This window comes from Peribacillus sp. FW305-BF15 (assembly GCF_058783805.1).
This window is the reverse complement of the sequence record NZ_JBYSYV010000022.1, coordinates 1-89,383: the sequence shown is the minus strand read 5'-3', so window position 1 is coordinate 89,383 and position 89,383 is coordinate 1. Positions and strand designations below refer to the sequence as shown.

Here is an 89,383-nt window from a genome sequence, read left to right as displayed (position 1 = left end):
GGCAGAAAAATTAGCCATAAAAAACACCCCGTAAATGTTAGTTTGGTGTCTAACATTTACGGGGCAGTTCAAGTTTGTCTACAGTCTGAGCCTCCAACTGGAAGATTGGAGGCCTTCCTTTTATGTTAGTCCATGACGGTCAGGAGTTGATCGATCGCGTTCCTTGGACGAGGGGCAGGAATCATATCGGGATAGCCAACGTGAAGGCTGCCGACGATCTTCTCGCCTGGTTTCACGCCCAAAGCTTCACGAAACTCCATGCTGTGTATCATGCCGTATGTTTCCCATATCATCCCGATTCCCTGTTCCCAGGCAAGCAGGCTAAAATTCTGGATCAAGGCACTTGTAGCCGCATAATCTTCTTCACGTGTCATGGGATTCGGATTCTCTTCCATGATCACTGCGACAAACATCGGTACACCTATGAGTTTATTATATCCTCGCTGTCCGGCTGCTTTTTTCTTTTCAGGGTCCTTCTCTTTGCCTTCCATGAATGCACGTGTTGCTTCTGCGAGTTTTAAACGGCTATCACCATGCACCACGACGAAGCGCCATGGCTGGGTCATTTTATGGTTCGGTGCCCATGTCGAAGTTTCCAATAATGATTGGATGGTATCAATAGGAACAGGGATGTCCTTAAATCGTTTGATGCTGCGCCGTTCTTTAATGATATCTTCTAGTTTCATGATCATCCTGCTCCTTTAATCATATATGTAAGTTTAATAGTTGAAAAAAAATAATCCCCGGCTGCCTAATATGCTTCCAATGTGAATAAATTACTTGAATAAAGAGGGGGCAATATTCTAGTGACTTGCATTCGCTAATGAGCATATAATTTTACTAGGCACAGAGAAGCCGGGGCGACATTGTATCTATGTACAATATCAAAAGGGTACGATAAGAGAATATCGTAATTGCTTATCAAATTTCAGAGATCGATAATGAAATTGAAAATCATTATCAATTAGAATTTTCGCTTATTTCCTGTTATTTGTCAAGGGTATTTATAAAAAAAATTCAAGATATTTACCAGTGCTTTAAAACAGTTAAAATCTTTTAAAAAATCTGTATAAAAATGTATAATGAGAGGATGAAAAGATGCTATTTACATACGGAGAATCGAAGGTGTCATAGATGAAAAAATTGTCCTCATTTCTTAAGCCATACTGGCTTTTGATCATTCTTGCTTTATCCTTAATGATTGTCGAGCTCGGGGTAGAGCTATTACAACCTCTATTTATAGCAAAAATCATTGATGATGGCATTTTGCAGAAAGATTTATCGGTGGTGATTAAATGGGGAAGTGTCATGGTTGGACTTTCCGTTTTTTCATTTCTTGGCGGGATCGTTAATTCATTTACGGCATCACATGTAAGTCAAAGCTTTGGACATGATGTCAGGACAAGCCTTTTTGGTAAAATACAGGCGTTTTCTTTTGCGAACTTGAATAATATCCCGACTTCCTCGTTGATCACAAGGATGACGAATGATGTGACCCAACTTCAAAATACGGTTTTTATGGGCTTGCGTATCATGGCAAGGGCGCCGTTGATCGTAATCGGCGGAGCCATCATGGCTATTGCGGTCGATTTGAAATTATCCCTTGTATTGGTCATTTCAATTCCGGTTCTTGTTTTCTTCTTGGGATGGGTTATGAAACGGGCGGCTAAGCTGTTTAAGCTCGTCCAGAAAAAACTCGATAATGTCAATGGAGTCATGAGGGAAAACCTGATAGGCATGCGCTTGATCAAAGCTTTTCTTCGTAAGGAGCATGAAATCGGCCGATTTGACGATGCGAATGAAGAGTTGAAAAGAAAGACTGTGTCTTCCCTTCGTTTAATTGAAACGACGATGCCTGTGCTGATGCTTGTCATGAATGTGGCGATTCTGATCATTCTCTGGCTTGGAAGTGAATTTATAACGACGGGAGATATACAGGTAGGGGAAGTTGTGGCGATTGTCAACTATGCCACGAGGATTGCGGCATCCCTTTCCGTTTTTTCATGGCTGATCATGGTCATTTCCCGTGCAAAGGCTTCAGCGGAACGTGTGACGGAAATATTTGAAACTTCGATAGATATTGATGAAGGTAAAGCGGAAAGCAAGAGTGGGGCCGTCAATGGGGGAGGCATTAAGTTTCTGGATGTATCTTTCCGCTATCCTGGAACCGAAACCCCGATATTGAAAAACCTGACCTTCTCCATCGATCCGGGAGAATCGCTTGCCATCATAGGAGCGACAGGATCAGGGAAGACATCACTGTTTCAGCTGATTCCGAGATTATATGAAGTTGAAAGCGGCTCCATTCAAATTGATGGCCAAGATCTGAAAGATATTCCCTTGAATTCGCTGCGGAACAGGATCGGCTATGTACCGCAAGAGGCCCTGCTTTTTTCGGGGACCATAAAAAATAATGTCGCTTGGGGAAAAGAGGGTGCCTCGATGGAGGAAATCATGGTTGCGGCCATGCATGCTCAGGTCCATGAGACCGTAATGAAACTTCCGAAGCAATATGAAACCCAGTTAGGGCAAAAAGGAGTGAATCTGTCTGGAGGGCAAAAACAGCGCTTATCGATTGCAAGAGCATTGGTGCGCAAACCGAAGATTCTCCTTCTGGATGATAGTACAAGTGCGCTGGATTTGAAGACGGAAAGTAAATTGCTTGCCGCTTTAAAGGACTATACATGCACAACGCTCATCATTACACAAAAAATCAGTACAGCCATGGAGGCTGACAAAATCTTGTTGCTGGAAAGCGGTCAAGTCCTTGCGCTGGGGAAACATCAGGATTTGATGCAAACAAGCGATCTTTATCGAAAAATCGTTCGCTCACAGTTTGGGGAGGAGGGGATTTCGCTTGAGTCGAAGAATATCTCCCGATAAGGCAAAGTCTAAACCGGTCAACTCCTGGAATACGGTAAAAAGGATCATTCCCTACTTGGCAACGAATAAAAGCCTGCTATTATGTGTCCTTTTCATGGTACTGATAAGCTCGGTTTTGGGATTGCTTGGCCCCTTTCTTGTTGGGATGGCCATTGATGATTATATTGTCACAAGAGATAGCGGGGGGCTTATCAGCCTTCTTTTAGGGCTTCTCGGAGTCTACATATTTTATTCCCTATCCATGTGGCTTCAGAATTATTGGATGATCGGAATTGCACAGGATACGGTATATGCGATGCGCAATCAACTATTCAAAAAGCTTCACCAGTTGTCCATTCCCTTTTTTGATCGGCGTCAGCACGGGGAGTTGATGAGCAGGGTCACGAATGATATTGAAAATGTCAGTTCCACTTTGAATAGTTCCGTCATCCAGATCTTTTCAAGTGTGCTGACACTTGTCGGGACGATCGGAGTCATGCTGTATTTGAGCCCTTTATTAACTATTCTAACCTTATTCATCGTTCCTCTCATGTTCTTCGGTCTGAGGTGGATAACGAACAGGACGGGAAAGTTGTTTAAAGCACAGCAGAAGAACCTTGGAGAACTGAATGGGTTTATAGAAGAAACGATTTCCGGACAACGGATCGTAAAGGCTTTTTCACAGGAAGATAAAGTGATCCGTGATTTTATCATCCGGAGTGAAAATTTAAAGAAAGCCGGATTCCTATCACAATCATACTCAGGGCTGATTCCAAAACTGATGAATTTACTGAACAACTTAAGTTTCACGGTAATAGCCGCTGTCGGAGGGTTTTTGGCGCTGAATGGCATAGGTACGGTTTCCATCGGGGTCATTGTCATTTTCACCGAGTACTCAAGGCAATTCACCCGTCCGCTCAATGACCTGGCTAACCAATTCAATACACTCCTCTCAGCTGTTGCCGGTGCTGAACGGGTTTTCGCCATACTTGATGAAAAAGAAGAAGAAGTGGATGAGAAACAGGCTTCTGAACTTCGTGAAGTCCGCGGTGAGGTGGACTTTGAGGGTGTTTCCTTTTCGTATAATGATGAAGAGCAAACGATATATGATGTTAGTTTCCATGCAAAAAAAGGGGAGACCATCGCGCTTGTAGGTCCCACGGGGGCAGGTAAGACCACGATCATTAATCTTCTTGCCCGTTTTTACGAGCCGAACAGCGGCCGGATATTGATTGACGACCAGGATATCCAACAGGTGACGAGGTCCAGCCTCCGTAAGCATATGGGCTTCGTTTTACAGGATTCCTTCTTGTTTCAAGGTACGATTCGTGAAAATATCCGCTACGGCCGGCTGGAGGCAGAAGATGAAGAAGTGGTGAATGCAGCCAAGCTTGCCAATGCCCATTCCTTTATCATGAAACTGCCAGATCGATACGATACCATCTTGAATCAAGATGGCAGTGGAATAAGTCAGGGGCAGCGCCAGCTATTATCGATTGCCAGGGCTATTTTAGCGGATCCCGTATTATTGATTTTGGATGAAGCGACAAGTAGCATAGATACGATAACTGAGCTTAAAATCCAGGAAGCATTACACCGCTTGATGGAGGGGAGGACAAGTTTTGTCATTGCCCACAGATTGAATACAATTCAGCAAAGTGATCAAATCCTCGTACTTGATGAAGGAAGGATCATTGAAAAAGGATCCCATGATGAATTGTTGCGGCAGAGGGGTTTTTATTACGATTTAAACCGCAGCTCATTAAGGGAAAATCAGATAGGATAAAGAAAAATGTGTGCCATCCGGCGCACATTTTTTGTGTTGGTCCCATAATGAGCATCATAAACTTGGGGATCGCATCCCGTTCATTTAATGATGAACCTTCTAAAAATGCGTTCACACAATACGATTTTTATAAAGCGTTGAAATCATTGATTCCACCAAAGTGGGAAAGGAGGGAATTATCGACAAAATAATGGAAAATACTTTACAAATTGACTAAATTGCTATTGCTAAAAAACCTTACGGTAACATATAATTCAGAATATATATAAAATTCTTTAAATTTAATGGGTACGGGGAGAAATACAGCCCTGGCCCCTAATAAATGAAGGTTTTTTATAGTTGTACACTAGATCGATAGAGAGGAGATGGAAAAAAATGAAAGCGCTTAAGTCTGTTATTCTTTGGGGGATCATATCTGCATTGGGTGCGGTGAGTTTTGGTTTCGTCGCGCTAAACCGGGGGGAAAGCATCAATGCCATGTGGATTGTTACTGCGGCACTCTGTGTTTATTCAATTGCATACCGCTTTTATAGTAAATTCATTGCACGGAAAGTGTTTGAGCTAGATGACAATCGCCAGACTCCATCGGAAGCGAATAATGATGGGAAAGATTATGTACCTACAAACAAATGGGTGTTGTTTGGCCACCACTTTGCAGCAATTGCCGGAGCTGGACCTCTCGTAGGCCCCATCCTTGCAGCTCAGATGGGATATTTGCCAGGGACGCTATGGCTTGTAGTCGGAGTTGTTTTGGCTGGTGCCGTACAGGATTTCATCATTCTTTTCGGTTCGATGCGCCGTAACGGCAAATCTTTGGGAGAAATGATCAAAGAGGAGATTGGACCGATTACAGGCTTGATAGCGATGGTCGGTATCCTCGGTATCATGATCATTTTACTGGCGGTACTTGCCCTGGTTGTCGTAAAAGCGCTGGTGGGCAGTCCGTGGGGAATGTTCACGATTGCCTCGACCATACCTATTGCAGTCCTTATGGGCATTTACATGCGTTATATAAGGCCGGGACGGGTTGGTGAAGGGTCGATTATCGGAATCATACTTTTGATGCTCGCGTTATATTTCGGCCGCTTTGTAGCCGAGAGTGCAACATTGGCGCCAATGTTCACTTTCAGCGGGGAAACGATTGCCATCATGTTGATTGTCTATGGTTTCGTTGCCTCCGTTTTACCTGTATGGATGTTATTGGCACCGCGTGATTATTTAAGTACATTCTTGAAAATCGGTACGATCATCGGACTTGCACTAGGCATCTTTATTGTCATGCCGAGCCTTGAAATGCCTGCCGTCACTCAATTCATCGATGGAACGGGACCTGTATTTTCCGGAAATTTATTCCCGTTCCTATTCATTACGATCGCTTGTGGAGCGGTATCGGGATTCCATGCACTCGTTTCCTCAGGTACGACTCCTAAAATGATTGAACGCGAATCGCATGCACGTCCAATCGGATACGGGGCGATGTTGACTGAATCCTTTGTAGCCATCATGGCGATGATTGCCGCCTGTGTATTGACGCCAGGTATCTATTTTGCCATTAACAGCCCGGGGGCCGTTGTGGGAACGGAACCAGCGCAAGTGGCTGCTACGATATCCGATTGGGGTTTCCTTGTGACACCTGAGATGATTACCGGCCTTGCGGACGATGTTGGGGAAGAGACCATTATATCCCGTACTGGAGGAGCTCCAACTTTTGCAATCGGCATGGCCCATATCTTCTCGCAAGTGATTGGGGGGGCGTCCCTGATGGCGTTCTGGTATCATTTCGCGATACTGTTCGAGGCATTGTTCATATTGACCACCATTGATGCAGGAACCAGGGTGGGACGTTTTATGATACAGGATATCATCGGCACCTTTTACAAACCATTTGCCGAAACGAATAAATGGCTGCCCAATATAATTGCGACTGCCATTTGTGTAATCGGTTGGGGGTACTTCCTTTATCAAGGGGTCATTGATCCTCTTGGCGGAATCAATACCCTTTGGCCATTGTTTGGAATCGCGAATCAGATGCTTTCCGCCATTGCGTTGCTGCTTGGGACGACGGTCCTTTTCAAAATGGGCAAAAAAGCGTACACATGGGTCACTCTTGTGCCCACTACATTCTTGTTGATAGTGACCATGACGGCAGGGTGGCAAAAGCTGTTCCACGAAAACCCGGCAATTGGCTTTTTGGCACATAAGGATAAATTTAAAGCGGCTTATGATAGTGGGGAAGTTCTTGCTCCGGCAGCCAATCTGGCCGAGATGAAGCGGGTCATCGTCAATGATTATGTGGATGCTGCCCTATGTGCCATCTTCATGATCGTAGTGATCACGGTCCTGATTTCTGCCATTAGGTTATGGATAAAAGTCTTGAAGAACCAGAAAATAGATTTACATGAAACGCCTTATGTATCAAGGTCGTCATAAGGGAGGGAAAGCGATGTTGAAAAGAATAATTACAATTCTCAGCTACAGAAAGCAATTCGTCAGTTTGCTCGTCGGCGTGCCAAGTTATGATACGTATGTGGCACATATGAAAAAGCATCATCCTGAAGATCCCGTGAAAACCAGGAAAGAATTTTTCTGCGAAGCCCAGGATGAACGGTATAACGCAAAGGGTGGGAAAGTGTCTCGTTGCTGTTAATGAATATTTATTGAAGGGCCCTCAATAGGAGGGCCCTTTTTTAATGGTTTTCGAGGGGGGAATAAGTGGAGGTGAAATGTAACAGCCATGGAGTTGTGAAGATAGAAAAGTAACTATTAAACCAAAAAAATCACATTTGCTGGTCCTTTATTCTTATTGATGTTATTTAATCTAACATTTTTTCTTGAAAATACAAAAATTAAGTTGAATTATTAGAAAATTAAGTATATGATAAAAAATATAACATAGTCTTGTTAATAAACATAACATATATAAAAAGGGGGAAAAAACAGTATGCAAATGGCAGATTCGGTTTTCATGTTTTTGGCGACGATGATGGTTTGGCTAATGACACCAGGGATTGCCCTATTTTATGGAGGGATGGTAAAAAGTAAAAATGTCTTGAATACGGCAATGCATAGTTATATGCCTCTGGCTGTCATTTCTATTCTTTGGGTGCTGATTGGGTATTCATTATCATTTTCACCTGGTAATTCACTTCTGGGCGGTCTGGACTGGGTTGGTTTAAAGGATGTGGGTTTTGCACCAGGACCTTACAGCGAAACAATTCCCCATAGTTTGTTCATGTTATTCCAAATGACTTTTGCCGTTTTAACGGTCTCGATCATTGCTGGTGGCATTGCCGAGCGGATGAGGTTTTCAGCATTCCTGATTTTTACGATCCTATGGTCTTTATTCGTATATGCTCCCGTTGCACACTGGGTATGGGGTGGAGGCTGGTTAGCGGAACTGGGTACACTTGACTTTGCAGGTGGCAACGTTGTTCATATATCTTCAGGGGTTGCAGGTTTGGTATTGGCAATCATGTTAGGTAAAAGGAAAGAGTCGGGGGACAGTGCGCCGCATAATCTTCCTTTAACATTTCTTGGAGGATCATTAATTTGGTTCGGTTGGTACGGCTTCAACGTCGGAAGCGCACTGACAATCAATGGAGTGGCGATGAATGTATTCGTTAATACAGCTGTTGCAGCAGCTGCTGGTATCATTGGATGGCTGATCGTCGAGTATATGGCTAATAAAAAGGCAACATTGCTGGGTGCAGTATCCGGAGCCATTTCTGGTTTGGTGGCCATTACACCCGCTTGCGGATTCGTAACGCCCGCATCATCAATCATCATCGGTGTCATCGGCGGTGCCGTTTGTTTCTGGGGCGTATTCTTCCTGAAGAATAAACTGGGTTACGACGATGCGCTTGATGCTTTCGGATTACATGGGATCGGCGGGACTTGGGGGGGCATAGCTACAGGTTTGTTCGCGACAACTTCCGTAAACGAAAGCGGTGCAAATGGTTTATTCTATGGAGATTTCAACTTGTTGTGGAAGCAGCTTGTAGCGATCATCGCGACCTATATCTTCGTTGCCGTGGTCACTTATATCGTTGCTAAAGCCATTAACCTTTTCGTACCGTTGCGTGTCAGTGAAGAAGATGAGTCAATGGGGCTTGATCTTACACTTCATGGAGAAAAAGCTTATCACGAATCAATCTAAAAGGGGGTGCCCATATGTCCGAGATTTTAACGAAAATAGAAATCATTACACGTCCTATCCAATTTGAACAATTCAAAGCGGAACTTGCGAAAATAGGGGTAAGCGGAATGACAGTATCGGAAGTAAAAGGAACGGGTCTTCAGAAAAGTTATGTGGAAACATATAGAGGCAGAAATCGTGAAATGTCATTGCATGATCGAATGAAAATCGAAATCGTCGTGTGTGAAGTCCCAGTTCAGGATGTTGTGGATGTAGCAAGGAAATTCTTGAGTACCGGTAAACCGGGTGACGGTAAAATCTTTATATATGAATTGGCGAATGTTGTGAATATCCGTACCGGTAAAGAAGGTCATGATGCGCTAAAGAATGACATCTGATGCTGTGATCAATTCCGCCGGATACAGAAGATTAAAGAAAGGGAGCTGAAAATGGGGAGACTGGTCCGAATTGTTAATGCAAAAAAACAGAAGATCGTTAATACGCTCATTTCAGAGGATGTATATCAATCTGATGACCGACCCTTTTTATTGGAATTGCCACTGAAAAATTTAGAAGAGATGTTATCACTCCGATTAAAATCCCCGTTTCAAAATCCCCCTTCAAAAAAATGACCTTTCAGCCGTTATCCTAGGAGAGCGGCTTTTTTGTTTGATGTCCGCTGGATTTTGATATTTAAATGTTTGTATAATAAGGAAACTTTTTTCTTGAATCCCCCATGGAAATCGGGGAGCATTCCAACTATAATGAATAAGGACATAAATTTAAATACGATTTTTTTGCTTTTTTCGACGTTTTTCGCTTAGTTACTTCAATTTTTCTTTAATTTTCCGAAAAGTGAATTCAAAAAAATGTAAGTTTACCAAAAAACTATGAATTACTTCATGAATGCCCTGCTTAAAAATAGGGGAATTATTAATATGTTCTTTTAAGAGGTGAAAGGAAATGGATCAATTTACGGTCGAATCCGTTTTAAATATCATCAGGGAGTTTGTACCGAAGGATGCTTCAATTTCTGTGGCTGATTCCGAAAAATACATTTATTATCAACCGAGCAAACAAGTGGACTTAAGAATAAAACCAGGTGATTTAATCAGTGAAAATACGGCGACATATAAAGCGCTGAGCATCCGTAAAAAAATAGGGGTGCAAGTTGAAAGTAATGTATTTGGCGTACCTTACTATGGGCTGAGTGTCCCTATCATGGACGAGGGCAACCCTTTAGGGGCGGTAACGGCCATCTTGCCGTCAAAGCCATTGATTTTACCGACATCATTCCTGACCATTAAAACAGATGATCGCTGGATACCGCTTCCATATGATGAAATTATGTATTTGGAAGCTCAAAATAGGAAAACTAAAATTCAGTCCGAACGTGTGAGTGGATTTCATAAAATGAATTTAAGTGAATTGGAATTCATTTTACCTAGTGATTTATTCATTCGTGTGCACCGTTCGTACATCGTCAATATCAACTATATACAAGAGATCCTCCCTGATTTCCATTCTACATTTTTATTGATAATGAAAGACAACTCAAAAATCCAGGTCAGTCAAACATATGCTAGTCAATTCAGGAGGGCTTTGGGGTTTTAGTGATTCTCCTTTGTGTGAAAGAAATGCTGGTTTATGCCCAATTTAAGGCTTTTCATTCGAAAATGAATGTGACGATTACACAGGATTGGTAAAATTAAGTGTAAGAAAAGCGAAAAATGGGGGTCTTTTGTATGAACGAAAGCGTTTTCAAAAAAATTCGCAATGAACAATTTAAGGGGAAAGTAGTTACAGCGGAAGAAGCAGCATCATGGATTAAAAATGGGATGAAACTCGGTATGAGTGGATTTACCCGTGCTGGTGATGCTAAAGTTATTCCGATGGCTCTAGTTGAAAGAGCTAAAACTGAAAAATTCAAAGTTGACGTTTATACTGGTGCCTCATTAGGACCGGAAGTCGACCAACATATGGCGGAAGCGGGTATCATAAATAAACGTTTGCCATTCCAAGCGGATAAAGGCATTCGCAATAAAATCAATGCTGATGAAGTAACTTATGTGGATCAGCATTTGTCTCATACGGCTGAACAAGTTCGTCAAGGCATTGTCGGACCAATCGATTTTGCAATCATCGAAGCGTTGGCGATTACGGAAGATGGATTGATCATCCCGACAACTTCTGTAGGCAACTCAGCCATATTCGTTCAAGAAGCTAAACATGTGATCATTGAATTGAACGTATCCCATCCAGAAGGATTGGAAGGGATGCATGATATATATACACCGGCTAAACAAGGGGAACGCGAACCGATTCCTATGACTAAAGCAAGTGATCGCCTAGGATCGATCGGCATTGCGGTTGATCCCGAAAAAGTAATGGGAATCGTCGTTTCTACAGATCTTGATGCACCTTCCACAATCGTGCCGCCGGATGAAGAAACTGCAACAATCGCCAACCACCTCATTAACTTCCTTCGTGGAGAAATAAAGGCTGGCCGTTTAACTGAAAGCCTTGCTCCGCTTCAGTCGGGTGTAGGTTCAGTGGCGAATGCAGTATTCGCTGGCTTCCTTGATTCTGAATTCAAAGATTTGGAAGTTTATTCAGAAGTGCTGCAAGATGCGGTATTTGATCTGATCGATGCTGGAAAGGTTAAATTTGCTTCAGGGTGTTCGATTACATTAGCTGAAGAAAAAGGGAAACAAGTTTACGGTGAGCTTGAAAAATACCGTGATAAGCTAGTTCTTCGTCCACAAGAAATATCTAATCATCCTGAAATCATCCGTCGTTTGGGCTTGATTTCAATCAATACAGCGTTAGAGTGTGATATCTATGGTAACGTAAACTCGACACATGTTTCTGGGACAAGAATGATGAATGGAATTGGCGGATCAGGAGATTTTGCCCGTAATTCACGCCTAGGAATTTTCGTTACGAAATCATATGCAAAAGGCGGCAAAATTTCCAGTATCGTTCCTTTCGTTTCTCATGTGGATCATACTGAACATGATGTGGACGTATTAGTGACAGAGCAAGGGATCGCTGATTTACGTGGCTTGGCACCAAAAGAGCGCGTAGAGTTAATCATAGAAAACTGTGCTCATCCTGATTACCGACCACAGCTACGTGCATACTTCACTGAAGCTGTTGCGCAAACGGGCGGGCATCAAACTCCGCACATTCTTGAAAAAGCATTTTCATGGCATACGAACCTAGCTAAAAACGGTACGATGCTTGAAGCGGTTCTTCAAGATCAAAAATAAGACTCAAAACCCCGCCAATAAAAAGCGGGGTTTTTTTATTGGGTCCGTGTCCGGAATAGGTGAAAACCAATGAATCTTTCGTCACATCAATGGAATATTGAAAAGTAAATAGATTATTTCTCCTAAGTAATTTGTATGGTGTTTCCTATTGATTCTTTTTCCTGCGACAAATAACAGATTTAAAGTGTAAAATGATGCTTAACCATCAAAAAGTTAGGGAACTGTATCTTTAGGCTTTTTTCTATTATTTTTATATATAATTATTCATCCAAGTTATAGAAATATGGTAAACTGCTAACAATGAATGATTATCATACATAGGATTTTTCGCATTTATGATGTTGTTTCCTTAGAAATAGGGAGTTAAATAGAATTGCTTATAGTGGAGGAGATAATTTGTTCAAGCAAAAACTGCATTTTTGGACGTTAGAGTTATTACTATTGTCTTTACTTTTTTATGTTGGTACAAAGATTTCTTTTCTTTTTGAACCAATAGTCATTTTTACATCTACATTGTTCTTTCCAATCTTGATTTCGGGTTTTCTCTACTTCCTGTTCAATCCCACTGTTGATTTCCTCGTTAAAAGGAGAGTGCCAAGGGGATTGGCGATTTTATTGCTTTACGTATTTTTCCTTGGGTTGATTAGTTTACTGGTCGGTTTGGTTGGCCCGTCACTTTCAAAACAGGTTACGGATTTACTCAATAACCTTCCGGATTATTTCAATCAAACAAGGAAGTTCATTGAAGACTCAGCGGAGTCAAAATGGTTTTTATGGACGGTGGAACAAGATTATGTACCTCTGCAAGAAGTAGGGGATTCGCTGCAAAAATATTTGACGAACTTACCTAGTAATATAACGAACAGTTTAACTTCCGTTTTCAGCGTGGTGACGAATATCACTTTAGTTGTCGTAACGGTTCCTTTCATCCTGTTTTATATGTTGAAGGATGGGGATAAGCTTCCGGCCGCCATTATGAAATTCGTACCGGTTCGCTATAGAAAACCAGCTTTAACGGTACTTCAGGAAACTGGCGGGACGCTTACTACATACATACAAGGGCAGATGCTTGTTTGCATGTTTGTCGGGATCGGAACGTTCATCGGATATCTAATCATTGGGTTGCCTTATGCGTTCTTATTCGCGCTGATTGGCGCCGTGACCAATATCATTCCATATGTAGGTCCGTTTATCGGAGCCGCTCCTGCCGTCATTGTGGCGTTGATCCATTCACCGACAGAGGCATTATTGGTCATTCTGGTTGTAACGGTCATTCAGCAATTGGATGGTAATTTCATTTCACCGTTAGTCATCGGGAAGAAATTGAACACACATCCGCTTACCATCATCATCCTATTGCTTGTCGCCGGAAACATTGCCGGTATCATCGGTATGATTTTGGCGGTTCCGACTTACTCTGTTGTTAAAACGATTGTATTGAATATCGTAAAATTCATCAGGATCCGAAAAGAGGAAAAGCTTGAAGAAGATATATTGGAATGAAAAAACGGGCCAGACTCAATTGAGTCGGGCCCGTTTTCTTATTGTGGTAAATAGGTCACAAACCTAAGGAAATATATTTTACTTCCAGGAATTCTTCGATGCCCTGGTGTCCGCCTTCACGGCCGAGTCCGCTTTGCTTGAATCCGCCAAATGGAGCTTGCGGAACGGAAGGAAGTCCATCGTTCAAGCCAACAATACCGAATTCAAGTGCCTCGGTGAATTTGATGCCCTTAGTGATGTTTTCAGTGAAGACGTAAGCTGCCAAACCGAAGATGGAGTCATTTGCCCTCTTGATTGCCTCTTCATCCGTCTTAAAGGAGGCAATGGGAGCTAGTGGACCAAATGTTTCTTCCTTCATGCAGAGCATGCTGTCATCAATGTTGGACAATACGGTCGGTTCAAGAAAAAGGCCGCTTATTGATTTACCGCCAGCTTCGAGCTTAGCGCCGCTGCTGATTGCTTCATCAATTTGTTTTTGAACCTTATCCACTGCATTTTGATCGATAAGCGGACCGATATCGACGCCATCTTCCAGTCCATTTCCTACCTTTAGTTCCTTGACCTTGGCAACGAGCTTTTCGATGAAGGCCTCTTGAATGGCTTCGTGGACATAAATGCGATTTGAACAGACGCATGTTTGTCCTGCGTTACGGAATTTTGAACTGATGATGCCATCAACCGCTTTATTAAGGTCGGCATCCTCAAGAACGATTGCTGGTGCGTGACCTCCGAGTTCTAGCGAGATTTTCTTTACCGTGTCTGCGGAGCCCCTCATCAGGGTTTTGCCGACTTCTGTAGAACCGGTAAACGTCAATTTACGAACCCTCGTATCTTGAAGCCAAGTTTCGCCGATTTCTGAGGATTTTCCTGTCACGACATTGATGACTCCTTTTGGAATGCCAGCTTCTTCGGCTAATTCAGCCATTTTTAAAGCTGTTATGGGAGTCAGGTTTGCCGGTTTAATGACGACTGTGCAGCCGACGGCAAGCGCTGGTGCCACTTTTCTTGTAATCATGGCAGCAGGAAAGTTCCAAGGCGTAATGACAGCTACAACTCCGACAGGCTGTTTAGTCACGAAAAGCCGCTTATTGGACACGGAAGCAGGAATCGTTTCGCCGTACACCCTTTTTCCTTCTTCGGCAAACCAAGATAAAAAGCCATTGGCATATGTCATTTCACCAAGAGCTTCTTTAAGGGGCTTTCCTTGCTCTTCAGTCATGATTTTTGCCAGTTCTTCTTTATGATCATCAATCAATCGATGCCATTTCCAAATTAGTTCAGCACGTTCGTAGACTGAGAGTGCAGCCCAGCCTGTAAAGGCTTCATATGCGGCATCTGCAGCCTTCGCCGCTTCAGTTGCACCGCCTTTAGGAACGGTGGCAACTACTTCATCCGTTGCCGGGTTTTTCACTTCAATTTTATCCAATCCAAAATCCGACCACTCACCGTTAATAAATAATCCGTAATCCTTCATGATAAAACCTCCTAATTTGGTTAAATCCATCAAACTACTAAACTTCTAACTTTATACTTTTACCTGTTACATAAAAGTATAAACACTTTTCAGTGATTCTGAAATTTATTTGATTGGCTATTTATAGAAAAATGGCTTTTCATTGCTAGAAAGGGAGGAATACACAAAAAAAGAGGTGCAAGCTGCACACCTCTTCATTCAAGGTTCGATTATTTTTCCGATGAAACAGCCACTTCATTCATATCATCTGAGATGGCTTGGTTTGGATTGAATTCACCTTCTGATTTAGAAATGACCACCGTAGCGACACTGTTACCGATTAGATTGGTGATGGCGCGTGCTTCTGACATGAAGCGGTCGACTCCAAGCAGTAATGCCATTCCTTCAACTGGAATCATTGGGAAGGCAGCTAATGTTGCAGCAAGTGTGATGAAACCGGATCCCGTTACACCGGCAGCACCTTTGGATGTTAACATCAAGATTCCTAGAAGGGTCAATTCCTGCCAGATGCTTAAATCGACACCATAGGCTTGGGCGATGAAAATCGCAGCCATGGATAAGTAGATGGAGGTGCCATCAAGGTTGAAAGAATAACCGGTTGGGACAACCAAACCGACTACCGATTTTGAGCAACCGTATTTTTCGAGTTTTTTCATCACGCTTGGCAGGGCGGATTCCGATGAAGAGGTTCCTAAAACTAAGAGGATCTCTTCTTTTATATAGGCAATGAACTTGAAAATATTAAAGCCATACATTTTTGCAATCGAGCCAAGGATAAGAACGATGAAAAGTGCCATTGTGATATAAACACTGCCCATTAATTGTCCTAACGAGGATAAAGAACCAAGGCCAAACTTACCGATTGTATAAGCCATTGCTCCGAATGCGGCCAATGGAGAAACTTTCATGATCATACCGACGATGCCGAAGAAAATGTCGGCAATATGCTGAAAGAAAGAAACGACTGGCTGCACTCTCGGTCCCATTGCTGCCATCGATAATCCGAATAATACGGCAAAGAATAGAATAGGGAGTAAGTCTCCGCCAGCCAGTGCGGCAACGGCATTATCAGGAATGATATTAGAAATGAAAGCAACGGCGCCATGTTCCGTTTCGGAAGCGGCTGTCGTATATTGTGATACATCTCCGCCCTCGACTGAATCGATGTTAAAGCCTTTACCAGGTCCCAGCAGATTGACCACGATGATTCCGATGGCAAGTGCGAAAGTGGTAACGATTTCAAAATAAAGCAGGGCCTTTCCGCCGATGCGGCCAACCTTTTTCATATCACCCATACCGCCGATTCCGATTACGACGGTTAAGAAGATGATTGGTGCGATGACCATTTTAATCATTTTAATAAATAAATCAGCCAATATCTTTAGTTGTTCACCGAAAGCAGGGAAGAAGAAACCGACTGTTATACCCAGAATGATACCGATGATGACCTGAACTGTTAAATTTTTTAATATTTTCAAGGGGCATTCTCCTTTGTTATATGATAGCGCTTTCTTAACTTGATAATAGTGTAACAGAAGAAAGAATCAGAATATTCTTTTGGTGATATTGTTTTCTTTTTGTTCTTTTTGGTCTTGGGGATTTTGAATAACTGAAGAGGAATTAAAAGTGAAGATTAGGATATAAAGAGATTACTAAGCCGTAAAAAAAAATACCGGTGGAGCACCGGTATTGGCGAAAATCAATTTTCAAATGGTTTTATTAGTGCATATAGGGTTCCGATCACAGGAAGTTTCAAACCGACCTTGTCGGCTAGGCGCAGTGCACCGCCCTGTAAATGTTCCACTTCGAGGGTTAGGCCCTTCCGGCGGTCCTGGTGCATCGAAGAGGTGGATTCATCAGGTAAGCCTGCCATGTTTTCCAACGCTTGAGCAATATTCTCCACAGTAATTCCGACGTCATAAGCATTTGCAAGCTCCTTCATTTCAACAAGGACCTTTTCTAGCAATCCATTGGTTTCCGGGTATCTCCGTATCGTGCCGATAGGGAGGTTCGATGCTGTTGTCACACCGGAAAACGCGGTGATGAACATGTATTTGATCCACATCCTGATCAATATGTTTTCCGTTCTGCTTACCTTCATGATAGCTGATCCCGCCGCCTGTTCGAATTCATCACATATCTTTTTTTGTGACGGATGAAGCGGGCCATAGATTAAATCGTGATTTTCATTGGAGTGAATGACATGCCCTTTTTCATCAAGGGTGGCGATGATGAAGGCACTTCCCCCCAAGACGGCTTCATCGCCCAGCGCCTCCTGTAAAATGGATATATGCTCCAATCCATTCAAAAGCGGGAGAACCTTTGCGCCCTTTTCAACAAGCACCTTTAAATCTGTAAGGGTGCCTTGCAGATGCTGGCCTTTTACGGCGAGAATCACGAGGTCGACCTTTTCGATGTCATTTACATTCTCTGTGATATGAAGGTCGTTGAATTGGTAGTTTCCATGTGGGCTGGTTATGCTGATCCCGTTTTCCTTCAATTGTTTGGCGCGGTTTTTTCGGACAAGGTATTGAACATCCTGTCCGGCCTGCTGCAACCTGCCCCCAAAGTAGGAGCCCAGTGCCCCGGCCCCTATAATGACAATATTCAAAGCGCACACCTCTCTTTTGATTAAGATGTACTAATCATAACATTGACTGAAATTTCAGTAAATATTTCCGTTTGAAGGTCAACTGGTTGTTTAGATGTTTGTAAGAATGGGAAAAACAAAAGACCAGCCTGAAAGGTTTCAGGCTGGTGCTTATCATTATTTATAGATTTTTACTTTAACGGTTTTTCTGCCCCAATTGATAGCTTTTGAGTGAGAAGAGTAGAAGACGTCAATTTTATTCCCTTTGATTGCGCCGCCTTTATCTGCCGCAATGGCATCCCCGTATCCTTCTACATGAACTTTTGTTCCTAGTGGAATGACCTTAGGGTCGACCGAGATGGCTTTTACGTTAGGGTTTTTCTTTAAGTTAAGACCAGATGCTGTAATCCCGCTGCAGCCTTTGCAGTTCGCAGTGTAAGCTGTTGCCTTCACCGTGATCGTTTTATATTTCTTGGATGATGATGATGTTTTTGCTTTAGCTTTAGGTTTAGCAGAGGTCGATGTTTTCTTGACCTTTAAAACTTGTTTTGGATGGATGTTATCTTTTTTCAGGTTGTTCCAACTTTTGAGTTGATTGACTGTTATATTATGTTTATTGGCGATACCCCATAGTGTGTCGCCGCTTTTAACTTTGTATGTAGTAGTAGCAGCCGATGAAACTCCGGAAAAACTAAATACCAAAAAGAAAGCAGTGAATAGTGGAAGTAGTATTTTTTTCAAAATGAATAGTCTCCTTTGTTTTAAATCGTAGACTTAGAATAACAGGTCTTTATGACAATAATGTTTCGGTGGAATAGTAATTGTGTTACAAAAAGGTTTCCCTTGATAAATAAATGTAATATAAACTAGGTCAAAAGTACTTATCTATTAAATGTAAATATATTATTTATTATGTCAGTATAAGCGTTTTTTTGTTAAATAGTGTTGATGTAATGGCGTATCCTGTTTAATTAGGTAATATATGGATGTGAAATCCCTGGTTTTAAAGTCCTGTATATTTTGTAAAAAAACAACGTAATATTAGACGATTGAATGCTGTTTATTTTAGTAGGAGAGGATATGCGGAACATGGAAAAAGCCGACATCTATGTGATGCCGGCTCAAACTGTAGACAAAATCGATGAAAATCGAGTTTGTCTAATTTTTTTGAGAGCTTGTTAAAATTCGAACATTGATTTCCACTCCAGGCACTCGCTTTCCGCGGGCGGTCCGGGAGCCTCCTCGGCGCCTTTGCGGCTGTGCGGTCTCCCTTGGACGCGCTTTCCCCGCAGGAGTCTCGCACCTTTCGTTTCAATCAACTTTGTTTTTAAAATGTAGATAGACCTCCTTTTGTCTATATGTGATGCCGGCTTTTTTCATGATTTGGCTTAATGTAAAGCAAATTCAGAAGCGAAATCGACCAGCATTTTTTGATAGACTGCTACTGATTCAAGATTGACGCATTCCCTATCTCCATGCCAGTTCTCGCCTTTTGGTCCGAATTCAATCGCTGGGATATCATATGCCGCAAAAAAGACGGTATCTGCGGAGCCATGTTGTCCGAAAATGACAGCGTCTTGCTTGGTGTTTCTTTCGATAATCGGTCGGAGCAAAGTGATGAATGGGTCTGACTCTTCGGTTTTTACAGGTTTACTGTACATATTAAGGTGAACATTTTTTCCTGTCACACTTTCGATCTGAGCAATGATATCTTCCATTGTTTGCGTAGGAAGATAACGAATATCAAGACTTAGCAAACAAGCATCCGGTACCTTATTATAGACATCCCCGCCTTTTATTTTTGCTAGGTTAAGTGAAGGGGAAGAGTAAAGGGGAGTATGATCCCGGGTGAATGGAAGTTCCTTTATTTTTTGATAGAGATCATAGGACTTTTCAATTGCATTCACGCCTTCCCATGGACGGCTTCCGTGTGCAGATTTGCCGGATACTTCAATATCGAGACGAAGGGCACCCTTTGCCTGGAGTCCGATTCCCAATTGCGTCGGTTCAGCACAAATTACAAAGTCCCCCCGATAACCATGTTTCGCTAAATATCCGGAACAGTTCAACCCGCCAATCTCTTCATCCGATACGATCTGTAGCTGGATTTTTAAACCTAAGTCCTTATCTTTCAGTTCGGTAAATGCACACATCATCCCTGCAACCCCAGCTTTCATATCGGCTGTTCCGCGTCCATATAAATTTCCTTCATGAACCTCAGGAAAAAATTGATCCGGCGTACCGCTGACAACATCGACATGGCCATTCCAAATTAGGGTTTTATCTCCGCTGCCAATCTCGCTAACAAGCATTTTATAACCGTTATTTACGATCACATTCACGTTAAGTCCTTGATCTTTAAGCCAGTCCGCACAGTAATCTACCGCTTGGTTGGCTCCTTCTTTCGATGAACTGTCGATGGATACTAAATCTTTAAGTAACTCGATGAGCAAAAAGAAAACCTCCTAAAAATATGCATACTACTATTATATATACCCTTTCTGAGTAAGGGTTAACTCGAAAATATTTTCCTGTTAAATAACGTTTAGCATTTTCATCCCCTGGGGTATGTAAAGGGGGAGCGACAATTTACATTCTTTAAGGAGGATGATAGATATGGATAAACGTATAATTGGTGTATATGAAACTGGAGAAGAAGCCATAAAGGCTGTTGAGTCATTACAGGCCCAAGGGTATAATCGTGAAGATATTTCAGTTGTAGCTAAAGATAAAGAAGAATTAAATGCAGTGAATGAAGAAACGGGTACAAAAGTTGAAGAGGGGCTCGCAGCTGGTGCGGCGACTGGAGGCATTTTGGGCGGTGCTGCCGGGTTATTGGCAGGTGTGGGTGCGTTGGCGATTCCGGGAATCGGGCCGGTACTGGCTGCTGGACCGCTTGCTGCAACATTAGCCGGAGCGGCTGTAGGCGCTGGAACAGGAGGATTGGCCGGTACATTAATCGGAATGGGCATACCTGAAGACGAAGCGAATCGTTATGAAGCGGATGTAAAGAGCGGCAAATTGCTTGTGTTAGTCGATTCGGATGCTAGAAAATCCAGTTCTTCTTACTCGGGAATAACCGAAACCGATGAAACGCTGACGAATGGCAGAAGAACTCTATAAGTCGTACTTTTAAAAAGGACGGATCCCTTAGGGGGCCGTCCTTTTTTTGATTAGAATGTGAATTTCTTTATTTCTTTGTGCATTTCCTGGGATAGGGCATCCAATTCATTAGCCAGGGCATTTAATTGTTCCATGGAAGCATTCGTTTGTTCTGCGGAAGCTGATACTTCTTCAGTTCCTGCCGCAGTTTCCTGACTGATTGAATTTAATTTTTCTGCATTGCCCGCCATCCGTGTGACCTCGTTTACCATATCGTTCATCATCTCTTTTATTTCGTCAAAATTGCTGAATGTGGTCGTGATGATGGATGCAATGTGACTGAAAGCATTTTCCGTATCCGTTACAGAAGTATCCTGAAGATGGATTTTTTGATTGACTTGACCAATCAAATGAACGGTATTGGTTGTATCTGTTTGCATGGCTTGAATGATTTCAGAGATTTCTTTCAGTGATTTTTCCGTTTGTTCGGCCAATTTCTTCACTTCATCGGCAACAACAGCAAACCCTTTTCCGTGTTCACCAGCCCTCGCTGCTTCGATGGCAGCATTCAGGGCGAGTAAATTCGTTTGTCCTGCAATCCCGCTTATGGTTTTTACGATCGCACTGATATCATTGGATCGTGCATCCAATGATTTGACTGCCGTGCTCATCTTATTGGATATCTGGGACGTTTCATTGAATTGTTGTTTCAGGCCTTGTACTTGAGTGATTCCGTTTTCGGAAGCCTTGAACATATTTTCGGATTCCGTGGCCATTTTTCCCGTTTGCGCCTCAAGCTCATTGATTTTGTCAGCCAATAGCTTTACGGCCATTTCGTTATTCTGCCCGACTTCGATTTGGTCTATGGCACCGGCTGCTATTTGTTCCATCGTCATGGCCACTTCGTTAGCTGCCGCTGAATTTTCATCGGCACTGGCCACTAGCGTCATGGAGGAATCCGATACTTTATCGGAAAGGTTGTTGACAACCCCTAACATATGACTCATATTCCTGGTCATTAAGCTGATATCTTCTGCAAGTTGGCCAATCTCATCTTTTCTGGAAATGGAATTCCAGGAGGTGAAATCGCCGTCAGCCATTTTCCGTATGGATTCCTGCAGCTTTTTAATGGGATTCGTTAAAGAACGGGTGATGAAGATGGCAGATAGTGCAGTGACGGTAAAGACAATCAACAGTGTGATGACATTTTCGACTATCATCGGGCTTGCCCGGACTTTCACTTCATTTTCCTCCATTACCCCTGCTATTCTCCATCCGGTGGTAGGATTTGTGGCGTATCCGACGATCCGGCTCTTCCCTTCAAATTCCTCGATCATTGATCCGGATTCACCTTTCATTTTTTTGAAAATATTTTCCTTTGATAGATCCTGTTGAATTTTTTCCTTGTCTGGATGTGTAACGAATGACCCTTTCTGATCAAGCAAAACCGTATAGCCCGTTTCGCCGAATTTCGTTTGATTGACCATCGTGATCAATGTATCGATTGAGATGTCGACACCTAGCACGCCTATTAATTCATCACGATCATCATATATGACCTTTGCTGCCGTAATGACAAGTTCATTCGTAGCCTGATCAGTATAAGGTTCCGTCCAAATGGTCTTGTTTTTTTGTTTTAATGCGGATTGATACCAATCCCTTTGTCTCGGATCGAAGTCAGCCGGCAAATCCGCTTTAGGGAATATTAATGTTTTTCCATCTTTCTCGGTGCCAAGGTATAAACCATTTATTTCAGAACTGCTTGACTGTGTATGGGAAAACTCATCCATTATGGATTCGGGGTTCTTATCATAAGTACTCATGATAGGATACTTACTGATCCTATCCAATTGATTTTCCGTTTTTTGAAAGAAGGTCTCGAAAGAATCGTTCATTGACTTGACTTGCTCTTCCGTCGATCCGGTAATTTCCTGGGTCGTCAACTCGATACTATTTTTATAGCTCATGTAGGAAATGGCCATTCCGCTTATCATGATCAAAGCTAAAAAGGGAATCAATATTTGTTTTTTTAGCGAATTAAAATACCAGTCTGTCAGTCTTTTCATCTGTAAAATTCTCCTTATATACTTCTAATTAATTTTGACTTCTATTTGATATTTCGGTCTTCTTTCGCTTTTTTTGAAGGGACAAGTTAGAAAATTCCAATATTAATTTTGTCGTGAAGTGCAAAGGTGGGAAGGGGGTGGAATATAGTGGATAAAAAAAGAGCTGACTGCCATGGTCAACTCTTTCATTCATTGAATACTATTCGAATTGGATATTTTTTGTCCTGTCCATATACCATGTGTAAAACTCGTCTGCATATTCAACGGATACATCTTGGAGCTTTGTATGGTGTACAGGCTTGGAGCGGTTGATCGTTTCAATTGTGGCAAGCCCGAAAAACTTTTGCAGCTTCGAACGTTCCACCTCAATTTGAATGACCTTGCTTCTTTTGGTAATGAATAGTGATGTTTCCAAACTTCCGGATTTGAACTGAATGAACTCATCATTTAACAAGTAACGGCTATTTTTGTAATCCATTATTCTCAATGTATAAATGAGGACGAGTAGAATCAGCGAGATATACCATAGGGAGGGTTTGAAATAATAAATCGCCAATGTTGTGAGAATCCAGAAAAAGCTAGGTCGCAGCATTCGGATTTTGAAGGCCTGTTTCGATAGTGACCTCATTGATCGTTCCACTTTGTAAGCGGGTAAAATCTCTTCTACCATCCCATATGCCCGTTCAATTGATAAAAAGGGATAGAGGGTGTTCGTTTCCAGCTCTTCATCACCGGTGCTTCCTGCACTGATCAGTTTCACTTCTGCCAACCCCAGCACTCTTTTAATGATTGATTGGGTGATTTCGACTGCTTGTACTTTTTCTTTCCGAATGGAAAAAGCGGATTCGTCCAGTACACCTTTCTTGATATATATGCGCTCGTGATCGGATGAAATTTCATATTTTCCATATTTAACGAATGTGGAAACGATTCCGAAGGCAACGGCGACACATATGAGGCCTGCAATAACGATGGTAATGATCCACCATGTATCCAATAACTTGGCAAGAAACCCTTCGGTGTTCTCCAAATCAATAAAATCATCGAGTGTATTATATAACGTAGCCAATATCGGGATAAGAGCCAGGAAACTGAGTGATGTAAAGGAAGCTTTCAGCACATCATGTTTGCTAGGAGTGAAATGGATCGTTTTTTCAATGGCTGGTTCCATATCCTCAGCAATTCGTTCTTCGGAAATATCAATAACCGGAAGTTCCTGTTTTGAGGCATATTCCCCCTCAAGCCGTTCGGCTTCTTTTCGGGAAATCATCTCGAAAGGTACGCTACCCTGATCACCAGTCATCACCGTTTCGAATGTTAAAGAGGTCAATCTGAAAATCTTATGAAATAACGTCGTGCGTTGCTGGACATTCTGAACCTTATGAAGCGGGACAGTTCGATACGATTTCGAGACAAGCCCTGAAGTGATGTATAAGGTACCTTCTTTGATTTGGTATTTGTATGTATACCATCTAAGGATGACAGAAATGACTTTCCAAACCAAATAAACTAGAAAGCCGATTTGGAGTACCTTCATATACATCTTTTCAGAACCGAAATTCAGGACATAAAGCATGATTATGAAAAATACATTCCCCTTCAGCAATTTCCAAAATTCGAAAGGGATTTTGAAAGGGTGTAATCGTTTTGCGTGTTCTTCCATCATTAATCCACTTCCTTAATTTTTGCGAAATGGGCAATTTTATCTCGTAATTCATACGCCTCTTTCTCGGGGATGGCCGGTATGTCATGAGAGTCGCCCATTGTTCCGATGCTTAGGGAATAAAGGTTGTATTTTCGCAAAAACGGTCCTTGGTTCAATTTGACGGATTGAACCTTCGTCATCGGAATGAGTTCATGCGTTTCATTCCAGGCTCCACGTTTTGTTTGAATGAATTCTTCGTTCACGTCGTATCGCCAATACTTTTGCAAAAGTATCGGTTCAATGAAGATGGACCAGATAGCATGGAAAAAAGATAATACGATAAGTCCGTTTAAAATCCATCCAATCCATTCTTTCCAAGTGAAATAATCATCAACAAATAATAGGAGGCCAAGGACGGCGAGGATAATGAGATTGGTAATGGCTTCAGTTATCCGCCACACCTTCACTGATTCTTTGGATATTTTCTTCGTTGGTGGCTGTATCTTGGAATACATATATTCACTCCTTACTATGTCTTTATACTTATACGGATTATCTTGCAAAAAAGTTCCCTATTAAAGGTATATGTATAGAAACTATGCAGCCGCATACCGTGGAGTGGCGGGCGAATAATCCTGCAGTTTCCCGAGTATGTATAAATAAGGAGCTTTCTAGTGGATCTTTTCTTTTTATATGACCGAAAAATGGACAAGATAGAAGTGGTGAGTTTCTAGAGTGGGAGTGATAGGTTTGACGTATAAAAGGAAGTTGAGTTTTATATTCTTCCTGTTTTTGATTTGTTTTTTTAATGGAGAGTCGATGCAGGCTGCAAATGATGATGGAAACCTAGGGCAGGAAATTCAACGAATATTGGAGCAATCGCCAGGATTGGCTGGGGCGTTGACGGGAATTTCCATCCGTTCAGCTGAAACGGGGGAAATGATTTATGAACGGGGATCGCAAACGAGATTGCGGCCTGCTTCCAATCTTAAGCTTTTGACAGCAGCAGCCGCGCTGGAAACTTTAGGGGAAGATCATACTTTTCAAACGGAACTATACATAAAAGGAGTGCAGGTTGGCCATGTTCTGCAGGGCAATGTATACCTGAAGGGAAAAGGGGATCCCACATTATTGGAAAAGGATTTTGATGAGCTGGCAGCTTCACTGAAGCAAAGGCAAGTCAAGTTCGTTCACGGGGATCTTATAGGGGACGATTCTTGGTATGATGATGTTCGTTATTCTCAAGACTTAGTTTGGGGCGATGAACAGGAATATTACGGTGCAGCCGTTTCGGCTTTAACTGCTTCCCCGAATGAAGATTACGATACCGGTACCATCATCGTGGAGTTAGCTCCTGGGGAAAAGGCTGGAAAGAGTGCAACGGTAAAGCTGGAGCCTGAAACCGATCACGTGAAGGTCATCAACAAAACGAAAACTGTATCGGCAGATGCTAATAATAAGATTGAAATCGAACGGTCTCATGGCACACAAGTCATTACGGTGACCGGGACCATTCCGGAAGATGCCGAGGTGACCAAAGAGTGGGTCTCAGTGGAAGATCCCACAGAATATGCCTTGAGCCTATTTGAAAAATCAATGAAGGAACATGGAATTAAAGTGTTAGGAAAAAGGAAAAAAGGGAAAACGCCAGTAGGAGCGCATATGATTGCCACTCATCAGTCCATGCAGCTTTCACAGCTGCTTATTCCTTTCATGAAATTGAGCAATAACAGCCATGCCGAGGTTTTGGTGAAGGAAATGGGCAAAGAGGCAGATGGGGAGGGAAGCTGGAAGGATGGTTTGAAGGTTGCTCGAAATCAGCTGAAGAGTATGGGTCTCGATATGCAAACGATCATGATGCGTGACGGGTCTGGAATTTCCCAAGTCAATATGATTCCAGCGAATGAAATAACGAAGCTGCTGTATGCCATTCAAGAAAAAACGTGGTTTCCTGCTTACTTGAATGCTTTACCGATTGCAGGCAACGAAAATCGGATGGTGGGCGGTACTCTTAGAAAGAGGATGAAAGGGACACTTGCAGCCGGGAATGTCCGCGCGAAAACAGGGACAATTTCAGGTACGAGCTCCTTATCCGGTTATGTGACGACCAAAAGAGGGGAAAAAATCATATTTTCAATCATTTTGAATAATTTTGTAGAAGAAAAAGGCATTACGGCAATCCAGGATAAGATAGCCGTAATGCTCGCAGAACAGGAAAACCTATTGGGAAGCGGCCATTAGTATCCATGGGGCTAAGTTGAAGTTCAGGATCTGCGAGAAAGAGGTCGGTATCAGCCAAATCATTTTCTTCGGCAGATCTGATCAGGTTTCAATCGCAGATCCGAATGGCCTATTCAAATCGATGGTCATTATATGACATTGCATCAAGTCGGCATTCGAACATTCGAAGGCCTTTCTCCGATATATATGTCTATAACAAGAAGTTTTCAAGTCCATTACATGGAAAGTCTAGCCGTTTGATCGTAGACAGTTTCTCCATGAAGTGGAGGGAAAGGGGCCCTTTTCCTCCTCTGTTTCTTTAATCAGACATGAAGCTGGGGGCAAATTGGTTTTTATTCAATATCAGCACCTTCTTCTTATTTTTTTAAATTATCCCCCTCAAGGAAGGAGTTTAAGGGAGGATTAATAGAAATAAGTATATAGGGGGGAATGCTTATGAACTTTCCAACACTTAATGGACAGTATACGATCAGCAGTCTTATAGCTGAAATTCACGAAATTTCCAAAAAACGCTCACTCTATATATTGGCTATAGATGGCCGGGGTGGATCTGGAAAAAGTACACTCGCTGCCCGTATCCAAGCAGAATGTCCAGGTAGCGTGGCCGTTCATATGGATGATTTTTATTTGCCGTCATCGGAAAGGGTTCAACTGCCTCCATCCCAAAAGCCTATCGGGGCGGATTATGATTGGAAACGGGTTTGTAACCAAATCCTAAAACCGCTTACAAAGGGGAAGGAAGCAAGATATCAAAGGTATGATTGGGAAACGGACACTATGGCCGAATGGCATGAAGTTCCTGCTGGGGGCCTTGTGATTATAGAAGGAACGTATTCAATCCGTAAAGAATTGGCAGGGTACCATGATTTCACGATTTGGGTGGAATGTCCCCGTGATCAGCGTTTGAAACGTGGCCTTGAGCGGGATGGTGAAGATGCGCGTCAAATGTGGGAGGATAATTGGATGGTTCATGAAGATCTCTATGTGGGAGTGCAAAGGCCTCAAGAAAGAGCGGATCTTGTTGTGGACGGAATGAGCTGAGCCAGCGGATATTTTAATTGTAAGGGTTTACCTATAAAATGTATTGTATGTTTAGATAAATTTCCGGGGAGCCGGAAATAGGGGGGAAACTATGTTTACTAATGAAGAACAAGCTGCCGTATATAAAGCCATTTATAACCGTAGGGATATCAGGAGTTTTTTGCCAAAGCCCATTTCAAAGGATATACTCCGCAGAATTTTGGATGCTGCACATCATGCGCCGTCTGTAGGATTCATGCAGCCTTGGAGTTTCATCGTGATTTCGTCTCAGGAAACCAAGAACAGTTTGGCATGGGCAGCGGATAAAGAAAGAAGGGCCCTAGCCATTCATTATGAAGGAGGTAAAGAAAATAAGTTTCTTAGTTTGAAAGTGGAAGGGTTAAAAGAAGCACCGTATACAATTTGTGTTACATGCGACCCGACACGGGGGGGCTCCCATGTTTTAGGGAGGAACTCCATTCCGGAAACCGATATCCTATCCACTGCCTGCGCCATTCAAAATATGTGGCTGGCTGCCTATGCGGAAGGATTGGCAATGGGATGGGTAAGCTTTTATAAGAAAAATGATATTCGTGATATTTTGGAGATTCCGCCGCATATAGAACCTGTTGCACTCCTGTCGATTGGCTATACGGATCAATATCCGGATAAACCCATACTTGAACTTGCTAATTGGGAAAAAAGAAGGCTGATGGATGAACTTATTTTCGAGGATAAATGGGGGAATAAATAAACCGATATATTATGATTCCAAAACTGTTTATTAAGCCCCTGGTTCAGGGGTGGAAAATATAGAAGACTCTTACAATAGATTCTCATTTGTAAGAGTCTTCTTAAAAATTCGGTTTGATTTTAAAATCTGCGCCGTTTTGAAGATCCCGGTATACCGAGGTCTTCACGGTATTTTGCAATAGTGCGGCGGGAAATCTTCGTCCCTTCATTTTCGAATATTTGACAAAGTTTCTGATCTGAAAAAGGCTTTATTTTATCTTCATCGGCAATCAGGACCTTTATTTTTTCTTTGATGGTGGCCGTTGATTCGGTTGCTGGGCTGTTCACGCGGTGTAACCCTCTAGTAAAGAAGTTCCTTAGTTTAAAGAGGCCATGCGGCGTCTGGATATATTTATTGCTCGTGGCCCTGCTGATCGTTGATTCATGAAGCTGAAGTTTTTCCGAAATATCCTTCAGTGTCATAGGTTTTAATCCTGTAATTCCCTTCATGAAAAACTCATGCTGCTCCTCCACGATTGACGCGGTCACTTTGTAAAGCGTCATTTGCCTTTGTTCGAGCCCTTTTAACAGTAATTGGGCATCATTTATGTGCCCTTTTATATAATCTTTAGCTGGATTAACGGAATTGATGGCGACGTGGTTCTTGTAGTAAGGATTGATGGAAAGTTTAGGTGTACAGCTATCGTTGACCGTTATCAGAAAACCTTCTTTATCTTTTTCCACGTAAACGTCCGGAACGATGTAATGAGTCATATCATCGGAAAAGTGACTGACAGGACGCGGGTTTAACGTACGGATGAAATCCGAGGCCTCTTGTACTTCCTGAACGGTCACTTGGTGAAGGGCGGCAATTTTCCTGTAGCGTTTTTCTGCTAAATCTTCTAAGTTCTTTTTAACGATCTTATACGCCAATTCATTGTGATTCTCATGCTCACACAGCTGAATGAGTAAACAATCGGCCAGATCTTTAGCACCGACTCCAATTGGGTCAAGGGATTGCAATATTTGAATCATATTTTCGATTTCTTCCACGGGTACGGAAAAATGCGAAGCAGTCCAATGGACATCCAATTCTAGAAATCCATAATCATTTAAGTTTCCAATCAAAAATTGGAGAATCTTCTTTTCAAATGCATTCAATGAACTTAGTAAACTCAATTGTTCCAGTAAATGCCTTTCAAGTGTTTCTGTGCTGACTGAATGATTGTTGATAGGGTTGTAATCATTGTCTCCGTTGAAACCTTTACTTTTAGAGGAAGAACCACGTATCTGAGAATTTATTTTATTTGTACGAATACTGTGCGATGAGGGGGGCTCTTTAAAGCTAATTTCGAGAACGGGATTTTCGTAAGCCTGTCGGTTCAGGAAATCTATCAGTTCATGGGTGGAATATTGAAGGATATTGATCGATTGCTGTAATTCAGGGGTTAATGACAACTTCAAGGTTTGTTTTTGGTACAGTTCAAATCCTACCTGCATATATATCAACTTCTTTCATTTAGATTAACATAGCGGCTCAAAAGGAATGAAAAAATATTAACATGATAATAATACAAATCTTCCGAAAATTCAACATTGTGTGTCAGGTTTTGTAACATCAATTAGAAATAAAGAGGGGGATTCGAAAAAATGTTTGTCATTCAGTAGTTAATCAAATGAATGGGAGTTGATTGATTCGAATGTGAATCAAATGATTTATATGTGAATCAACACATGCTCCTATTGATTTATATATGAATCATTTTAACTTGAATACCTTTAATATCAGGCCCATATAATTTGGCATGCATCTTGCTACATCTATAAATATAAAAATAAACTAGCTTGAAAAAATCCATTACATGAGAAGGGTGTTTTTTACATGATTAAAGAGACTACGAGTATTCAGGAATTAATCGATTTGGATAAAAAGCATTTTATTCATCCGACCACGGCAATCGAACAGCAGCAGGCAGATGGTCCAAGTTTCATCTTTAAGGAAGGGAAGGGAATATATCTTACGGATGTCACGGGCAGGACTGTCATTGATGGCATGGCTTCACTTTGGAATGTGAATATTGGACATGGACAAGAAGAGATGGCTGAAGTCGCGAAGGAACAAATGGCCAAATTAGCTTTCACCTCAAGTTTCGCCACTTTCAGCAATGAGCCGGCAATCCGTTTGGCGGCCAAAATCGCATCCATCGCGCCTGGGGATTTGAATGCAGTTTTCTTCACTTCAGGTGGATCGGAGTCGAATGATACGGCGATCAAACTTGCTCGTCATTACTGGCTTTTGAAAGGGCAGCCTAATCGTCAAAAAATCATTTCCCGCTCGAAATCCTATCATGGAGTGGCAATGGGAGCTACAAGTGCGACTGGCCTGAAGCCGTTCCGGGATTTCACGAATTCAATCGCACCTGATTTTTATCATGTGGACGGTTCCTCCATTGAGGAGTTGCGTAAGGTCATAGAACAGGAAGGACCGGAAACGATTGCGGCATTTATCGCTGAACCGATTCAAGGGGCCGGTGGCGTGAACCTTCCTCCTGAAGGCTATTTTAAGGAAGTAAGGGAAATTTGTGATGAATACGGCATTTTGATGGTGACGGATGAAGTCATTACAGGTTTCGGAAGAACAGGGACTTATTTTGGGATTGAACACTTTGGTGTTGTGCCTGATATGATGTGCTTTGCAAAAGGTGTGACGAGCGGATATGCACAGTTAGGCGGGGTCGTCCTGAATGATAAGATGCATCAGGATTTCATTGCCCTTTCAAAAGGTACGCTTTTACACGGCTACACATACAGTGGCCATCCGATGGCATGTGCGGTTGCTTTGAAAAATATTGAAATAATTGAACGTGAAAACCTTATAGAAAACTCGAAACAGCGTGGTGAAGAGTTGCTTGCCGGCTTTAAGAAGCTCCAAAGCAAACATCCGATTGTTGGTGATGTGAGGGCACTTGGACTAATTGGGGGCATCTCCATCGTAAAGGACAAACAAACAGGTGAAGGCTTTGAGACACAGCTTGCTCCAAGACTTGTTGCTGAAGCTGCGAAGAATGGTTTGATTTGCCGTTCAGTTACGTTTGATCAAGATACACTCGTATTCGCACCGCCTTTAATCATTACTAAAGCAGAAGTCGAAAGAATGATTGAAATCCTTGATGAGACATTTACTGCAGTCGAAAAAGAAATTTTATAAGAGGTGAAAGTGATGGTCATGACGGAAACGCTGAAAAAGAAATTATACATTAATGGTAAATGGCAAGAAGCTGAAAAGTTCACGACACTAAAGTCCCCTTATAGCGGGGAGGTCCTAGCGGAGATTCCCTCGGCAAGCCTTGAAGATGTCGAGTTGGCCATAGAATCAGCCTATCAAGCTAGAAAAACGATGGCAGCTTTACCTAGTCATAAACGCGCTTCCATACTTGAAAAGCTTGCGAGCCTTTTGGAAAGCCGCAAAGATGAGGCAGCTGAAATTATTGCAAAAGAGGCAGCGAAACCGATTAAAACGGCAATGGTTGAAGTATCCCGGACGATTGCCACATATAAATTTGCAGCAGAGGAAGCAAAAAGGATTCATGGAGAAACATTGACGATGGATGCCACAGCTGACGGAGAAGGAAGGATAGGATACACGGTCCGTGAGCCTCTAGGCGTTGTGGGTGCGATTACGCCATTTAATTTTCCGATGAACCTGGTTGCCCATAAAGTGGGCCCGGCCATTGCTGCCGGAAATACACTCGTCCTGAAACCTGCGAGCCAAACACCGCTATCTTCACTATTTCTTGCTGAATTATTGGCCGAAACGGATTTGCCGGCAGGTGCGTTTAATTTAGTTACTGGAAGCGGTTCGGTAATCGGTGATAAATTAGTCACCGATTCACGGGTGAAGAGCATCTCATTTACAGGAAGTCCGGCTGTAGGAATCGGGATCCGTAATAAGGCCGGGTTAAAGAAAGTGAGTCTTGAACTAGGTTCGAATGCGGCTGTCATCGTGGATAAAGGGATCGATATTGATAAAATCATCCAACGATGTGTATCGGCAGCATTCGCTTTTCAAGGGCAGGTCTGCATTTCCTTACAGCGCGCTTATGTTCATGAAGAGGTGTATGATGAGTTCGTCAAAAAATTCACGGAAGCAACGAATGGCTTGAAACTGGGAGATTCTTTGGACCCGTCTGTGGATATTTCAGCATTGATCAGCGCCGGGGATGTACAGAGAAGCCTGGATTGGATCAGTGAAGCTAAACAACACGGGGCGATAGTTGCAGCAGGAGGTAAATCTGAAGGTAATATCCTGCATCCCACTGTGTTGCTGGAAGTGGATGCCATGCTTAAGGTATCTTGCCAGGAGGTCTTCTCTCCAATAGTTTTGATCAATAAGGTTTCTTCCGTGGAGGAAGCGATTGACTTTGTCAATGATTCCGAATTCGGATTGCAGGCCGGGATTTACACAGAAAATATCAATCTAGCTCTTTCTGCCGCAGAAAAATTGGAAGTCGGCGGTGTCATTATTAATGATATCCCAACTTACCGTGTTGACAACATGCCATATGGCGGAGTCAAAAAAAGCGGGACTGGGCGCGAAGGATTGAAATATGCCATTGAAGAAATGACGGAAATGAAATTGGTCATTATTAATCGGAATTAATCAGAAGAGAGGTGAGCAGCTGCTCATCTCTTTTTTTCTGTGAACTTGGAAGAAGTTTTGCCTATGAGTTATGCAAAAATGAATAGGTAATTCACGACTGAATTTAAATATGACAGGAAAGGGCAAAAAAACGTGAGTTACCTAAAATTTCAAACTGGCATGAATCTTGCTCATATTTATATATAGGTAGATAACTTAAAACAGAGGAGGAAATTACATGCAGGAAACTTTGCAAAATAATACGAAAAAAGAAGGAACGGGAGCATTGGACTTAAAGATGTTCATCAATGGGGAATGGGTGAATTCGACTTCGGGTGAGAAGAGGGATGTATTGAATCCGGCCACGGGGGAAGTTATTGCCAAAGCAGCGGAAGGAACACAGGAAGATGTGGATGCAGCGGTCGAGGCAGCAAAATATGCTTTCTATGAAGGTGGTTGGTGGGGAACTCCTGCCGTCGAAAGAGCTCGCATTTTATTCAAAATAGCCGACAAAATAGAAGAAAAAGCTGAAGAACTAGCTGTGTTGGAAACATTGGATAATGGGAAACCATTGCGTGAGGCTCGTTTTGATATAGCTGATTCGGCAGCATGTTTTAGATATTATGCAGGATTGGCCACAAAACCGACAGGTCAGACTTTTGAAGTTCCTGACGGCCAGCAAGCGATGGTCGTAAGGGAACCGATCGGTGTATGCGGGCAGATCGTTCCTTGGAATTTCCCACTAATGATGTCAGCCTGGAAACTTGCTCCGGCGCTTGCTGCAGGAAATTCCGTTGTGTTCAAACCATCTGAGGTCACTCCGGTGACGGCGGTCAAACTATTTGAAATCATGGATGAGGTAGGATTGCCAAAAGGTGTTGCGAATCTTGTGTTAGGAGCGGGGCCAGTTGTCGGACAAGCCATTGCAGAGCATGAGGAAATCGATAAAGTAGCCTTTACAGGAGGCACGGCAACAGGACGTAAGATTATGGAGGCTTCGCTGGGTAACCTAAAGAAAGTCACATTGGAGCTCGGCGGTAAATCGCCTAATATCGTATTTGCGGATTCTGACTTTGAGACTGCAGTTGATTATGCTCTATACGGGATTTTCTGTAATCAAGGACAAGTGTGCTCAGCAGGCTCCCGTTTACTATTGGAAGAGTCCATTTACGATCAGTTCATTGCAAGTCTTACTGCGAAGGCGAAAAAAATCAAAGTAGGTTCAGGTTCTGATGAAAACAGCCAGATGGGACCTATCGTTTCAGAAGCCCATATGAATAAAATATTATCGTATATCCAAATCGGAAAAGAAGAAGGTGCCAAATTAATCGTCGGTGGAAATCGAATTAAAGAAGAAGGCATGGATAAAGGTTACTTTGTCGAACCTACTATTTTTGTTGATACGACACCGGATATGCGGATTGTACAGGAAGAAATTTTTGGACCGGTGCTTGTCGTTCAAAAGTTCAAGGATGAAGCGGAAGCTCTTCGACTTGCCAATGATACGAAATATGGTTTAGCGGGAGCGGTGTTCACGAACGATATCTCAAAAGCGTACCGTGTCATTAAAAAAGTGCGTGCCGGTATCACGTGGATAAACTCATATCATCCGACTTATAACGAAGCTCCTTGGGGAGGGTTCAAGCAAAGTGGAAATGGACGCGAACTGGGAACTTTCGGTTACGAAGCTTACACTGAAGTGAAGCAAATCAATAATAACTTGGATATCCAGCCAACAGGCTGGTTTGATGAAGAGTAAATAGCTTGACGAAAAAAGGCTGTTCCTTGGGGAACAGCCTTTTTTCTATGGAATCGGAGATATAATCCGAGAATCGCAGATAAAAAGCCGAAATCGGAGATATAATTCTAGAACCGCAGTTATATAATCCGGAATCGGAGATAAAATCCTGGAATCGCAGATAAAAAGCCGAAATCGGAGATATAATCCGAGAATCGGAGATATATCATCCGAAAATCACAGATATAATTCTAGAACCGCAGTTATATAATCCGGAATCGGAGATAAAAATCCGAAAATCGCAGATATAATTCGAGAATCGCAGATATAGTTATAGATTGCTAAACATTTCTTTACTATTGTTGGACTTTTTCAAGATCAACCCGTCCTGAAAAGAAAACCGCGCCATTACCCATATCCGCGAGGCGATCTGGGGTAAGGGAATTGATGTGTTGCTTTGTTTCGGGCGTATTCTGCCACAAGCCTTGGCTGACAAGAACGCCTGGTAACACATTTTCACCGGGAGCAGCGGTAAGCAAGCATTCACCGCGACCGTTCCAGATTCTAACCATATCTCCGGCGGCTATCCCCATTGTTTTGGCATCAGCGGCATTCATGTGCAGTTTCGGTTCCTTTTCCATGGAGATATGTTTGGCATTATTAGAAAAGGTTGAATTCAAGAAATTGTGATTAGGTGCTGGAATGAATAAAAATGGCAGGTCGCTGTCTTTTATGATAGGCGTATATGTGGGCAATGGCTCGAATCCATCCCGCTTCATCCGTTCGGAATAAAGTTCGATTTTACCGCTTGGTGTCGGGAGTTTGCCTGGGAACATCGGCTGCATTTTGGCTTTGACAAATTGATTCCTTGAAAGGGAGTCATAGGTGATGCCTTCCAAATGCGGGTTGTCGGGAAAATCCAGAGCCTGCCGTATCATATCTTCCTCTGAATCTCCAAATGCTTGTTCCCCAAATCCCATTCCAGCAGCCAACAGTTTGAACAATTCAACATTCGATTTCGATTCGCCATATTTTTCGACTACAGGTTTTTGTATTTGGACGTAATTATGCCAATATGAATTATAAAAATCCTCCGTTTCATAAGATGACGTGGCAGGAAGGACGAGGTCGGCAAACATGGCCGTTTCGGTTAAGAATAGATCATGTACCACTGTGAATAGATCTTCCCGCATTAGACCTTCCTGCACCTTATTTGCATTCGGAGCGACAAGTGCTGGGTTGGAGCCGTATACAAACATAGAGCGAATCGGGTTTTCTTTTTCCATAAGAGCTTGGCCGATTTGGTTCATATTAATGGTCCGGGTAGCTTTATTTCGCAATAAATCAGGACGTCTTAAGGCATTTATATTAAAGGCCAGATATCCTGAATTCCCTTTGATGGCTCCGCCGCCTTCCTCCATCCATTGGCCGGTAAGGGCAGGCAGGCAGGCAATGGTACGTACCGCCATGCCTCCATTGTCATGGTGCTGCAGGCCATTGCCTATCCGAACGAATGATGGGCTTGTGGTGCCATACATCCTGGCAAGTTCATATAAGTCATCAATGGGAACGCCAGTTATCGCGGAGACGGTCGCAGGGTCATATTGGCGGACATGTTCGCGCAATTCAGCAGCACCCACTGTGTATTCATCGAGAAAGGGCTGGTCGACTAGATTCTCGGCATAAAGAATATGCATTAATCCGAGGGCAAGTGCACTATCGGTGCCAGGCAGAATCGGAATGAACCAATCTGCCCACTTGCCAGTTTGGTTTTTATGAACGTCAATGACAACTACTTTGGCCCCGTTTTTTCGGGCTTGCTGGGCAAGCGTCACTTGGTGCATATTTGTGCTCACAGCGTTGATGCCCCACATGATGAATAGCTTCGTATGGATCGTTTCTTCTGGATCGATGCCGAATGAACCACCCATTGTATAGCTGTATCCGACTGAGCCTGCCGCATTACAGATGGAACGCTCGAGCATGCTTGCGCCGAGTTTGTGGAAAAAGCGGCGATCCATCCCCTCGGCGCTGAGGTTGCCCATGTTTCCGTAAAAGCTGTAAGGAAGTATGCTTTCCGGTCCATGCATTTCGATCAAGTCTTTCCATTTGGAAGTGATTGTGTCAATGGCCTCTTCCCAGCTGATTGGAACGAAATTCCCTTTTCCTTTCGGACCGATGCGCTTTAATGGCTGTTTTAAGCGATTGGGGTCATATAGGCGGGCAGTCATGTTGCGGACTTTGTTGCAAATATTCCCTTTTGTGACTGGATGATCAGGGTCTCCTTGAACTTTAATGATTTTCCCATCTTTTTTGTGCAGCAGTAAACCGCATTGATCAGGACAGTCAAGAGAACAAACAGAGGGAAAGACTCCATCTGGCTGATTGATATAGGATTGCATGGCGTATTCCTCCTAAATGATTTATTCTAATAAAATGAATTTTCTTACTTATATTGAAAGTGAAATCGTTGAAAGGTGCAAGAACTTCTTAACATATGTTTTTTTTTCTGATAAGCTTACAAGATGAAAATTAACCTATAAATAGGAGGATTCATTTTTGGAATATGGAATTATAATATCAATTGCAATATACATGGCAGGTATGCTTTTAATTGGTTATTTGGCCTATCGGAAAACGGCTAACTTAACCGATTACATGCTTGGCGGCCGGAACTTGGGGCCGGCTGTAACGGCATTGAGTGCAGGGGCTTCCGATATGAGTGGCTGGCTGTTGATGGGTCTTCCTGGTGCGATGTACATAAGCGGGTTGAGTGCTGGCTGGATTGTCATCGGCCTGTGTGCAGGCTCTTATTTAAACTGGTTATTCGTGGCACCAAGGCTTCGGACATATACGGAAATTGCCGGCAATTCGATTACGATTCCCGACTTTTTGGGAAATCGGTTTAAAGATGGCTCCCGCGTCTTAAAAGTGGTATCAGCATCGGTCATTTTAATTTTCTTCACCTTTTATACCTCTTCAGGCATGGTGGCAGGCGGTGAGCTTTTCCGTACGGCTTTCAATTTAGATTACCGGTGGGGTATCTGGCTGACGGCAAGCGTTGTTATTCTTTATACATTATTTGGCGGATTCCTGGCTGTCAGCTGGACGGACTTTGTACAAGGTACAATCATGTTCATTGCCTTAATTCTAGTACCAGTTGTCACGATTGTAAATATTGGGGGCTGGGATCCCACCTTCAATGAAATAAAATCGATTAACCCGAATTTATTGCATGTTTTTGAAGGAACATCAACCATTGGCATCATATCTCTTCTGGCATGGGGGCTTGGTTATTTCGGGCAGCCTCATATAATCGTCCGCTTCATGGCGGTCTCATCTGTTAAAGAATTGAAAAGTGCACGGCGAATCGGCATGGGATGGATGATTTTTGCTATTGTTGGAGCGATGTTCACCGGATTGGTGGGGATAGCATATTTTAACCTGACAAATAGTCCTTTAGGGGATAGGAATGCTGAGTCCGTCTTCATCATATTAGCTAAAGAACTGTTTCCATCTTTAATTACAGGCTTCTTGTTGGCTGCGATTTTAGCAGCGGTCATGAGTACGATTGCATCACAGCTGTTAGTATCGGCAAGTGCTCTGACAGATGATTTCTATAAGCAGTTCATTCGGCCGAACGCATCTGATAAGGAATTAGTGCTGGTAGGTCGGTTTGGCGTATTGGCGATATCTGCCATTGCCCTATTATTGGCTTTTAATCCAAGCGGTACGATCCTTAAATTGGTTGGTTATGCATGGGCTGGTTTTGGAGCGGCATTCGGTCCTGTCATTTTGTTAAGCCTGTACTGGAAACGGATGACGAAATGGGGAGCCTTGGCGGGAATGATTGTCGGTACGGCAACCGTGATCGTCTGGGATATGATCGATAGGTTTGCTGAAATATACGAAATCATTCCTGGTTTCATCGCTGGTTCAATAGCTGTGGTCGTTTTCAGCTTACTATCGGCCAAGCCTACAAAAGATATCGAAGAAGAATTCAATCAAGCCATTAAAGACCTCTCTTGATTTATTGAAAATCCAGTAGTAATGCTGCTGGATTTTTTAACGATATAAAACAATGATTACTATATATATGTTACAATATCGATAGAGTCCTTATGTTGAAAACATGAGGGCTTTTTTTGAGTGATTTGGGAATAATAAACCAAAAAACAATACAAAGGAAAAAATATGAACCAATCTCATAAAATTGCATGTAAAGTGGCTTTTATATATATATTCATTGGGGTCTTATGGATTATCATTACGGATTACATCTCTATGACGCAGGCAAGGTCAGATGTTCAGATATATGCAATGTTTCAACATTCCAAAGGGTGGATGTTCATATTCATAACCGGACTTTTCCTTTACTTCATAATCAGGTATTGGACGGGGAAAATGTTGAGGTCCCAACAGGAATTCATTCTGAAGGATGAACAGTATCGGTCGCTGTTCAAGCATAACCCGGATTGTGTCCTTGAGCTGAATCTCGAAGGAAATGTCGTTTCGATAAACCCGGAAGCAGAAAAACTGTTAGGTCATCATAGTGAAAATTTGAAAGGCAAGAATGCGAATCATCTCATCAACTGGAATGAAAGTGATAAAGTAGCTGAATTCTTTCAACAGTCCCTTCAAGGGGAGGCTGTAAAATTCGAAACGACCATACAGAATAGCAGTGATGAACAACGGATAATCCGTGTAACTTTTTTACCGATCATCGTCCACTCGGAAATGCTTGGAGTATATGCCATCGTAAGGGATATCACCGAATTGCGGCGCGAAGAGGAATTAATGATCATGTCTGAAAAACTATCTGTTATCGGACATCTGGCTGCAGCCGTCGCACATGAGATAAGGAATCCGCTGACATCGTTAAAAGGATTCGTACAGTTAATGGATATGACCCAGGAAGTGAACCCGCTGCATTCTGATATCATGTTGAAGGAAATTGACCGAATCAATATTATCTCAAGTGAACTTTTGGTTCTCGGGAAGAAACAGGATGTCGCATTCTGCAGGATCGATCTTGCCGACAGTTTACAACAGGTATTCACGTTGATGAAAGCAGAAACGAATTTGAATAATATCGAAATGGGGCTAAGGATTAAAACCGCTGAACCGATTTATATAATGGCTGATTCAATTGAACTTAAACAGTTGGTAATCAATATCGTCAAGAATAGCATTGAAGCGATCGAAGATAATGGGGAAATTGATATATCGCTGCAAATCATCGATGGACATGCTGTAGTCAGCGTGAGTGACAATGGCATGGGAATGGGACCCGAGCGCCTTGAACGGATTGGTGAACCTTTTTACTCGACGAAGGAAAAAGGTTCAGGGATCGGGCTTGCAATTTGCCGGAAAATCGTTCATCGCCTTCACGGGGAAATGGATTTTGAAAGTGAGATAAACAAAGGGACGACGGTTACAATTCGTATTCCATTGGCTACTGGACAAGAATAAATGGTACTATGAAAGATAGGAAAAGTTTTATATTAAAGGAGAACGATATGAGCGAATTACCTGCATTAATAAACGATAGAAAAACATATATACAAGAAGCCTGGAAAAAGTCCGGATTCGGACAACTTACCCCGATACAAACGAAAGCGATCCCCGTGATTGTCGAGGGAAAGGATATCATGGCCGAATCACCGACAGGTACAGGAAAAACATTGGCATATTTACTGCCATTGCTGGAAAAGATTGATCCTGAAAAAAAATCGCCCCAAGCTTTGATTCTGGCATCATCACGGGAACTGGTCATGCAGATCAATGAAGAAATTCGCATTTGGTCAGAGGGGAGCGGCATAATGGGTGCAGCATTCATCGGCGGTGCTAATGTGAAAAGGCAGTTGGACAAACTGAAGAAGCGTCCACAGGTGATTGCTGGAACACCGGGGCGGATTTACGAATTGATTGCCCAAAAGAAACTGAAGATGCATGAAGTTAAGACGATAGTACTTGATGAAGGTGACCAATTGATCATTCCAGAACATATGGGAACGATCAATAATATTATCAAAACAACACTAAAAGATCGGCAAATCATGGTATTTTCAGCAACCCTGCCAGAGGAAACGGAAAAAGCGGCCAGGGGATTCATGAATGAACCCGAAATGATCAAGGTCGATAAAAATGAAAAAATGGAATCCAAGGTGGACCATCTTTACTTTGTTGTTGAGAGACGGGAGAAGTCCAAGATTCTCGAGAAAATCACAAGACTTAAAGATGTGAAGGCACTTGCCTTCCTGAATGATATTGCGGAGCTTAGCGTCTTACATGAAAAGCTGAGTTATAAAGGTATTGAAATGGGCGTGCTTCACGGTGAATCCAATAAAGTCGACAGGGAGAAAGCACTGCGTAAGCTTCGTTCCGGAAAATCCCCGATGCTGATAGCAACGGATGTAGCGGCCAGGGGGCTGGATATTAAAGGCCTTACTGCGGTCGTTCACATTGATATGGCTGACAATATCGAACAATATATCCATAGATCCGGGAGAACTGGGCGTGCAGGTGCAGATGGCACGGTCATTTCAATCGTAACGGAAAGAGAAGAGCGAGAGTTGAAAAAAATGGCTCGTGAACTGGGGTTACCATTAACGAGAGTAACCTTCTATGGTGGAAACATCGTAGTCGATGAATGATTCGCAAAAAAAGGGACGGCCATGGCGGCTGTCCCTTTTTTTGGAATTCACGTAAGAATTAAAAATTAAAAGAGGTGCTCAATTTGCAGGATCCAACTGAACAGAATGAAGCTTATTTTTACTAAATGCAGTGTTCATTTATGGGTGATAATCATGAATGAAAACGCTTCCTTAATATGGGTTTTTGACATATGATAGCAATAGACATAGGTTAGGGGGAAACGGTATGACAAGAAAGTATAAACAATTTGAAACGGCAGTCATCCATGAAGGATATGACTCGAAGAAGCATTTGGGAAGCTTGGCAACACCTTTATTCCAAACCTCAACATTCACTTTCGAAAATGCCGAGCAAGGGGAGAGGCGTTTTGCCGGTATCGAAGATGGATATATTTATTCTCGCCTTGGAAATCCAACGGTACAAGTGCTTGAAGAAAAGATTGCCGCACTGGAAGGCGGGGAAGCTGGCCTTGCTTTCGGTTCAGGCATGGCTGCCGTTTCAGCAGTACTTTTTGCGTTAACTAAAACAGATGATCACATCCTCTGCTCACAGGGGGTATATGGTTGTACATTTGGCCTTCTGCAGCTAATGAAAAATAAATACCGGATCACTCATGATTTTTGTGAAATGGATACTGAAGAACAGCTTAGGAAAATGATCCGGCCGGAAACGACCTGCATCTATGTAGAAACCCCGATCAATCCGACGATGAAAATGATTGACTTACAGATGGTGGTGAAAGTTGCGAAGGAATATAATGTGACGGTCGTAGTCGATAATACATTTTCGACGCCCTACCTACAGAGACCGCTTGAGTATGGCTGTGATATCGTCCTTCATAGCGCTACGAAATATCTTTGCGGGCATGGGGATGTCGTTGCGGGACTTGTCGTCGGTAAAAAGGAATTCATGAATCATATAGCTGGGACTACACAGAAAGATATCGGTGGAATCATTTCACCATTCGACGCCTGGCTACTATTGCGGGGGTTAAAGACCTTGCACGTCAGGATGGACCGTCATTCGGCCAATGCAATGGCAATCTTTCATGAACTTAAGAAACATCCAAAGGTGAAAAAGGTATATTATCCAGGTGATGAAGCTTCCCCGGATCATTATATCATGCAAAAACAGATGAAACATGGCGGCGGCCTTATCTCTTTCGAATTGCATGGCACAAAACAGGATGCACAGGAATTCCTCAATAAATTGAATCTAATTAAAATTGCCGTAAGTCTTGGGGATGCCGAAACATTGATCCAGCATCCCGCTACCATGACGCACTCTGCCGTTCCTGAAGATTCACGGGAACAAATGGGCATCAGTGACCAGCTGGTCCGTCTCTCAGTTGGCCTAGAAGCTTGGCAGGATGTATGGCAAGATCTTCAGCAAGCATTTTAGGCTACCATATTCCTTCTACTTTTTATGAAGATGGTTATGGATATGATAAAAGTGATGGCAGAGAGGATATAAGAAATGTCCGTGATTACAGGATAGGCGGAGCTATTTCGTATCCCGATGCCTATGAACGCCCAAACGAATACGAGAAGATAGCACCAATCCCGGTTTTTACCTGCGAAGACAAAGGCCAGGGTTGTTGCTGCAATCAGCAGGACGATCGTCCAGGTTAAACTGGAAACCCCAAAACCGTCCCATTTGATATAGGTTAGGTAATAAGAAATGTCAGCGATCGTTGCAACACTTACCCAGCCTGTATAGACGGAAAATGGAAATAGGTCGAAAGTAGTGTGTTCCACTTTTTTTATGCTTGTATAAATGACCATTAAAGTAGCCAAAAGAGCAATGATGATGAATACGGATAACAAAAAGTGTTCATAGTGCCAAGCTAAAAGCCAAGCGCCATTCAAGACACAGCTTAAAGCGAACCAAGGGAAGGATGCCTTATAAGCAGGGCTGTTTTGATGTTTACTTAAAAACTGCCTGAATACCCAGATGGCGAGCAGGAAATAGATCAAGCCCCATATGGAAAATACATATCCGGCAGGAGTGAAAACGACATGAAGTTTATCGGAAATCTCTCCTGATGTCTGGCCGTTCAATGGCAGGAAATTGGCTAAAAAATTCATCGTGACGACGAACAGATAGAAAATCAGGTTGATGATGGAAATAAGCATTAAGCTTCCTCCTTATATGAAGTTTGATTCTCTAATCCTATTCCACATATTTAGCCTGCCTAACCTTTTTGGAGCACATCGGGGTTAAGGGGGATCATTTTTACATAAAGTTAGGAAGTTCCTGTAACAATTGAACCATTTAAGGTTAGAAATTTTACATCTTCACTTTATGGTGATAAAATATTCAAAGATTCATATTATTTTAGTCCTTCGGGGTCGGGTGAAAATCCCAACCGGCGGTGATGAAGAAATTCTAAGCCCGCGAGCCTGTTAAAAGGCAGGATTTGGTGAGATTCCAAAGCCGACAGTACAGTCTGGATGGGAGAAGGACGTGTGGAACCCAAGTGTATACGTACGCCTAATTTTTCGAAAATGAAAATATTAGGCTTTTTAGGTATACAATTTTTTTCACTCATTTCTCCTGCTAACCCTTTAGGCCATCCTAAGGGGTTTTTTATATTTTATAAAAGGGGGAAAAACATGTTTACGGGAATCATTGAGGATATCGGTACCGTACATTCCTTGAAAAAAGGAAAAAGCAGTATGGAGTTATCGATTCGTTCTGAAAAAATCCTTGAAGATGTGCATCTGGGGGATAGTATTTCAGTCAACGGGGTCTGCTTAACGGTAACGTCCTTCACGAAAAGTTTATTTACGGTCGACGTGATGCCGGAAACGGTCAAAGCTTCCTCGATCCGGACGTTAAAATTGGGATCACCTGTTAATCTCGAACGAGCCATGAGTGCACAGGGAAGATTTGGCGGTCATTTTGTTTCAGGTCATATCGACGGAACCGGAACGATCATAAAAAAAGAACGGAAAGAAAATGCCGTATATTATGTAATCCAACTGGAAGAAGGGCTTAGTGCCTTTTGCATTCCAAAAGGTTCCGTGGCCATTGATGGAACAAGCTTGACGATATTTGGGATCGAAAGGAACCTTTTGACGGTATCATTGATTCCATTGACTCATCAGGACACCATATTGGGACAAAAAGCGGCTGGCGATATCGTTAACATCGAAAACGACATGATTGGGAAATATATAATACATCAAATGAAAAATGGCAATCCAAAACCAGGACTGAATTTAGAGTTTTTGGCAGAGCATGGATTCTAATAAAAGGGCGGTGTAATGATGTTCCATACAATAGAAGAAGCAATAGAAGATTTGAAGGCTGGCAAGGTAGTAATCGTGTCCGATGATGAAGACCGTGAAAATGAAGGGGATTTTGTGGTGTTGGCCGAAAAGGCTACACCGGAAACGATTAATTTCATGGCGACTCATGGACGTGGTTTGATTTGTACGACCATCACTGAACAACTGGCAGCAAAATTGAAACTGCATCCTATGGTAGGCGAAAATACCGATCATCATGGCACTGCTTTTACGGTAAGTGTCGATCATAAAAGCACCTCTACAGGAATCAGTGCTTTTGAACGGTCCTTGACCATCCTTGAGCTTCTTAATGAAGATTCGGTCGCAGAAGATTTCCAAAGGCCTGGTCACACTTTTCCGATAGTCGCTAAAGAAGGCGGCGTATTAAGAAGGGCAGGACATACGGAGGCATCGGTGGACTTGGCGAAGTTATGCGGTGCCGCTCCAGCCGGTGTAATTTGTGAGATCATGAATGAAGATGGATCGATGGCCCGCGTATCCGATTTAGAAGTCATCGCTGATAAATTTAACCTGAAGTTCATTACGATAGCCGATTTGGTTCGGTATCTTCAACATAATGATCCAATCGGGAAACAGGAACTTGAAATGAACATCCCGAAAGCTTGAAAGATTTTTAAGGAATGAAATCTTAACATGAAAAAATTATTGTTTTTAAAAATTAGGAGGAATTAGACATGGGGAAAACTATTGAAGCGCAATTAATCGGATCAGGATTGAAAGTAGGAATCGTGGTAGGAAGATTTAATGAGTTTATCACAAGCAAGCTTTTAGGAGGGGCAATGGATGGCCTTAAGCGTCATGGCGTTGATGAGAATGATGTTGACATCGCGTGGGTCCCGGGTGCTTTTGAACTTCCGTTAATTGCTAAGAAACTTGTGAATACAGGTAAATATGATGCGGTAATCGGTCTTGGAACGGTAATCAGGGGTGCTACTTCACATTATGATTATGTCTGCAATGAAGCAGCTAAAGGCATGGCTTCCGTTTCTTTGGAAACAGGTGTACCGGTTATCTTCGGTTTGCTGACAACTGAGAATATTGAACAAGCCATTGAACGTGCTGGAACAAAATCAGGTAACAAAGGCTATGAAGCGGCCGTTAGTGCAATTGAAATGGCCAACCTTGGAAAATTGATTGAACAGTGATTTCACATAAGGAAGCCGCAGGGAATGACATTCCTGTGGCTTTTTTTTGATGTGCCGGATCGTGGTCTGATTGAGTCAACTTTCTTCAACCATCTGGCAATTCTTTAAAGTTCGTAAAGTTAGCCATTGATCGATTAGCTAATGCTGCTCTTCGACACTCACCGAAACTCCTTCACTGGAAATACCCCGATTTCAAAGTAATGTGTTTTTTCATTATTTATTATTATAAATTATGGGTAATTAGGAACCATTAGGTAATCCATCGAAAAAAAAACGAACAAAAGCGTCACGTAATGGAAGCATGATAAAATATGCAGATATGATTATGCTACAATTGTAAAGATTGCAATTGAAATTCATGTCTTTAGGGAAAAGTAAATTTATTAGTTATTAGGAGGGGTTTGTGTGTACCATCTCTTTACACATAATGATTTGGATGGAGTCGGGTGCGGCATTGTAGCAAAGCTGGCATTCGGAGATGAAGTAGTGGTTAGTTATAATTCAATTGGTCGCCTTAATCAGAATGTAGGTGCATTTCTTGAGCAGGCCAAGATTGAAGATACATTGATCGTAACTGATCTATCGGTTGATGAAGATAATGAAAAAATGATTACTCAGTTTGTGGAAGATGGAGGCAAGGCGCTGCTGATCGATCATCATAAGTCAGCACTGCATTTGAACGAACATGATTGGGCATCTGTAACTGTCGAACAGGAAGATGGTAAACAGACGGCAGCCACATCATTATTCTATCAGTATGCAGTTGAAAATAAATTGCTGGAACCTTCAAGCATTGTCGCTGAATTCGTTGAATTGGTCCGTCAATATGATACTTGGGAATGGGAAGTCAATAAAAATACAACGGCAAAGCGATTGAATGACCTGTTTTTCATGATTCCGATAGAGGAATTCGAAATGAAAATCGCAAATAAGCTGTCCACGGCTGAAAGTTTCACTTTTGACGAAGTGGAGCAAACGCTTCTGAATGTTGAAGAGAGTCGAGTGGATCGGTACATAAACAGGAAAAAAAGAGAAGTTTATCAAGCTACGGTCGGTCCCCATACAGCTGGTGTGGTCCATGCAGAGTCATACCACTCGGAATTGGGAAATGAACTGTCGAAAGAGTTCTCACATCTGGATTATATAGCCATCCTGATGGTAGGAAGCAAAAGAATCAGCTTCCGGACAATCCACGATGATATAGATGTTTCTGAGGTTGCTGGCAAGTACGATGGTGGCGGCCACCAAAAAGCCGCCGGTTGTACGATGTCCGAAAAGGCATATAGCCAATATGTCGAAAAGACCTTCTATGCCGAGCCCCTTAAACGAGATGCACATAAGAATCAATTGAATGTAAAAGGATCCCCAGAGGGTTGCCTATATTCAACAAGAGACAAACAGGATATATTCATCTATGAAGATGAAGAAGAGGAATGGATTGTTGAAATCAACGGAAAACAACAGAAAAAAACATTCGATACATTTGCGGAAGCGGAAAAATACATGAAGCGGAAATACGCTGCATGGCTGGCCCATGATGAAAGATATGAAGAGTTTGTCAATAAGGGGTAATTAGAAAGGCGGCTGTCCTCCGAATGGGACAGCCGCTTTTCAATCTTGATTTTATCTTTTAAGCGGGACAGGATGAACGATCGTGCGTGACTGTTTTTTTGGAATGGAATTTTGGCGATGGAGAATTGCATTGATTTCTCCGCCAATCACAAAAATCAGACCACTCAAATACAGCCATAGCATCAAGATGATGACACCTCCTAAACTGCCGTAAGTGGAAGAGTAGTTGGCAAAGTTACTGACATAGAATGAAAATCCAAGTGATATTCCCAGCCAAAGTACAGTTGCGGTAACTGCGCCAGGGATGACATGTTTAATGGGAAAACTTTTATTCGGTGCAAAGCGATATAAAAAGGCCAGGACAAGTGAGATGACCACAACCGCGATGACCCACCGTAATAAGCTGAATAAGATTTGCGTTTCTTCTGGGATCGGAATGACCTGCTGTAATAATTCGATGATGACCTTTCCAAAGACGGGGAGACCTAACATGACGATGAATGCTACAACCAGGCCTAATGTCAGTATAATGGAAATGAAGCGGGCTTTAATGAAATTCCTTGTTTCTTCCACATCATAGGCGATATTCATGGAATGGATGAACGCGTTCATTCCATTGGATGCGGACCATATCGTTCCAAGGATACCAAAGGTCAGTAAGCCGCCGTTCCGTTCAGATAATATGTTGATGATATTTTTCTCGATGACTTCCATCGTTTCCGCAGGCATGAAGGTTTTTATCGTGTCGAGGGCTGTCTGAATATCGATGTTCAGATAAGGTAATATGGACAGCAGTAATATGAGCAAAGGGAATAGTGCCAGTAAATAGTAATAAGCTTGTTCTGCTGCCAGCCCGGTCACACGATCTTCCTTTATTTCTTTAATAAGTTTCTTTGAAAATTGGATCGACTTATTCATCTGGGCATCACTCCTGAATAGTTACTTAGGTTATCTGCTTCTATTCCCTTTGTTCATGTAAGTTAATCCTCAAAAGAAAAGAAATTGAAACCTCTAATCCGGGCACTTGTAGAAGCTTGTGACAATGACATAGCCCGTAAAACAAATTTGGAGAGAGGCAAGTTTTAAATCCTCAGTAAAGAAATATCCCTCAATCTCGAAGGTTTCTAGAATAACTGTGAATAGGTGCTGTTGAAACTTCAAGTACGGCAACCAGACTACTACTAGGTATGATTTTATGCCCGCTTTCTTACAAGTATTATCATGTTAGTGAGTTATGAAAGGTAAGCAGAAAAAAGGCCAGAAAGCAATTTCCGGCCTTTTTCTTCTATTGGACTTCTTTTTCCTGTTTCTTTTGAACTTTCGGAGGGGTCCATTTGAATACTTTATTTAGGATATTATAGATGTGTTTGGATTCTTTTGTAAGGATCGGCCCAAGAATCGCTAAAGTTAAAACATAAAGTGCCGCAAACGGGGTTAGTATAGGCATTAAACCTCCTGCAATGCCTAAGTTGGCTAAAATGATGGAGAATTCGCCGCGTGAAACGATCGTTAAACCGATGTTTGCGGAAGCTCTGTGAGATAAACCGGATTTGCGTCCGGCAATCATACCAGCTGCAAAGTTACCGATTATGGTGATGATTACGGCACCAAGAACCATCCAGACAGCTCCGCCAAGGGTCGTCGGATCGATACTCAAGCCAAAGCTGAAGAAAAATATGGCCCCGAAGAAGTCTCTGAAGGGAATGACAAGTTTCTCGATCCTGTCGCTATGCTCCGTTTCAGAAAAGACCAGGCCGAGAAGTAATGCACCAATGGCTTCCGCAACATGAATCGTTTCCGAGAAACCGGCGATGAAGAATAGTAATGCGAACACGACGATGATAAAAATCTCATCGGAGGTTATATTGAATAATTTGTTAAGGACCCCAGATGCTTTCCGGGCGATAACGAAAAATATCAGCATATACCCAATCGCGATAAATGTAGAAAGTAATGTTCCCCAAACGGAACCAGAAGAGCTTAATACCAATCCAGATACGACTGATAAATAAACAGCGAGGAAGATATCTTCAAACATGATGATGCCAAGGATTAACTCCGTTTCATTGTTACCGGTCCTTTTAAGGTCCACAAGTACTTTTGCCACGATGGCACTTGAAGAAAAACTGATGATCCCGGTTAATATCAGGACCTCTTTTAATGGAAGACCTAGCAGGAAGCCATACAGCAAGGCCATTCCCACGTTGATTAAAATGTAATAGGTTCCGCCTGTCACGATATTTTTCCCTGACTTCATAAGCTTTTTGACGGAAAATTCAAGCCCAAGGTAAAACAGAAGGAATAAAATACCGACACGACCGAGGAATGCTATGATTTCATCACTTTCAATGAAACGCAGGTCAATTAATCCGAAGTGCGGGGCATGGGGTCCAACGAGCATCCCGATGATAATTAATAACGGAACATTTGATATTTTGAATTTACCTGCAACGAGAGCGGCTAATGCCACTAGAAGTAGGGCAGTTCCCACTTCAAAGACTAAATGATCCATATGAGCTTAGTCACTCCTTTCGTCGGTCAATAATTCTCTTATCAGGTTACGAATATCTTTTCTTTCACCGGATATTACAAGGGTGTCGCCTGTTTCGATGATGGAGTCTGGACCAGGATTATTCAGTTGTTTTTTGCCTTTTTTAGAATGGGCGATGACGGTCACGTTATAATTGCTCCTGATATCAATCGAACCGATCGTTTGATTGATGGCCTTTGAACCGGGTTCGACTTTGAACCATTCGATCACCAAGTCACCCAAGGACATTTCAATTGTTTCAAGTGCTTGTGGTTTATAGACCATGCCGCCTATGATGGAAGCCAGTTGCCGGGATTCCTGATCATTAAGGGTGATGCTCGATATGACGTCCTCATGTTCATTATCAAAATGGTATAATTCCCGACGGCCATCATCGTGAATGACGATTACTAACTTTTCATCATTTCTCGTTATGATTTCGAATTTTTGGCCAATGCCAGGAAGTTCACTTTCTCTAATTTTCACTGGAATTCCTCCTTAAAATGTTGGTTAGAGTTAATAGAAGATAGCAGAATGTTTATAAGTTAACGTCAATATTCGTCTTGAATTTCTTCTCCTTGGATAAACCGATGTATTTTAATGTCTCCGATGGACTGGAATGATGGTAATGCTTCTGTATCAAGGCCAGAGACACGCCTTGTTTATAGGCATGGTAGCCAAAAGTCTTACGCATCGAACTTGCTCCGAATTTGCCTGTAAGCCCTGCACCTTCAACAGCATCATGGATGATTCGGTGCGCCTGTTGACGTGTAATCGGCTTTTTTGTCTTAGGGGAAAGAAATAAAAACTGACCTTCGATAACCTTCGAGCCTTTAAGGTATTCTTGTAGGGCGGTACGGACTTTCAGGTTCAAATAAATTTGGTTGACTTCGTCAGTTTCCGTCCGTTGCTCATAGAACTCCTTGATTTTGCCCGTTTCATCCAGAACGCTGGCGACGGTGATTTCGAGCATTTCATTTATCTTCATACCTGTATTGATGCCGAGTACAAACAATAAATAATCCCGACTGGAGTGAGCGCGTAAGTATGTTTTTATTTTGCTGATTTGATTGATATCCTTAAAGGCTTCTACATATTCCATAGATCTTCTCCTCTTACCAATGTAACATAATTATATTATAACACAAGTTATGTAACATTGCATGCAATTAGTTCTGCACGTGATGCCTACCCAATCAGTAATGCTTGCTTTCGAACGTAAAAAATCCTTTTCCTTATTCTCTGCTCAAACGAGGTAAAATATTTTCGGGAAGTTATTTAATGTGGAGATTGTGTTTGCAACATGGGGGGGGGAATCGGTCTGGAATGATAAAAAAAGAAACCCCAAGTTGGGGTTTCCTAATCTTTTTAGTACACGGCTTTTTGTAATTTGTGAATGACCTCAAGTGAAAGCCCGGTTCCGATGGCAACTGATTCAAGCGGGTTATCCGCAAGTTTGACAGGGACGACGATTTCATTCGTCAGCCATTCCTGTACCCCGTTGAGAAGTGCACCCCCGCCGGATAAGATGACTCCTTGATCGACGATATCGCCGCTCAATTCAGGAGGACAATCTTCCAAAGTGGCCCTTATTGCTTCCAGTATATGAAGAAGCGATTCCTGGATGGCTTCCTGGACGTCAGTGGATGATATTGTAATCGGTTTTGGTAGCCCTGTTACAAGATCGCGGCCCCTGACTTCCATGGTGATCACGGAATGTTCAACGAGTGCGTAGCCGATTTCTTTTTTTATTTCCTCGGCTGTTCTTTCCCCAATCAGCACATTATGTTTTTTCCTGACATATTGGCTGATATCTTCATCCAATTGATCTCCGCCAATTCTGATTGAATTGCAGGAAACGACGCCGCCATAAGAAATGATTGCGACTTCAGTCGTTCCGCCGCCGATATCAACGATGACATTGGCAACGGGCTCTTCGACAGGCAGGCCCGCACCTATTGCTGCCGCTACCGGTTCCTCGATAAGGTGGACCTGTTTCGCTCCGCAGCTTTTGACTGCATCCTGAATGGCCCTTCTCTCAACCGAAGTGGAACCTGATGGTGTACAGACGACTACACTAGGTTTGCGAATCGATAAACCTAGGGCCTTGCTTGCTTTTTTCATGATTTCCTTAAGCATTTGCGCGGTCACATTAAAATCCGCAATGACACCATCCTTAAGCGGACGGATTGCCACGATATTGCCGGGTGTTTTCCCGATCATGTTTTTTGCATCAACACCGACTGCCAATACTTTATTAGTCTCTATATCAATGGCCACCACAGATGGCTCATTAAATACGATTCCTTTATTTTTACTGTAAACTAGCGTATTTGCAGTTCCTAAGTCAATGCCTATTTCTGTATTTGATAACATCTAGTCACCCCTCCATAAGAGTTTGACCCCCTATATATATTATTCTACCTTTTATTGCGAGTTTGTGGGGGTGGGAAATCTAGTAAATGGTGGAAGTGCCATGCTGTTTCTTTTCATGGAGCGAAAACATGATTAAATATAAAAATTGCACTGGAGAAGGTATCACTGCTGCGCTCCTCGCTTCAGTCGAAAACAAGCGTGGATGACAGCTTTGAACCAACTTATTTTATGTTAAGATATAGATAAAAAAAACCGCTTAGATAAAGAAGGTAATTTTGTGAGTGTAAATTTAATCGAGAGTAAGAGTTTTAGAATCATTTTTACAGCTTTTCTAGCATTCCTGGGTGGTTACGCGTTTAATAGCCTTGGCATATACCTGCCATGGATGCTAGGACCATTATTCATCGTGATGATTGCGAAAGTGAAGTTAAGGAAGTACTTATATTGGTCCAAAACCTTTAGAAGTACTGGATTGGTCATTCTAGGTTTACAATTGGGCAGTTCATTCACGAAACAATCGTTAAATGAGATGATTGAATATCTGCCTGTAATGCTTTTTACGACAATCGCAATCATTTCATTTACAGTGTTGACTGGCTGGTTTATCGGAAAACGAATGAACTTATCCTTGGGCACATCCATGCTTGGCAGTTTCCCGGGAGGTCTTTCCCAGATGGTGGTCTTAAGTGAGGAAATGAAGGATAGTGATGAAACGGTTGTAGGTTTCATGCAAACACTGCGGGTCATCCTGGTAATTTCCATTGTCCCTTGGATTGTGACTCATGTAATGTCAGTTGAACCAGGTGCGGTAATGGCCGTAACGGAGCGGCCGTTTTTCTTTTTTGAATATGATGGGAAATTAGCAATCATGATGTTGTTAACCTTGATAGTGTTCATTTTCATCACAAAGAAAGCCAATTTTCCGCTGCCTTTTTTGCTAGGACCTCTCATGGCCGCAGCACTATTCAATTTAGCAGGCCCAGGTGCCCCGCAGATTCCTGACTTTTGGTTGAATCTGTCACAATTGTTGATCGGCGCACATTTAGGCTACACACTGAAGGTAGATAATCCCCGACTTTTCAGAAAGATGTTCGGAGCCGTATTCGTCAGTAATGTCCTATTGATTGGATTTTGCTATTATCTTTCCATTCAGTTTGCCCCGACCCTATCTTTACAGGCAAATGAACTTTTTTTGAGCATGGCCCCAGGCGGCGTCGCCGAAATGGCAGTCACAGCCATGTCTGTGCATGTGGATTTATCCGTTGTCACAAGCTTTCATTTATTCAGGATCTTATTCATTTTATTTTTTCTGTCCCCCATCATAAAATGGCTGGCCGGAAGAAATCATGGAAAACAAGAACAGGGACAAAGCTGACAGGCTTTGTCCTTTTCTTTCGGAAAAACTGAAGAGTGATAAAAAATGTCAGGCGATATACGGAATTCACGAGTAAAAGCACGAAACTCACGAGTAAAAGCACGAAACCCACGAGTAAAAGCACGAAACTCACGAGTAAAAGTGTGAAACTCACGAATAAATGCGTGAAAACAACGAGTAAATGAGTATATTCCAGATGTTATGAGAAAATCATGTACGGAACATGCTTGAGGTTCCATTCTTGAAGGAATATTTGTGCTGTTGATAAGCTCATGCAGGCAATAAGGTGGGAAGATTTTGTGATGATTTAATGAAAATTGAAACTGAATAGTAAAATAATCCTCACTTTTTTTGAACTTCATCCGATATAAGGAGGAGACGAGACTTTAAATGAATGGGTGAGTATTATGGATATAACATCAGTTTTGGGCGTAGTTCTTGGTATTGTGGCCATCTTAGTCGGAATGGTGTTGAAAGGTGTTAGTGTAACGGCGCTGATTAATCCGGCGGCTATTTTGATCATCATTGTAGGGACGATAGCTGCTGTCGTAACGGCTTTCCCTTTGTCGGAATTAAAAAGACTGCCAAAAATATTCAAGATTTTATTCTTTGAACAAAAATTGACAAAGCCGGAAGATTTAATAAAGACCTTTTCGGAATGGGCGGTCATTGCCAGGAAGCAAGGCTTATTGGCCTTGGAAAGCATTTCGGATCAGGTGGATAATGCCTTTTTGAAAAATGGCTTGAACCTTGCAGTCGAAGGTCAGAGTGCCGATTATATTCGTGATATTTTAGCAGAGGAAATAGACGCGATGGAAGAACGTCATTTAAGTGCGGCGGCGATTTTCAGTCAAGCCGGTACATACGCACCGACGCTTGGCGTATTGGGTGCCGTAATCGGGCTGATTGCTGCATTGGGGAATATGGCTGACACAGAGGCATTGGGACATGCCATATCTGCAGCGTTCGTCGCGACCTTGATGGGGATTTACACGGGGTATGTGTTATGGCATCCATTTGCCAATAAGCTCAAACGGAAATCACAGCAGGAAGTCAGGATCAAAGAAATGATGATTGAAGGGATTTTATCGATCATCGAAGGGGAAGCGCCGAGAACGATCGAACAGAAATTAACATCATATTTGCCTGCTGGAGATCGTAAAAAGTGGTTGGAAGGCGATGTGAGAGATAATGGCTAGGCGCAAAAAGAAACAAAGGCATGAAGAGCATATCGATGAATCATGGCTGGTTCCCTATGCCGATATCTTAACATTGCTTCTTGCGCTTTTTATCGTCTTGTTCGCTTCAAGTTCGGTTGATGCAGTAAGGTTCCAGCAGTTGTCCAATGTATTTAACCAGGTTTTTACAAGCGGAACGGGTTTTATGGATTTTCCAAGTGATTCCCCCAGCAATGAGCCGACGTCGCCCGAACAAAGAACAGGTGCAGAAGATCTTGAGAAGCTAGGGAAAAACGAGCAGGAAGAACTTACGGAAGTTCAGGAGCGCGTAAATGCCTATATCGAAAAAAATGATTTAACGGATAAATTGGGAACGAACCTTACGGATGAAGGTATGTTGATTTCAATTAGGGAAAACGTGCTGTTCGAATCGGGTGTGGCCGAGGTGAGGAGTGAAAACCGTAAAATGGCTAAAGAAATCTCGGGGTTACTGGTCATGGACTTACCCAGAAACATCATCGTAAGCGGACATACCGATAATATTCCTATTAAAAACTCCAAGTATGAATCCAACTGGGACCTGAGTGTGATGCGATCCGTGAATTTTATGAAACTTCTCCTCGAAAATAAGGATTTGGATCCCGAAATGTTCAGTGCTAAAGGACATGGGGAATTCAAGCCGGTTGCTTCCAATGAAACGAAAAAAGGAAGGGCGAAAAACCGGAGAGTTGAAATCCTAATTGTTCCACGGACAGCGATAAATGAGTGAAAACCTGTCAGGAATGGATGGGTTTTTCTTTTTGAAGGAGAATATATGGAAAGAGAATACACAAATGTGATGGAAGAAATCGTTGTGACATGGGTGCAGGTTTTAATGTCAGGTATAGAATACCAAACATTTTGTTCGTGCAGGAAATGTAAAAATGACATCATCACATTATCATTGAATAACCTGCCTAATTACTATGTAACCACGGAAGTAGGTCGGATTAGGATATTTGGGAATTTGAATACAGAAGAAAACAGGAAATGGATCAATAAAAGAATCATCAATGCGATACACGTTGTTGGCCAGTATCCTAAACATTGATTCGCGGTATTTTATTCATGGACAAAGGGTCAACTATTAATTATATGTTTTATTTATCGTGTCAGAGGGAACATAAATAAAGTGCAAAGTAGGTTCATTCGATCAAAAATTGAGGAGATGAATGATTATGGGTAAAAAAATCGCATGTGTAGTAACGAATATGTTTGAGGACTCGGAGTATAGTGAACCGGCAAAAGCATTTGAAGAAGCTGGCCATAAGGTAACGACGATTGAAATGGTGAAAGGGAAAACGGTTAAAGGGAAACAAGGGGAGGTGGAAGTCGAGATTGATGAAAGCATCGACTCGGTGAAACCGGAAAGTTTCGATGCGTTATTCATCCCCGGTGGGTTCTCGCCTGATCAACTGCGTGCTGACGAACGCTTTGTATCTTTCGCAAAATCGTTCATGGATGATAAAAAGCCTGTATTTGCGATCTGTCATGGACCGCAGTTGCTGATTACGGCCAAAACACTTGAAGGACGCCACGCAACAGGGTATACATCCATTAAAGTCGATATGGAGTATGCAGGTGCCACATATTTGGACAAAGAGGTTGTGGTTTGCGGCAACCAGCTTGTAACCAGCAGGACTCCTGAAGATCTACCGGCATTTAACCGGGAATCGCTCAATCTATTGAAATAATGAAAAATCCCGGCGGCTGCCGGGATTTTTCATTTTAAAGGATTCATATACTTCAATCTTTGCAGTAAAATAAAAGGAGAGACGAATAAAAAAGGAAGTGTCACGATTGATCGTATTAAAATCTGCACGTGAAATTCAAGCGATGCATGAATCGGGTAAAATTTTGGCAGCTTGTCATAGGGAGATTGCAAAGTTGATTGTTCCTGGTGTGACAACATGGGAAATAGAAGAATTTGTTGAAGGATTCTTAAAAAAACATGGTGCGAAGCCGGAACAAAAGGGTTACAAAGGGTATGAGTATGCGACATGTGCCAGCATAAATGAAGAAATCTGTCATGGTTTCCCTCGTAAGACCCCTTTGAAAAACGGAGATATCGTAACGATTGATATGGTCGTCAATTATAATGGGGCCCTTGCTGACTCTGCTTGGACGTATACGGTCGGTAAGGTTTCAAAGGAAACCGAACATTTAGTGAATGTGACGAAGGAATCTTTATATAAGGCAATTGAAGTATGTGTGGAAGGCAATCGGATTGGAGATATAGGTCATGCCATACAAACATATGTCGAAGCGGAAGGCTTCTCTGTCGTTCGTGATTTCATCGGACACGGGATAGGGAATGTCATTCATGAAGAGCCTCAGGTTCCGCATTATGGACTGCCGAATAAAGGTCCGCGTCTTAAGGAAGGAATGGTATTCACCATCGAGCCAATGGTAAACGTAGGTACATATAAAGCAAGCCGGAATCCGAATGGATGGACGGCATCCACAGCAGATGGGAAATACTCGGCTCAATATGAGCATACGATTGCCATAACGAAAAACGGTCCGTTGATTCTAACCGAACAATGAACATTAAAAAACAGCATCGTTTATGATGCTGTTTTTCATTTTAATCAATGGGGCGTTCCAATGAATACAAATCCTCTTCGATATTTCCTAATCTGCCCTCCATGACTTTTTTAGCATCTTTGATCCCTTCATTGTAAATAAAGGGAGCGATATTTTCGAAAATGAACTGCAAGTGATTTTCAGCAGCAATTTCACCGATTTCCTTCCCATGTTCCTGATAAACATATTCTTGGATACGTTCGATCATTTTACGGCGTTTTTCTATGGGGAATTGAATGAACATTGTCCCACTCCTTCATATTTGTTCTAAAAACCATGTAATGAATTGATCCGAATCCAAAGGGAAGACAGGTACTGAAGCATGATTCCTGGTTCGCTCAAGACATTCGGGCCAAGCCACCGCTGCCTTGACATTGGTAAGCCGTTCCAATAACGGGAGGTCACTTTCTTCCTTGATTAAAATGACCTTGGGAAAATCCTCTTGCTTATACCCTTCAATTAAAATCACATCAGGGAGAAATAGACAAAGTAATTGAATCAGCTCAGTGATAGGGGCGCTCCCCCTGAATTTTCCAAGCAGCTCGATTGTTCCATCTCCTTCAACAAGTGAAGCGGCCGCCCCGGCAAGAAAGTGTTTATTGGAATCCTTCGTGCCTGTAACATCTGGTTTTCCGCCATGTCCATGATGTTTTAAAACGGCTGTCTCTAATTTTGCTTCGCGCAGCTTTTTGATTAAATTCGTTATGAAGGTCGTTTTTCCTCTATTTTGGTAGCCAACCACCTGAAAAATAAAGGGCTTCACCAAGGCCATTTGGAACCTTCCTGATCATCGAGGAGAAGGATGTCCACGAAGTCTCCCGTTTGGAAACCACGTGTCCCCCCAGGTAAGACGGTCAGTGAATTGGCACCTGCCAAGCTTGTTGTAATATTCGATTTATCCACACCGCTTGGAATTACCTTCAACTGGCCGGATTCGTAAAATAATCGGGTGCGAAGCAGACGTGAGAATGGATTGGGTTTTAAGAAGTCCTCTGCCAATTGGGCCGTCTCTTTTCTTAAATGCGGATATTCCGAGAACAGCATGGTGCGGATGATCGGTCTTGCAAATAGTTCAAAGCCGACATAACTGGCGGATGGATTGCCGGATAAACCGAATAAAAATTTGTCATTATATACCGCTACGGTCGTCACGCTGCCGGGACGCATGGCCACTTTGTTGAATAATACATCGGCGCCAATCTTTTGATAAATATCCGGGAGAAGGTCAAAATCACCGACAGAAACTCCTCCTGTTGTAATGAGCAGATCCACTTCCTCCAACGCAGTTGAAATGGCCTCGTAGCTTAATTCGAATTCGTCCTTAAGCTTTCCATAAAAACGGACTTCCCCCCCGGCCCTCCGAATTTGGGCGGAGATGACATGTGAGTTGCTGTTGCGGATTTTCCCAGGCTGCAACGGTTCATGAACATCAAGCAGTTCCGATCCCGTAGCGAATAATCCGACGACAGGCTTCCTGGCAACTGGCACTTCGGCATAACCGAATGTTGCCAGCAAGCCGATGATCCCTGGATTGATCGCTGTTCCTTTTTTTACAAGAACATCGCCTTCCTTTGCATCCTCGCCTTGAAAAGAAACGTTTTCGCCTTCCTTAAGTGAGCGTTTAAATGATATGTACTTCTTTCCGTCCTTTTCGAATTCCTTCGTAAGTTCAAGCATGATTACGGCATCACACTCAGCTGGCATTTGGGCTCCAGTCATGATTCTTGCCACTTGATTTTTTTGAACGGGAATAGTCGATACCATACCCGCAGCCAACTCTTCCACCACTTCGAACTCGAGGGGGTTATTTATGGAACCTTCAGAAGTATCCTTGGACCTGAGGGCGAATCCATCATATGGGGAGCGGTTAAAATGCGGAACATCATTTGTAGCTACAATATCCTGAGCCAAAAAGCGGTCTTGGCTGTCCTCGAGGGGAATCAGTTCCACATGTCCTGTTAATTTATGCTTCATCACTTTTTCCACTGCTTCTGCGATGCTGATGGGCGTTCTTCTTTCTACCATGCCTACAACTCCTGTCCGTTTTCAATTTCTATATCAAATGTAGCAGAATTTTTTTGAAAATGAAAAAAATCCTCACCGGTATGGGAGGATTTGAATGTTACTTATTACGCAGTCTTCCAAGTTCTTCAGCGATCGCTTCCATTTCACGGACACTGAAATTCGTTTTTTTCATCACCATTGTATAAATATCGTGCAGTTCTTCGTACATTTCAATATCAAAATGAGTTGATTTGATTGCACCGAAGTTCATTACTTTTAATTTATCCTTGATTGCCTCGATCATAAACTCGACACTTTCGGCTGTGTTTTGTCTTAAATCCATTTCCTTCATCCTTTCATACGTTCCTAAATTATTTTCATCTTTGCATGATTACCGCTGGAAGTCAATGAGTATTCGGGTGGGATATGAAGCTTGACCCCCGATAATCTTGGTGATCTTTGCGTTTTAAAGTGAGAGAGTTTGGGAAAAGATAGGAAAAAACTTTTTTAAACATTGTATAATGGAGAGAGCTACCATTATCCATCAACTAATATATGACGAGGAGGAGAATATATGAGCAACATTCGAGAAGAATATAAGTGTGCCAAGAAAAGTAAGTTTATGCAAGCGGTCTTTATTGGGGCGTTAGCTGGGGCGGCAATAAGCCTTTTTGACAAGCAAACGCGTTATTCTGTATTGGAAAACAGCAAAAGCTGCATGAGTAATATGAAGGAATTCGTGAAGAATCCCAATGGGGTGCTTACACAAGTACGTGAAACATCATCCAAGGTCCGTTCCACTGTTGAAAAAATTTCCGAAGATGTATCCTTCATTTCCCAAAAGGTTGAGGAAATGAAAGATATTCCATCACAAGTTGCCCAAGTGGTGATGGAGACGAAGGAAGTTTTTACTGCAGAAGAAGAAGAGCCGTCTTCTAGAAACCACGAACGAATTTCCTTAAATTAGAAAATGGGGTGGGGGTATGGCCAATAAAAAAGAATGGCTGAAAGGCTCATTCTTCAAGACTTTGGTAAAACGGTTACAGGTCGATGATGTGTCGGGGCTTGCCGCACAGCTGTCTTATTTCTTCTTACTTTCCCTGTTTCCGTTGCTTATTTTTTTATTCACTTTATTGGCCTATCTGCCATTTTCACAAGAAGATATATTAAATACCGTCCGTACATATGCACCTGACGATTCGATGAAAATTATTGAAGCTAACCTATCGGAAGTGTTGGAAGCGAATGGGACTTTATTGTCGTTTGGTGTCATAGGAACGATATGGTCGGCATCGAATGGGATGAATGCAATCATTAAAGCATTTAACCATGCATATGGTGTAAAAGAAAGTCGAACTTTCTTTATTTCCCGGGGAATGTCGATTCTTCTCACTTTAGCGATGATTTTTGTTTTTATTGTCGTTTTATTGCTGCCGGTATTCGGAAAACAGATCGGAGTGTTCCTATTTGCCGAAATTGGACAATCCGATGAGTTTCTTACGATTTGGAACCAACTTCGCTGGGTGGTCAGTACGCTTGTATTTTTAATTGTGTTCACCATCCTTTATTGGATTGCGCCCAACATTAAGCTAAAGTGCATAACCGTACTGCCTGGTGCAATCTTTGCAACGGCAGGATGGAGCCTGGCTTCTTTTTTGTTTTCATTTTATGTGGAGAACTTCGCTAATTATTCCGCAACATATGGAAGTCTTGGAGGGATAATTGTATTAATGGTCTGGTTTTATTTATCGGGCCTTATCATCATACTGGGCGGGGAAATAAATGCGCTCATTAGTGAAAGGAAAAAGCCAGAATGTGCATGAGCTTCCTGGAGTTTCCGTAATAGCGGATTATCATGCTGCGGATACTATTCAAGAAATGACAACTTTTAAAGAGGAGGAGTTCTTTCATGAGTAAAAAGGATGGCGGCACAAAACAAAAAGGAAAAAATAAAGGATCGAACCATAAAACATCAGGTTCTGCAAACGGTAAGAACGGATATCATTAAATGAACATAAAAAAGGGAGCCTTGGATGGCTCCTTTTTCATGGTTTAGTTTCTCAAAAGTCTTAAGCTATTCAGTATAACGAGGATTGTGCTTCCTTCATGGCCAATGACGCCATATGGGAGGTCCAGGAATTGAAGGAAATTGGATGCTATCAGGATCATGATGACCGAAATGGAAAAGATGACGTTTTGTTTGATGATCCGATTCATCTTCTTGGATAATTTGACTGCTTCCGCGATGCGCGGCAGGTCATTCTTCATCAGAACGACATCCGCTGTTTCCAAGGCAACATCCGTTCCTTCACCCATTGCAATTCCAACAGATGCTGTTGCCAGAGCAGGTGCATCATTGATGCCATCCCCAACCATCGCTACAGTGCCAAAATGTTCTTTAAGCTTTTTCACTTCAGTCACTTTCGTTTCTGGCAGGCATTCGGCAATATATGCATCAATATGGCTCTCCAAGGCAATCGCTTTAGCCGTTTTTTCACCATCGCCTGTCAGCATGACGGTATGGATGCCCTCATTCCTCAAAGCCTCGATGGCTGTTACGGTTTCATCACGCACGACATCTTTCAAAGTGAGTATACCGGCAATTCCGTGATCATCTTTAGCATACACGATTGTCTTACCTTGTTCAGCCAATGTCAGCGAAATGCCATTTTGGAATCGTTCTGCTTCACTGCGACCGACGAAATCAGCTTTTCCGACTTGCCAAAGCACGCCATTGATGTATGCTTGAACCCCATTACCTGAGATATCTTCCATGTTAATTGGTTTAATGATATCTCTTTGCAATTTCGTTTTGGCATAACGAACGATCGAAGTTGCCAAAGGGTGGTTCGAATAATTTTCAACAGATGCAATGTGAAATAAGAAATCTTCTTCGTTTAAATCTTCGCGGATAATGACATCCGTTACCTCTGGTTTTCCTTTTGTCAATGTACCGGTTTTATCCAAAGCAATTGCCTGCAGGTTACCTAGATTCTCAAGATGGATGCCGCCTTTAAACAAAATGCCATGACGAGCACCATTTGAAATGGCTGAAAGTGTAGCAGGCATAATAGAGGCCACAAGGGCGCAAGGAGAAGCGACAACGAGCAGGATCATCGCTCTGTAGAATGTTTCGGTCCAGCTCCACTCCAATAGGAAATGGGGTACGAACATCATCAAACCGACGACCGTCAATACCACTTTTACATAAGTTCCTTCAAACCGTTCAATGAACAGCTGGGAAGGCGACTTTTCACTTTGTGCGGATTGAACGAGAGTGATTATTTTTTGAAATAAAGTTTCACTTGCCGGTTTGGTGATTTCCACGGTAATCGTACCACGGAGATTAACCGTTCCAGCGAAAACTTCATCATCCAATGATTTACTGACTGGTATGGATTCGCCTGTAATGGCGGCTTCATCGATATTGGTACGTCCGTCCGTGATTTTTCCATCTGAAGGAACTCTTTCTCCTGGTTTCACTAAAATCAGATCCCCGACATGCAGTTGGGAAACGGACACGGTTTCCTCATATCCGTTAGTTACGCGCAGTGCTTCTTCAGGCTGTAAGTCCATAAGTGCCGAAATTTCTTTATGGCTCTTATTCATCGTGTATGTCTCAAGGGCGCCGCTTAAAGCGAAGATGAAAATCAATATGGCACCTTCCGTCCAATATCCGATGACCGCAGAACCGATGGCCGCAAAAATCATCAGCATCTCAACATTCAACTCCCGGTCGGCAATCGTATCTTCTATGCCTTCTTTTGCCTTGGCATATCCGCCAATCAAGAAAGAGGCTAAGTAAATGACGATGGAAGCGGACTCCATTCCGTTCTTTGAAAGGGCCCAGCCCAAAACTATTAATAAACCGCTGAATAATGCAGCAATAAGTTCTAAATGAGGTTTTGCTTTTTCCAACCAAGTGGTTTTGCATGTAGCCAATTGGGTTAAATGTTTAGTATCTGTAGTCATAAGATTCCCTCCCACATTCTTCTCTATTTTGTGTAAATGATATAGATTATCATTTACTTTATATCTAATTGAGAAAGATAATCAACGTCATTTCTCTGGATAAAATATGAAAGCTGCCACCGTAATTGCGATGACAGCAATGTTTTCAAAGGTTTATTAAGGTGATGTCCCTTTTGTTAATATTATATTACCACATATCCTATTCAGAAATAAAGAAGAATGATTCTAATCTAGTAAAAAATATAAAGTATCGAATCTCCAATATACAGGCACTTTTGATAAATCCGTTCAAATTGAATAATAAAAGAAGTAGTCCAGATAATAAACTATATTACATAACTGAAGCAGGCATTTTCTCCTTAAACATTGCCAATGAAATGAAGACAAGGATAAGCATGATGCTGATCATGTAGAAAAAATTCCCGCCTTTGATATGTTCAATGACCAGGCCGCCAAAAAATGGACCGCCGATGCTGCCGAGACTAAAGAAAATACTGCATAATAAATTTCCTGCAGGTAATAGGTTTCGAGGCAAAAGATCTGCCATATAACTGATTCCCAGCGAGAAAGTCGAACCAACCATCATTCCGCCAAACATAAAGCAGATGAATAGACCAAGCACTGAATCGGAATAAATCCCTGCAAGCGTGAATATCGCAAACCCTGAAAAAAGGATCGTCAGCAAGGTCTTTCGCCGGCCAAAACGGTCACTGATCATCCCTAAGGGAATCTGGGTAAGCAGGGTCCCTGCGGAAAATGCCGGAATGATGATGGAAACTGCCGTTAAATCGATTCCGGAGCGCAGGGCGAATACAGGGAAATTGCTATTCAATGATGCCTCAAGCACGCCAAATGTGAACGGAAGTAAAAATGCGACCCAAGCTATGCGGCTTACTTTCGTAAACCTTTGGAGTGTGCCCAGGAATGATGTGCTTTCAGAATCATCCTGTTCAGGAAGTTCATTTCTAATAAGGAAAACAGCAGACCAGGCGAGAAGGCTAAGTATGGATGTGATGATGAAAGGCAAAGACTGATTAATCTCGAGAAGCTTCGCCATCAGCGGGCCTACCATGAAGCCAAGACTGAAGAAAAGTCCATAAATGGCAAGATTCCTTCCGCGCTTCTTTATTGGTGAAATGGCAGTGATCCATGTCTGGGTAGCAAAGTGAAGTGTATGATCCCCGATACCAATGAAGAAACGAAGGACAAACCAAAACCAGAATGATTTCCAAACAGGAAATAAGGCAAGCGATAGAATGACCGTTATCCCGCCAAATATGATCAATGGCTTATAGCCGTATTTGCGGAGCGGTGCTTCCATAAAAGGGGAAATCAACAGAATTCCAATATAAAGCGAGGCTGCATGAAACCCGTTCAGTGATGAGCTAATTCCGTCATTTTCAAAAATGATGGCAATGATTGGCAGAAGCATCCCTTGAGAAAACCCCGATATGCCGACAATTAAGATTAAAACGCTAAAAAGCAATTTGTTATTCATAAAATCATGTCTCCTAAGAAATGTATACCTTCTTGATGTTACATCTTAGGAAGAGGATTAAGCAATAGAAATTTGGGTAAATATTGACAAGAAGAGAGAAGATGATAAAATTTTCCTTTGTCATCGCCCGAAGATTTTGTATGATAGTTTTTGTTACATAAAAAGAACTATAGATTGTGAGGAGAAGTATCGTGAATAAAATATTTTTGGGACTTGTCCTGCTGGGCGTCCCTATATCAGTCATCGGGTCATTATTGCATTGGCCGAGTGTGATCATGTTCATCGTATATTGCTTAACAATCGTCGCGCTTGCAGGCTTCATGGGCCGGGCGACTGAAAGCTTAGCGATCGTCATGGGACCAAGGATTGGCGGTCTTTTGAATGCAACCTTTGGGAATGCGGTGGAATTGATCATATCCATCTTTTCATTAAAGGCGGGGCTTGTTGGGGTCGTGTTGGCTTCTTTGACTGGTTCGGTATTAGGGAACTTATTGTTGGTGGCAGGTCTTTCATTCTTTGTCGGAGGGACTAAATACAAACGGCAGAAGTTTAATGTATTCGATGCGAGGCATAATGCCGGTCTATTGATTTTTGCGGTTATTGTAGCCTTTGTCATACCGGAAGTATTCACACAAGACATGAGTGAATCAAGCACGATGTCGTTAAGTGTAGGAATTTCCATTATATTGATCTTATTATACCTTGCTGCATTATTCTTTAAGTTGGTTACTCACCGAGGGGTATATCAGCATACGGAGAAACCCGAGGAACATGAAAAGGAGGTACCAGAGTGGAGCAGGAAAAAGGCAATTATAATACTTGCTGCCGCTACATTGGCCGTTGCGTACGTATCGGAAAAACTCGTCCATACGTTCAGCGAAGTGGGGGAAACCTTCGGATGGTCGGAGTTATTCATCGGTGTCATTATCGTTGCAATCGTAGGTAACGCGGCAGAGCATGCGTCCGCCGTTATGATGGCCTATAAAAACAAAATGGATGTCGCAGTGGAGATAGCCGTCGGTTCCACGCTTCAAGTAGCGATGTTCGTAGCTCCTGTACTCGTACTTATTTCGTTAATGTATCCAACGCATATGCCGCTCGTCTTCACACTGCCAGAACTGATTTCCATGGTTACAGCAGTCTTCTTGATGATCATGATTTCCAATGACGGGGAAACGAACTGGTTTGAAGGCCTTACCTTATTGGCCGCTTACTTCATTATGGGAATTGGATTTTATTTATTATAAGAATGCAGGCCTTCCGATGTGGAAGGTCTTTCTTTTAATAAAATAAAAATGACTCTGCTCAGGTTAGATTTAGCAGAGTCATTTCTATATTAGTAAATTACCATTCATAAGTTATTCCAAAATTTTTCATCATGCTTTTGTAAAAGTTGAGAAAATATTCTAGAGTGTCACACCATCCTTTTACATCAGATTTAAGTATTGGCGAATTCGTTTTCTGTCATCCTTTAAAAGGGTGTCATGGATTGTTCGATAAGCATACCTCCTGAAGGTTTAATAGGTATGAACGATTTCGCCTCCTTTTTATAATGTAAATTAAGTATAACCGATTTGGAGAGAAAAGTAAATATTCTGAACTTTACAAATTCATTACAAAGTTGAAATCTGAATGAAATGTATAGAATGTTGGCTAAAAACAAAATCTATAAACAAATGATTGAACCCCTCAAAAGGAGTGCGACAGCATGAGAAGAACTATTCTTATTACGATGATTGCCCTAATTGCCTTCATACAGGCGAATGTAAGTTTTGCAGCAGATATACCAGAAGTCAAAGCAAATCCGAATAAGGTGAATATTCCTCCTTCCGTATTGAATATTGCAAAGGAGAATACGTATCCGAACCCGACCCAGGATCTTCCGATGCTGCAGCCAAGTAATCTTGCCGAACAATTGATCGAATCGTCGGATATCAAGATTGAAAATCCAGAACTCATCCAAATGTTGAATGAATCCGCAATTGCAAAGGCCCCGCTTGCTTTTGGATACAGGGCGACCATTTACCTTGGTCATTGGGCCTTGAATTATGAGTCTTCGGAAACGGCGCCAAACTGGGAATACCAAAAAATCAATACGAATTACTATGATAATCGCGGCGGTGAAGTTCCATATAAGATCCGTTATGTCCAGGAAAGTCAGAAGGCAGTGAGTGGCGGTCTGACGGCGAAAATTCCTAAGGCTGAGGATGTTCAAAAGATGATGCTGTTAAAAGCCACCGAGAAAACGAATTTGCCTTTGGCTTTTGAAACGATCATTGGAGCTGGTACGAAAAAAGATCAAGTATACAATGTTGCGTCAAATAGGATTGGTTACTTATCCAGTTTTGCTTCCGCCGTAAATGAAAAAGGCAAGGTCACATATGGGGAAGTGTATTTGAACCTAAAAGGAAATAAAAGAACCATTACGATAAAGAACATCACTTCCCAAGGCATCGGTGCATGGATACCGGTTCAGGACCATGTTTCCTTCAGTTTTACAGTCTCACAGCAACCCAGGTAAATTGAAAAACTCGCCGGATTGGCGAGTTTTTCTTCATATGGTTGACTTTCTGATCCTGAAGTCCTCTTTCGGGTAGTATGCATTTTTGACGAGTACATTCGGGCCTAGACATTTGACTGCCGGGCAGTGGCAATTCAATTCATTGGCCAGTTTCGAATTCATCCATGTTTCATAGGATTCGGTCAAGGGCTGATCTTTGATATTCCCTAATGTAGGCGCGTCCCCAAAATCGGTCACGATCACTTCCCCGGTGAAAATATTGATGTTCAACCGTGATCGTCCATCAGGATCATTTCTTACGGTCACTTTATGTGAACCATAAAGGCGTTGAAGCAGCTTAATATCCTCTATACTGTTATTGCAAGGATAAAATGGCAGGGTACCGAAAAGCATCCAAACATTTTCATCTCGGATATCAAGCAAATGATGAATCGCTTCACGCATTTTGTCCAGTGATAAAGTTTCAAGTGCCGAAGCGAAATCGCTTGGATACATCGGATGAATTTCATGCCTTTGACATCCCATTTCATCGACGATCTGCCTGTGTATATGCTCAAGATGAGGCAATGTACGTTTATTAAGCATCGTTTCCGCAGATACCAGTACACCAGCCTTTGTCAGGGCACGGGAATTTTCGATCATTTTATCAAATAATTTCTTTCGCTGTTCCCGGGATGGTTTTCGGTCCATCATGGCAAAGCCGATATCAATGAATTCATCGATCGTTCCCCAATTATGGGAAATGTGGAGAACATCCAAATAAGGAATGATTTCCTCATACCGTTCCAAGTCAAGGGTCAAATTGGAATTGATTTGTGTCCGGACCCCGCGACTACGGGCATATTTCAATAGAGGCAAAACATAATTCTTCACTTGTTTTCTTGAAAGCATCGGTTCCCCGCCAGTAATGCTGAGCGAGCGAAGCAAAGGGATCTCATCAAGGCGCTGGATCAGTAATTCCAGAGGCAGTGCATCCGGGTCCTTGGGCTGGAGTGTGTAACCGACGGCACAATGCTCACAACGCATATTGCAAAGGGTGGTGGTGGTGAACTCTACATTGGTAAGGCTGAGTTTTCCATATTGTTCAACGTCCATATATGCTTCCCAAGGATCATACTTGGGTGTAATTGGTGTTAAAAGATCTTGCTTGATTATTGACATATTTAAAACTCCTTACGTAATAATGCACTAACCCATTATGAACAATGGGGACAAAAATTGTCAAATGGCGGAGAGCTGCATTTATAGCTTGCCATTGCACTTTCAAGCAGATTTCGTTACGATGAAAGAAGAACGGAAGGAGAGTGCCTCATGGGAAAATCCATTACAGGTAAAAACGAACAATTAACATACTTAAAAGAACGCCTCACGATGTTCATGGAAGTTCTTGATCATATTGAACCGGAAAATACGGAGTTGGAAGATATAGACCGTTTAATCGGCATGATAGATGATTTGGAAGGCAAAGTGGAACAATTCAAAACCCGCGAAGACTAATATCTGTTTCGATAGTATGATTTTTTCAATGTTAATATTCATGAAGGGATGACGAGAAACTTCGTCGTCCTTTTTTGATGGAAATGTTTGGTGATGAAATTTAACATATGGGCTATTTCTGGCGCTTTACTCATTTCTCTCTAAATTGCTGTTCATTAAGAAAAATAATTACTTGTTTTCGAAAGATTATGTTAGATGTATAATAAAACGGGTGTGAATCATTCACTATTTATAGAGAAGCAGGGAAATGATTAAATCTAATCTAGGGGAAATAAGAGGGGGAAGAGAAATTTGGATATTCAAAAATTCCAAGAAAGTATGTACAGTCTTATCGTTGAAACTTCAACGAATCTTCCAAAGGATGTTCGTCGTGCGGTCAAAAGTGCAAAACAACGTGAAAATGCAGGTACTCGTTCTGCATTGAGCCTGACCACCATCACGAATAATATTACAATGGCTGACGACAATGTATCACCGATTTGCCAGGATACTGGTCTGCCGACTTTCAAAATAAAAACTCCAGTTGGCGTGAACCAACTTGAAATAAAAAAAGCAATTCGAAATGCAATCATTTTAGCGACAAAAGGCGGAAAACTTCGTCCAAACGCAGTTGATTCTTTATCGGGTGAAAATAGCGGGGATAACCTTGGGGAAGGTCTTCCTGTCATTAAATTCGATCAATGGGAAAAAGACTATATTGATGTTCGTCTCATCTTAAAAGGCGGCGGCTGTGAAAATAAAAACATCCAATACAGTCTGCCTATGGAACTTGAAGGATTGGGAAAAGCGGGCCGTGATTTGGACGGAATCCGTAAATGTATCCTTCACTCTGTCTACCAAGCACAAGGACAAGGCTGCAGTGCCGGCTTCATCGGCGTGGGTATCGGAGGGGACCGTTCATCCGGATATGATCTGGCTAAGGCTCAACTTTTCCGCAGTAACGAAGATGTGAATCCGAATGAAGATCTTCGTCAACTTGAAGATTACATCATGAAGACTGCTAATGAATTGGGCATCGGCACGATGGGCTTTGGCGGCGAAACTACACTGCTTGGATGTAAAATCGGTGTCATGCACCGTATTCCGGCAAGCTTTTTCGTATCCGTTGCTTACAACTGCTGGGCGTTCCGCCGTTTAGGAGTGAAAGTCAATCCTGAAACAGGCGAAATCAATGAGTGGTTGTATCAAGAAGGCGAGAAAATCGACTTTGCTCTGGAAGCAGAAAAAGCAGCGAAGGATGAAGTGGCAGCCGCTGCAGAATCGGACGTTGAAGCTTCCCGTGAAATCACCCTGCAAGCACCAATCACGGAAGAACAAATCCGTGAATTAAAAGTGGGTGACGTAGTTCATATTAACGGCAGAATGTATACAGGCCGTGACGCTATCCACAAGCACTTATCTGAAAATCCTGCACCAATCGACCTGGATGGACAAATCATCTATCACTGTGGACCAGTTATGCTGAAGGATGAAGAGGGCAAATGGCATGTGAAGGCCGCCGGACCAACAACAAGTATTCGTGAAGAACCATACCAAGGCGATATCATGAAGCGATTCGGCATCCGTGCAGTTATCGGTAAAGGCGGAATGGGACCAAAAACACTAGAAGCATTAAGTGAACACGGCGGCGTTTATCTAAATGCAATCGGCGGGGCTGCTCAATATTATGCAGACTGTATCAAATCCGTCGAGGGTGTGAACTTCACTGAATTTGGTATTCCAGAAGCAATGTGGCATCTGAATGTTGAAGGATTCACTGCAGTAGTTACCATGGATTCACATGGAAACAGCCTGCATAAAGACGTTCAGCAATCTTCATTGGAAAAATTGGCACAATTCAAAGAACCGGTATTTAAATAAATGTTTGGCAAAAGACGCTCACCAAAAGGTTGAGCGTCTTTTGCATATCTTACTCTTTGATTTCCGGCAGTGGATCGATCCTTGATGAATCCTCCAAATTCAATCCGCTTTTCACAAAATGAACAAACACTCCACCACTTAAACCAAGACAACCAACAAAGCCAAGAGTGATAACCCATTCCAGCATTACATTCCCCCCTTGGTACATGTATATGAAAAAAAAGGCGAAAATTACCTCAGAAAAGTACAATCTTTTGGAATGGTCGCACATACATTAGAAGAGAAAGGAGGGATTTTCATGCAGAATAACTACATCTTATTCTTTTTCGCCATGTTAACTGGTTTTGCTTTCATCCAACTTCCTGTGGCAAACACGATTTTCTCCGGTCTTGAAACATTCCTTGACGTAGTCGGAATTGTAATCGTTCTCATTTTCGCTATCTCCATTATTTGGAAGGCGGCACAAGCGTTATTTAAAGGATAAACAGAACATGGAGGCCTATCCTTTTCGGAGGAAGGGCCTTTTTTGTTTTGCGGAAGGAATTCGACCTTCACAATATCATGCATATAAATCTCCATGTTCCAAACAATAAGAAAAAAGACTTGGGGGATGTTCCAATGAAAAAAATGGTGATTTTATCCGCTTTTATATGCTTGATATGCTTTTTGGCCAGTCCAGCTTTTGCAGAATCCTATAATTGGGGATTCAATAAAGGGAAAAATGGTACACCTGCCGATGCCGGAAAAAAATTCAATGAAATGCTGCCTGAATATGAAGCGATTTATAAGGGGGATACAAAGAAAAAAGTCGTTTATTTAACCTTTGATAACGGTTATGAAAATGGCTATACGGCCCAGATTTTAGATGTTCTGAAGAAACATGGTGCTCCTGGAGCTTTTTTTGTCACGGGTCATTACTTAAAAACAGCACCTGAGCTTGTTGTCCGTATGGCCAATGAGGGGCATATCGTAGGAAACCATTCATGGAACCATCCGGATATGACCAGCGTGACGGACGATGTGATCCGCACCGAACTTGATCGGGTAAAAGAAGCAACGGAAAAATTAACGGGGCAAAAGGGAATGAACTATTTAAGGCCGCCTCGTGGCGTATTTAATGAGAGAACAATGAGGGTCGCAAAAAAAGAAGGGTATTACCACATCTTCTGGTCCCTGGCATATAGGGACTGGATTGTAGATCAACAAAAGGGTGCTGCTTTTGCACATGATGAAGTGCTTAAGCAGATTCATCCCGGCGCGATTTTATTATTGCATACCGTATCGAAGGATAATGCGGAAGCATTGGACTCAATTCTGACGGATCTTGAAAAACAGGGGTACACCTTTGGTAGCCTTGATGAATTAATGATTGAGAAACAGTTGCCGAACCGAATGCTTTATTAAAATGAGAAGCGGGTCCTGTCGTAATATTTCAGGTCCCGCTTTTATCCATTCTTCTCAATTTCAAGTAATATTTCAGGAAACATGCTATAATACGTGGAAAACTGCTAAAGGATGGATCGCTTGTGTGGACAGAAAAATTACAGGTTCAAGGACCCTATAATTTCGATCTTGTTCTCGAACGATTATCGTTAGACCCACTTCAGGTAGTTGATTTTACTAACAGGACGGTAAAAGTTCCGCTATATATAGAAAAAGAACCGATCGTTTTGCAGGTTCAGGCAATAGGAAATATCGATGAACCATCTTTTATTATCAAAGGTCAATCAGAGGTGTACAAGTCAAAAGCAATCGAACGGTTAAAAAAGGTTTTTCATTGGCATGAGCCATTGGAAGGCGTTTCCCGGCACTTTCGGGAATCCGATTTGCGGGAAATCTTCGAAGAGCACCGCGGTACTGCCATCGTCTTGGACTTCGATTACTACAGTTGCCTCGTGAAATGCATCATACATCAGCAATTGAACTTATCTTTTGCCCATACGCTCACGGAACGATTCGTTAAAACCTTCGGCTTCCAGATGGAAGGCGCCTGGTTTTATCCGACACCGGAAACAACCGCCCAACTACAAATCGAGCAATTAAGAGCCATTCAATTCAGTGGCCGGAAAGCGGAATACGTCATCGGACTTTCCGAGCAGATCATTCAGGGCCATCTCAACCTTGATATAATGGAAAAGCTATCCGATCAAGAGGTTATGGATACACTAATAAAAATACGCGGTATCGGTAGATGGACGGCTGAAAACTTCCTGCTTTTTGGACTTGGCCGGCCGAACCTATTTCCTAAAGCCGACATTGGCATTCAAAATGCCTTGAAAATATTATATGGCTTACCGCAAAAGCCAACCCAAGAAGAAATGGAGTCCTATAGTGTGAAATGGGCTCCATATCTAAGCTACGCTTCCCTCTATTTGTGGAGAAGCATTGAAAAACGGAGTGAAAAGAAATGACAAACATTCAAGATACAAAACTAGAAGTGAATCAAACCCTTCCCCTTACGATTAAACGGCTGGGAATTAACGGAGAGGGAGTCGGTTATTTCAAAAAGAAAGTCGTCTTCGTCCCAGGAGCATTACCTGGTGAGGAAATTGTAGCTTTGGTTACAAAGGTTCAGCCAAACTTCACCGAGGCGAAAATAAAAACCATCCGTAAAGAATCACCGCATCGCATTGCTGCGCCATGTCCGGTTTACGCTGAATGCGGCGGTTGTCAGTTGCAGCATTTGAGCTATGACCAGCAGCTTTTAGAAAAACGCGATATCGTCATTCAAGCGATGGAACGTCATTCAAAATTCCCAGTTTCTTCATTAAATATAAAAGAAACGATCGGCATGGAAGATCCTTGGAATTATCGCAATAAAAGTCAGTACCAAGTCGGCCAAAAAGATGGCAAGTTGATTGCAGGCCTTTATGGCATGAATTCCCATACACTGATCGATATCCCGAATTGCCTTGTACAGCATAAGGCAACGAATAAGGTAACACGTACAGTGAAAAAGATACTGAAGAACCTGAACATCTCGATTTATAACGAAAGAAAAAGAAAAGGTGTCATCCGTACTGTCATTACACGGGTAGGATTTGAAACAGGTGAAGTCCAGGTTGTCCTTGTTACGGGAGCGGAGGAAATTCCACAAAAAGATCAGTTGCTAAAACAAATTCGTGACCAATTGCCAGAAGTGAAATCGGTCGTACAAAACATCAACAACCGGGACACATCACTGATCTTTGGCGAAAAAACGATTCACCTGGCAGGCGAAAAAGTCATCAACGAAACATTGGGTGACCTATCATACGAACTATCGGCACGTACATTCTTCCAGCTTAACCCGGTTCAAACTGTTCGCTTATATGATGAAGTGAAAAAAGCAGCAGCCTTAACCGGCACGGAAAAAGTGGTTGACGCTTATTGCGGTGTTGGAACCATTGGGCTATGGCTATCTGAAAACGCCAAGGAAGTCAGAGGAATGGACGTCATCAAAGAATCCATTGAGGACGCCAAGAAAAATGCCAAAAAACATAAACGCAACAATGTATACTATGAAACAGGCAAAGCCGAGAATATCCTTCCACGCTGGACCAAAGAAGGCTGGAAACCGGACGTACTGGTCGTCGACCCGCCAAGATCCGGCTGTGACCAATCTTTACTGCAGACAATCTTGAAAGTTAAACCGAAAACCATAGTGTACGTATCATGCAACCCGTCCACATTGGCGAAGGACTTACAAGAACTGGGTTCATCATATCGAGTGGAGGCCATGCAGCCCGTGGACATGTTCCCGCAAACGAGCCATGTGGAAGTAGTAACGTCATTGAAGCTGATTAAAGAATAAGCAGAGTGATCCGGGAATCTGTAAAAGGTTCTCGGATTTTAATCTGCGTTTATTTCCAACCATTTGTGAAATAATGAAAGTACTGTGAAAATCGAGAAATACATAGGAGGGTTTTGGATGCATAATCATGATATATTAATTCGATTAAGATATGCGTTGGATATTAAAAATAAAGATATGGTTGAGATATTTAAACTTGGGGAGATTGAAGTGACAATGGAAGAAGTCATGCAGATGCTCACAAAACCAAAAGATGATTATTATGAAGAATATGAAGAATATGATGATTTGGATGAAGCTGATGATGGGGTAAACTGCAATAACATGATGCTAGAGTCCTTTTTAAATGGTTTGATCATTTTTAAAAGAGGGAGACAAGAGCCAAAACCTGGTCAGCCTCAAAGTCAGGCACCGGCTGTAAAGCATAAGGAAAGTGTAAATAATATCCTTCTGAAGAAACTGAAAATAGCATTATCATTAACCAGTGAGGATATGATTGATATTTTGGAAGAAGCAGGAGTCATGATAACCAAAGGAGAATTAAGCGCTATATTAAGAAAAGTGGGTCATAGGAATTATAAAGAGTGCGGAGATCGATACGCCAGGAATTTCTTAAAAGGATTAACTTTGAGATATAGGGGATAAGGGTTCGGTACTGTTTTTATCGTGCACATCATGATATTTAGGCCTTGATTTCGTGAAAAGTACTTTTCCGATTTCAGGGTCTTTTTCTATTCGAAGACATTAGGAAGTGAGAATTCATTTAAAAACAGAAGGCACCCCCAGGACACCCTCTGCATAGTAAATACGAGTTCATTAGCCTCTTAAAAAGTCTGGTTTTGCGAAATTGGGGTTGGGATATTTATAGAAGCCTTCTCCTGCTTCTCTTCCGATTTTCCCTTTATCGATATACTCCGTTTTCAATAAGTTAGCCAGCTTTTCAACTTCTGGATCACCTGTCGCTTTTGCTTTTGCAAGTGAAATATTATAAGCGGTATTGATTCCTACCACATCTAAAATGGCGAAAGGTCCAAGAGGTGCTCCTGTTGCGACCATCCACGTTTTATCGATGGTTTCCGTATCAGCCACTCCTTTTAATAAGAGCATTTGGGCAGCATCCAAAAGAGGAACCAATAAGGAATTCAATATATAGCCTGGCTGCTCTTTATGTAAAGACAGAGGAACCATTCCAATCGCTTTTGCAAATTCAATCACTTCCTCGAACACTTCATTATCCGTTCCAGGATGTTTCATGATTTCTGCGGTATTGTTTTTCCAGATTTCATTAGCGAAGTGTAAAGCCAGGAATTTTTTTGGGCGGCCTGTCGCTTCGGCAAATTGGCTTGGTAATAATGTAGAAGAGTTTGTAGCGAAAATTGTTTTTTCAGGAGCGACTTTTCCTAACTCTGTGTAAAAATCCGTTTTGATTTGAACCACTTCCGGAATCGCTTCAATCACAAGGTCAGCTTTGGCAACTGCCGCAGATAAATCACTGTGGAAAGAAATGCGGGCATAAGCAGCATGAAGATCTTCCTCCGCTGCTCCAAGGTCTTCTTTATAGTAGGGCTTCAAATTAATGATCCTATCTTTTGCACGTTCTAATGCTTCATCATTGATGTCATAAACTGACACGTTGAACCCTTTGAATGCAGTTTGAAATGCGATCTGACTCCCTAAAACGCCGCTGCCGGCAATCGTGATATTTTTATCATGCATGGCCATTTCTCCTTTATTTCTCTGAATATCTCTTCTTGTTAATTATGCACTTAACTTGAATATAGATGCAGGAATAAACTTGATATAGTTTTTTTCCTTTTAAAAGAAAAGAATGGATAAACACCCACACCATTTTAAATGGTTTATACCATTCGTTTATGGGAAGAAGAGACATAGAGAAGCTTGATGAATGAAAGATGGGTAAAACAATTTTCATTACTGGAGCGGGCAGCGGGCTTGGAAGAGGAGTTGCACTCGGGTTAGCAAAGCAGGGGCACCGTGTAATTGCCACAACGGAAATCACTTCCCAGAAAACGGATCTTATGAGGGAGGCGCGGGAACGGGGCTTGGATATGGAAGTCTTCAAATTGGATATTACAAATGAACGTGATCGAGCAAGAATTGATAATCATGACTTTGATGTATTTGTTGCAAATGCGGCGATCAATGAAGGAGGACCGCTCGGAGAAATGCCGATGGACCGATTCAGGGCGATCTTCGAAGTGAATGTTTTCGCTACACTAGAATCCGTTCAGTTTGTTGCAAGAAAGCTGGTCAAAAAAGGAAAAGGGGAAATCGTGTTCTTAAGTTCAATGGCTGGGATCATAACGACACCATATGGCGGTAGATATGCAGCAACCAAACATGCCATCGAGGGAATGGCATTAACCTTAAAGGATGAGCTGGAGGAGTTTGGGGTGCAGGTTGCGACCATCAATCCGGGAGCATACAATACCGGTTTTAACGACAGGGCAGCTGAGGAAAAATGGAAATGGTACGATGGAGAAAAGAGTTTTACAAGAGCAGAGGATATGAAAAAGCAAGAAAAGGGATTAAAAAACCAATTCGATCCGGAAGATATGATAGAAAAGATGATCGAAATCATCCCGGCTGACCACCATAAATTCCGTACTGTTCATCCCGAGAAAACGGAAAAACAGATGAAGGAGACCGAAAAGAAACGGTGGGACATGGAAATCTGATTTATGGGAAGCATTATTGTCATAGGATTAGTGCAGTAGAGGAGTAATTTTGTTAGTTATGCATCGATTGTGGACAAGGAAGAGAAATAGGGAAAATCCTTATTCTTAGCCCCTTTATCCCATTCTTTTGCATGACTTTTTTGTTTTTTGGACGTGAGATTCAATTCAATATCCGAGCTGATCATCAGCTCATTTTGTATTGTTGTAATGGACTTAAGCGTCCATTAGTACAATGTAAAACAGACAAAAAAGAGGATAATTAATCCCCTTGCTGACTATGGACGAATTGGAAGAACTCGGGTTTGCCTGCGGTTTTTATCTTTAAAAAACAATCAAGTTGATTGGAGCGGGTGAACGGGACTCCTGCTTAAAAAAGCGACCCCTCAGGCGCAAAGCCCCCCGAGGAAAGCGATTGCCTGGAGAGGGAAATAAGCCCCAAAAACAGTTCATTATCAGGAATGAACCATTCTGAACTTCCTTTTGTCAACAAACTGAAAGTGGATTTCTCCCCTTGGTTTACTTGTCTTCATTTGTTTGTTCATCAGGTTTTTGGATGATTTCTTTTAATTCTCCAATGTCACCTTTTGCATTGATAATCTCAAAAATCTCATTTAGGCCTTCTGAGGTTTTTTCATCTTCCGTTTTCACTATACCCCTCCTTAATTAGGTTAATGGTTAAGGTCTCCAAAAAACCAGTAGATATAACATCGTTTGCCTTGGAAAATTGATGAAATTCTCTTCGTGTTTTCATTGATATAAACGCATTTTAGGCGGATGTTGATTGTAAGAACTACAAAAATTCAAATTTTTTTGTCCACACAATATGGACAACATTAAAATTATCCATTATTATGAGTGTTATAACACTTAGTATAAAGGGATTTGCGCTAATACTGTGTGTGTTTTTGGAGAAGACACGTGTATTTTTGGAAAAAGGGAAAAAATACAATATTTTTAAAATAGGTGTAAAACATAAAAAAATCCTGCATTTATTCCAACCATCAATAAGGGGGTATATTAAATGTCAAGTGAAATATTAAATGAATTTTTGAAAGAAAATTTGGAAGATTTAAAAGAAAAGGGACTTTACAACGTTATTGATCCAGTGGAAGGTGCTAATGGTCCGGTTATCACGATTGCGGGCAGGGAGCTAATTAATTTATCATCCAATAATTATTTAGGTTTAGCAACAGATAGACGATTAATAGAGGCTTGCATAGAAGCGACGAAAACATATGGCGTCGGTGCAGGTGCCGTTCGTACGATCAACGGAACGTTAGATATTCATGTCAAATTAGAAGAAAAGCTCGCCGAGTTTAAGCATACAGAAGCAGCCATTGCTTATCAATCTGGATTTAACTGTAATATGGCAGCGATTTCAGGAGTGATGGATAAAAATGATGCCATTCTTTCAGATGAACTGAATCATGCTTCAATCATTGATGGATGCCGACTTTCCAAGGCAAAAATCATTCCCTTTATCCATTCCGACATGGATGATTTACGGACAAAAGCACGTCAAGCAAAGGAGTCCGGATTGTATAACAAGATCATGATCATTACCGACGGAGTGTTCTCGATGGATGGGGATATAGCCAAACTTCCTGAAATTGTGAAGATTGCCGAAGAGTTCGACTTAATTACGTATGTTGATGATGCGCATGGTTCGGGTGTATTAGGTAATGGTGCAGGAACGGTTAAGCATTTTGGTTTATCGGATAAAGTGGATTTCCAAATTGGAACATTATCAAAAGCCATTGGTGTTGTGGGGGGCTATGTAGCAGGAAAGAAAGATTTGATTGATTGGTTAAAGGTGAGAAGCCGTCCGTTTTTATTTTCAACGGCTGCCACACCAGGAGCAGTTGCAGCTAGCATAGAAGCCATCAATATTTTGATGAATAGCTCAGAACTTCAAAATAAGCTTTGGGAAAATAGCGATTACTTGAAAAAAGGCCTAAAAGAAATAGGGTTTGATATCGGGGAGAGCGAAACACCGATCACGCCTTGCATTATAGGTGATGAAGCAAAAACGCAGCAATTCAGCAAGAGGCTGAATGAAGAAGGTGTGTATGCTAAATCCATCGTATTCCCTACCGTTCCAAAAGGTACAGGAAGAGTGAGGAATATGCCTACTGCGGCTCATACAAAAGAGATGTTGGATAGCGCATTGGCCATTTATGAAAAAGTAGGAAAAGAGATGTCGATCATATAAGTAGATTGCTTGTTTCGGAGTTTAAAACATGGGGAGGGATTTTTGATGAAAAAGGTCTTGGTAACGGGGGCTTTAGGTCAAATTGGTTCAGAACTGACGCTAAAAATGAGAGAGGTTTATGGAGCTGACAATATCATTGCGACAGATATCCGAAAAACGGACAGCGATGTTGCTCAATCAGGTCCATTTGAAGTTTTGGATGTTACGGATGAAAAAGCGATGTTTAACATGGCAAAAAAACATGAAGTGGATACGATTATACATTTGGCCGCTTTATTGTCGGCAACAGCTGAAAAGAAGCCGCTTTTAGCTTGGCACTTAAACATGGGCGGATTGGTCAATGCTTTGGAAACGGCACGAGAACTCGATTGCCAATTATTCACACCTAGTTCCATTGGTGCGTTTGGTCCAACCACTCCTAAAGATTGGACACCGCAAGACATCATTCAACGGCCGAATACGATGTACGGCGTGAATAAAGTATCCGGAGAGTTATTATGTGATTATTATCATCATAAATTTGGGGTTGATACGAGGGGGCTTCGATTCCCGGGACTGATTTCGTATGTCACGCCTCCTGGCGGCGGAACTACCGACTATGCAGTTGAAATTTACTATGAAGCGATTAAAAACAAGCGATATACTTCTTACATTGATAAGGGAACGTATATGGACATGATGTATATGCCGGACGCTTTAGCTGCCATCATTGCTTTAATGGAGGCAGATGCTTCAAAATTGAAACATCGGAATTCTTTCAATGTTTCTGCCATGAGCTTTGATCCGGAGCAAATTGCTGCCGAAATTAAAAAGCATATACCGGAATTTGTCATGAATTATGAAGTCGATCCTGTAAGACAATCCATTGCAGATAGTTGGCCAAATACAATTGATTCAACATGTGCAAAGGAAGAGTGGGGATTCAAGGCGGAATATGATTTGGAGAAAATGACCAATGATATGTTGTTAAAGCTGAGATTAAAGTCCCTTTTGGTAACAGCGTAATAAACCTGCCAGCCGAATAAAAGAGTTGCAAAACTCTTTTATTCGAGTTATTTTATACAGGGGAATTTTTACGTTTAAGGGGTGAACTTGTTATAACCGGTGAAAAGTAAGCGCTTTCTATGGCACCTCGGACAGAATAAAGAATTAACATGAAAATGGATAGTAATCTTTCCAACTGTCAGGAATGCTTAAAAGTGAAGAGTGATTTTATGAGGCGGCTTTAAGAAAGATTAAATAAAGTGGTGCCTGCTATATCATTTCTATACTAAATAGGGAGTGTAATAAGCATCTTGCATAAAATTTCGACTATTAGTAGTGTAGGGGGAAATGGAATGGCAAACAAAGATTTGAATAGGGACTTGAAAGGTCGTCATATTCAGATGATCGCTTTGGGCGGAACGATTGGTGTCGGTTTATTCATGGGTTCAGCCAGCACGATTCAATGGACAGGTCCGTCTGTAATGTTAGCTTATGCGATCTCTGGTTTATTTATATTCTTGATCATGCGCGCAATGGGGGAAATGTTGTACTTAGAGCCAAGTACAGGTTCATTTGCAACATTTGGTTATAAGTACATTCATCCATTGGCAGGGTATATGACAGCTTGGAGTAACTGGTTCCAGTGGGTTATCGTCGGGATGGCAGAAATTATTGCAGTGGGGACGTACATGCAGTATTGGTACCCTGATCTCCCTGCTTGGATTCCAGGTTTAATTGCAATGGTGATTCTTGGAGCAGCGAACTTAATTTCCGTTAAATCCTTTGGGGAAATTGAATTTTGGTTTGCACTGATTAAAATCGTAACGATTATTTTAATGATCGTTGCAGGGTTTGGACTGATTTTCTTTGGGATCGGTAACGGTGGGGAAGCCTTAGGGTTATCGAATCTTTGGGAACATGGCGGTTTATTTACAGGCGGCTGGAAGGGCTTCTTCTTTGCTCTCTCACTTGTGGTTGCCGCTTATCAAGGTGTAGAATTAATCGGGATTACGGCTGGTGAAGCAAAAGATCCGCAAAAAACGATAACCAAAGCGATTCAAAGTACCATTTGGCGTATTTTAATCTTCTATATCGGTGCGATCTTCATTATTGTAACCGTTTACCCTTGGGATCAATTAAGTTCGATTGGCAGTCCATTTGTTGCGACCTTTGCGAAGGTTGGTATCACGGCAGCAGCCGGAATCATTAATTTTGTCGTAATTACGGCTGCAATGTCTGGCTGCAATAGTGGTATTTACAGTGCAGGACGCATGCTTTACACATTAGGGGTGAATGGGCAAGCGCCAAAGTTCTTTGCAAAAGTATCTAATAGCGGTGTCCCTTTATTCGGTACGTTCGGAGTGATCGTCGGTTTAGCGATTGGGGTTGTTTTAAGTTATATTGCACCAGAAAATTTATTTGTGCATGTATACAGTGCGAGTGTACTTCCTGGAATGATTCCATGGTTTGTCATTCTGATCAGTCAAATTAAATTCAGGAAGGTCAAAAAAGCTGAAATGCACAATCATCCATTCAAGATGCCGTTTGCACCTGTTACAAACTACCTGACCATCGCTTTTTTGATCATGGTATTGATCGGTATGTGGTTTAATGATGACACACGTATATCTCTTATGGTTGGAATAGGTTTTCTGGCTATCGTAGCAATCAGTTATTTCGCTTTTGGAATAGACAAGCGTGTACAAGCAAATGCTCAAACAGAGGCTAAGAAGGAGGACAAAGTGGGTTAATCCATCATTCACTTTGCGTTTTGCAAAGGGTTGCTGCGGCAGCCCTTTTCCAATGAAATTAATGATAAAATGGATTAAAATGGTTGCTTCATTGTGAAGGGTGAACTTTTTATGTTTGGACTTAAAATTCAGAAGAAAAGGAGAAATTGACAATGACCACTTCAAAGAAGAATTTGAGGACTTGCGAAAAGGGACACAAATACTATAAATCCAGCGACTGTCCGACCTGCCCTGAATGTGAGCAGGAACGAAAACCTGATACAGGATTCCTTTCAGTGCTCTCGGCACCTGCCAGACGTGCATTGGAAAGCAATGGGGTAACCTCTTTACAACAGCTATCAGCATATAGTGAAAAAGAGATTTTGAAATTCCACGGTATGGGACCAGCTTCTTTACCGAAACTTAGGGAATCTTTGGAGACAGGTGGGTTATCATTCAAAGCTTAATCAATTTAGTGAATAAGGGATCAGGAACTTCTTTTTTATGGACATCATCCTTGTTAAACTGATAGTAACTCTAAAAAGTGAGGTAACGAAAAATCATGAGTTCCTATACTCCCTATTTTGAATTCAATCGAAAAAAGTGGGCATCTTTGCGAAACCATACCCCTCTTCCTTTAACAGAAGAAGAATTGGATAACTTAAAAGGAATAAATGAAGAAATATCCATTCAGGAAGTGGAAGAGGTTTATTTGCCCTTGACCCGTTTGATCAATTTACATGTTGAGGCATCTCAGCAGCTTAACACAGCCACTTCTTCATTTCTAAAAACTGATGCTAAAAAAGTACCTTATATCATTGGGATTGCAGGGAGTGTTGCTGTAGGAAAGAGTACGACTGCAAGGTTGCTTCAGACTTTATTATCCAGATGGGATAATCACAGAAACGTAGGTCTTGTCACTACCGACGGTTTTTTGTACCCAAATGATCTTTTAGAAGAAAAAGGATTGATGAAAAGAAAAGGGTTTCCTGAAAGTTATGATACCCAAAAATTAATCAATCTTATCGGAGATGTAAAAGCGGGAAAAAATAAAGTGGAAGTTCCAATCTACTCACATTTGAAGTATGACATTTTGCCAAATGAAGTGCAGACGATCTGTAATCCGGATATTTTAATAGTGGAAGGTGTTAATGTTCTTCAAGTTGACAAGGAAAATCAAGTATTCGTCAGTGACTTTTTTGATTTCTCACTCTATGTAGATGCAGATGTTAACGACATAGAGCGGTGGTATGTCGAAAGGTTCCTTTTACTTCAAAAGACTGCATTTCAAAGTTCCGAATCCTATTTCCATCGTTATATTGACTTTTCTAAAGAACAGGCCATAAAAAAAGCGACCCAAATTTGGGAAGAAATTAATTTGAAAAATTTACATGAAAATATACTGCCGACAAAAGGACGGGCAAAACTCATCTTGAAAAAAGGGTCGGAACATAAAGTTCAAAATATCTTTTTGCGAAAATAAGAGAAATAATGTTTTTTTGTAATAGCAATAAGTTGAGAAATTATATTAATGAGGGACTATGAGATAAGTCTTAAAATTAAGAATATTATCGGTGATATTACCTTATATTGGTTTAATTTTCAGTAATTATTGGTATTGTTATTATATCTAATAATTGGGTGGAATTTATGATACTAGTTAAAAAGTTAAGAGTTTAGCAATTTCAGGAAGGCCCTAGTTTTTTAGGGAAATGGTTACAGAAAGTTCTAATTTTCCTTCTGTTCTTGTCAATAAATGTGTATTTTCCTGGCTTTTTCGAATCTGTCAATATTATTTCACTAACAGTTTCTTCCTTCAATGATGGGGAGTTGCTGAAGAAATCTTTTAATGCGACTATCGAGGCGGATAAGTTTAAGCTAATTTCTTTTCAAAATCAACATTTTAACAAAAAAAGTAATAGTAGAATATTTTAATCTATGAAATAATAATAATAGATTATGATATAGTTATAAGGAGACAGAAAAGGTGTGTTCCTAGTTCGTGCCGGGCTTTTTTTGACACCTAAGCAGGAGCGCCTACATCTTTTTTGCAAATATAGGGGATAAGGAAGGTTATAATGAGCAACATACAGAAACAAACAGACGTTATCTTAATTGGCGGCGGAGTCATGAGCGCGACTTTGGGATCATTACTGAAAGAGTTAGCACCGGAATGGGAAATCAAAGTATTTGAGAAGCTTGCAAACGCAGGAGAAGAAAGCTCTAACGAATGGAATAATGCGGGTACGGGACATTCTGCGCTGTGCGAGCTTAACTATACATCCGAAAAAGCTGACGGATCTATAGATATTAGCAAAGCAATTAAAATAAATGAACAGTTCCAAGTTTCATTGCAGTTTTGGTCGTATCTTGTAAACTGTAAGCTGATTGATAATCCGCAAGACTTTATCATGCCATTGCCTCATATGAGTATGGTGCAAGGGGATAACAATGTAGCGTTCTTAAAGAAACGTTTTGAAGCGCTGTCCAAAAATCCTCTGTTCCAAGGTATGGAGTATTCCGATGACCCAGCAAAACTGATGGAATGGATTCCACTTATTATGCAAGACCGTCCATCGAATGAATCTATAGCGGCAACAAAAATTGATTACGGTACAGACGTTAACTTCGGTGCTCTGACACGCATGTTGTTTGACCACTTAAAGGCTCAAAACGTCGATATCAAATATAAACATAGTGTTGATAATGTTAAACGTGCCAGTGATGGCTCATGGGAATTAAAAGTGCGTAATGTCGATACCGGTAGCGTAGAACGTCATAATGCTAAATTCGTCTTTATCGGAGGCGGGGGCGGAAGCTTGCATTTACTGCAAAAATCCGGCATTCCTGAAGGGAAACATATCGGAGGATTCCCGGTAAGTGGATACTTCATGGTATGTAATAATCCGGAAGTTGTTGCACAGCATCATGGGAAAGTATACGGAAAAGCTAAAGTTGGTGCACCACCAATGTCTGTTCCGCATCTTGATACACGTTTTATCGACAATAAAAAATCGTTGCTATTTGGACCATTTGCGGGCTTCTCACCGAAGTTCTTAAAAACAGGTTCAATGTTCGATTTAATAACTTCCGTAAAACCGAATAATGTTTTAACTATGTTGGCGGCAGGTGCAAAAGAGATGCCATTGACAAAATACTTGATCCAGCAAGTTATGTTATCGAAAGAACAGCGCATGGAAGAGTTACGAGAGTTCATCCCGAACGCTAAGAGCGAGGATTGGGATTTAGTAGTAGCTGGCCAACGTGTACAAGTTATCAAAGATACTGCTGAAGGCGGCAAAGGTACACTTCAATTTGGTACGGAAGTTGTAAGTGCATCCGATGGCTCTATTGCAGCATTGCTAGGTGCTTCTCCAGGGGCTTCTACTGCTGTTCACGTTATGCTTGAGGTAATTAATAAATGCTTCCCGCAACGCATGAAAGAGTGGGAACCGAAAATTAAAGAAATGATTCCTTCTTATGGAGAGTCACTAATGGAAAATACAGAGCTTTTGCACGAAATTCAAACTTCAACATCAGAGACGCTTGGTCTGAGCAAAAAAAAAGAGCTAGTTTATAGTTAATTTTTGGATATCGAAGCATCATTGAAATTAAAAACAACAGAACCTTTAATCGATCTTTGATTGAAGGTTCTTTTTTTGTTTTGGCTCTTTTCGTAAAGATTGTTGTTTTTCAAACGAAACTATTTTAGGTTGATTGGAGCGGAAGTGCGAGACTCCTGCGGGAGCAGCGGGACAGGTGAGACCCCACAGGCGTTTACGCCGAGGAGGCTCACCGCCCGCCCCGCGGAAAGCGAGCACCTGGAGGGGAAATCAACCACACTGCACTACTTCGTAAATAGCAACAAAGTATGCGAAAACAGCCTTTGTTTTAAAGCTTATTCATTTAAGGATGCATATTTGCAGGCAAGTTGATTGGGAACAAGATGCACTCGCTTTTCTAAGCAGGAGGCCCGAACACCCGCTCCAATCAACTTAGTTTTAACTTAAATAAAAACCCTTTTGCCTACAAACTGAGGGATGCTATTATAGCATCCCTAAAGATTCCTGATTCTAATGTATTTTTGAATTTATTTTGGAAATGGTCTCTTTATCGCAAATAATGAAAAGCTGTGCATCATCAGGAATTCGTGCATCTAATTTTTGGTTTATGTTAAGATCACCACGATCTGCTACCAGTGTGGCCCCTTTATTAAGAAGGTCCATGAATGCATCACGATAGGTTCGCCATTCATCTTGTTTAGAAATCTCATACATCGCCTCTTCATACTTTGAGCTCATGAGTTCTGAATACATGTGAGTGACTCCATGAGAAAATAATGATCGTACTGCTGCGTGGGAGATCATTTCTTGTGTAGGAATAAACTCATCCACCTTTACACGCTCAAATAAACGAATATGCTTTTGATTGATTACCTCAGCGGTGACGTGTATTGGCGTATTGGTTTTTTCTTCAATGGACGTTATGGCAGTGGCAACTAATAATGTCTTTCCATCGACAAGTAACGGATCCTTTGTAGCATAATTATCTTGTGTTATTTGGTCAGCAAAAATGATAACGCCTTTTGCTTTAGGCAGATTTGCACGGAGTAATGTTTCTTCATCGGTGGCATCCCCGCGAACATAAAACAGACGCTCCTCCATCATGGGTGATTTTTCCAGGTTATCAATGATAACAATATCAATGGTTTCATCAGATTTAAAAATTTCTTGAATTGCTGATTTTGACTTTTCACTCCATCCAATCAGAATGATATGATTTTTACCTGTATATTTCATTTTTCCACCAACTTTACGTTTTTCGATAAGATATACAGATTTAATGATTTTTCCAATAAAAAGACTAACAAGCCCAATACCCGTTATGTATAGACCGATGGTAAATGCTTTTCCAAGATCAGTGACCGGTGCATAGTCACCAAAACCAACCGTAGCAAGCGTTGTAAGAACCCAGTAAACTGAAGTTAAATATGATTCGAACGTCTGTGGCTCTATAGAAAAAGCAATATATGCTGCAACTAATATGTATAAAATGGCAAATGGTATAAAGATTTTCCCTCTTAATTTAATCAGGTAATATATTATTTTTTTTACCTTAATTCTCATCATACCCATCCTAGTTATAAAGTCATCGTCGATTGAATTATATTTCCCCAATTTAACAGATAATTAAACGTAAGTGTATGAACTATTTATTCCCAAGTTGGGAGCAAAAAAGCATATAAAAGAAAGTTTGGTTGGATGTGTGACGTTTAGCTCTGTTTCTTATGCACAAAAGGGGCAGGAACACTCCTGCTAAATCAGCAACCATATCAACAGCTGAACGCCCCGGCGTTTTAAATATCGGCCTCATGATCGGCTGCATCAGTACACCTAAAAACTCGAGAAGCCCGTATCCAATGAGCAGCGCCAAAAGGAACGACAAGACCTACAGGTATAAGCTATTCCATTGGTATGCTTATTACGAATCGACTATATAAAGAAGGAAAATACACCCTTGAAGAAGCAGCTATTATTGCAACTGGCTTTTCAACGGTTTCAGCAACGTTTATGATCGTTGTAGCAAAAACCCTCGGGCTTATGGACCTATGGTCGCTTTTCTTTTGGGTTTCTTTAGCGATCACGTACCTTGCCATTACCGTACGTTTTTGTCCAATAAATAAAATGAGCGACGAATATTATTCGGATAATGCGGACCCAGAAGAAGTTTTCAAACAAGGACTTTTCAGAAGTGTCTGGAACAGTGCGATGGTAGGAGCAAATAATTAAGTAAGTCTTGGCAGAAATTCATGGAAAAACTTAAAGGACGGTTTTCTTATGACAATGAGCATTCTGCCGTCCATTTTATCCGTTGGTCTCATCAGCCTTGTATTAGCGGAGTACACTTCAGTATTTAATTTACTTGGCTATCTTTTTTACCCATTTACCTGGTCATTGCAAATACCTGAACCATTTTTGGCTGCAAAAGCTTCAGCTATAGGAATTGCAGAAATGTTCCTGCCGGCGCTTCTTGTAGTTGATGCACCACTGGTAACTAAGTTCATCATTGCCGTGGTTTCTGTTTCATCCATATTGTTCTTTTCAGCGGCGATACCTTGTATCCTATCAACCGAAATCCCGATCAGCATTACGAAGTTGATTGTTATCTGGTTTGAACGGACACTCATCACGTTAATTATTACGGCACCCATCGCAATATTGCTGCTTTAGTGCAAATCAATGAATCTTAATTCGATCACAAATCGAACGGATGCGTTCGTATTATAAGGTCGACCAGTAAAAATTACTGGTTGGCCTTTTTGATAGAAGTAGACATGGTAGGACTCACGGTTGTGCGGGACATTTGAATCAGGGGGAGTGGAGGCGAAAAAAAACAATTCCTATATTCTAGTTTAAAAGGATCCAAAAGTTAATTGATTTAGTTTTTTTTGTATGAAAACACATTAGTGAAAGAGACGATACTAAAATAAGCCCACCATATTCTAATTTTTTGAAGGACTTAAATGTACTATGTCGTTATTTTGATTGGTTATGCAGTTTGTTGTTCAGATGGAGGGATTGTTGTATATCCTTTCTTTTTTAGGTATTCTATCATTTTTAATTCTTTGTTCATTTGTTTTTCTTCAAGGTAATTTGAGCCTAGTTCATGATAGGGTTCTCCTGTTTTTAAGATGTTGTAAGCAATCGTCAATAGTAAATGAGCAGAAGCGATTCGTCCCTTCATTTTTCCCTGTCGTTTGGTAATCCTTTTTCGATGTGAAGCAATTCGATTATTTTGCCTAGAGGTTGCCAGTACACATTCTACAGCCATCGTTTTTAATGCTTTGTTTCCTTGTGTGGTTTTACTCGTTTTTTTTTACCAGCACTTTCGTAATTTCCAGGACTCACACCAGCCCAAGAGGCAAGATGTTTAGCCGACTTAAATACGGACATATCAACGCCCATCTCTGCAATAAAAGTAGCTGCGGCAGCTTTGTTCACACCAGGTATACCATCCAATAATTCTACTTCCTTAC

Annotated in this window: 77 protein-coding genes, 3 pseudogenes and 1 riboswitch; of the genes and pseudogenes, 49 read left to right on the top strand and 31 right to left on the bottom strand. The window is 41.8% G+C overall.

Features of this window, described 5'->3' with window-relative positions; genetic code table 11:
* Window positions 1-125: 125 nt before the first annotated feature.
* Window positions 126-686, bottom strand: coding sequence for a nitroreductase family protein (locus AC3WLU_RS20730; protein WP_054397999.1), 561 nt, complete (start codon window positions 684-686; stop codon window positions 126-128).
* Between the two features lie 448 nt (window positions 687-1,134).
* On the opposite strand from AC3WLU_RS20730, the gene AC3WLU_RS20725 reads away from it, so the two are divergent.
* The 9 genes from AC3WLU_RS20725 (at window position 1,135) to AC3WLU_RS20685 (ending at window position 13,558) form a co-directional block, all read left to right on the top strand.
* Window positions 1,135-2,883, top strand: coding sequence for an ABC transporter ATP-binding protein (locus tag AC3WLU_RS20725; protein ID WP_413004023.1), 1,749 nt, complete (start codon window positions 1,135-1,137; stop codon window positions 2,881-2,883).
* On the top strand, window positions 2,858-4,648 hold the full coding sequence (locus AC3WLU_RS20720; protein ID WP_492597825.1) for an ABC transporter ATP-binding protein: 1,791 nt from the start codon (window positions 2,858-2,860) through the stop codon (window positions 4,646-4,648). Before AC3WLU_RS20725 ends, AC3WLU_RS20720 begins: the two co-directional genes overlap by 26 nt.
* 375 nt (window positions 4,649-5,023) lie before the next feature.
* Complete coding sequence (locus AC3WLU_RS20715) at window positions 5,024-7,078, top strand: carbon starvation CstA family protein (protein WP_098186494.1); 2,055 nt, start codon at window positions 5,024-5,026, stop codon at window positions 7,076-7,078.
* Between the two features lie 13 nt (window positions 7,079-7,091).
* On the top strand, window positions 7,092-7,295 hold the full coding sequence (locus AC3WLU_RS20710) for a YbdD/YjiX family protein (protein WP_063577455.1): 204 nt from the start codon (window positions 7,092-7,094) through the stop codon (window positions 7,293-7,295).
* A 294-nt stretch (window positions 7,296-7,589) separates the two neighbouring features.
* Complete coding sequence (locus AC3WLU_RS20705; protein WP_063577454.1) at window positions 7,590-8,804, top strand: ammonium transporter; 1,215 nt, start codon at window positions 7,590-7,592, stop codon at window positions 8,802-8,804.
* Window positions 8,805-8,818: 14 nt separating this feature from the next.
* On the top strand, window positions 8,819-9,181 hold the full coding sequence (locus AC3WLU_RS20700) for a P-II family nitrogen regulator (RefSeq protein ID WP_048685015.1): 363 nt from the start codon (window positions 8,819-8,821) through the stop codon (window positions 9,179-9,181).
* Window positions 9,182-9,746: 565 nt separating this feature from the next.
* Entirely contained in the window at window positions 9,747-10,397 is a 651-nt protein-coding gene (locus AC3WLU_RS20695; RefSeq protein WP_057278591.1) for a LytTR family DNA-binding domain-containing protein, read from the top strand.
* A 131-nt stretch (window positions 10,398-10,528) separates the two neighbouring features.
* On the top strand, window positions 10,529-12,055 hold the full coding sequence (gene scpC / locus AC3WLU_RS20690; protein ID WP_034305854.1) for a succinyl-CoA:acetate CoA-transferase ScpC: 1,527 nt from the start codon (window positions 10,529-10,531) through the stop codon (window positions 12,053-12,055).
* 396 nt (window positions 12,056-12,451) lie between these two features.
* Window positions 12,452-13,558, top strand: a complete 1,107-nt coding sequence (locus AC3WLU_RS20685) for an AI-2E family transporter (protein WP_063577452.1) — start codon at window positions 12,452-12,454, stop codon at window positions 13,556-13,558.
* Window positions 13,559-13,613: 55 nt separating this feature from the next.
* On the opposite strand, the gene AC3WLU_RS20680 is transcribed toward AC3WLU_RS20685, so the two are convergent.
* The 5 genes from AC3WLU_RS20680 to AC3WLU_RS20660 form a co-directional block, all read right to left on the bottom strand.
* Complete coding sequence (locus AC3WLU_RS20680; protein WP_458353484.1) at window positions 13,614-15,032, bottom strand: NAD-dependent succinate-semialdehyde dehydrogenase; 1,419 nt, start codon at window positions 15,030-15,032, stop codon at window positions 13,614-13,616.
* A 209-nt stretch (window positions 15,033-15,241) separates the two neighbouring features.
* Complete coding sequence (locus AC3WLU_RS20675; RefSeq protein ID WP_057278594.1) at window positions 15,242-16,510, bottom strand: dicarboxylate/amino acid:cation symporter; 1,269 nt, start codon at window positions 16,508-16,510, stop codon at window positions 15,242-15,244.
* A 221-nt stretch (window positions 16,511-16,731) separates the two neighbouring features.
* A complete protein-coding gene (locus AC3WLU_RS20670; protein WP_264640195.1) occupies window positions 16,732-17,643 on the bottom strand; it encodes a ketopantoate reductase family protein in 912 nt (303 codons plus the stop codon).
* A 156-nt stretch (window positions 17,644-17,799) separates the two neighbouring features.
* Window positions 17,800-18,363, bottom strand: coding sequence for a 3D domain-containing protein (locus tag AC3WLU_RS20665; RefSeq protein ID WP_063577450.1), 564 nt, complete (start codon window positions 18,361-18,363; stop codon window positions 17,800-17,802).
* A 647-nt stretch (window positions 18,364-19,010) separates the two neighbouring features.
* Window positions 19,011-20,075 (bottom strand): M20 family metallopeptidase, encoded by a 1,065-nt coding sequence (locus AC3WLU_RS20660; protein WP_492597824.1) that lies wholly within the window; start codon window positions 20,073-20,075, stop codon window positions 19,011-19,013.
* 163 nt (window positions 20,076-20,238) lie between these two features.
* Here AC3WLU_RS20660 and AC3WLU_RS20655 point away from each other — a divergent pair, with 163 nt between their 5' ends.
* The gene (locus AC3WLU_RS20655) at window positions 20,239-20,745 is read left to right on the top strand and encodes a general stress protein (protein WP_048685038.1); all 507 of its coding nucleotides are present in this window, start codon (window positions 20,239-20,241) and stop codon (window positions 20,743-20,745) included.
* 50 nt (window positions 20,746-20,795) lie between these two features.
* Here the strand turns inward: AC3WLU_RS20655 and AC3WLU_RS20650 are convergent, their stop codons facing one another.
* The 3 genes from AC3WLU_RS20650 to AC3WLU_RS20640 all read right to left on the bottom strand — a co-directional run bounded on the left by AC3WLU_RS20650 (window position 20,796) and on the right by AC3WLU_RS20640 (window position 24,950).
* Window positions 20,796-22,790 carry a methyl-accepting chemotaxis protein gene (locus tag AC3WLU_RS20650; RefSeq protein ID WP_492597823.1) on the bottom strand — a complete coding sequence of 665 codons (1,995 nt, stop codon included), beginning with the start codon at window positions 22,788-22,790 and terminating at the stop codon, window positions 20,796-20,798.
* 199 nt (window positions 22,791-22,989) lie between these two features.
* Window positions 22,990-24,456 carry a PH domain-containing protein gene (locus AC3WLU_RS20645; RefSeq protein ID WP_492597822.1) on the bottom strand — a complete coding sequence of 489 codons (1,467 nt, stop codon included), beginning with the start codon at window positions 24,454-24,456 and terminating at the stop codon, window positions 22,990-22,992.
* Complete coding sequence (locus AC3WLU_RS20640) at window positions 24,456-24,950, bottom strand: PH domain-containing protein (protein WP_063577446.1); 495 nt, start codon at window positions 24,948-24,950, stop codon at window positions 24,456-24,458. Before AC3WLU_RS20640 ends, AC3WLU_RS20645 begins: the two co-directional genes overlap by 1 nt.
* Before the next feature lie 304 nt (window positions 24,951-25,254).
* Between AC3WLU_RS20640 and dacB the strand changes: the two genes are divergently transcribed.
* The 3 genes from dacB to bluB all read left to right on the top strand — a co-directional run bounded on the left by dacB (window position 25,255) and on the right by bluB (window position 28,450).
* Window positions 25,255-26,676: a D-alanyl-D-alanine carboxypeptidase/D-alanyl-D-alanine endopeptidase gene (gene dacB, locus AC3WLU_RS20635; RefSeq protein ID WP_459564344.1), complete on the top strand. Its 1,422-nt coding sequence runs from the start codon at window positions 25,255-25,257 to the stop codon at window positions 26,674-26,676.
* Between the two features lie 435 nt (window positions 26,677-27,111).
* Window positions 27,112-27,717, top strand: a complete 606-nt coding sequence (locus tag AC3WLU_RS20630; protein ID WP_063577444.1) for a uridine kinase family protein — start codon at window positions 27,112-27,114, stop codon at window positions 27,715-27,717.
* A gap of 91 nt (window positions 27,718-27,808) precedes the next feature.
* The gene (bluB, locus tag AC3WLU_RS20625; RefSeq protein ID WP_063577443.1) at window positions 27,809-28,450 is read left to right on the top strand and encodes a 5,6-dimethylbenzimidazole synthase; all 642 of its coding nucleotides are present in this window, start codon (window positions 27,809-27,811) and stop codon (window positions 28,448-28,450) included.
* Window positions 28,451-28,569: 119 nt separating this feature from the next.
* On the opposite strand, the gene rpoN is transcribed toward bluB, so the two are convergent.
* On the bottom strand, window positions 28,570-29,928 hold the full coding sequence (gene rpoN, locus AC3WLU_RS20620) for an RNA polymerase factor sigma-54 (RefSeq protein WP_492597821.1): 1,359 nt from the start codon (window positions 29,926-29,928) through the stop codon (window positions 28,570-28,572).
* Between the two features lie 382 nt (window positions 29,929-30,310).
* Between rpoN and AC3WLU_RS20615 the strand changes: the two genes are divergently transcribed.
* From AC3WLU_RS20615 to AC3WLU_RS20605, 3 genes are all read left to right on the top strand, one after another.
* A complete protein-coding gene (locus tag AC3WLU_RS20615; protein WP_048685056.1) occupies window positions 30,311-31,636 on the top strand; it encodes an aminotransferase family protein in 1,326 nt (441 codons plus the stop codon).
* A gap of 18 nt (window positions 31,637-31,654) precedes the next feature.
* A complete protein-coding gene (locus AC3WLU_RS20610; protein ID WP_492597826.1) occupies window positions 31,655-33,088 on the top strand; it encodes an aldehyde dehydrogenase family protein in 1,434 nt (477 codons plus the stop codon).
* 217 nt (window positions 33,089-33,305) lie between these two features.
* Window positions 33,306-34,826 (top strand): aldehyde dehydrogenase family protein, encoded by a 1,521-nt coding sequence (locus AC3WLU_RS20605; protein ID WP_492597820.1) that lies wholly within the window; start codon window positions 33,306-33,308, stop codon window positions 34,824-34,826.
* 335 nt (window positions 34,827-35,161) lie between these two features.
* On the opposite strand, the gene AC3WLU_RS20600 is transcribed toward AC3WLU_RS20605, so the two are convergent.
* Window positions 35,162-37,207 (bottom strand): molybdopterin oxidoreductase family protein, encoded by a 2,046-nt coding sequence (locus AC3WLU_RS20600; protein ID WP_057278607.1) that lies wholly within the window; start codon window positions 37,205-37,207, stop codon window positions 35,162-35,164.
* A gap of 157 nt (window positions 37,208-37,364) precedes the next feature.
* Between AC3WLU_RS20600 and putP the strand changes: the two genes are divergently transcribed.
* The 4 genes from putP to megL all read left to right on the top strand — a co-directional run bounded on the left by putP (window position 37,365) and on the right by megL (window position 42,863).
* Window positions 37,365-38,834, top strand: coding sequence for a sodium/proline symporter PutP (putP, locus tag AC3WLU_RS20595; RefSeq protein WP_034305814.1), 1,470 nt, complete (start codon window positions 37,365-37,367; stop codon window positions 38,832-38,834).
* A gap of 375 nt (window positions 38,835-39,209) precedes the next feature.
* Window positions 39,210-40,277 carry an ATP-binding protein gene (locus tag AC3WLU_RS20590; protein ID WP_176548646.1) on the top strand — a complete coding sequence of 356 codons (1,068 nt, stop codon included), beginning with the start codon at window positions 39,210-39,212 and terminating at the stop codon, window positions 40,275-40,277.
* A 47-nt stretch (window positions 40,278-40,324) separates the two neighbouring features.
* On the top strand, window positions 40,325-41,461 hold the full coding sequence (locus AC3WLU_RS20585; protein WP_492597819.1) for a DEAD/DEAH box helicase: 1,137 nt from the start codon (window positions 40,325-40,327) through the stop codon (window positions 41,459-41,461).
* 226 nt (window positions 41,462-41,687) lie between these two features.
* Window positions 41,688-42,863: a methionine gamma-lyase gene (gene megL, locus AC3WLU_RS20580; protein ID WP_492597818.1), complete on the top strand. Its 1,176-nt coding sequence runs from the start codon at window positions 41,688-41,690 to the stop codon at window positions 42,861-42,863.
* Here the strand turns inward: megL and AC3WLU_RS20575 are convergent.
* Window positions 42,860-43,597, bottom strand: coding sequence for a TspO/MBR family protein (locus AC3WLU_RS20575; RefSeq protein ID WP_268564038.1), 738 nt, complete (start codon window positions 43,595-43,597; stop codon window positions 42,860-42,862). The genes megL and AC3WLU_RS20575 overlap by 4 nt on opposite strands.
* A 202-nt stretch (window positions 43,598-43,799) precedes the next feature.
* A riboswitch (FMN riboswitch) is annotated at window positions 43,800-43,931 on the top strand.
* A gap of 146 nt (window positions 43,932-44,077) precedes the next feature.
* Between AC3WLU_RS20575 and ribE the strand changes: the two genes are divergently transcribed.
* The 4 genes and pseudogenes from ribE to AC3WLU_RS20555 all read left to right on the top strand — a co-directional run bounded on the left by ribE (window position 44,078) and on the right by AC3WLU_RS20555 (window position 47,493).
* Window positions 44,078-44,716 carry a riboflavin synthase gene (gene ribE, locus AC3WLU_RS20570; RefSeq protein ID WP_034305702.1) on the top strand — a complete coding sequence of 213 codons (639 nt, stop codon included), beginning with the start codon at window positions 44,078-44,080 and terminating at the stop codon, window positions 44,714-44,716.
* Between the two features lie 18 nt (window positions 44,717-44,734).
* Window positions 44,735-45,373: pseudogene (gene ribB, locus AC3WLU_RS20565) on the top strand (3,4-dihydroxy-2-butanone-4-phosphate synthase); the annotation flags it as partial.
* Window positions 45,374-45,450: 77 nt separating this feature from the next.
* Window positions 45,451-45,921, top strand: coding sequence for a 6,7-dimethyl-8-ribityllumazine synthase (gene ribH, locus AC3WLU_RS20560; RefSeq protein ID WP_034305700.1), 471 nt, complete (start codon window positions 45,451-45,453; stop codon window positions 45,919-45,921).
* A gap of 405 nt (window positions 45,922-46,326) precedes the next feature.
* Window positions 46,327-47,493 (top strand): DHH family phosphoesterase, encoded by a 1,167-nt coding sequence (locus AC3WLU_RS20555; protein WP_134784046.1) that lies wholly within the window; start codon window positions 46,327-46,329, stop codon window positions 47,491-47,493.
* 51 nt (window positions 47,494-47,544) lie between these two features.
* On the opposite strand, the gene AC3WLU_RS20550 is transcribed toward AC3WLU_RS20555, so the two are convergent.
* The 5 genes from AC3WLU_RS20550 to mreBH all read right to left on the bottom strand — a co-directional run bounded on the left by AC3WLU_RS20550 (window position 47,545) and on the right by mreBH (window position 52,399).
* Window positions 47,545-48,411 carry a YihY/virulence factor BrkB family protein gene (locus AC3WLU_RS20550; RefSeq protein ID WP_057278615.1) on the bottom strand — a complete coding sequence of 289 codons (867 nt, stop codon included), beginning with the start codon at window positions 48,409-48,411 and terminating at the stop codon, window positions 47,545-47,547.
* A 367-nt stretch (window positions 48,412-48,778) separates the two neighbouring features.
* Window positions 48,779-50,005 carry a cation:proton antiporter gene (locus AC3WLU_RS20545; protein WP_063577434.1) on the bottom strand — a complete coding sequence of 409 codons (1,227 nt, stop codon included), beginning with the start codon at window positions 50,003-50,005 and terminating at the stop codon, window positions 48,779-48,781.
* A 6-nt stretch (window positions 50,006-50,011) separates the two neighbouring features.
* Window positions 50,012-50,509: a cation:proton antiporter regulatory subunit gene (locus AC3WLU_RS20540; RefSeq protein WP_034305691.1), complete on the bottom strand. Its 498-nt coding sequence runs from the start codon at window positions 50,507-50,509 to the stop codon at window positions 50,012-50,014.
* Between the two features lie 52 nt (window positions 50,510-50,561).
* Entirely contained in the window at window positions 50,562-51,125 is a 564-nt protein-coding gene (locus AC3WLU_RS20535; RefSeq protein WP_063577433.1) for a tyrosine-type recombinase/integrase, read from the bottom strand.
* 266 nt (window positions 51,126-51,391) lie between these two features.
* A complete protein-coding gene (gene mreBH, locus AC3WLU_RS20530) occupies window positions 51,392-52,399 on the bottom strand; it encodes a rod-share determining protein MreBH (RefSeq protein WP_057278618.1) in 1,008 nt (335 codons plus the stop codon).
* A 277-nt stretch (window positions 52,400-52,676) separates the two neighbouring features.
* Here mreBH and AC3WLU_RS20525 point away from each other — a divergent pair, with 277 nt between their 5' ends.
* From AC3WLU_RS20525 to map, 6 genes are all read left to right on the top strand, one after another.
* Window positions 52,677-53,774 (top strand): AbrB family transcriptional regulator, encoded by a 1,098-nt coding sequence (locus tag AC3WLU_RS20525; protein ID WP_492597817.1) that lies wholly within the window; start codon window positions 52,677-52,679, stop codon window positions 53,772-53,774.
* A 407-nt stretch (window positions 53,775-54,181) separates the two neighbouring features.
* Complete coding sequence (motA, locus tag AC3WLU_RS20520; RefSeq protein ID WP_145506771.1) at window positions 54,182-54,973, top strand: flagellar motor stator protein MotA; 792 nt, start codon at window positions 54,182-54,184, stop codon at window positions 54,971-54,973.
* Window positions 54,966-55,721: a flagellar motor protein MotB gene (motB, locus tag AC3WLU_RS20515; protein ID WP_106027544.1), complete on the top strand. Its 756-nt coding sequence runs from the start codon at window positions 54,966-54,968 to the stop codon at window positions 55,719-55,721. Before motA ends, motB begins: the two co-directional genes overlap by 8 nt.
* A gap of 45 nt (window positions 55,722-55,766) precedes the next feature.
* Window positions 55,767-56,042 (top strand): late competence development ComFB family protein, encoded by a 276-nt coding sequence (locus AC3WLU_RS20510; protein ID WP_057278620.1) that lies wholly within the window; start codon window positions 55,767-55,769, stop codon window positions 56,040-56,042.
* Window positions 56,043-56,169: 127 nt separating this feature from the next.
* On the top strand, window positions 56,170-56,685 hold the full coding sequence (locus AC3WLU_RS20505; protein ID WP_034305681.1) for a type 1 glutamine amidotransferase domain-containing protein: 516 nt from the start codon (window positions 56,170-56,172) through the stop codon (window positions 56,683-56,685).
* A 106-nt stretch (window positions 56,686-56,791) separates the two neighbouring features.
* Complete coding sequence (gene map, locus AC3WLU_RS20500; RefSeq protein ID WP_034305678.1) at window positions 56,792-57,538, top strand: type I methionyl aminopeptidase; 747 nt, start codon at window positions 56,792-56,794, stop codon at window positions 57,536-57,538.
* Window positions 57,539-57,578: 40 nt separating this feature from the next.
* On the opposite strand, the gene AC3WLU_RS20495 is transcribed toward map, so the two are convergent.
* From AC3WLU_RS20495 to AC3WLU_RS20480, 4 genes are all read right to left on the bottom strand, one after another.
* Complete coding sequence (locus tag AC3WLU_RS20495; protein ID WP_492597816.1) at window positions 57,579-57,821, bottom strand: DUF2164 domain-containing protein; 243 nt, start codon at window positions 57,819-57,821, stop codon at window positions 57,579-57,581.
* Between the two features lie 12 nt (window positions 57,822-57,833).
* Complete coding sequence (gene mobB / locus AC3WLU_RS20490) at window positions 57,834-58,349, bottom strand: molybdopterin-guanine dinucleotide biosynthesis protein B (RefSeq protein WP_057278621.1); 516 nt, start codon at window positions 58,347-58,349, stop codon at window positions 57,834-57,836.
* Window positions 58,337-59,602, bottom strand: coding sequence for a molybdopterin molybdotransferase MoeA (locus AC3WLU_RS20485; RefSeq protein WP_492597815.1), 1,266 nt, complete (start codon window positions 59,600-59,602; stop codon window positions 58,337-58,339). The genes mobB and AC3WLU_RS20485 overlap by 13 nt, the downstream gene beginning before the upstream one ends.
* Before the next feature lie 97 nt (window positions 59,603-59,699).
* The gene (locus tag AC3WLU_RS20480; RefSeq protein ID WP_057278623.1) at window positions 59,700-59,924 is read right to left on the bottom strand and encodes a DUF1128 domain-containing protein; all 225 of its coding nucleotides are present in this window, start codon (window positions 59,922-59,924) and stop codon (window positions 59,700-59,702) included.
* 231 nt (window positions 59,925-60,155) lie between these two features.
* Here AC3WLU_RS20480 and AC3WLU_RS20475 point away from each other — a divergent pair, with 231 nt between their 5' ends.
* Complete coding sequence (locus AC3WLU_RS20475) at window positions 60,156-60,548, top strand: hypothetical protein (RefSeq protein WP_106027547.1); 393 nt, start codon at window positions 60,156-60,158, stop codon at window positions 60,546-60,548.
* A gap of 16 nt (window positions 60,549-60,564) precedes the next feature.
* The gene (locus tag AC3WLU_RS20470) at window positions 60,565-61,404 is read left to right on the top strand and encodes a YihY/virulence factor BrkB family protein (protein WP_063577426.1); all 840 of its coding nucleotides are present in this window, start codon (window positions 60,565-60,567) and stop codon (window positions 61,402-61,404) included.
* 229 nt (window positions 61,405-61,633) lie between these two features.
* Here AC3WLU_RS20470 and AC3WLU_RS20465 read toward each other — a convergent pair whose 3' ends face one another.
* Together AC3WLU_RS20465 and AC3WLU_RS20460 are read right to left on the bottom strand one after the other, a co-directional pair.
* On the bottom strand, window positions 61,634-63,553 hold the full coding sequence (locus AC3WLU_RS20465) for a heavy metal translocating P-type ATPase (protein ID WP_492597814.1): 1,920 nt from the start codon (window positions 63,551-63,553) through the stop codon (window positions 61,634-61,636).
* A gap of 331 nt (window positions 63,554-63,884) precedes the next feature.
* The gene (locus tag AC3WLU_RS20460; RefSeq protein ID WP_492597813.1) at window positions 63,885-65,051 is read right to left on the bottom strand and encodes an MFS transporter; all 1,167 of its coding nucleotides are present in this window, start codon (window positions 65,049-65,051) and stop codon (window positions 63,885-63,887) included.
* Window positions 65,052-65,239: 188 nt separating this feature from the next.
* On the opposite strand from AC3WLU_RS20460, the gene cax reads away from it, so the two are divergent.
* Both cax and AC3WLU_RS20450 read left to right on the top strand, forming a co-directional pair.
* The gene (cax, locus tag AC3WLU_RS20455; protein WP_057278739.1) at window positions 65,240-66,298 is read left to right on the top strand and encodes a calcium/proton exchanger; all 1,059 of its coding nucleotides are present in this window, start codon (window positions 65,240-65,242) and stop codon (window positions 66,296-66,298) included.
* A gap of 461 nt (window positions 66,299-66,759) precedes the next feature.
* A complete protein-coding gene (locus AC3WLU_RS20450) occupies window positions 66,760-67,572 on the top strand; it encodes a YfkD famly protein (RefSeq protein ID WP_034305665.1) in 813 nt (270 codons plus the stop codon).
* A 33-nt stretch (window positions 67,573-67,605) separates the two neighbouring features.
* Here the strand turns inward: AC3WLU_RS20450 and yfkAB are convergent, their stop codons facing one another.
* Window positions 67,606-68,733 carry a radical SAM/CxCxxxxC motif protein YfkAB gene (gene yfkAB / locus AC3WLU_RS20445; RefSeq protein ID WP_057278629.1) on the bottom strand — a complete coding sequence of 376 codons (1,128 nt, stop codon included), beginning with the start codon at window positions 68,731-68,733 and terminating at the stop codon, window positions 67,606-67,608.
* Between the two features lie 150 nt (window positions 68,734-68,883).
* Between yfkAB and AC3WLU_RS20440 the strand changes: the two genes are divergently transcribed.
* Together AC3WLU_RS20440 and AC3WLU_RS20435 are read left to right on the top strand one after the other, a co-directional pair.
* On the top strand, window positions 68,884-69,069 hold the full coding sequence (locus AC3WLU_RS20440; protein ID WP_034305661.1) for an SE1561 family protein: 186 nt from the start codon (window positions 68,884-68,886) through the stop codon (window positions 69,067-69,069).
* Between the two features lie 291 nt (window positions 69,070-69,360).
* Complete coding sequence (locus AC3WLU_RS20435; RefSeq protein ID WP_034305659.1) at window positions 69,361-70,929, top strand: fumarate hydratase; 1,569 nt, start codon at window positions 69,361-69,363, stop codon at window positions 70,927-70,929.
* A 49-nt stretch (window positions 70,930-70,978) separates the two neighbouring features.
* Here AC3WLU_RS20435 and AC3WLU_RS20430 read toward each other — a convergent pair whose 3' ends face one another.
* Window positions 70,979-71,116, bottom strand: coding sequence for a hypothetical protein (locus AC3WLU_RS20430; protein ID WP_164468808.1), 138 nt, complete (start codon window positions 71,114-71,116; stop codon window positions 70,979-70,981).
* A 111-nt stretch (window positions 71,117-71,227) separates the two neighbouring features.
* On the opposite strand from AC3WLU_RS20430, the gene AC3WLU_RS20425 reads away from it, so the two are divergent.
* From AC3WLU_RS20425 to AC3WLU_RS20405, 5 genes are all read left to right on the top strand, one after another.
* A complete protein-coding gene (locus AC3WLU_RS20425; protein ID WP_492597812.1) occupies window positions 71,228-71,413 on the top strand; it encodes a hypothetical protein in 186 nt (61 codons plus the stop codon).
* A 134-nt stretch (window positions 71,414-71,547) separates the two neighbouring features.
* Window positions 71,548-72,333: a delta-lactam-biosynthetic de-N-acetylase gene (gene pdaA / locus AC3WLU_RS20420; protein ID WP_492597811.1), complete on the top strand. Its 786-nt coding sequence runs from the start codon at window positions 71,548-71,550 to the stop codon at window positions 72,331-72,333.
* A gap of 122 nt (window positions 72,334-72,455) precedes the next feature.
* Window positions 72,456-73,340 carry a DNA-3-methyladenine glycosylase family protein gene (locus AC3WLU_RS20415; protein WP_106027551.1) on the top strand — a complete coding sequence of 295 codons (885 nt, stop codon included), beginning with the start codon at window positions 72,456-72,458 and terminating at the stop codon, window positions 73,338-73,340.
* Window positions 73,337-74,722, top strand: coding sequence for a 23S rRNA (uracil(1939)-C(5))-methyltransferase RlmD (rlmD, locus tag AC3WLU_RS20410; protein ID WP_492597810.1), 1,386 nt, complete (start codon window positions 73,337-73,339; stop codon window positions 74,720-74,722). Before AC3WLU_RS20415 ends, rlmD begins: the two co-directional genes overlap by 4 nt.
* 117 nt (window positions 74,723-74,839) lie before the next feature.
* The gene (locus AC3WLU_RS20405; RefSeq protein WP_492597809.1) at window positions 74,840-75,367 is read left to right on the top strand and encodes a YehS family protein; all 528 of its coding nucleotides are present in this window, start codon (window positions 74,840-74,842) and stop codon (window positions 75,365-75,367) included.
* 171 nt (window positions 75,368-75,538) lie between these two features.
* Here the strand turns inward: AC3WLU_RS20405 and AC3WLU_RS20400 are convergent, their stop codons facing one another.
* Window positions 75,539-76,438, bottom strand: a complete 900-nt coding sequence (locus tag AC3WLU_RS20400; RefSeq protein ID WP_492597808.1) for a 3-hydroxyacyl-CoA dehydrogenase — start codon at window positions 76,436-76,438, stop codon at window positions 75,539-75,541.
* 197 nt (window positions 76,439-76,635) lie between these two features.
* On the opposite strand from AC3WLU_RS20400, the gene AC3WLU_RS20395 reads away from it, so the two are divergent.
* Window positions 76,636-77,421, top strand: a complete 786-nt coding sequence (locus AC3WLU_RS20395; protein WP_492597807.1) for an SDR family oxidoreductase — start codon at window positions 76,636-76,638, stop codon at window positions 77,419-77,421.
* 516 nt (window positions 77,422-77,937) lie between these two features.
* On the opposite strand, the gene AC3WLU_RS20390 is transcribed toward AC3WLU_RS20395, so the two are convergent.
* Entirely contained in the window at window positions 77,938-78,069 is a 132-nt protein-coding gene (locus tag AC3WLU_RS20390; protein WP_255256744.1) for a hypothetical protein, read from the bottom strand.
* A gap of 373 nt (window positions 78,070-78,442) precedes the next feature.
* Here AC3WLU_RS20390 and AC3WLU_RS20385 point away from each other — a divergent pair, with 373 nt between their 5' ends.
* The 6 genes from AC3WLU_RS20385 (at window position 78,443) to AC3WLU_RS20360 (ending at window position 85,931) form a co-directional block, all read left to right on the top strand.
* The gene (locus AC3WLU_RS20385; RefSeq protein WP_098864650.1) at window positions 78,443-79,633 is read left to right on the top strand and encodes a glycine C-acetyltransferase; all 1,191 of its coding nucleotides are present in this window, start codon (window positions 78,443-78,445) and stop codon (window positions 79,631-79,633) included.
* Between the two features lie 45 nt (window positions 79,634-79,678).
* Window positions 79,679-80,638, top strand: coding sequence for an L-threonine 3-dehydrogenase (locus AC3WLU_RS20380; RefSeq protein ID WP_053533708.1), 960 nt, complete (start codon window positions 79,679-79,681; stop codon window positions 80,636-80,638).
* 332 nt (window positions 80,639-80,970) lie between these two features.
* A complete protein-coding gene (locus AC3WLU_RS20375; protein WP_057278635.1) occupies window positions 80,971-82,368 on the top strand; it encodes an amino acid permease in 1,398 nt (465 codons plus the stop codon).
* Between the two features lie 152 nt (window positions 82,369-82,520).
* Window positions 82,521-82,814 (top strand): RNA polymerase alpha subunit C-terminal domain-containing protein, encoded by a 294-nt coding sequence (locus AC3WLU_RS20370; protein ID WP_063577420.1) that lies wholly within the window; start codon window positions 82,521-82,523, stop codon window positions 82,812-82,814.
* A 95-nt stretch (window positions 82,815-82,909) separates the two neighbouring features.
* Window positions 82,910-83,830, top strand: coding sequence for a type I pantothenate kinase (gene coaA, locus AC3WLU_RS20365; protein WP_492597806.1), 921 nt, complete (start codon window positions 82,910-82,912; stop codon window positions 83,828-83,830).
* Between the two features lie 595 nt (window positions 83,831-84,425).
* Window positions 84,426-85,931, top strand: coding sequence for a malate:quinone oxidoreductase (locus AC3WLU_RS20360; RefSeq protein ID WP_034305633.1), 1,506 nt, complete (start codon window positions 84,426-84,428; stop codon window positions 85,929-85,931).
* A gap of 489 nt (window positions 85,932-86,420) precedes the next feature.
* Here AC3WLU_RS20360 and AC3WLU_RS20355 read toward each other — a convergent pair whose 3' ends face one another.
* Together AC3WLU_RS20355 and AC3WLU_RS20350 are read right to left on the bottom strand one after the other, a co-directional pair.
* Window positions 86,421-87,473, bottom strand: a complete 1,053-nt coding sequence (locus AC3WLU_RS20355; protein WP_057278638.1) for a potassium channel family protein — start codon at window positions 87,471-87,473, stop codon at window positions 86,421-86,423.
* 151 nt (window positions 87,474-87,624) lie between these two features.
* Window positions 87,625-87,789 (bottom strand): annotated as a pseudogene (locus tag AC3WLU_RS20350) (nucleoside recognition domain-containing protein); the annotation flags it as partial.
* Between the two features lie 17 nt (window positions 87,790-87,806).
* On the opposite strand from AC3WLU_RS20350, the pseudogene AC3WLU_RS20345 reads away from it, so the two are divergent.
* Window positions 87,807-88,577, top strand: a pseudogene (locus AC3WLU_RS20345) (YjiH family protein); the annotation flags it as partial.
* Between the two features lie 319 nt (window positions 88,578-88,896).
* Here AC3WLU_RS20345 and AC3WLU_RS20340 read toward each other — a convergent pair.
* Both AC3WLU_RS20340 and AC3WLU_RS20335 read right to left on the bottom strand, forming a co-directional pair.
* Window positions 88,897-89,178, bottom strand: a complete 282-nt coding sequence (locus AC3WLU_RS20340) for a hypothetical protein (RefSeq protein ID WP_095392615.1) — start codon at window positions 89,176-89,178, stop codon at window positions 88,897-88,899.
* 5 nt (window positions 89,179-89,183) lie between these two features.
* On the bottom strand, window positions 89,184-89,383 hold a 200-nt coding region (locus AC3WLU_RS20335; protein WP_492597805.1), incomplete at its 5' end, for an IS110 family transposase.

What these genes read in the sequence shown, in the direction of transcription:
- AC3WLU_RS20730 (WP_054397999.1), bottom strand. Translation starts at nt 686, where the DNA reads ATGAAACTAGAAGATATCATTAAAGAACGGCGCAGCATCAAACGATTT.
- AC3WLU_RS20725 (WP_413004023.1), top strand. Translation starts at nt 1,135, where the DNA reads ATGAAAAAATTGTCCTCATTTCTTAAGCCATACTGGCTTTTGATCATT.
- AC3WLU_RS20715 (WP_098186494.1), top strand. Translation starts at nt 5,024, where the DNA reads ATGAAAGCGCTTAAGTCTGTTATTCTTTGGGGGATCATATCTGCATTG.
- AC3WLU_RS20710 (WP_063577455.1), top strand. Translation starts at nt 7,092, where the DNA reads ATGTTGAAAAGAATAATTACAATTCTCAGCTACAGAAAGCAATTCGTC.
- AC3WLU_RS20705 (WP_063577454.1), top strand. Translation starts at nt 7,590, where the DNA reads ATGCAAATGGCAGATTCGGTTTTCATGTTTTTGGCGACGATGATGGTT.
- AC3WLU_RS20700 (WP_048685015.1), top strand. Translation starts at nt 8,819, where the DNA reads ATGTCCGAGATTTTAACGAAAATAGAAATCATTACACGTCCTATCCAA.
- AC3WLU_RS20695 (WP_057278591.1), top strand. Translation starts at nt 9,747, where the DNA reads ATGGATCAATTTACGGTCGAATCCGTTTTAAATATCATCAGGGAGTTT.
- scpC (WP_034305854.1), top strand. Translation starts at nt 10,529, where the DNA reads ATGAACGAAAGCGTTTTCAAAAAAATTCGCAATGAACAATTTAAGGGG.
- AC3WLU_RS20680 (WP_458353484.1), bottom strand. Translation starts at nt 15,032, where the DNA reads ATGAAGGATTACGGATTATTTATTAACGGTGAGTGGTCGGATTTTGGA.
- AC3WLU_RS20655 (WP_048685038.1), top strand. Translation starts at nt 20,239, where the DNA reads ATGGATAAACGTATAATTGGTGTATATGAAACTGGAGAAGAAGCCATA.
- AC3WLU_RS20650 (WP_492597823.1), bottom strand. Translation starts at nt 22,790, where the DNA reads ATGAAAAGACTGACAGACTGGTATTTTAATTCGCTAAAAAAACAAATA.
- AC3WLU_RS20645 (WP_492597822.1), bottom strand. Translation starts at nt 24,456, where the DNA reads ATGATGGAAGAACACGCAAAACGATTACACCCTTTCAAAATCCCTTTC.
- AC3WLU_RS20640 (WP_063577446.1), bottom strand. Translation starts at nt 24,950, where the DNA reads ATGTATTCCAAGATACAGCCACCAACGAAGAAAATATCCAAAGAATCA.
- dacB (WP_459564344.1), top strand. Translation starts at nt 25,255, where the DNA reads ATGCAGGCTGCAAATGATGATGGAAACCTAGGGCAGGAAATTCAACGA.
- AC3WLU_RS20630 (WP_063577444.1), top strand. Translation starts at nt 27,112, where the DNA reads ATGAACTTTCCAACACTTAATGGACAGTATACGATCAGCAGTCTTATA.
- bluB (WP_063577443.1), top strand. Translation starts at nt 27,809, where the DNA reads ATGTTTACTAATGAAGAACAAGCTGCCGTATATAAAGCCATTTATAAC.
- rpoN (WP_492597821.1), bottom strand. Translation starts at nt 29,928, where the DNA reads ATGCAGGTAGGATTTGAACTGTACCAAAAACAAACCTTGAAGTTGTCA.
- AC3WLU_RS20615 (WP_048685056.1), top strand. Translation starts at nt 30,311, where the DNA reads ATGATTAAAGAGACTACGAGTATTCAGGAATTAATCGATTTGGATAAA.
- AC3WLU_RS20610 (WP_492597826.1), top strand. Translation starts at nt 31,655, where the DNA reads ATGACGGAAACGCTGAAAAAGAAATTATACATTAATGGTAAATGGCAA.
- AC3WLU_RS20605 (WP_492597820.1), top strand. Translation starts at nt 33,306, where the DNA reads ATGCAGGAAACTTTGCAAAATAATACGAAAAAAGAAGGAACGGGAGCA.
- AC3WLU_RS20600 (WP_057278607.1), bottom strand. Translation starts at nt 37,207, where the DNA reads ATGCAATCCTATATCAATCAGCCAGATGGAGTCTTTCCCTCTGTTTGT.
- AC3WLU_RS20590 (WP_176548646.1), top strand. Translation starts at nt 39,210, where the DNA reads ATGTTGAGGTCCCAACAGGAATTCATTCTGAAGGATGAACAGTATCGG.
- AC3WLU_RS20585 (WP_492597819.1), top strand. Translation starts at nt 40,325, where the DNA reads ATGAGCGAATTACCTGCATTAATAAACGATAGAAAAACATATATACAA.
- megL (WP_492597818.1), top strand. Translation starts at nt 41,688, where the DNA reads ATGACAAGAAAGTATAAACAATTTGAAACGGCAGTCATCCATGAAGGA.
- AC3WLU_RS20575 (WP_268564038.1), bottom strand. Translation starts at nt 43,597, where the DNA reads ATGCTTATTTCCATCATCAACCTGATTTTCTATCTGTTCGTCGTCACG.
- ribE (WP_034305702.1), top strand. Translation starts at nt 44,078, where the DNA reads ATGTTTACGGGAATCATTGAGGATATCGGTACCGTACATTCCTTGAAA.
- ribH (WP_034305700.1), top strand. Translation starts at nt 45,451, where the DNA reads ATGGGGAAAACTATTGAAGCGCAATTAATCGGATCAGGATTGAAAGTA.
- AC3WLU_RS20550 (WP_057278615.1), bottom strand. Translation starts at nt 48,411, where the DNA reads ATGAATAAGTCGATCCAATTTTCAAAGAAACTTATTAAAGAAATAAAG.
- AC3WLU_RS20545 (WP_063577434.1), bottom strand. Translation starts at nt 50,005, where the DNA reads ATGGATCATTTAGTCTTTGAAGTGGGAACTGCCCTACTTCTAGTGGCA.
- AC3WLU_RS20535 (WP_063577433.1), bottom strand. Translation starts at nt 51,125, where the DNA reads ATGGAATATGTAGAAGCCTTTAAGGATATCAATCAAATCAGCAAAATA.
- mreBH (WP_057278618.1), bottom strand. Translation starts at nt 52,399, where the DNA reads ATGTTATCAAATACAGAAATAGGCATTGACTTAGGAACTGCAAATACG.
- motA (WP_145506771.1), top strand. Translation starts at nt 54,182, where the DNA reads ATGGATATAACATCAGTTTTGGGCGTAGTTCTTGGTATTGTGGCCATC.
- motB (WP_106027544.1), top strand. Translation starts at nt 54,966, where the DNA reads ATGGCTAGGCGCAAAAAGAAACAAAGGCATGAAGAGCATATCGATGAA.
- AC3WLU_RS20510 (WP_057278620.1), top strand. Translation starts at nt 55,767, where the DNA reads ATGGAAAGAGAATACACAAATGTGATGGAAGAAATCGTTGTGACATGG.
- AC3WLU_RS20505 (WP_034305681.1), top strand. Translation starts at nt 56,170, where the DNA reads ATGGGTAAAAAAATCGCATGTGTAGTAACGAATATGTTTGAGGACTCG.
- AC3WLU_RS20495 (WP_492597816.1), bottom strand. Translation starts at nt 57,821, where the DNA reads ATGTTCATTCAATTCCCCATAGAAAAACGCCGTAAAATGATCGAACGT.
- mobB (WP_057278621.1), bottom strand. Translation starts at nt 58,349, where the DNA reads ATGGCCTTGGTGAAGCCCTTTATTTTTCAGGTGGTTGGCTACCAAAAT.
- AC3WLU_RS20485 (WP_492597815.1), bottom strand. Translation starts at nt 59,602, where the DNA reads ATGGTAGAAAGAAGAACGCCCATCAGCATCGCAGAAGCAGTGGAAAAA.
- AC3WLU_RS20480 (WP_057278623.1), bottom strand. Translation starts at nt 59,924, where the DNA reads ATGGATTTAAGACAAAACACAGCCGAAAGTGTCGAGTTTATGATCGAG.
- AC3WLU_RS20475 (WP_106027547.1), top strand. Translation starts at nt 60,156, where the DNA reads ATGAGCAACATTCGAGAAGAATATAAGTGTGCCAAGAAAAGTAAGTTT.
- AC3WLU_RS20470 (WP_063577426.1), top strand. Translation starts at nt 60,565, where the DNA reads ATGGCCAATAAAAAAGAATGGCTGAAAGGCTCATTCTTCAAGACTTTG.
- AC3WLU_RS20465 (WP_492597814.1), bottom strand. Translation starts at nt 63,553, where the DNA reads ATGACTACAGATACTAAACATTTAACCCAATTGGCTACATGCAAAACC.
- AC3WLU_RS20460 (WP_492597813.1), bottom strand. Translation starts at nt 65,051, where the DNA reads ATGAATAACAAATTGCTTTTTAGCGTTTTAATCTTAATTGTCGGCATA.
- AC3WLU_RS20450 (WP_034305665.1), top strand. Translation starts at nt 66,760, where the DNA reads ATGAGAAGAACTATTCTTATTACGATGATTGCCCTAATTGCCTTCATA.
- yfkAB (WP_057278629.1), bottom strand. Translation starts at nt 68,733, where the DNA reads ATGTCAATAATCAAGCAAGATCTTTTAACACCAATTACACCCAAGTAT.
- AC3WLU_RS20440 (WP_034305661.1), top strand. Translation starts at nt 68,884, where the DNA reads ATGGGAAAATCCATTACAGGTAAAAACGAACAATTAACATACTTAAAA.
- AC3WLU_RS20430 (WP_164468808.1), bottom strand. Translation starts at nt 71,116, where the DNA reads ATGCTGGAATGGGTTATCACTCTTGGCTTTGTTGGTTGTCTTGGTTTA.
- AC3WLU_RS20425 (WP_492597812.1), top strand. Translation starts at nt 71,228, where the DNA reads ATGCAGAATAACTACATCTTATTCTTTTTCGCCATGTTAACTGGTTTT.
- pdaA (WP_492597811.1), top strand. Translation starts at nt 71,548, where the DNA reads ATGAAAAAAATGGTGATTTTATCCGCTTTTATATGCTTGATATGCTTT.
- rlmD (WP_492597810.1), top strand. Translation starts at nt 73,337, where the DNA reads ATGACAAACATTCAAGATACAAAACTAGAAGTGAATCAAACCCTTCCC.
- AC3WLU_RS20405 (WP_492597809.1), top strand. Translation starts at nt 74,840, where the DNA reads ATGCATAATCATGATATATTAATTCGATTAAGATATGCGTTGGATATT.
- AC3WLU_RS20400 (WP_492597808.1), bottom strand. Translation starts at nt 76,438, where the DNA reads ATGCATGATAAAAATATCACGATTGCCGGCAGCGGCGTTTTAGGGAGT.
- AC3WLU_RS20395 (WP_492597807.1), top strand. Translation starts at nt 76,636, where the DNA reads ATGGGTAAAACAATTTTCATTACTGGAGCGGGCAGCGGGCTTGGAAGA.
- AC3WLU_RS20385 (WP_098864650.1), top strand. Translation starts at nt 78,443, where the DNA reads ATGTCAAGTGAAATATTAAATGAATTTTTGAAAGAAAATTTGGAAGAT.
- AC3WLU_RS20380 (WP_053533708.1), top strand. Translation starts at nt 79,679, where the DNA reads ATGAAAAAGGTCTTGGTAACGGGGGCTTTAGGTCAAATTGGTTCAGAA.
- AC3WLU_RS20375 (WP_057278635.1), top strand. Translation starts at nt 80,971, where the DNA reads ATGGCAAACAAAGATTTGAATAGGGACTTGAAAGGTCGTCATATTCAG.
- AC3WLU_RS20370 (WP_063577420.1), top strand. Translation starts at nt 82,521, where the DNA reads ATGACCACTTCAAAGAAGAATTTGAGGACTTGCGAAAAGGGACACAAA.
- coaA (WP_492597806.1), top strand. Translation starts at nt 82,910, where the DNA reads ATGAGTTCCTATACTCCCTATTTTGAATTCAATCGAAAAAAGTGGGCA.
- AC3WLU_RS20360 (WP_034305633.1), top strand. Translation starts at nt 84,426, where the DNA reads ATGAGCAACATACAGAAACAAACAGACGTTATCTTAATTGGCGGCGGA.
- AC3WLU_RS20355 (WP_057278638.1), bottom strand. Translation starts at nt 87,473, where the DNA reads ATGAGAATTAAGGTAAAAAAAATAATATATTACCTGATTAAATTAAGA.
- AC3WLU_RS20340 (WP_095392615.1), bottom strand. Translation starts at nt 89,178, where the DNA reads ATGGCTGTAGAATGTGTACTGGCAACCTCTAGGCAAAATAATCGAATT.